Source organism: Paraburkholderia sp. RL18-085-BIA-A (assembly GCF_046027075.1).
In the GTDB taxonomy this organism is placed as follows: Bacteria; Pseudomonadota; Gammaproteobacteria; order Burkholderiales; family Burkholderiaceae; genus Paraburkholderia.
On the sequence record NZ_JARESU010000025.1, the window covers coordinates 1 to 104,329 of the forward strand.

Here is a 104,329-nt window from a genome sequence, read left to right on the forward strand (position 1 = left end):
GCACTTTGCGCTAAAGCGACATCTGTTGCGCGCTTCGCTCTACCGCAAACAGCTCGCTGAGCGCTTTGCCGCAGGGCATCGTTTCACCGAGCTCGCCCAAAATCCGTCATCTGTCTGAGCAAACCCACGCCTTCTGCAGTATTGCGCCGTCGACGAGTCAACGTGACAACGCCCTTTCGACAGCGCCTGCTCGATTCAGATTGTCTTTGATTCTGACCAGCTGTTCGCGTGGCCTCTTGCAGGCCAGCCGACATTTCCGCGTAGTTCGCGTTTCCCGACATGATACCGTCGATCAATCTGCGCAACGCGGCGCCGCATCATTATGGGGATGGCGACTACCACGTGGCGTCTAGCGACGGACTCAAGTTTGTTCCCGATTGACGCCTTGAGTTCGGTTAAACATGGACTGACTGTTGACGCAGCGACAGCGGCTGTTTTCGGTACACACGTTACGTACGGGCAATCACTGTCCTTGCTGCTGGCGTCGCAGCCGATCCAGTTAGAACTTGTGCAGAATTCCGGCCGTCACGACCAACTGGTTCCCGTCGCTCGACGCGGCGGACACGCCGTTGATCGCGGCGCCGAGCGAAAGACCATCAGGATTCAAATGCTGGTAAGCCGCTTGCAGATAGACCTCAGTACGTTTGGTGAACGAATAGGCGGTTTGCATATTGAACTGATTCCACTTCGGATTGGCGCCGTTCATGGCGCCTTGCGTGAATGTGTATGAGCCGGATACGGTCCAACTCGGTGTGACTGCAAAAATGCCGTTGATTTCATAGTTATTGAAATGCGCGCCCCCACCGTTGAGCGCGAAACCGGTGCTGTTACCGACGTTGAGCGCTGCGATGCCGAACGCCTGATTGAGCGCCGTCTGCGAAAACACGAAATCCGTAGTCAGCGGCCCCAGCACGTACTGCAGGCCCGCCCCCCATGTCCGTGTACGCTCGGCCGCGAAAATATTGTCGCCATTCAGCACACCAGCCGTGTTCGTGAGCATCGCCGACGTCACATCTTCGTCTACCTGCAGATAGGCGGCGGCCACCGTGAAGCCGCTGTAGCTATACGACGCGCCGAAGCTGTATGCGCGGTTATTGGCAAACGCGCCAGCATCGTTAGAGAAGCCGTATAACCCGCCAAACTTGAAACCCGCGTAGTCGATGCTTTGATATTTGATCGAGTTACTGATGCGGAAAGAGTCGTTGAAGTTGTCGTTGTCGAATGGATGCGCAAACTCCGTACCACCGTATTGCGTGTTGCCGAGCGACATCGAACTGATGTAAGTGATCACGCTATCGTACTGGCGGCCTAGCGTCACAGCGCCGTACTGGTCGCTCGACAAACCGACGAAGGCCTGCCTTCCGAACTCGCGGCCGTTCTCTCCCAGCGCGCCGCTATTGATCAAGAAGCCGTTTTCTAGAGTAAAGACCGCGTGCAGTCCGTCACCGAGATCCTCCGATCCCCTGAATCCCCAGCGGTTGAAGTTGACCGCGCCACTGGTTTGCTGAACGTTCGCATGACCATTCTGGTTGCTCGTGTAAGTCACCCCAGCGTCGATCAAGCCGTACAGCTCGACGCTACTTTGCGCGCGCGCAGTGGTGACTAAGGCGACCGTCAAAAAAGCGGCCGCGACCATCATTCTCATTGTATTGCTCCTCAGGAAACGAACAGAAAAGAGCCGCATTTGCCTCAGAAAGAAGATTCGATTCTTAGTTGATCCCGCAACCACTCGATGGCGGGGTCCTGGTGACGGTAGCTGTGCCATTGCATCGCCTGACGCACGACAGGCATCGGCACGGGGGGCGCAAAGAAACGCAGCGGCATGCTCCGCGCGAACGTTTGCGCTAGTTTCCGGTGTGTGACGGCCACGCGTTGCGTGCCGACCAGGAAGTACGGAACCTCGCCGAAGCTTGACGCGATCACTTCAATATGCCGGTCATAACCTGCATTCCTGAAGAACTGTTCCTCAATGTAGGAGACCTCGCCGTTGCCGTAGCGGCACACGACATGTCCCATCGACAGGAATTGCTCGACCGTCAGTCCTTCGTCGACGCAATGGTTCTCCGACCAGCAGACACAGACGAATTCATCGTCAAACAAAGTTTCGTAAGGCTGATCGGCTGAAACCAGGTTGTCGGCGATCAGCAGCAGATCGATGTCGCCGCGCTCCAGCACTTGCAGCGGCGACTGCGTAAACGGCACGACCGTGAACGTCAGGCCCGATGCCGCCTGCTTGATGCGGCGCAGCGCCGGCGATACCAGCACGATCGACATGTAGTCGGACGCCATCAGGATGAAGTTGCGTGTGGAGACCGACTGGTCGAAATGCAACCGCATATCCAATGCGGCGTCCATCTGCAGCAGCACGGAACGGATCGGCCCGGCCAGGCCCTCCGCCACGCTGGTCAGGCGAAATTCCTGTCCGCAGCGCACCAGCAGTTGATCATCGTAGTGCGCCCTAAGCCGCGCGAGCGAACCGCTCATCGCCGGCTGACTCAAATGCAGCGCCTGCGCGGCGCGCGTCACACTGCGATGAGTCAACAGCGCATCGAGCGCCACGATCAGGTTGAGGTCGAGACCTTTGAAGTGCATGAGAAACCTATGCATTGTGTGGAAAAACCGGGCTGCTCATCGAATTCGAGCATGCGGGCGATGGTCGGCCTGTCTCTGATAGCGTGCGGATTATCCGGTCCGTATTGGCCATCCGTTCAGACGCGTGACCTCGAATGAGACGACCCTTCGGCCGTCGCCGGACAGACGCTATGCGTGGGTCAGCACGGCGCCGGGGGAAGCACGGGCGGCTGCGGCGTCTGTGCGCAGTGCGATACCCGATCCACTGCGTGAGGCGCAGGCGGTGCGTCGATGGACTCCTCGCGTTGATCGCCCTTGGGCGCACCCGTGCCGTCGTCCGGCAACAGGAACATGAAGGCCAGTCCGAAGAACAGACCGCAACCCGCAAGGAAGAGGAATGCTGGCAGCAACGCGTCGGTAGTCGCACGAGGCGTGACCACATGACTGGTTCCAGCGATCACTGCCAGACACCAGGGCCCGAGTATCTTGCCAAGACCGTTGCCCGCCTGGCCGACACCGATCGCACGGGCGGCGAGCCTGGTTGGGAAAATCTCGACAACGTACGGGCTGATGACGACCCAGACGCCGTCGAAGAACACCGCGCCGAGCGCGACGAAAACAATGAAGAGCGGATATCCTAACAACGTCTTCTGGGCCCACAGCGCGGCGCCGGCCAGCGCCAATGCAATGCAGAACCCCGACAGCGTGCACAGCTTGCGGCGGCTGATCCAGACAGGCAGCAGCGACAGCATTACGCGCCCGAGTAGCGCGGCAATCGAAACGACCACGAAGTACTGCGCGGCCGCCGACGCGGAGATATGCAGCATTAGCGAAACGACCGTGGGTCCCCACAAATAGACGCCGAAGTTGGTCGTGCTAAGCGCCGTCCAAGTGAGGAAAACAATCAGCGTGCGCCCCGGATAGGCGAGCAGTTCTGCCAGCTTGCCGGTAGGCGGCCGCATTTCGCGAGGGGCTAGTGACACCGGTAAGCCGCCGCCGTCGTTGCCGGTCAGCTTGCGGATAGCGGCGCGTGCCTGGTCGTGCCGGCCCTTGCTGACGAGCCAGAGCGGCGACTCGGGGACGAACACGACGACCAGCACCATAAGCACGATCGGCACGAAGCCAAAGGCGGCGACACCTCGCCAGCCAAGCGCATGAATCAGCGTGGCGGCTGACATCGATGCAATCAACGAACCGACCGACGCCGCGGTGAGTGGAAACCCCGTAAGCCTCGTCCGATATCGCAGCGGCGTGAGTTCAACCAGCATCACCGTCGTCGTAGTAGCGGAACCGGACAGTCCGACGCCGACAAAGAAGCGCAACACCGCGAACAGCGCCCATGCGCGGTCCGGCAGGAACGCGACGGCGCCGGCCCCGAGAGCGCATAGCGTCATACTGACGATCAACATTCGCTTGCGCCCGAAAGCGTCCGCAAGCGCGCCGCTGAAAAGCGAGCCGAAAATCGCGCCAGCGCCAGCGCTTAGCAAAATCAGCGACGATTGTCCGTAGGTCAAATGCCACGTCGGCCCCATTACAGCCAGCAGGAACCCGACCAGAAAGAAGTCGAAGAAATCGAGCACATAGCCTGCACAGAACAGGACGTAAGCCCGAATGTAGTTGGGAGTAGGCCGTGAGTCGGCATACATGCTCAACAGATCGCGATATTGCACTCTGCGTCTCCAAAATTTATTCTTGACCGATCCAGACATGCGGCCATGCGCCATCACAGGAGGACCGTTAGAAGCTCTCTAAAGCCGTCCGGAACCGCTCCACGCGGCGGGCCAGATCCATCCGCCAGCCCGCGCGCCGTTCGGACGGCACGCCCTTCCGTCAAGCCGGTTCGAAGCCGCTTCGTCTACGCGTTTCGACCTGCGACGCATCGGTCAGCATCGCCGCGAAGTGCGTTGCCGCCGGTGCTTTGTCGATAATCGCAAGGACGTATTCGCTCGCGAGATGAAACTTGCCGGGCAATGGGCCTACAGAAGTCGCATCGGCGTGCTGGCGGATTTCAGTCAACTGCGCGCAGGCAAGCGCGCGCTTGTCCGTGTCGCGAAGCGCTGCGACAGCGAGCGCACCGCCCGGAAAATCCACTACTTCGGCGCCCAGTCCATCGGCAAGGTCGAGGCGCTCGAGAACCTGCATCAGATGCCGCCCTACCGTCGAGTGACGGGTGTCGCCGGTGTAGATGACATCCAGTGAGCTGAAGGTCTTCCTCAAAGCATCGACCGTGGAGATATCGAATGCCTTTGCGTCGCCGACGCATGCAAGGCACGTCGCAGTAATGCCAAGCGAACCGCCGGGCGTCACGCGATCCGGAAACTCCCCGATAAGACGCTGTGCAAGCGCGGGGGTCAAAACCGCGAGATCGCAGCGCTGATCCGTCAGCAGCGCGTCGCGCACCCGTTCGAAAGTGGTGCCCACTGCCGCGAATTCCGACGACAGCTCGATTTGCCGGCTCGCGGAGAATCCGTTCGACAGCGTACCGATCAAACCGTAAGCGGCGCCCGCGCTCCGGATGTAAAGATGTTCCATCATTGCTCCAGTTCTATTGCAGATTGCTTGCATTTCAGGACGCGCATTACTGCGCGGCAACCGTATTACGCAACGTGCCGATGCCTTCGATTTCCACTTCGCAGCGATCGCCGTTGCGCATGAAGAGCGGCGGCGTGCGCGAAAAGCCGACACCGGCCGGTGTGCCGGAGATGATGATGTCGCCGGGAGATAGCGCGAAAGGTTCGGAGCAGATCGATATCAGTGTCGCCACATCGAAAATCATGTCGGCGGTTGTTGCGTTCTGCACGGTCTGGCCATTCAGGCGCGTTTGCAGCCGCAGGCCTTTCGCGCCTGGCGGCAGTTCGTCGGCGGTGATCACCTCGGGGCCGAAGCTGCCCGAACGATCAAAGTTCTTACCCATCATCCATTGCTGCGACTTGAACTGGTAGTCGCGCAGCGTTCCTTCATTGAAGATCGAGTAGCCGAATACGTGGTCGAGTGCGCGCTCGCGCGGAATGTAACGTCCTGGCTTGCCAATTACGACAACCAGTTCGCCTTCGTAGTCGAAATTGCTGGACACCTTCGGCAGTTGCATGGTCTCTTCATGCGCGACCCACGAAGACGGATAGCGATGAAACAGCACCGGATAGACCGGCGCCTTGGATTTGAACTCGGCAGCGTGATCGACGTAGTTCAAGCCCACCGCAATCGCTTTGGAAGGCTGCTGCAATGGCGCCAGAAATTTAACCCCCGCAAGCGGCTCGACGCGGCTTGCCTGATTGACGATGGTGCCCGCCCGCTCGATCGCAGCGCTGCCCGAAGCCAGTAGCGCTTCGAGCGTGTCAGGCAGACCCATTGCCGTCAGGTCGACATAGCCCTCGTCCACGCGAGCGCCGACGGCGGAGCGTCCTTCTTTTGCAAACGTGAAAAACTTCAAGTTGTTCTCTCCGGTTCAATAGTACGTCCCGGGGACGGGACGTCTCGATACGGTCGATACTCGTCGGCGTCAGTCGTCGAGTTTGAGGGTCGCCAATGCCGCCAGCGCGCACTTTTCGTCGTTGTCGCCTGTATCGCCGCTGATGCCGACCGCGCCGCGCACGTGCTGCTGCTCGTCTTGAATCAGCACGCCGCCGGGAACCGGAATCAGATTGCCTTCCGTCAATGCAGCGAGTGCTGTGAAGAACTGTGGCAGATGGGCCGCGCGCTCAGCCATTACGCGCGACGAAAAGCCGAGGCCCAGTGCGCCGCGCGCTTTACCAATTGCAATCTCGGCGCGCAGGTTGGACGAGTTGTCCTCGCGCATCACCGAAGTCACGTGACCGCCGCGATCGAGAACCGCTACTGTCAGCGGAGCGAGGTTGAGCTTGCGTGCTTCGGACAAAGCGGCGTCAATGATGCGCACGGCCTGCGCCAATGTAATGTCGGTCATATCTATGCTTTCGAAAAAGAGGTTAAGCGTTCTGGTGGCGATGGCCGGACGAATGAATCAGCACGTTGAACACCGCGGAGATGTCCTCGGCTTTCATGCCGTCCTCGAGAGCTTTGTGATACAAGAGCGAACTCGCATCGAAGAGCGGCGTCGCCGCACCGAGTGTTCGCGCAAAGTTGCCGATAATTTCGACATCTTTGGAGAACACATCCACGCGCATCGTCGGCTCCTTAAAGCGGTTTTCGATCATCAACGGGCCGCGGAAACCGAATACCGACGAGCCTGCGGGTCCGCCGTTGATCAGATCGTAGACCATTTGCAGATCGAGGCCGGCGGTCTTCGCGAGCGAAAGCGCTTCGGCCGCCGCTCCGGTGTGCACCGCGACCAGCAGGTTCGTGATGATCTTCAGCTTCATGCCGGTGCCGAATGCGCCGACGAATCTCACGTCGCTCGCAAATGCTTCGATGACCGTACGCACGCGTTCGAAGTCTGCGTCTTCGCCGCTCGCATAGACCACTAGTTCCTTGCGTTCGGCATGCAGACGCGTGCCGGTGACGGGCGCGTCGATTGCTTTCGCGCCGTGCCGCGCCAAGTGATCGCACATCTGCATCTTCAGAGCGATCGGAATGGTGCCGGTTTCGATGAAGATCTGATCCGGGCGGGCATGAGCGGCAGCGCTGTCAGCATCGAGCAGGACGCTGTGAAACGCGCTGATCGAACTCAATGCGACCACCACGATATCCGCGCGTTCCACGACTTCGGTGGGCGAAGCAGCCACCTGACCGCCAGCCTGCCGGAAGCTTTCGATTCGTTCCGCGGACACGTCGTAGCCCGTCACGGTAAACCCAGCTGCTAGCAGGTGTTGCGCATATAGCCCACCCATGATGCCGAGCCCAATCACGCCTATCGCGGGCAAAGACGTGCTAGCCGAAGAAACGGCCGACGGGGACGAAGCGGTGTTCTGCGTCATGTGAGGCTCCGCCTGTTCGAGAAATCCTGCGCGCCGGCGGCGGCATCGAAGGCCAGGGCCTTGCGACTGTTCATGTTCATGCTCATGTTCATGTTCATTTCCTTTCAAACTCCGGACGGGCGATCTCCGGTGTGTCGGCCGGCGTCTGTGTCAGGACATCGGCACGGCAGAGTTTATGTGCCGGATTGCGCCTCGGAAAATCGTTTGCATGAATTCGGACTATTGGTTTGACTGATGCCTTGCGCGATCACTGAAGTGGGACAGCAGATACCAGCGCACGCACAGGACGATGGGACCTCGCGATCGAAACGCAGACCGTCGAACAGCTTGTCGACGCTTTGCCACTTGCCCATGCCTAGCCACGCACTCGTTAAACCGCGATGCAGCAGAACCGTTCACGCAGCGTGCGTGGTGCAGCGCGCCGACTCCAGTGACGTAAGCCGCCAGCAACATGGGGAAACCGCACCCACACGACCGGGCTACTGCGCCTTCACACTCCCCCGGGCGAAAACTTCTCGGTCTTCTCTATTTCTTCCATAGCTCCATTCTCTCTAGAGGCAGAGTCTTCAGAAAACTCGGATCGGGGCATAACAGATACACGTGATGGTCGAACATGATCACGCTACCTATCATCGCCATTTGCTCAACGCGGAATGTTGGGCTACCGACGTGTCGGGATCGACAACAGCCTGGATACGATTGCGATGGACGGAATGAGTCGCGGGAATTCCCCGGAGTCATACCAGCGTAAGCGCCGTCGCCACCGGTTTTCTTCGAACAATGGGGGCTTTACAGCCACGACGCTCACAGTCGGCGCATTGCTTGCGCTGTCGTTTCTCATTTCCGTGCTCGGGCTCTTCATGTTCATCTGGGCACAGACTCGAGGTTTGATGCGGGCCGGCCCAGACGCGGCACAGGTAATATTCGAAACGGGTGAACTCGGCATGGTCGAAGAACCCGGGATTTCGGCGACGCAACGCGGCGCGCTGCAGAGGGCCGAAAGCAATGCCAATGCTTCGGCGACTCACGGCGACGCGCAACGGGCTACGCACACGCGGCCTGATCTGCAGGCCCGCGAAGCGCAGGACAGGTCGAGCCGTGCCGCCGCGTTCGCGTTTCTCACATCGTCGATCCTGTGGCTGGTGCTCGGCTCGCTCGCCGGCCTGGTCGCCTCGCAAAAGCTGACGTCGCCGGACTTTCTGGTGCAATCGGCCTGGCTGACGTTCGGCCGCATCAGAACCGCACACCTGAATATGGTGATCTATGGCTGGGCGTCGATGGCAGGACTCGGCATCTCGTTATGGATGCTGCCGCGGCTGCTGAAGACCCGTCTCGTCGGCGAGCGCTACGCCGTCGCGGGCGCCGGTCTATGGAATGCCGGCGTCGCGGCCGGTGTCGTGGCGATACTCGCGGGCTGGACGGACGGCCTGCAGTGGCTCGAGATTCCATGGCAGATCGGCATTCTTCTGGCGCTGGGGGGCGCACTGTCAGCCGTGCCGCTATTTTTGACGCTATCCCGACGCAATGTGGACCACCTGTACGTTTCGGTCTGGTACATCGCTGCGGCCCTGCTCTGGTTTCCGATCCTGTATGTCGTCGCGAAAGTGCCGTACGTGCATTTCGGCGTGGAGCAGGCCATCGTCAACTGGTGGTTTGCACACAACGTGCTGGGCTTGTGGCTTACGCCGTTCGGTCTTGCTTCGGCCTATTACTTCATCGCGAAGGTGCTCGGCCGTCCTATCTATTCGTACAACCTCTCGCTGGTCGGCTTCTGGGCGCTGGCGATGTTCTATAGCCAGGCCGGCATTCACCATCTGCTCGGCGGCCCCGTGCCAGCGTGGCTGCAAAGCGTCTCGGTCGTGCAGAGCGTGATGATGCTGATCCCCGTCCTCGCGGTCGGCGTCAATCAGCACATGACGGTGGTCGGGCGCTTCGCGACGCTGCGATATTCGCCCACGCTGCGCTTCGTCGTACTGGGCGCCGCGCTGTACACACTCGTTTCGCTGCAAGGCTCGCTCGAAGCCGTGCCGTTCTTCAATCGCCTCGTCCACTTCACACAGTACAAGGTCGCGCATGCGCACCTCGGCCTGTATGGCTTTTACTCGATGATCATGTTCGGGTCGATCTATTTCGTGATGCCACGCGTACTGGAGAGGGAGTGGCCGTATCCGAAGTTGATTGCCCTCCATTTCTGGCTGGCTGTGACCGGCTTCGCGATCTACTTCGTTTTTCTGAGCATCGGCGGTGTGCTGCAGGGCATCGCAATGCTTGATGCCACGCGGCCCTTCATGGATTCCGTCAACGTCCTCACGCCTTACCTGAAAGCGAGAACGTTCGGTGGCGTGCTGATGACCGCCGGGCACCTCGTATTCGCATGGCACTTCTTCGCGATGGTACTCGACCGCGGGACGATCCGCTCCGGTCAGGCGTTTATCGGCGGCGCGCCATCCGCAGGAGTCTGACCATGAACCGGGTTCTCACCATCGTCATCGGCGCGCTGATCATGCTGGCGGTCGCCACGCTCGTGCTGGTCGCATTGCCGTATCGCGAACTGCAGGACGAATCGCCGCCTGAACAGCTCAAGCCGTACACCATCGCACAACTGCGCGGCCGCGCCACCTACGTCAGCATGGGTTGCGTGTATTGCCACTCGCAACAGCCGCGAGCGGCGACCCTGGGTCCGGACGCATTGCGCGGCTGGGGCCGTCCGTCGGTATCGGCCGACTATGCGTACGACTACCCGCACCTGCTGGGCGTGTCGCGCACCGGGCCGGATCTGTTCAACATCGGCGCACGACAGCCCAGCGCCGACTGGCATCTCGCTCACCTGTACCAGCCACGCAGTGTGACGCCTGGAAGCGTGATGCCGTCGTACCCGTTCCTCTTCAAGGTGGTCGCGCATCCTGGACCGAACGACAAGGTCGTGACGCTGCCGCCGCAATTCGCGCCGGCCGGCGGCCAGGCCGTCGCCACGCAGGAGGCGCTCGATCTCGTCGCTTACCTGACCGCACTCAATCACACGTATCCCGTTCCCGCCACTGAGTCCGGAGTGACGAAATGAAACACGACACGCAGCACGACACGATCCACACGCGGGAGCATGCGGAACCCAGCGAACAGGCGAATCCGGTGCCCTGGCTTCTCGGGCTCGTCGGAGCATCGCTGGCAGTCTGGGGCGTCAGCTACTTCCTGCTCAACCCGGACCTTGCGCCGACCAGCGCCAAAGACGCGAGCCGCGACGCCGTGACGAGCGCCGCAGCACCCGCCGCGGCCGACGGCGCGCAGATTTTCGCGAGCCGCTGTGCGTCCTGCCATCAGGCGAACGGCGCTGGCCTGCCCGGCGTGTTTCCGCCACTGTCCGGCTCCGCATGGGTGAACGGCGACGCGAAGACCGTCGCGCGCATCCTGCTGCTGGGCATCAACGGCAAGATCGACGTTGCCGGCGCAACCTTCAACGGCACGATGCCCGCCTTTGGCGCGACTCTTTCCGACGCGGAAATCGCGGCGGTCGCTACGCACGTTCGCGCGAGCTTCGGCAACAAGTCGACTGCACTGACAGGCGACCTCGTGAAGGGCGAGCGAACCGCTCTGGGCACGCGGACGACGCCGTGGGCAGGCGGCGACGAACTCTCGAAGCAGCCGTAGAGCCGGGCGAAACGCAAGATGCAATCCAACCTTCCAGATAGTGCGCTGCTCGATGTGCGCGGCATGTGGTGCACCAGTTGCGCGAACGCATTGGAAAGTATGCTGCGGCGCCAGCCCGGTGTGCTCGCCGCCAGCGTAAGTTTCGCGTCCGAGTCGGCCTCGCTGCAGTGGGACCCGCTCGCGACGTCGCTCGACCACCTGCTGCAGCGCGTTGCAAAACTCGGATACGCGTGCATCCCCGAAGGCGCGGGGCACGACCGGCGCGCGCATTTCGCCAGAATCCGCCACGACCTGTTGGTCCGGCTCGTGGTTGCCGTGTTCTTTTCGATGTGGGTCATGCCGGCGCAATGGGCGCTGTACGTTGCGCCCGAGGGCAGTCTCTCGCCGGCCGCCCGATTTGGCCTGGCGCTGTTTGCAGGGCTCGCCACCGTGCCGGTGGTTGGCTACGGTGCGCTGCCGTTTTTCCGCGCGGCGTGGCGCACGCTGCGCGCTCGGGCGCCGGGCATGGACGTCCTCGTCGCGACCGGGGCCGCCGGGTCCTGCCTGCTTTCGGTATGGCAGTTGATACGGGGCGAGTCGACCGTCTATTTCGATTCCGCCGCGATGATCGTGGTCTTCCTGCTGGCCGGCAGGCTGCTCGAAACGACCGTGCGAAGCCAATCGGCCGACGCCGTACGCAGCCTGCTCGAATTACCGCCTGAAACCGCGCACGTGATCGATGCGTCCGGCGCCGAAACGCAAGTCCTTGCCAAGCGGGTGGAACGCGGCAGCGCGATCCGGGTGTGCCCTGGCGAGCGAGTTCCGCTCGACGGCGTCATCACGCAAGGCGTGTCGTCGCTGGATCGCTCGCTGCTGACCGGCGAAACGGCCTTCATCACCGTCGAACCCAGCGACCAGATCGAAGCCGGTGCGCTCAATGGAGACGGCGAACTGGTGGTGCTGGTCGAGCGCGCCCGGGGCGAGCGTCGCGTGGATCTGATCGCGAACAGCGTGCGGCAGATGCTCGCGCGCAAGACGGCGACCCAGGCAATCGCCGAGCGGTTCACCCGCTACCTCGTGCCAGCCATCTGCGGGCTCGCGACACTCACCTTGCTGGGGAACGCAGCCGAGGGTATGGCCATCGCCGCCGCGCTCGAACGCGCCGTGGCGGTGCTCGTCATTACCTGCCCGTGTGCGCTCGGTATGGCCGTTCCGCTCGCGCTTACCGCTGGGGCGGGGCGCGCGGCGCGCGCAGGCGTGCTGTTCCGGGATGTCGAGGCGATCGAGAAGGCCGGCCGCATCGACCTCTTCTGCTTCGACAAGACGGGAACACTGACCGAAGGCTCGCCGCGGCTCGTCCAGTCCCAATGTGCCGACAGCGTGAGCACAGTCGACCTGTTCGTCGACGCGGCGATCGCCGAGCGCGGCAGCGAGCATCCGCTCGCAAAGGCCATCGAATCATTGGTACCGCCGTCATGCCGTGCAACCGTCGACGGCGCGACGGGAACGTCCCGTGCGACGCCCGGCGCGGGAGTCGAATGGATTGGCGCGGACGGCTCTCGCATTCTCGCCGGCAACGCGTCTTTTCTCGCCGGGCTCGGCGTACCGGTTCCGGACATGGCAGCCATGCATACGACGGTGCATGTCGCGCGCGATGGGCGGTGGCGCGGCACGCTGCATTTCGCGGACGCGCCGCGTGCCGGTGCACGCCGCGCGCTGGCCACGTTGCGCACGACAGGCGCGGCGCTCGCGATGCTCACGGGCGACGAGCCGGCCGTCGGCTTGCACGTCGCCGAGGCTGTCGGCATTGACTCCGGTGCCGTGTACGCGGGCCAGTCGCCGGAAGAGAAGGCCCGTCGCATCGTCGCCGCGCAGGCAGCGGGAACGAAGGTCGCGTTCATCGGCGACGGTCTCAACGACGCGCCCGCGCTCGCGGCGGCCGATCTCGGCATTGCCGTAGGTAACGCGACGGCGTCGTCGGTGGCCGCTGCATCGATCGTACTGGTCGAGGGCGGCATCGAGAAACTCAATGCCGCGCTGACGATCGCCCGGCGCACTGCGCGCGTGATGCGCCAGAACCTCGTTGCCGCAGCCCTCTACAACTTGCTCGCCGTGCCGCTCGCGTTATCTGGAGTCGTGTCGCCGGCAATGGCAGCCGCGTTGATGATCGCCAGCTCACTTTCAGTGACGCTCAATTCCTCCCGCCTCGCTGCCGGCGCGATTGACCGGCACGGCGCTACTGCTGACATGTTCGATACGGACACCGCACATCACCGCGGCACACAGGATCCGGATCTGCAGCGCCCGCCTGCGCCGATGTTCAACACCTGACAGAAGGATGACCATGAAGAACGATGAACGCGACATCTTCCAGCAGCGTCGCAGGTTGCTCGGTGGCCTCGGTGCGCTGGGGCTTGCGGCGTTGACGAATCCCATAACGGGGAGGGCAGCACCAGGCAATAACATCATGCTGCCCTTCGAAAATGGTGAGCGCCCGCTTACGTCCGCGTTTCCGCAAAAGTCCAACGTCATTCTGCAGAGAACGCGGCCGCCGTTAATCGAGACGCCGTTCGAGGTGTTCGACCAGGGAGTCTTTACGCCAAACGACCGCTTCTATGTGCGGTGGCACCTTGCGGACATTCCGACGTCCGTGGATCCGGCCGCGTTCAGGCTGGACATCCGGGGTCACGTGAACAGGACTGTCAACCTGACGCTGAACGATCTTCTGAAAAAATTCCCGCGCTTCGAAATTGCCGCAGTCAATCAATGCTCGGGGAACTCCCGCGGCTTTTTTAGTCCCCGCGTGCCAGGCGGTCAATGGGCGAACGGCGCGATGGGCAACGCTCGATGGACAGGCGTGCGGCTGAAGGATTTGCTGACACACGCCGGTGTCGGCGCAAACGCGGTGCAGGTACGGTTGAACGGCCTCGATACCGGCGTGATTCCGCAGACGCCGAAATTCATGAAGTCGCTCGCGATCGACCACGCGCTCGACGGCGAAGTGATGGTCGCCTATGCGATGAACGGAGAGCCGCTGCCGCTGCTCAACGGCTATCCGTTGCGGCTTGTCGTGCCCGGCTGGTATGCAACCTATTGGGTCAAGATGCTGCACGACATCGAGGTGCTGGACAAGCCCGACGACAACTTCTGGACCGCCAAGGCCTACCTCATTCCCGATAATCACTTTGCCAACGTGCATCCCGGCGACAAGGACTTCAGGCAGGTGCCCATCAATACGATGCTGCCCCGGTCGTTCTTTACCAATCTGCGCGCTGCCGGCACGGTACAACGCGGTCAGCCGATGCTCGTACGCGGCATTGCGTTCGGCGGTCTCAACGCGCTCGCAAAGGTGAAGTTTTCGTCCGATGGCGGCCACAACTGGACCGACGCCATGATGGGCCGCGACTACGGCCGCTACAGCTTCAGGCAGTGGCAGACGACGGTCAATTTCCCGCAACCGGGCAGCCGCAAACTGATGGTCCGCGCGATTGACTCGACCGGACAGGCGCAGCCGGATACACCGAACTGGAACGGCGCGGGTTTCATGCGCAATGTCATTGAATCCGTCGATATCAACGTAGTCTGACACGAGGCGAAAACCATGAACTTGAAGCTGGTTCGTATCGCGGCGTTCTGGGTCGTCCCTGTCGCCCTCGGCGCCATTGCCGCGCTGACCGGCCGTCATTACCTGCCTGAATCGATCGCGGCACAGGCGCAGCGGCAGGCCGCCGTGGTGCCTCCTGTGCATTTCGGCCCGCTCGACGTTTCTTTGCCGGCAGGCAGCACGCTCTTTCCACCCGGCGAAGGCGCAGAGATCGCGAACGCCAACTGCGTGATGTGTCATTCGACCGGCATGGTGCTGCGCCAGCCACCGCTGACCACTCCCGAGTGGAAGACCGAGATCATGAAGATGCGCAACGGCTTCGGCGCACCGATTCCTCTCGATCAGGTCGACCAGCTTGCTCACTATCTTGGTGTCGTCAATGGGAAGAAGAATGATGCGGGCCCCTCCGGTGTCGACAACCAGGCCAGTTGATCCGCGGATGGCGGACCCGGCAACGTGCGGTTGTGAGTGTGTTCCTGCCGCAGGACTCGACGCTTGCACGCCGCCGATCCGCACGTGGCCTGGTATCGAGACAGCCGCAAGACTCGCCGCCGTCGGGTTGCAGATCTTCGCACCGAAATGCGCGCTTTGCTGGACCACCTACGCTGGCATCTTCAACGCAGGCTGGTTCGTCGCAACGAACATTCATCCGGTCTGGGCGTCGCTTGCAGCGCTGTCCTCGACGCTTGCCATGTGCATCAGCCTGCTCGCGGCGAGGCGAACGCGCCGCTATCGAGCCTGGTTGTGGATGGCTGCCTCGTGGCCGTTCCTCATTGCCGGCTGGTTGCTGGACTGCTTGTCCGTCAGGTGGCTGGGATTCGGATTGCTCGCGGCCAGCTTTGCCTACGCTGGGCTTACCCGCAGAGTGCGCGCCCGCAGGCCAACGGGGTCGGTGCCCGGTTCGCTGGAAGCGCCGCCGGCGCGATCCGGTCAGCAGCATGCCGACGGACACCAATCAACCGTTACGACGACGCGGGGCACCACGATGACGCCCCTCGCCCGCTAGACGATTACGTGGTCGAACATCTGATCGGCGAGCGTGCGAAAGGCGCGTGCGCTGGGGCTCAACGCACGCGCCTTGCGCCAGATCATGTTCAGGTCCCGCCCGATCTTCAGGTCGTGCACCCGCAACTGCACCAGAACGCCCGCGGCGAGTTCGTCGGCGACCGTTTGGCGCGACACCCACGCGACCGCATTGCCAAGGCGCAGCATCCGTTTGATCGCCTCCGCACTGCCCACTGACAGCTTCGGCGACAGCTCATAGCCGTGCCTGGCATACGCGTCCTCGATCACCGTGCGGGTGCCGGACCCGGGTTCGCGCATCACGAGTTCGGCATGGCCGACCTCCGCTGCGCTGACGCGGCGCTTGCGCGTCAGTGGGTGGCTGGCGCCGGCGACCGCAATCAGTTCGTCACGACCGATGACGGCCGCGTCGAACGCCGATGCGTCGTACGGTCCTTCGATCAGACCAAGCTGCCGTTGGTGCGCCAGCACCGTCTCCTCGACGTGTTCGGTATTCGACACCGCGAGGTCGACCGTGATGCCTGGATATAACCGCCGGAACTCGTCCAGAACGGGAGGCAGCAGATAAACGCCAATCGTGCGGCTTGCGGCCAGCCCGAGGTGCCCGCGCGTCAAGCCCGCGAACTCGCCGATCGCGGTTTCGGCTGCGTCCGCCAGCGAGAAAATCTGCGCGGCGTACTCTGCGAGCAGACGGCCTGCCTCCGTGGGTTGCATGCCGCGCGGGAGCCGGTCGAACAACGGCACGCCGACCCGTTCCTCCAGTTCGCGGATCTCGCGCGTGAGGGCTGGCTGGCTAACGTGAAGCCGCTCCGACGCGGCGGTGACGCTGCCGGTCTGCGCTACAGAAAAAAACGCTGCGAGATGAGTAAAGTTCATGGTCTGTATACCAAATAGGCATTGATAACATATTAAGTATGTATTTCTAATATGGGAAGCAAATCCACATAATCAGTTGATCCCGATTCCGTGTGGAGACGACCATGTCAAGCCAGTTCGACGCGAGCCACGAAACAACGTTCGCGCAGCATTTCTCCGACAAGATTCGCCAGTTCACGCCGAACTGGTTTGCGATGACGATGGGCAACGGCATCGTGTCGCTCGTGCTCACGGCGTTGCCCCTGAGCTTTCCGGGCCAGCACGCACTCGCCGTTTCGTTGTGGTGCGTGGATATCGTGCTCTATGCGGTGTTCACGGCGATGTTCGCTGCGCGCTGGATCTTCTATCCGGAAACGATCAAACCCCTGCTGCATCATCCGCTTCAATCGATGTTCCTGGGCACCTTGCCCATGGGTCTCGCGCCGATCATCAACGGCATCGTGCTGTTCGCGGGACCGCATTTCGGCACAGGCGCCTACTCGCTCGCGTATGGGTTGTGGTGCTGTGACGCACTGCTGGCAGTCGTCGTTGCCGTGGGCGTGCCGTACCTGATGTTCACCGAACAAAACCATGCCTTCGAGCGTGTTACCGCCGTGCTGCTGCTGCCGATCGTCGCGCCCGAAGTAGCCGCGTCGAGCGCCGCGACGCTTGCCCCGCACCTGGTCGGGCAAACGGCGCAGTTCGTGGTAGGCGCTGGCTATCTGCTGTGGGCGATTTCGGTGCCGCTCGCCTTCTCGGTGCTGACCGTCGTCTTCTTCCGGCTGGTCATTCACAAGTTGCCGCATCGTGATCTCGCCCCGTCCAGCTGGCTGACTCTCGGCCCGATCGGCACCGGCGCGCTGGGGCTGCTCACGCTCGGCCAGGCCGCGCCTGGCGCATTCGCCGGCACGACACTCGCGAGCGTTGCCGCCATCGCACGCGACTTCGGCCTGATCGGCTCGCTGATCCTGTGGGGCGCGGGCGTGTGGTGGCTTGCGATCGCGCTCCTCTTCACCTTGCGCTACCGCCGCGAAGGCTTGCCGTTCAACCTTGGCTGGTGGGGCTTCACCTTCCCGCTAGGCGTCTATACCGCGGCGACGCTGAGCCTCTATCGGGTAACCGGGTTCGAGGCGTTCGCCGTGGCCGGCGTGCTGTTCGCAATCCTGCTGGGCGGACTCTGGAGCGTCGTGCTGTCGCGGACAGTGCGGGAAGTGGCGCGCGGTCACCTGTTCTACGCGCCTTGCCTTGCCACCGCGCGCTAGTTATCAACTTTCGGCTGGGCCCCAGGTCAGTGGACCGCTGCATCGAGTACTGTCGCCACATAGTTTCTCGACTTGGCAGGCGATAAATTCATGTGTGCGATTCACAGACATCGTTTCACTTTCTTGAATGGCCGACCGCTTCGGCGCGCAGCGCGTATTCCGGATCGCGACGCTGCTGTCGTTTCTGCCCGTGCTGTTCATCACGCATCTGCCGGATCTGCCGTTCTACGGGATGGTGAGGTTCTTTCCGTGCTTCATGGTGCTGATGTCCGGGCGGATGGTGCCGATGCAGGCGTTGCTCACCACGGTGCCCGAGCCCGCGCGGCGCGGCGCGTTCCTCAGCGCGAACAGCGCGCTGCAGGCGTTGGGCACCGGCAGCGGTGCGTGGATCGGCGGATTGATGCTCGGCAATGCGCCGGGCGGGCAGATCGTCGGCTACGGTACCGTCGGATGGGTCGCGGTCGCCGTCGCGATGGTGGGCGTTTTCTGGGTGTCGCGCGTGCGCGGTGCGCGGCACGAACCGACGACGGCGCAAATGCTGCGCAGCGACGTGGTCGGCGAAAGTTGAATCGGAGCGACAAGCGGAGCGTTTGAGGAAGCGGCCCGCGCCGCGTGCGTCAGTCGGCTTTCCCGGTCAACGCGTCGCGCAGTTTCGCCTTCCTCATGCGAGCTCGCGTAAAAAACCCTGGCTCTGCCAAGAATGATCTTCAACGTCGCGATCACCGGTACCGCGAGAAAAATCCCCGCGACGCCGCCAAGCTGATCCCCCGCCAGCAGCCCGACGATAACGAGAAACGGACTGACCTCGACCCCTTCGCTCATCAGATACGGATTGAGCACGTAGTCCTGAAACAGCCGGTACAGCCCGATAAAAATCACCAGTCCGAGCAGATGCGCATAGCCGCTGAACACCGCGACCACCAGCGTGATGGCGACGGCGGCGAGCGGCCCGGCGAACGGCACGAACTCCAGCAAACCCGCGCTGACCGCGAGCAGGAACGCGTAAGGCACGCCAAGCACCGAAAACACGACGCCATAACAGATCAGCGTCGCCAGCGACAAAAACAGCAAAGCCCGCACGTATTTCGACAACAGCACGTTCAGGTCGGTGACGATCTCCGCCCACAACATGCGGTGGCGCTTCGTCAGCAGTTCGAGGAGTGCGTCGCGCATCTGCGGCCCTTCCTTGATCAGCAGAAAGCTCAGAATCGGCACCAGCACCAGATAGATCAGATTGCCCGCCGCGGGCACCACGCCGAGGCCGACACTGCGCGCCACCGGCACGGCTTTGTCGGAACCGGTCTCGATCTGGCTGCGCACGAAATCCACGATCCGTTCTCGCAACGGTTCGAGAAAATGCGGCAAGGGGAAACGACCGGGTACATCGGACTTCATCAACTGGGGCAGTTGCGCGAGCAGATGGGTGGCCTGATCCTGCAACTGCACGCCGAATAGCGAGCCGACCACCGCGATGATCGCGACCACCACCACGAACACCAGCGCAATCGATGCGACCCGCGGCACGCGGCGCGGCCTGACGCGCTCGACGAGTTCGACCATCGGGTAGATCAGATAGCTGAAGAACACCGCGAACACCACCACCAGCACCGTGGACGACGCGATATAGATGACGAAGAACAGCAGCGCGATCAGGGACACGGTCCAGACTTTCCTGGCCGTGCAGACATCGAATCCCAGCATGAAGCTTCCTCGAATAGGCGATGAGATCCGACACCTCGAACGCGCGGGGAACATCGGACCGGTTATGAGGCAGCCGCGAGGCTGGAGATGCGTGCCGGATTTTGCTGGCGGGCTCGCCGGAGCACTTTGCTTTTACTGCCGGGGCCGCGGCCGGAGTTGCTGCAACCCGCACCGGCAGCGCGACACGCGAATAATTTACAACAGCTTGCCGAGCAGAAAGCCCACGCCGGCCGCGATCAGCAACGCGCCCAGCGGATTATTGCGCGTCGCTTCGGCAACCTGCTCGACGCTGTCGCCGTATTTGGCCTGTGTCTTGCCGGCTAGCTGCCGGAGCTTGCCTTCGGCCTGCAAGTCGAGATCGCCAGTCAGGCCGCCGACCGCGTCCTGCACCTTGCCGGCCGCATCGTTGAGGGTTCCGTCGAGCTGGTTTGAATTCGCCATGATTGTCCTTGAAGGGGTGAGTACGGTAGTGCCGGTGGTGGCCGGCGCTTCGTGCGCTTTCGCTTTGCGTAATGCGCATTCATGTTGATTGCCGCGACCATGCCGCAACTATTGGCGCGCTGATCGCTACCTTTTCATGTGATCGCGCAGCGCATCGGCCGCCTCGCCGATCTTCGCCTGCATTGTGCCGGCCAGCCTTTCAGCGGCGCCTTCGGCCTGCTTCGTGCGATTGCCCGTGACCTTGCCCATCGCTTCCTTGACGGAGCCCTTGAGCTGCTTCGCTGCACCTTCGACACGATTTTTGTCCATCACGTTTTCCTAAGACGGTTGAGTTGCAAACTGATGACGCCGGCACCGCATGTACGCCGTGCATCATTTCGTCGATCGCTTCGCTTCACGCGATCCGCGTTGGAACAACCCGACTGCTTAAGCACGCTTCGTTCCCGGCCTTGATCGTGCGGGTATGCCTACGTATCGGGCCCATGATCTATTGGCAGGCAAACTGGCACCGGCAAAGAACACAGGCACTCGTTCCGCTCGGCAGCAATTACGCCAAATGCAAAAAAGGCGCGATTTCTCGCGCCTTTCTCTACGATGCCGCTAACGGCATTCTCGACATCATTTGCAGCAGGCAATGGTTGGGCGCGAGACGAGACCGCCAGCGCTGGCCCTCCGGATGTGTGCATGCCGCAGAAGTGCCGCATCCAAACACCCCGTATACCCGCCGCCAATGCGCGCGCCTGCGAACAACCCGCACTACCTCACCCCTGCTCCGCCCCCAACCCCGCCAGCGGATGCGCCTCGCTCTTCCACGGTGAAGCCAGAAAATGCCTGACCCGTTCGGCCCGCACTTCCACAAGGGTCGCGGGCGCCCAGCGAGCCTTGCGATCCTTATCGATCAACTGTGCTCTCACCCCTTCGCAGAAGTCGCCCTCCTCGATCACCCGTTTGACGATGCCCAGTTCCATCCTGAAGCATTCCGCCAACGTCATCTGCCGGCCGCGCAACAGCGCCTCGCGCGTGACGCATAGCATCGTCGGCGAGCAGCCGATGATGGCGTCGTACGTGGATTGCAGCCACTGCTTCACTTCGCGCGGCGGCTCGCGCTCCAGGTCTTGTCGCAAGGTCGCGGCGATCCGCTCGACGCTCGAACGCCGGTCGAAATGCCGCAACATCAATTGCGTGAACGCCACCACCGGCGCGTGCGGGATGATGTTGCACGGCGGCTCGAACACGCCGCGCAATGCGGCCATCAGATCGCCGTCGTGCGACATGCGCTGCAAGCGTTCCTCGAAACTCGCGAGCCATTCGGCCGGCACGCACAGGTCGGCCAGTTGCAGGCGCAACGCATCGGCGCCGGACAGCGTCACGCCGGTCAGCCCGACATACAGCTCGACCTCGGCCGGCATCACGCTCAGAAAACGCGTCGCGCCGACATCCGGCAAGAAGCCGATGCGCGTTTCCGGCATCGCGATCCTGCTGCGATCTGTGACGATGCGCAGCCGCGCCGCCTGACCGAGCCCCATGCCGCCGCCCATCGCGATCCCGTCGAGCAACGCGACCACCGGCTTCGGAAACGTGTGCAGCGCGTAATCGAGCCGGTATTCATCGACGAAGAACGCGAGCCAGCGGTAATCGCCGTTCTTCGCCAGCCGTTGCACTTCGCGCACGTCGCCGCCGGCGCAAAAGCCCTTCGCGCCGGCGCCTTTCAGCACGAGCGCGACGATGCCGCTGTCGTGGCGGCAATGCTCGACCAGCACGGCGAGTTCGCGCACCATCGCGTGCGAGAGCGCGTTGAGCGCGGCCGGACGGTTCAGCGTGATGATCGCGACGCGGTTGACGACGCGAAACAGAATCTCGCGCTCCGCATCGGTGCCTGCTTCGGTGCCCGCGTCCAGCGCGACGCTTTGCAAGGCGCTCATGAGCGGGTCTCCGTTGGTGAGTGGACGGCATGAGCCATCGGATCGGCCGACTCCGTCGCTTGAAGCTGCGCCGCCTGCCAGCGCGGCTTGCGCTTTTCGAGGAACGCGCTGACGCCTTCGCGCTGATCCGCGCCGTCGAACAGATCGACGAAACGCTCGCGTTCCAGCGCCAACGCCGCCGAGCGCGGCACGCCGTTGCGCGCCTGATGAATCAGCGTCTTGCTGAAGCTAACCGCCTGCGGGCTCAGACCCGCGACGCGCGCGGCCATGGTCAGCGCTGCATCACGCGAAGCGCCCCGCTCCACCACTTCTTCGACGAGACCGATGCGCAACGCGGTCGCCGCATCGACCCGCTCGCCGGTGAGAATGATTCGCTTGGCCCAGCCTTCGCCGACCAGCCATGGCAGCGTCTGCGTGCCGCACCCGCAGGGCAGCAGGCCGACCGCGGTCTCGGGCAGCGCCAGCAACGCATGCTGTTCGGCGATGCGGATATCGCACGCGAGCGCACATTCGAGTCCGCCGCCCATCGCATATCCGTTGATCGCCGCGATCACCACCGGCCGCGCGTTCTGCAATGTCTCGAACGCCGCGCCGAAGCGCGCCGCCGCGGTGCGCGCGACTTCGCGATCGCCATCGGCGAACGTGTTCAGATCGGCGCCCGCGCTGAAGAACTTCGGCCCGTCGCCGGTGATCACGACCGCCCGCACGCGCGGGTCTGCGTTCAGCCGTTCGACGGTTCGCTGCAAGTGCAGCAGACCCTCGGGCGTGAACGCGTTCGCGGGCGGCCGCTTGAGCGTGAGTAGCGCGACGGCGCCGTCGTGCGCGTAGTCGAGTTCGATCATTACGCGTCGGCCTCTTTACGATAGAGCTTGATGACGGCAGAAAAGTCCAGACGTCCCGCGCCTTTCGTGCTCATCGTTTGATAAAGCTGCTGCGCGAGCGCGCCGAGATAGACCGGTTGACGCGCACTGCGAGCGGCGTCGGTGGCGAGGCCGAGGTCCTTGAGCATCAGGTCGGTGCCGAAGCCACCGGTGTAGCCGCGCGTCGACGGCGCGCTGTCGATCACGCCGGGCATCGGGTTATACGTGTCCGAACTCCAGCAGCGCCCGGTCGACGTATTGATGATGCCGCCCAGCACTTTCGCGTCGATCCCGAGCGCCTCGCCGAGCGACATCGCCTCGGCCACGCCCGCCATCGTGATGCCGAGCACGAGGTTGTTGCAGATCTTCGCGACCTGGCCGGTGCCGGTGTCACCGCAATGCACGATGTTCTTGCCCATCGCCGACAACACCGGCTTGACCTGCTCATACGCGCTCGCACTGCCGCCGACCATGAAGGTCAGCGTGCCCGCCGCCGCGCCGCCGGTGCCGCCCGATACCGGCGCATCGACGAAGGTGTTGCCATGCTGCGCCGCGAGTTCGGCGAAGGATTTCACGCTGGCGGGATCGATCGTGCTCGAATCGATGATCGTCACACCCTTCGCGATGCCCGCTAACACGCCGTCTTCCGCGCTCAGCACGCTGCGCACATGCGCGGCGGCGGGCAGCATCGTGATCACGCATTCCACGTCGGTCACCGCCGCTTTCGGCGAGCCGGCCGCCTTCGCGCCCGCATCGACGAGCCCCTGCACGGCTTGCGCGTTCAGGTCGAATACGTTGACCGCGTGGCCCGCTTTCAGCAGGTTGTGCGCCATCGGCGCACCCATGTTGCCGAGTCCGATAAAACCTATTTTCATGATGTCGTCTCCTGTGTCGATAGGAGTTAGCGCTTTAGCGCTTACTCCTATCCCATGCAAAGCTCGATAGGAGTTAGCGCTTTAGCGCTTACTCCTATCCCATGCAAAGCTCGATAGGAGTTAGCGCTTTAGCGCTTACTCCTATCCCATGCAAAGCTCGATAGGAGTTGGCGCTTTAGCGCTTACTCCTATCCCATGCAAAGCTCGATAGGAGTTGGCGCTTCAGCGCTTACTCCTATCCCATGCAAAGCTCGATAGGAGTTGGCGCTTCAGCGCTTACTCCTATCCCATGCAAAGCTCGATAGGAGTTGGCGCTTCAGCGCTTACTCCCATCCCATGCAAAGCAATAGACCTTAGCGTTCAGCGCAGGCTGATAGTCGTGTTGACGCCGTCGTTGACCGTGTCGTCGTCGAACCAGCGAGCCGTGACCGTCTTGGTCTGCGTGTAGAACTGCACGACCTGTTTGCCATACGGGCCGAGGTCGCCGAGCTTCGAGCCGCGCGAGCCGGTGAAGCTGAAGAACGGCACCGGCACCGGAATCGGAATGTTGATGCCGACCTGGCCGATGTCGATCTCGCTCTGGAATTTGCGCGCCGCCGCGCCGCTCTGCGTGAAGAGGCCGACGCCGTTGCCGAACGGATTGCGATTGACGAGCGCGATCGCGTCGTCGAGCGTGGCGACGTTGAGCACCTGCAGCACGGGGCCGAAAATTTCGGTGCGGTAGATTTCCATTTCGGTGGTGACGTCGGTGAAGATCGTGGGGCCGATGAAATTGCCCTGCTCGTAGCCGGGCACCTTCACGTCGCGGCCGTCGAGCGCGAGCGTCGCGCCTTCCTTAACGCCCGCTTCGATCAAACCGAGAATGCGCTGCTTCGCCGAGCGCGAAACCACCGGGCCGATGTCCGTCTTCGGTTCGTTGCCCGCATTGACCTTCAGCGTTTTCGCCTTGGCGACCAGATCGGGCAGCCATTGCTGCGCGGCGCCCACCAGCACCACCACCGAAGTCGCCATGCAGCGCTGCCCGGCCGCGCCGAAGCCTGCGCCGGCCAGCGCGTTAAGAGTCTGCTCGCGGTTCGCGTCGGGCAGCACCACCGCGTGATTCTTCGCGCCCATCATCGACTGCACGCGCTTGCCGTGCTCGCTGCCGAGGCGATACACGTGCGTACCGACCGCCGTCGAACCGACGAACGAAATCGCCTTGACCAGCTCGTGCGTGCAGAGCGCGTCGACCACGTCCTTGCCGCCGTGCACCACGTTCAGCACGCCCTTCGGCACGCCCGCTTCGAGCGCGAGTTCGACCAGTTGCATCGTCGACAGCGGGTCCTGCTCCGACGGCTTGAGCACGAAGGTATTGCCACAGACGATCGCCATCGGGAACATCCACAGCGGGATCATCGCGGGGAAGTTGAACGGCGTGATGCCGGCGCAGACACCGAGCGGCTGGCGCAGCGTATAGGTGTCCACGCCGCCCGCGACGTTCTCCGCGAATTCGCCCTGCTGCAACGTGCCGATCGAGCACGCGTGTTCGACCACTTCGAGTCCGCGGAAGATGTCGCCTTCGGCATCGGGAATCGTCTTGCCCTGCTCCGCGCTCAAGGTCTTCGCGATGCGCGGCATGTGCTCGCGAATCAACGCCTGGTACTTCAGCATGATGCGCATGCGCGCGCCGATCGGCGTGTCCTTCCAGGTCTTGAACGCGGCGTGCGCGCTGCGGATCGCTTCGTTGACTTCGTCGGCGGTGGCAAACGGCACGCGCGCCAGCACTTCCTGCGTGGCGGGATTGACGATGTCGCGCCATTCGCCGGTCTTCGATTCGACGAACTCGCCGTTGATCAGCAGCTTGACGGTGGCGATGGCGTCGGCGGCATTGCGTCCGGCATGGTTCGAAGCAGTTGCGCTCATGCTGAAACTCCTGTGCGTGGGCCGCGCGGCGGCCTGGGAATCATGGTGAAAACGGGGATAGGGGCGAACAAAAATAATCAACGCAGCTCCGGGAAATCCTCTTCCCAATACTCGTCCGGCAGACGCGCGGGCTCGGCTGCGCGCTCCAGTTCGCGGCGCCGCAATTCGACGCGGCGAATCTTGCCGGAGATGGTCTTCGGCAACTCGCTGAATTGCAGACGGCGAATCCGCTTGTACGGTGCGAGTTTTTCGCGCGAGAACGCGAACACGGCGCGCGCAAGCTCGGGGCCGGCCTGGTAGCCCTGGCGCACGGTGACGAACGCCTTGGGCACCGACAGACGCAGCGCGTCGGCGCTCGGCACCACGGCGGCTTCGCCGATCGCCTCGTGTTCGATCAGCACGCTTTCGAGTTCGAACGGACTCAACCGGTAATCGGACGATTTGAAGACGTCGTCGGCGCGACCGACATACACGTAGTAGCCGTCATCGCGCCGCATTGCGACATCGGACGTGCGGTAGAAACCGTTGCGCATGGCTTGCGCGGTCGCGTTGGCGTTGTTCGCGTAGCCGGTCATCAAACCGAGCGGACGCTCGGCGAGCGGCAGCGCGATTTCGCCTTCGGTCACCGGCTGATCGTCGGCATCGATCAGTTCGATCCGGTAGCCCGGCAGTGGGCGCCCCATCGAACCGGCAACGACCGGTTGTCCCGGCGAGTTGCCGATCTGGCAGGTGGTCTCGGTCTGACCGAAGCCATCGCGAATCGTGATGCCCCACGCGTGCCTGACGCGTTCGATGATCTCCGGATTCAACGGCTCGCCCGCGCCGACGATCTCGCGCAGCTTGACCGGATAATCCGCGAGCGGCTCCTGCACGAGCATGCGCCACACGGTCGGTGGCGCGCACAGCGTGGTGACGTTGAAACGCACCAGCGCGTTCAGCGTGTCTTTCGGCACGAAGCGCGCGAAGTTGAACACGAACACGCAGGCCTGCGCGTTCCACGGCGCGAAGAAGCAACTCCACGCGTGCTTGGCCCAGCCCGGTGAGCTGATGTTCCAATGGATGTCGTTCGGTTGCAGCCCGATCCAGTACATCGTGGACAGATGGCCGACCGGATAGCTCTGATGCGTGTGTTCGACGAGCTTGGGCTTCGATGTGGTGCCCGACGTGAAGTACAGCAGCAGCGTATCGGTGGCGCGCGTGATGCCGTCAGGCGCGAATTGCGGCGACGCGTCGTAGGCGGCGGCCAGATCGATCCAGCCATCGCGCGGCGCGCCGACCGAGAAGCGCGTGAGCGGCACATCGAGCGCATCGAACTTGGCGAGCTCCGCGCTGTCGACCACGGCGAACGTCGCGCCGCCGATCTGCACACGGTCGCGCACGTCGTCGGGGGAAAGCTGGGTGGTGGCGGGCAGCACGATCGCGCCGAGCTTCATCGCCGCGAGCATCACGTCCCACAGTTCGACACGGTTCGGCAGCATCAGGAGCACGCGGTCGCCGCGGCCCACGCCCGACGCGCGCAGAAAGTTCGCCATGCGCGCCGAGCGTTCGGACATCTGCGCGTACGACAAGCGCAGGCCGTCGCTGGCGGGATCGTCGACGATCCACAGTGCGGGGTTGTGGTTATCCCGCGCGATCACGTCGAAATAGTCGAGCGCCCAGTTGAATTCGCCCAGTTGCGGCCACGTGAATTCGCGGTATGCGCGGTCGTAGTCGGTGCGATGGCGCAATAGCAGATCGCGCGCGTCGAAAAAGCTTTTCGCTGCAGTCATCGTCGTCTCCTGTCTTTAGCGCCTTACTCAGGTCCCATGCAAGGTGGGTTGCTGATGGCGCGGTATGCGCTTTGTTTTTTTCTTCCACTAATGCTTCGCCTTGCCCTGCCGCCGGTGTTCCGCTTGTGTTCGCTGATGTCCCTCACAAGCTCGCCGGGCAAGCTATTTTGCGCTCAAACATGACGCGCAATCACCATCCGTTGCACCTCGCTGGTTCCTTCGTAGATCTGCGTGATGCGGGCGTCGCGGTAGTGACGCTCCACCGCGTAGTCCTCCAGATAACCATACCCGCCGTGAATCTGGATCGCGTTCGAGCAGACTTCCTCGGCCAGTTCCGACGCGAACAGCTTCGCCTGCGAAGCCTCCGACAGGCACGGCCGCCCCTCCGAACGCAGCCGCGCCGCGTGATGCACGAGCAGGCGCGCGGCGTTCAGGCGCGTGGCCATGTCGGCGAGCATGTTGGCGATGGTCTGATGGTCCTTGAGCGCTTTGCCGAACTGCACGCGCTCGTTCGCATAGCGCCGCGCGGCATCGAACGCGGCCCGCGCGATGCCGACCGCCTGCGCGGCGATGCCGATGCGCCCGCCTTCGAGATTCGACAGCGCGATGCGCAAGCCTTCGCCGGGCTCGCCGAGCAGATTGGCTTCGGGCACCGCGCAGTCGTCGAGTGAAATCGGGCAGGTGTCGGACGCGCGAATGCCGAGCTTGTGCTCCGGCTTGCCGACGTTGAAACCCGGCGTGCTGGTCGGCACGATGAACGCGGACAGGCCGCGCTTGCCGCGCTCCGGATCGGTGACGGCGAAGACGATCGCGAGGTCGGCGCGCGCGCCGTTGGTCACGAACTGCTTGTTGCCGTTGAGAATCCAATGGCCGTCACGCAGCACCGCGCGCGAGCGCAGATTGTTCGCCTCGGAGCCGGCGTGCGGCTCGGTCAGGCAGAACGCGCCGATGCTCTTGCCGGATGCGAGGTCGTGCAGGTAGCGGTCTTTTTGCGCGGCGCTGCCGAAGTTGAGGATCGGCCCGCAGCCGACCGAGTTGTGCACGCTCATCAGCGTCGCGCACGCGGCGCAACCGGCGGCGATCTCTTCGAGCGCGAGCGCATAAGCGACGTAGTCGGTGTACGAGCCGCCCCACTCCGGCGGCACGATCATGCCGAGAAAGCCGAGTTCGCCCATCTGCGTGACGACCTCGGCGGGCAGTTGCGCGTCGCGGTCCCACTGCGCCGCGTGCGGCGCGAGCCGTTCGGTGGCGAAGTCGCGAGCGGCGTCGCGGATCATCCGTTGCTCGTCGGTGTAGAAGCTGTCCATGGGCTGGGTCCTGTGCTGTGCGTCGGATCGCGGCGATCGGTTGACGCCAAGTGTAGGCAAGCCACTGGACAGGTTCGATGCTCGGCCCGATCATTCTGCCTGAGCGCATTTGCCATACTCCCAGCCTGGTACGCCAATTAGAACCGCTATTTCAAAGGCTTGGCGAGTCGCCCCAGGGAAAATGCTGAGCGATTTTGCCAGAATCACCGGACCTATATGAAAACCGACAAGGGCACGATTTCCGTCAGCATGGTCGAGGAGACCCTGGCGCTGGCCCGCGCGCGCGGCTTCGATGCGCTGCCGCTCGCCGAAGCCGCGGGCATTGCGGCGCCGATGCTGGGCTCGCCGAAGAGCCGCGTGTCGTCGGCGCAATACGGTGCGCTGTGGGCCGGCATTGCGCGCGCGCTGGACGACGAGTTCTTCGGCCAGGACTCGCATCGCATGAAAAGCGGCAGCTTCATCGCGATGACGCAAACCGCGCTGACCGCGCGCAACGGCGCGCAGGCGCTCGCGCGCGCGGTCGGCTTCATGCGCCTCGTGCTCGACGACCTCGGCGCGCAGATCGACACCAGCGCGGAGCGTGTGCGGCTCAGATTCATCGAACGCGAAGGCGCGCCGGCGCCGGCGCCGGCCATGTTCGCCTATGCGACCTGGTTCATCCTCGTGTACGGGCTGCTGTGCTGGCTGGTCGGGCGGCGCATTCCGTTGCTCGAGGCGCGCTTTCGCTGCGCCGAGCCGCCCGCCGCGCACGAGTACCGGCTGATGTTCTGCGATCACATGAGCTTCGATCAGGCCGAGTCGTATGTGGATCTCGCGCCGGCCTTTCTCGATCTGCCGGTGATCCAGACGACCAAGTCGGTCAAGCCGTTCCTGCGCGATGCGCCGGGCAGCTTCATCGTCAAGTATCGCAATGCGGGGTCGCTCGCGGCGCGCGTGCGCAAGACGCTGCGCGCGCTGCCGATGTCCGGCTGGCCCGCCGCCGATCAGATGGCCGCCCGCCTGCACGTCGCCGAAGCGACGATGCGCCGGCGGCTTAAACAGGAAGGCTATACGTACCAGTCGATCAAGGACGACCTGCGGCGCGACATCGCGATCGGCGAATTGCAGGGCACGGATCGCACGATCGCCGACATCGCGACGGCGGTGGGCTTTGCTGAGCCGAGCGCGTTTCATCGCGCGTTTCGCAAGTGGACCGGCATGCGGCCGACCGACTATCGGCCGGCGCGCGCGGATTTCACGCAGCGCACGGAATCGGACTAAGCTGTAAGCGGCAGGCCAGCCTTCTCTGGGGTATCGGCTCGCGCTGGCCGACACCTGTCGGCTGGGCGCGGCAGCCGTCAGCGATGAGCACGTATCCACGTCTCCCGTTCCGGCAGTCTGGTTCCCGCACGCCGCTTATCCGCGGCGGCGTCGTGAGCCGGTTGATGCGCGGCGTCGCCGCGCTGGGCGTGCTTTTGGCGTTTGGATTCGCGTCATGCGAATGGCCGCCGCCGCTGTTCGCCGCAGTCGTGCGCAATAGCGTCGTGGTGATTCCGGTAAACGGCGCGATCGGTCCGGGCAGCGCGGACTTCATCGTGCGCAGCCTGCAACGCGCGGCCGATGGGCACGCGCAACTCGCGGTGCTGCAACTCGATACGCCCGGCGGCCTGGATACGTCGATGCGGCAGATCATCAAGGCGATCCTCGGCTCGCCGGTGCCGGTCGCCACCTTCATCGCGCCGAGCGGCGCACGCGCGGCGAGCGCCGGTACGTACATCGTCTACGCCAGCCATATCGCGGCGATGGCGCCGGGCACCAATCTCGGCGCGGCGACACCGGTGCAGATGGGGATCGGCGGGGCCGAGCCGCCCGCGGGTGGCGGGGCGCCGGGGTTGCCGGGCGCCCCTGCGGGTACACATGGGCTGCCGGGTGCTGGTGCTGGTGCTGGTGCATCGAACCCGTCAGCCTCCGCATCCGCCGCTTCCGCAAGCGAAGGCGCCAACGCACTGCCGCTCGACACCCAATCGACCGAACTGCGCAAGCAGGTCCAGGACGCGGCCGCCTACATCCACGGCCTCGCGCAGATGCGCGGGCGCAATGCCAGTTGGGCCGATCGCGCGGTCCGCGAAGCCGTGAGCCTGTCGTCGGAAGACGCGCTCGCGCAGCACGTCGTCGACCTGGTCGCGCGCGACGTGCCCGACCTGCTGCGCCAGGTCGACGGCCGCACCTTCGCAACGAGCAGCGGCAACGTCACGCTGCACACCGCGCAGGCGCCGCTCGTCACGCTCGAAGCCGACTGGCGCAGCCGTTTCCTCACGGTCATCACCGATCCCAGCGTCGCGCTGGTGCTGCTGATGCTCGGCATGTACGGCCTGTTCTTCGAATTCGCCAATCCGGGCTTCGTGCTGCCCGGCGTGGTCGGCGCGATCAGCCTGCTGATCGGCCTGTTCGCGATGCAGATGCTGCCCATCAGTTACGTCGGCCTCGGGCTGATCTTTCTCGGCATCGCCTTCCTGATCGGCGAGGCGTTCCTGCCGACCTTCGGCTCGCTCGGCTTCGGCGGGGTGGTCGCGTTCGTGATCGGCGCAATGATGCTGATGGACACCGACGTGCCCGGCTACGGTATCCCGCTGCCGCTGATCGCCGCCGTCGTCGTGTTCAGCGCGGTGTTCGTGCTCGGGGTGTCGAGGCTCGCGTTGCGCGCGCGGCGCCGGCCCGTGGTGACCGGCTCGGAGGGGTTGATCGGCAGCATCGGTGTCGTGCTCGACGGCGGTCTCGCGCCTGAGCACGCAACGCCGGGCGCCGCGCCGGAAGGCTGGGCGCGCGTGCAGGGCGAGCGCTGGCGGGTGTCCAGCGCGGCGCCGGTCGCGGCCGGCCAGCCGGTGCGCGTGACCGCGCGGCTCGGATTGACGCTGACCGTAGTGCCCGTCGCGACCGGCGAGGCCATACAAGGAGAACGCTCATGATCGGTTTCACATTCGGCTTCAGCAGCATTCTGATTCTGCTGGCCGCCGCGCTGATTGCTTCGTCGGTGAGGATTTTTCGGGAGTACGAACGTGGCGTCGTGTTCATGCTCGGGCGCTTCTGGAAGGTCAAGGGCCCCGGCCTCGTCCTGATCATCCCGGTCGTGCAGCAGGCAGTGCGGATGGATTTGCGCACCGTCGTATTCGACGTGCCGCCGCAGGACGTGATCACGCGCGACAACGTGTCGGTGAAGGTCAACGCGGTGGTGTACTTCCGCGTGGTGGATCCGGAGAAAGCGGTGATCCAGGTGGCGCGTTACTTCGAGGCGACCAGCCAGCTTTCGCAGACGACGCTGCGCGCGGTGCTAGGCAAACACGAGCTCGACGAACTGCTGGCCGAGCGCGAGCAGTTGAACGCCGACATCCAGAAAGTGCTCGATGCGCAGACCGACGCGTGGGGCATCAAGGTATCGATCGTCGAGATCAAGCACGTGGACATCAACGAAACGATGATCCGCGCGATTGCCCGCCAGGCCGAAGCCGAGCGCGAGCGGCGTGCCAAGGTGATTCACGCGGAGGGCGAACTGCAAGCCTCGCAGCACCTGCTGGAAGCGGCGCAAACGCTGGCCCAGCAGCCGCAGGCGATGCAGTTGCGCTACCTGCAAACCCTCACGACGATCGCCGCCGACAAGAATTCGACGATCGTGTTTCCGCTGCCGATCGACCTGCTGAACGCAGTGCTGGATCGCTTCGGCAAACCGGCGGCCCCGTGAACCCGCCGGGCTTGAGCTTTGAACCGCTAAATGAAATGGTGCATTGCCTTCTATCCCCTTACTCGAAATGCAACTGAAAACTAGAATTCCGGCGTTGTTCTTAACCGCTCCATAGGAGCTCATCATGAAAATGTTTTCTCAAGTTGGACTTAGCGTGCTGTTGGCCGCCGTGACGATCAGTACCGCCTTCGCGCAGACGCAGGCGCGGCCTTACGACCCGTCGGCGCCGAAAACGCGTGCGCAGGTCAGAGCCGATCTGATCGAGTGGCGCGCCGCCGGCTACGATCCGCTCGACTGGATCGACTACCCGGAAAATGCGCAGCGCGCGGGCCGCATCGTCGCGGCGCGGCGTGCGCAGCAGGCGGGCGGAACGATGACCCAGTAACACGCGCCGCTACTCGCGGCGTGCTGCCGGGCTGCACGCGACTGCAATGGTCGCGGGTGAAAGCGGTCCGGCATGCCGTTTGGGCTGTTCGCGGTCTGCGTTTTGTCGGCAGACCCGGGGTTGGTGTGTGCTTGTTAGCGTTCAACTCTGCCGCTGGCAACTGCTTCTTCATCGCTTGCCCTTGCTGTTCGCCGCTTTTCGGCGCTCGTCAGTGCCCCTTCCCGGCTCTGCCCAGCCCTTCCCCCTCCCAATCCCCTTGCACCATCACCCCACACGCAGGCAAGGTATCATCTCGCCCCTTCGACAACCCTCGCTGCCGGAATCCGAACGATGCCAATCTGGGTTGATGCCGACGCCTGTCCCGTCGTGATCAAGGACATGCTGTATCGCGCCGCGCGCCGCACCGGCATGCCGCTGACGCTGGTCGCCAACACGTTTCTGCGCGTGCCGCCGTCGCCGCTGATCCGCGCGATCCAGGTGCCGGCCGGCTTCGACGCCGCCGACGACCTGATCGCCGAACGCGTCGCCGCCGGCGACCTCGTGATCACCGCCGACATCCCGCTGGCCGCCGCCGTGCTCGCGAAAAGCGCGCAGGCGCTCGACCCGCGCGGCAACTGGTACACGCCGGGCACGATCGAAGAACGGCTGCGCATGCGCTCCATGCTCGACCAGTTGCGCGGCAGCGGCGTCGACACGGGCGGCCCGGCCGCCTTCAGTCAGCGCGACAGCAAGAGCTTCGCGGGCGAGCTGGATCGTTGGCTGGCGCGCCAGCCGCCGCGTTCTGATGCGCCGGCGCCACACTCTCCCGACGAACCCGCCGCCCAATAGGCCTTTCCACGCCGGTTCCGGCACACGACACCGCGTGCGGCCGCCATTCCTGATTACAATCCGCCCGTAGCCCCGCGCCCCCATAGCCCCCGGCGCCGCGTCTGACGGCGCGCCACCGCGCCGGGCCGCTACGCTTCACCCGCCTCAACCACAAGAAACGCTTTCTGAACAACGAGAGACCCGCCTCATGGACTCGATAAATCGCTACTTCGGCTTCGACGCCGCCGGCACCAACCTGCGCACCGAAGTGCTCGCCGGCCTGACCACCTTCCTGACGATGGCTTACATCATCTTCGTCAATCCGGCGATTCTCGGCGACGCCGGCATGCCGAAGGACGCCGTGTTCGTCGCGACCTGCATCGTGGCCGCGCTGGCCTCGCTGATCATGGGTCTGTACGCGAACTACCCGATCGCGCTCGCGCCTGGCATGGGGCTGAACGCGTACTTCGCGTACACCGTCGTCAAGGGGCTCGGCTTCACCTGGCAGGCGGCGCTCGGCGCGGTGTTCATTTCCGGGTGCCTGTTCCTGATCGTCACGCTGTTTCGCGTACGCGAAGTGATCGTCAAAGGCATCCCGCATTCGATACGCATTGCCATCACCGGCGGCATCGGCCTGTTCCTCGCGATCATCTCGCTGAAGGCGGCCGGCGTGGTGGTCGGCAATCCGGCCACGCTCGTCACGCTCGGCGATCTGCACAATCCACACACGATTCTCGCGATCATCGGCTTCTTCGCGATCGTCACGCTCGACTACCTGCGGGTGCGCGGCGCGATCCTGATCGGCATTGTCGGCGTGACGGTGCTGAGCTTTTTCTTCGGCGGCAATCAGTTCCACGGCATCGTCTCCGCGCCGCCGTCCATCTCGCCGACGCTATTCCAGCTCGACATCCGCGCGGCGCTCTCCACCGGCATCCTGAATGTGGTGCTGGTGTTCTTCCTCGTCGAACTGTTCGATGCGACCGGCACGCTGATGGGCGTCGCCAATCGCGCGGGGCTGCTGGTCGAAGGCAAGATGCACCGGCTGAACCGCGCGCTGCTCGCGGACAGCACCGCGATCCTGGCCGGCTCGATGCTCGGTACGTCGTCGACCACCGCATACATCGAAAGCGCGTCGGGCGTACAGGCGGGCGGGCGCACCGGCGTCACCGCGATCACGGTGGCCGTGCTGTTTCTCGCGGCGCTCTTTTTCGCGCCGCTCGCGGCCGTCGTGCCCGGCTACGCGACGGCGCCGGCGCTGCTGTACGTGTCGTGCCTGATGCTGCGCGAAATGCTCGACCTGCCCTGGGACGACGCGACCGAAGTCGTGCCGGCCGCGCTCACCGCGCTGCTGATGCCGTTCACCTATTCGATCGCCAACGGGGTCGCGTTCGGCTTCATTTCGTATGCCGGGCTGAAGCTGCTGACCGGCCAGGCGCGCAAGGTAAAGCTGGTGGTGTGGATCATCGCGGCGATATTCCTGTTCCGCTATTTCTACCTCGGCAGCGAATAAGCGCAGGCCAGCCTGACGGCCGCGACATGCGCGGGCGCGCAGGACGCGCGAAATCGGGCGCGGTTCGACGCATGTCGGGCCGCGCCCGCGCCACATCTGGGCGTGGATCGACGATGGTTGATTGACGGTGCCCATACGCATCGGGCACCGTTTATCATCCAACGATTCCGAAACGATCGACCTGGCCGCTGGAGTCTGCGCATGTCTTACACCCGCTCCACCGACCGTTACACCTCGCCCGCGATTTTCTTCCACTGGGCCATTTTTCTGCTGGTCGCGCTAGCTTAGCTGGCGATCGAAATACGCGGGCCGCGCGGCTCGGACAGCCGGGCGTTCTGGACCAGCGTGCATTTCTGGGCGGGCACGCTCGTCCTGGTTCTGGCCGTGCCGCGCCTGCTCTGGCGACTGTGGGCGGGCGCCCCGGAGGAAATCACCGGCAACCCGCTGCTCACCCTCGTCTCGCGCGCGGCGCATCTTGCGCTTTACTTCTTTATCTTCGCGCAACCGCTGCTCGGCATATTGATGGTCAATGCCGGGGGACGGCCGGGGACCCTCGCGTGGGTCAATCTCAGCTTCACGCTGATCGGCGCGGATTCCATCGCGCGGCCCTTGCTCAGAGACGCGCATGAGTGGCTCGGCAATGTGTTCTATTGGGTGATCGGCCTGCATGCGCTGGCGGCGATCGCACATCACGTGGTGTTCGAGGACCGGTCGTTGCGGCGGATAATTTGAGGCCCGCTGTGAACGTTGGCATGGCAGGCGCGCACAAATTCGCATGGCGCCTGAAGCGCCTGCACTGAACACGTTTCTTTGATGTACCGCGCGCAAGACACCAGCAGGCACGGCGATGAACGACAGCTGCGCAAAGCTGCCGCAGCCTGTTTGAACGGCTCACGCCGCGCTCAGGTTTCGACGACCCGTGGTTTCGCGCGGCTTTGCTTCTCCGTTCGAGCATATGAGCGTTCGAGCGCCGTAAGACGCACGAAACGCCGTCAATCAGTTACGCCAGTTCGCCTCGTAGAACCGCACATAGCCGCTTCTGAGCACGAGACACTGCGCCCGCGTTTCCGACAACAAACGGCGCGTGGCGGCCTCGATGCGGGCCCGGTGCGTGTCGAATGCGACGACCATGTCCTCCAGACGCGGGGACGCAGCGCCGAAGTGATCTTCGAGCGCTTCCGCGGTGATCATGCATTCCACCCTCTGCCCATCGACCATTGCGGGGAACGCCAAGGTGAGTTCGCGACCTGAATATTCAGGAGTTTCATTGGGGAAAAGGATCTGCATGGGTTCACCTGGAAGGTTGGGTGCCGCGCATGTGTGACCTGTTGATGCGCGCGCCGGTTGCATCCGATCGCGCCAGCAGCTCCCTCCTCCTTGTCCAATGCTGACGGCGCGGGCTCGTCACCCCGCTGCAGCGCATTCGTAATTCGCGGCTCGCGGAGGTGAATTGATTCACTGTAGACGAGTTCGGGCGCGGCGCAAGTTTTCCTTGCTGTTTGCCTGATTCTGGTGCGCCACGCGTCTTTCTGCGGCGTGCGGCAAGCGCGGCCTCGGTGTTTTCGCTGCCGTGCAGCGCGCGCTTCGTCCTGTAAGATCGGTGTTCGGCCGCATGCGCGCATGGTGCGCTGCGGCATCGAACGACGGGCAACGCACCCGTCGCGCGTCCGATCACTGGAGACATGCCTTGACCCGTCGTCCTGTCTCGCCGGCCAGCATCGGCCGGCCCGATGTCATTGCGCAAGCTCATGCGCGCTCGCTCGAAATCGGCCTGCGCGCGTCCGAAGCGCCGGACTTTCAGCCACTGCGCCAACCCGCGCTGCGTGAGCTGGTCGAGCGCAATCAATCGCTGTACACCCATGCGCTGCCCGTCATGGAGACGCTGCACGCGCAGATCGTCGACACGCAAAGCATGGTGCTGCTCACCGACCACCGCGGCGTGATCCTGCACAGTCTCGGCGACAGAGACTTCGTCGAAAAAGCCAATCGCGTCGCGTTGTGTCCGGGGGTGTCGTGGGCCGAAGCGGATCGCGGCACCAATGCGATCGGCACCGCGCTCGTCGATAGACAGCCGACCGTCGTCCATGCGGACGAGCACTTCCTGCACGCGAACCGGATTCTCACCTGCTCGTGCGCGCCGATTGCGGACCCGTTCGGGCGCACCATCGGCGCGCTCGACGTGAGCGGCGACACGCGCGGCTTTCACAAGCACACGCTGGCGCTCGTCAGAATGTCGGCGCAGATGATCGAAAATCATCTGTTCTCCAATCAATTCGCCGACGCGATTCGCGTGCACTTTCACGCGCGCGCAGAATTCATCGGGACGCTGTTCGAAGGGCTGGCGGCGTTTGCGCCGGACGGCACGTTTCTATCGGCGAACCGCAGCGCGCTGTTCCAGTTCGGCCAGCCGCTCGCCGAACTACAACGGCAACCGTTCGACGCGCTGTTCGGCTGCGCCTTCGCGAGCCTGTTGCAGCAGATCGCCCGCGCGCCTGGCGAAAGCATTCTGTTGACGCTGCGCAGCGGCGTGCGGGTGGTTGCGCGCGGGGAATATGCGGCGCCGCGCTATGTCGCGCCGCTGGAGGACGTTGGCGGCGTGACGCGTGCGCCGCTCACCGGCGGTTCGCGTCACACGGTGCGCGCGGCCGAGCCGGCGCCGCCGGCCACACTCGAAACGCTCGACACCGGCGACGCGCAAGTCGCGGCGATTTTGCGGCGCGTCGCCAAACTGCGAGGCCGCGATATTCCGATTCTCGTGCTCGGCAAAACCGGCACCGGCAAGGAGTGGCTCGCGCGCGCGATCCATCACGATTCACCGCGGCGGGCCGCGCCGTTCATTGCGCTCAATTGCGCGTCGTTGCCCGAGACGCTGATCGAAGCGGAGCTGTTCGGTTACGAGGACGGCGCGTTCACCGGCGCGAAAAAGCGCGGCAGCGTCGGCAAGATCGTGCAGGCCGACGGCGGCACGCTGTTCCTCGATGAAATCGGCGATATGCCGCTCGCCCAGCAGGTGCGTCTGATGCGCGTGCTGCAGGAACGCACCGTCGTGCCGCTCGGCGGCACACGGGCGATTCCGGTCGATCTGCGGATCGTCTGCGCGACCCACCGCAACCTGCGCGAGATGATCGACGCGGGCACTTTCCGCGAAGACCTGTATTACCGGATCAACGGACTCGTCGTGACCTTGCCGGCGCTGCGCGAGCGCACCGATCTCGCCCCGCTGGTCGCGCGCATGCTGGCCTTGCAGCCGGAGGGCGAGCGCTTGCCGCGGCGCGTTTCCGACGCCGTGCTGGAGCGGTTCACGCAATGCCGCTGGCCAGGCAATCTGCGGCAACTGGCGAACGTGCTGCGCACCGCGAGCATCATGGCCGAAGGCGCGGAACAGATCGAACTGGAAGATTTGCCGGACGACTTTTTGCAGGATTGTGTGGATGTGGTGGCTGCGGGGCGCGTGCAAGCGGCTCCCTTCCGCCAAGGCGACTTAGGTGACTCAGGCGACTTAGACGACTCAGGTGGCGGCGACGGCGGACGCGGCGCGGCGCAAGCGTCTGCGCAGCAGGCGTCGGCACGGATGGAAGATTGGCAGACCGCGCTGATCGCGCAGACGCTCGCGCGGCTCGATGGCAATGTGTCGGCCGCAGCCCGGGAGTTGGGGCTGGCGCGCAATACGGTGTATCGGTATTTGCGGCGCGGGGGGACGACGCATTGAGGATGGCGGTGCGGGGGAAATGGCGTTTTATGTTTGGCGCCGGCGTTCTGCGAGCGGTGCTCCGTGTGCGGCATTTCGCATCTGGCGTTCGACGTTCAGCGTTCGGCGGCCACACCCTGATCCCGCGCTGCAACCGTCGCAACCAACAATCGCTCAACGTAGATCCCCCCAACGCGATCATCCGCAACCTCCAGCCGATGAATCCCGCCCCCGCCCATCGCGTGTAAAGTGTGGCGCACCCAGCCACGCATTCACACGATGTCAGATCCAACCCGCCCGCCTCTCGTTCGCATCGAGCCGCTCGGCCAAAGCTTCGAAGCGCCCGATTCGCTGACCATCCTCGAAGCCGCCGGCTTCGCGAATCTGCGTCTGCCGCGCTCCTGCCGCAACGGCACGTGCCGCACATGCCTCTGCAAAATGACAGCCGGCCATGTGCGCTACACGATCGAGTGGCCGGGTCTTAGCCGGGAAGAAAAAGCGGAAGGCTATATCCTGCCGTGCGTGGCGATAGCGGAAACCGACGTGGTGATCGAAGCGCCGGATGCAATCGAATTGCCGCCGACGCCGTCCCGCCGCAACGAGACGGGATGAAGCGCGGCGCGCCGCGTTGCACCGCGCGCCACTTGTCTCACACGGGGCTTAACGCCCGTTGCCCATCGCGCGGGCGATTTTCTTGTCGGTGTTGTACTGGCTCAGCGCATACACCGACCAGATCGCGGCCGGAATCCAGCCGATCAGCGTGATCTGCAAAATCAGGCAGATGATGCCCGCAAACGGGCGGCCGATCGTGAAGAACTGCAGCCACGGCAGAATGATGGCAAGCAATAAACGCATTCAGATTTCCTGTTTGTGTTGCATGGGGGTGCGCTTGCCCTGGGATAAGCCAGGGCGCGCCTGGTTAGATCGGTGCGAAGCGCGGCACCTTGGTGCCTTCCTGTTCGACGAGCTCGAAAAACACCGAAGCGGGACGCGTCCAGATCGTACCATTGCTGGCTTTGTAGACGACCATCGTGACCGTCGGATGGGACTCCAGCGTTGCCTCGCAAATCCGTTCGTAAATACCGCCTTTGTAGTGCCGGTAGCGCACCCTGTCCGTCCTCGTCGAATGAATGAAAACCGCTACGCTTCGGCGCGGCGACGTTTTGAACGCGGCCCCAAAAGGGACTTCCTTCGGGGGCGTCAGCCGCCCTCTTTCATCTGCTTCAGAATCTTGTAGACAGTGGCGCGCCCCATCGTCAGCACGGCGGCCACGTAGTTCGCGGAACTGCGGCCACGAAACGCGCCCTGCGCATGCAATGCCTCGACGATTTCCCGCTTGTGTTCGCGCGTGAGCGCATTGATGCCGATCTGCCGCTCGCGCAGCCACGTGTGCAGATACGTGTTGATGCGGTCCTGCCAGTCGTCGCGGAACAGGTCTTCCGCGGGCGCATCCGTGAGCGTGCCGCCCTTGATGAACAGATCGAGCGTCGAGCGCACGTCCTCGAACACCGCGATATTGAAGTTGATGCACAACATGCCGGCCGGCTTGCCGCCGTCGTCGAACAGGATGTTGCTCACGCAGCGCATGCGCCGGCCGTCCCAGTTCAGCTTCTCGTAGGGGCCGATGGTCTGGCCGCGCGCCGCATAGTGCACTTCGTCGAGGACCGACGGCCCGCCGACTTCGAGCTTCGACAGATTGTTCACGAGGTACGCGATGGTCTGGGTGCGCAGGTCGTGAATCACCACTTCGGCGCACGGGTAGAGCAGCGCCGCGATACCGTCGGCGATCGGAGCGTAACGCTCCAGCAGCAGGTCTTTCACAGGAGACACGTTTGGGTTGCGCATTGGGAATCGCAGTGTTCGAAGGATGCGGCGCCGGCCTCGCACACGCGAAGCGCGGCACAAGCGCCGATGCCGGCAAGCCATACGCGGCAACTCGCCATTGTAGCCATCCCGCCCGGCCGCCGCGACCATCGCGAGCATCGCGCCGATCGCGCCGCACCGCTCAAAAGCCCGCCACCGCCGCGCAAACGATTTTTGTCCGCCTGGCGACGCGATTTTTTTCGTGCGATAAACGAATCCACCATTCCACGGAGCAGCCGATGGCCACACTCGAAGCGTTTCGCGCCGTGCTCGACGACAAAGGCACGCCGGAGATCATCCGCAATCACATCATTGATTCGCTGCAATACGCGCTGCGCAATCACGGGCAGATCTTCACGTCGAAGGAAGTCGAATGGCTCGCCGGCTGGGATGACGCGCGCATTCCGCTCGCCGCGACGCGCGAGCTGCACAAGCGCGTCGCCGAAACCTCGCGCTGAAGCACGGTCGCACCGGCCGGCCGATCGACGCCGGCACCGTCGCCGTGCGACGCGTGGCACGCGCTGCGCCGCTCATGCGCAGCGCGCCGCAAGCGACCTGTAAAACACCCGCAAAGCCGCGCCGGCTCGGCGATTTGCCCGCGCGTGGAAGTTTTTGCTATCCAATCAGGCCCATTTAGTGCATCATATTGGAATAGCTGCATCCCGCATTCGTAGCACCGGCAACACCGGGCAGTCCCAAACCGGCATCTCCGCACCACCCCCGACTGTTCGACCGCCGCCCGTCGGCGATCCCGTCACTCCGGCAATGCGCCGCATGCATTCGCCGTCGCGAGTTGTACTGCTGAGTGGTTCAGCTTTACGCGCCCGATGTCTGCGCGACTTCAGCGTGTTTCTTCTCCATCGAATCCGCGACTTTACGCGGCCGCGCTCAAGCCCTTGCCAACGGGCCTGTGCCAACTTTTTCCATGGCGGCGCGCCCCTGGGTGCAGCGCCGCCGGCCGTCTTGCCGCGCGTAACACGCGTGACATGTCGGCGACGTAATACAGGACATGTGCCTCATGAAATCAGCTGTCAAGACGTACAAGGGTTATGAGATTCACCCGCTCGTTTATCCGCGCCGCCCGGCGGACGGTCAAACGAGCCGCAATCCGGACGCGGGCTACGACGCGTCGGTGCGCATCTGCCGCGTGGGCGCCGACGCCGCGGCCGACGGCCGGGTGTTCCGTCTGCAGTACCTGTTTCCGTTCGACGGCACGGGCAAGGCGCGCATTGCGTGCATGGCCCACGCCGAGCAACTGATCGACGGCCAGGTGGATGGCCAGTCCGTCGCCGATCTTTGAGCGGTACCATCAGCGCATAGCGCTGATGCCGCGACCACAGCGGGTGCGAAACCGCTGTCAACCGTATTCGATGCTGCGCCAACCGGCCCCGCCGGCGAGCAGCACCCCGTTATCCCATCGACCAGGAGTTATGCATGGCGAAAGAAGAACTGCTTGAACTTGACGGTATCGTCGACGAAGTACTTCCGGACAGCCGTTACCGCGTGACGCTCGACAACGGCGTCGTGGTTGGCGCTTACGCGTCCGGACGCATGCGCAAGAATCACATCCGTATTCTCGCGGGCGACCGCGTGACGCTGGAACTGTCGGTCTACGACCTGACCAAAGGGCGGATCAACTTCCGCCACAAAGACGAGCGCGCCAGCGGTGGCGGTGCTGCTCGCAGCAATTCGCAATTCCGTCGCCGTTAAGGGCCGACGGCACGCTGAGTACACAGCACAGCGCCTCTGCTTGAGGTGATGTGACCCGGCGTGAGCCATTGCGAATCGAGTTGTACGCGAAGCGTTTTGCGCGCCATCTCCGGCTTGACTCGGTGATTGATTGAATCGGGCCTGAACGGCGCGCCGCGGCGCCGCTGGAGCGTCACGCGTGCCCTGCGCGTGTTTTCCGTTTTTCCATGGTTTGCTGTGGCATCGTGGGCAATCGCCTCGTGCTCGCAAGCCAGTTGTTCAAGCCGCAGGACTTAAGCCGCAGCTCGCGCGCGGCCAGTCGCCGGGGCAGCCTTCGCGTTTCGGCTTTGGCGTCTTTCCCGCACGCGGCGATCTCCGCCACTTCAGCACGGCGTCCTATCAGCGGTCGATAAGTACAACTTCTTTCTACAGCCCGAACACCGCTCCGAGATCCTCTCCGGCGGCGCTTTTGCGCACCTGCTCCACCACCCGCTCTTCCAGCTCCGACAGATGCTCGCGCATTGCCGCCAATGCCGCTGGCAGATCGCCGCCATCGAGCGCTTCGATGATGTGCGCGTGCTCGTCGGCGGAACAGGCCGAGCCCTTCGACGGATCGAACAGCGCCTTGTACAGCTCGGTCTTCGCGACCAGTTGCCCGACCAGCCCGAGCAACTCGGTGCCACCCGCCAGTTCCGTCAGCAGCACATGAAACTGGCCCGCGAGCCGCACGGATTCGTCGATGGCTCCCGCGCGCAGCGCCTTCTCTTCGCTGCGCACATGCGCGCGCAAGCGGCGCTTGTGCGCAGCGCTCAAAGCCCCGCACAACGCCGCGACGATACCCGCTTCGACGATCTGCCGCGCCCGGTACACCTGCCGAATGTCCTCTTCCGATGGCGACGGCACGAACGCGCCGCGATTCGCCTCGAGCACCAGCTTGCCCTCGAAGCCGAGCCGCGCCAGCACCTTGCGCAACGCACCTCGCGTGCAGCCGAACGCGGCCGCGAGATCCCGTTCGACCAGTTGCGCGCCCGGCCGCAGACGCCCTTGCAGCAATGCCGAGGTAATCGACGCGTAGATGCGTTCTTCGACGCTGAGCGAATCACTGCCGGCGGCGCTGTGGACGGGCGTGTCTGCGGCGGCCTCGGTTTGGGTGTTGGCGGATGAGGACCGCCGGGAGCGTGGAGCCATGGATTCAGTAACCGGGAACGGAGCGATCTCGACCGGCATTCTAGCCGCGGCACGCAGCCGATGCTGGTGGAAAACAATTAAGTTGCGACTCCAGCCGGACCTCTCCTACTGGCCGGCACCCTCGCCCTATGCCGCGAGCTATACCGGACATCAGAAAAATGGTTAACCATAAAATGGTATTATGGTTGACCAAAACGGGTTTCACAACGTTACTCGGCGCTCTGCGATCCACGCGCGTCGCGCCCTCAGGCCCGTTGATTGCCAAGCCCGCCGCCACTTGCGCGCGCGGTTTTTACCGCCGCGTCCAACGTGCGTCGTCCGGCGCGGCGCCCATCTTCCGTATCCAGGTCCATCGTGAATTCGCACTCCAGCGCCAGCGCCGCCCACACTCCCGCCGACCACGCCGCCACCGCGCTGACGTGGCACGACCTCGTGTGGCTCGGCGCGATCGTCGTGATCGCTATCAACCTGCGCCCGCTGCTGACATCGATCAGCCCGCTGATGACGACGATTCGCGACGCCACCGGCCTCAGCTTCTACGGCGCTTCGTTGCTGACCAGCCTGCCGGTCGTCGCGATGGGCATCGGCGCGTTCGGCGCGGGCGCGCTGACCCGCAGCGTCGGCGAAACGCGCGGCGTCGCGCTCGGTCTGCTGGCGATCGCGCTGGCCTGCGCGGCGAGATGGACGGCCGCGAGCGGCGCCGCGCTGCTCGCGACAGCGATCCTGGCCGGCGCGGGCGTCGCGGCGATCCAGGCGCTGTTGCCCACTGTCATCAAGCAACGCTTTCACACGCGCGTGCCCCTGGCGATGGGCGTGTTCTCCGCCTCCATCATGGGCGGCGGCGGACTCGGCGCGAGCTTGAGCCCGTGGGTGAGCCGCGCGACACAGTCATGGCATGCCGGCCTCGCGGTATGGGCGATGCCGGCCTGCATCGCGCTGCTCGGCTGGTGGTTTTTGAATCGCCAGCTTTCGAAGCGCGAGGCAATGCAGACCGCGCCGGCGCACGCAGCGGCGTTTTCGCCGTGGAGCACACGGCGCGCATGGACGCTCGGGCTCTACTTCGGCATCGTCAACGGGGGTTATACGAGCCTCGTCGCGTGGCTGCCGGCGTTCTATCAGCAGCGCGGCGCGAGCGTCGCGGCGAGCGGCTCGCTGCTGGCGGGAATGACGGTCTTTCAGGCCGGGGCCGCCTTGTTGCTGCCGCTGGCCGCGGCGCCGTTCCGTGACCGCCGGCCCTGGTTGATGCTGGGTCTGTCGGCGCAATTGTTCGGACTACTGGGCTTGATAATCTGGCCCGACGCGCTGCCGCTCGTATCGATTGGCGTGGCGGGCGCGGGGCTCGGCGGCACCTTTTCGCTCACGCTCGTCACCGCGATGGACCACTCGGCCGATCACCGCGTGGCCGGCAAGCTGGTCGCGTTCACGCAGGGCGTCGGCTTTATCGTGGCGGCGATCGCCCCAGTCGTGGCCGGTCTCGTGCGCGGCTGGAGCGGCGGCTTCGGAGCCGCGTGGGTCATGCTGGCCTGCTGCGTCGCCGCGATGATGGCGCTGACCATGCTGTTTTCGCCGCACAGCTACGGCGACTGGCGCTGACGGGCCGAGCGGCGCGGGCATGCGCCGCTTCGGTGCATTTGGTTCGCGTGCCCCGAGCGGGTGCAACGTCGCGCGCGGAAGCCGCCGGTAAGTCCGTGATTGCCTTACGGTGACGGGCGTAGGGGTTGTCTGGCATACCTGTTGCTTTAATACACTCAGCCGCCGACAAAATCCCACCCCATGCTGCGTGTTCTCCTCGTAACCGATACCGACAAGCCCATCGGCGATCTGCGCGATGCCCTCGCGCTGCTTGGCTGCGAGATGCTGGCCGGCACGGCGACGCCGCAGGCGCTGCATCGCGCGGTGCAGAACGAGCGGCCCGACGTGATCATCATCGACACGGAATCGCCATCGCGCGACACGCTCGAACAGCTCGCGGTAATGAACGCGACCGCGCCCCGGCCGGTGCTGATGTTCAGTCACGACGCCAACCAGCAGTTGATCCGCGACGCAGTCAACGCGGGCGTCACCGCCTATCTCGTCGAAGGCCTCGCGACGGAGCGGCTCGCGCCGATCCTCGAAGTCGCGCTCGCGCGTTTTGCGCAGGAATCGCAGTTGCGCGAACGCCTCGCACAAGTCGAGAACGAGCTTGCCGAACGCAAGCTGATCGATCGCGCCAAACGCCTGCTGATGGATCAGCAGAAAATCACCGAACACGCCGCCTACGCCATGCTGCGCAAACGCGCGATGAACCAGGGCGTCAAACTCGCCGAAGTCGCGCGCGCGGTCGTCGCGTCGGCCGACTCGCTCAAATGAAGCGCCGCTCATGAATACTTCCGCATCCATCGCCGCATCTTCCCCAGCCGGGCGGCTCGAAAAGACCCATTTGCGGCTTGGCTTCGTGGCGCTGTCCGACGCCGCGCCGCTCGTCGCCGCGAAACTGCTCGAATTCGGCCACGCGCATGGGCTGACACTCGAACTCCAGCGCCAGCCGTCATGGGCCGCCGTGCGCGACAAGCTGCTCTCGGGCGATCTCGACGCGGCGCACACGCTGTATGGGCTCGTCTACGGCGTGCAGCTCGGGCTCGGCGGTCCGCGAACGGACATGGCCGTGCTGATGGTGCTCAACCGCAACGGCCAGGCCGTCACGCTGTCGAACCGGCTCGCCGATGCGCTCGCCGAACACGGCAGCTTGCCCAAGGCGCTGGCAACGCTCGGCCGCAAGCCCGTGTTCGCGCAGACCTTTCCCACCGGCACGCATGCGATGTGGTTGTACTACTGGCTCGCGTCGCAGGGTGTCGATCCGTTGCGCGATATCGAGAGCGTCGTGATTCCGCCGCCGCAAATGGTCGCCGCGCTCGCCGAGGACAAGCTCGACGGGCTGTGTGCCGGCGAGCCGTGGAATGCGTTGGCTGAAGCGCAACGCGTCGGCAGAACGGTGGCTTATACGAGCGAAGTGTGGCCCGAACATCCCGAGAAGGTGCTCGCTTGCCGGCGCGATTTTGTCGACGCGAATCCGAACGCGACGCGCGCGCTCGTGCAGACGATGCTCGAAGCGTGCCGCTGGCTGGACGGCGCGGGAAATCGCGAGGAGATTGCGCGCTGGCTCGCGCGGCCCGACTACATTGGCATTGATGAAGCGTCGATCGCCGCGCGGCTCGGTGTTGATGCGGCCATGTCAGGCATCCCGCCCGTGCGGTTTTTCGACGACGGCGCGGCCAACTATCCGCATCCATTCGAAGGCGCGTGGTTTCTCACGCAGTTCGAGCGCTGGGGGATGATCGACGCGCGCGCCGACTACGCGCAGATCGCGGCACGGATCAACCAGACGCAGTTGTATCGCGAAGCGGCCGCGCGGGTGAACGTGGCGGTGCCCGGCGAGGACGTGACGCGGGTTCTGATCGACGGCGAGGCGTGGGGGAGCAGCACGGCGCCGGCCGGCTATGCGCGGCGCTTTTCGATTCGCCGCTAGCAGATAAAGAATAAGGCGCTTGGGCGGTCGTTGCCGCCCAAGCGCCTCGTGCACCGAGTCGTTACACGCATGATGTCCGCGCGAATCGCGCGAACACCATGCGAGCCACATTAGAAGTTGAAGTTGTCGATATTGCTCGCGTCGAACGTGGTCGGCGGTCCGAGAATGATTTCGCCTTTCGGCCCGATCGTGCGCTTGCCGAGTTTGCCGGCATCGAACGATTCGCCTTCCTTGCCGCTGATCTTGCCCGAGGACAGCGCCGCCGCCGCATAAGCCGCCAGGTAACCGAGCTGGTTCGGGTCCCACAACTGGAACGCGGTCACGGTGCCGTTCTTCACGAACGCGCGCATCTGGTTCGGCGTGCCCAGCCCCGTCACGGCGACCTTGCCCTTGCTCGACGACGACGAGATATAGCGCGCGGCCGCGGCAATGCCGACCGTGGTCGGCGCGACGATCGCCTTCAGATTCGGATACGCCTGCAACAAGCCCTGCGTCTCGACGAACGATTTCTGGTCGTCATCGTTGCCATAGGCGATCTTCACGAGCTTGATCTTCGAGTATTCCGGCTTCTTCAACTCCTCCTGCATCCACTTGATCCACGTGTTCTGGTTGGTCGCGTTCGGCGTGGCCGACAGCACCGCGAACTCGCCCTCGCCGCCCATCAGTTTCGCCACCAGCTGCACCTGACCACGGCCGATGCCTTCCGCGTTCGCCTGGTTCACGAACAGCTGGCGGCCCTCGGGCGCCGTGTCGGAGTCGAAGGTCACGACCTTGATGCCCTGCCCCATCGCTTTCTTCAGATACGGCACCACCGCATTCGCGTCGTTGGCCGCGATCACGATCGCATCCTGGTGCTGCGTGATCAGCGTGTTGATGTACTGCACCTGCGAAGAGGCGCCCGCATCCGACGGCCCCACCACCTTGCCCACGCCGCCGAATTCCTTGATCGCGGCCATGCCGCCGTCGTCGGCGATCACTTCATACGGGTTGTTGATCTGCTTCGGTACGAACGCGATCTTCAGGCCGCTTTTCAGGTCCGCGGCGGACACCGCGCAACTGACCGCAAGCAATGCGGCGCAAAGCGCGGCTGTGCCGGTGTGACGTAGAAGAGGTTTGAACATGAAGTGTCTCCTGCCTTGTTGTTGGACGTGGTGGTGTCCGGGTTATCGGTTGTTGGACTTTCTCTTCGCTGACAGCTTTAAGACGACGTTATAAAGAAGAAGCGGACTTCGCGATGAAGCGCCGGTCGCGCGCCGCGCGCCAGCGGGCGACCAGATTCGGTATCAGCACCGAGGCCAAAAGCAGCACGCCGGTGACGACGGTCAGCGTTTCGCTGGACACGTCGTCGAGCGTCAACGCGTTTTTCAGCACGCCGATGATCAGCAGCGACAGCAGCACGCCGATCATCGAGCCGCGTCCGCCGAAGATGCTCACGCCGCCGAACAGCACCGCCGCGATCACCGACAGCTCGAAGCCTTCGCCGTTATCGCCCCGCGCGCTGGTGAAGCGCAGCGTGTAGACCACTCCGGCCAGCGCGCTCATCAAGCCGGACAGCACGAACAGGCGCAGCCGAATCTTCGTCACTTCAATGCCGGAGAACGCCGCGGCGGTCGGATTCGCGCCGATCGCGTACAGGCTGCGGCCGAACGCGGTGGACTGCAGCAGCACGGTGAACAGCACCGCGCCCACGATCACGATCACGAACGGCAACGGAATGAAACTCGCGCCGAGCGTGTCCATGCCGAACGCCGTGTACGCCGGCGGGAAATCCGCCACCGCCTGGTCGCCGAGCAGCACATACGCGAGGCCGCGAAACAGCGCCAGCGTACCGATCGTCACCGCGAGCGAAGGCAGGTTGAGTTTGACGATCACGAGTCCGTTCAGCAGCCCGGCCAACGCGCCAGCAATCAGCACGAGGACGATCACGACCGGCATCGGCAAGCCCATGTGCCATAGCACGCCCATCAACGCGCTCGACGCGCCCAGCACCGACGCCACCGACAGATCGATTTCGGCGGCGACGATGATCAAGGTCATCGGCAGCGCCATCAATGCGATCTCGGTCAGATCGGCCAGCACGTTGCTCAGATTCGCGCCGGTGAGAAACACCGGCGACAGCCAGCGTCCCAGCCCGAGCGACAGAATCAGCACGATCACCAGCAGTACTTCCCATTGCAACGGGGTTTCGCGTTTGCGCGTCAGCAGCGCGGAATCGGGTTTAGCCATGATCGCGTTTCCTCATCATGCGTTTGGCGACTGAGCGGGCCAGCAAGGTATCGGCGGTAATCGCGGCGACGATCAGCGCGCCTTCGATCGCCTGCTCCCAGAACGGCGACACATGCAACACCACCAGCGCGATGCTGATCACGCCGAGCACCAGCGCGCCGAGCGTGGCGCCGAGAATCGTGCCAATGCCCCCTGTGATCGCAACGCTGCCGACCACCGCCGCCGCGACCACCTGCAATTCGATGCCCTTCGCGGTGCTGGCGTCGACTGTGCCGAAGCGGGCCAGCCACAACGCGCCCGCGAAACCGGCGATCGCCCCCGACAACAGAAAGCCCGACATCACGCGCCGCTCGACGTTCACACCCGCGAGGCGCGCGGCCTCAGGATTCGAGCCGATTGCGTAGTGTTCACGGCCGCCGCGAAACTGCTTCAGGTACACCGCGAGGCCGACCAGCACGACGAGCGCGATCAGCGCGAGGTTCGGGATGCCGAGCAGCGTGCCGGTCGCGAGCCGTGAATACGCGTCGGGCAGACTGGTCGCGTTGATCTGGCCGCCGTGCACCCACGCGTAATCCGCGCCGCGAAAGATGTACAGCGTGGACAGCGTCGCCACCAGCGACGGCACGCGCCCCACCGCGACCAGCAGCGCGTTGATGCCGCCCGCCACGAGACCGATGACGAGCCCGGCCGCCAGCGCGACGAGCACCGGCATGTGCGGAAAGGCGACGTACAGACTGCCGACCGCATACGCGCTGATGCCGACCGTCGAGCCGACCGACAGATCGATATGCCGCATCAGGATCACCACCGTCATGCCGGCCGTCAGCAAGCTGATGATCGACACGTTCAGCAGCACGTCGCGCAGATTCTGCAGGTTAAGAAACTGCGGTTTCGCGAGCCCCGTGCCGACGATCAACAGAATCAGCACGACGAACAGCGTGGTCTCGCGGCTCTTCGCGATGCTCGCGACGAAACCGCCCGGCGTGCTGCCGGAGCGCTTCGGCAGCGGCGGCTGAACCGGCGCGGGATGAGTCGAGGAATGGCGCATCATGCTGCGTGCCCTAACGGTGGAAGCGGTTGACCGAGCGCGGCGCCCATGATGCGCTCCTCGTCGGCGTCGGCGCGCGCTATATCCGCGCTGATACGTCCCTCGTGCATCACCAGCACGCGGTCGGCCATGCCGAGCACTTCCGGCAATTCGCTCGAAATCATCAGCACCGCCATGCCTTCGCTCACCAGTTCGGCCAGCGCGCGATACACCTCGGCTTTCGCGCCGACGTCGATGCCGCGCGTCGGTTCGTCGATGATGAGCACCTTCGGGCCGGTGGCGAGCCACTTGCCGAGCACGACCTTCTGCTGGTTGCCGCCCGACAACGTGCCGACCGGCGCACTGGGATCGCCCGCTTTCAGGCGCAGGCGTGTACCCCATTCGCTGGCGAGTTGCGTCTCGCTGCGCGTCGAGATCAGGCCATGTTTCACGAGCCGTCCGAGCACTGTCATCGACGCGTTGCGCGCGATGCTCAGCTCAAGCGCGAGCCCCTGCTGGCGCCGGTCTTCCGGCACCAGCGCGAGGCCGGCGCGCACCGCGGCGGCGGGCCGGCCCGTCGTCAGACGCTCGCCACCGAGCCAGATTTCGCCCGCATCGAGCGGATCGATGCCGAAGATCGCGCGCGCGACTTCACTGCGTCCCGCGCCGACGAGACCGGCCAGCGCGACGATCTCGCCGGCGCGCACGTCGAACGAAATGTCCTTGAAGACGCCCACGCGCGTGAGGCCGCGCACCGACAGCCGCACTTCGCCCGGCGGCCGATCGGCCTTCGGATAGAACGTCTCCAGATCGCGGCCGACCATCTTCGCGACAATCGACTCGGTGGTGAGATCGGCGGTCAGTCCGTCGAACACTTTCGCGCCGTCGCGCATGATGGTCACGCGTTGTGTCAGCGCGAATACTTCGTCGAGCCGGTGCGTGATGAACAGAATCGCGACGTCGCGCTCGCGCAGCTTGCGCACGATCGCGAAGAGCCGCTCCACTTCGGGTAGCGACAGTGCGGCGGTCGGCTCGTCCATAATCAGCACGTTGGCGTTCAGCGACAACGCCTTGGCGATTTCGATCACCTGCTGATCGGCAATCGACAAGCCGCGCACCAGTTGATCCGCGCGCAGGTCGACGCCGAGCGATGCCAGCAGGCCATCCACTTCGCGCCGCATCGCGTCGTATTGAATGCGGCCGATGCGGTCGACCGGCTGCCGTCCCATGAAGATGTTTTCCGCAATCGAGAGATCGAAGAACAACGTCGGTTCCTGATAGATGACCGCGAGCCCGGCGTCGCGCGCTTCGGCGGGCGTCGCGAAGCGGCGCGGCGCGCCGTCCACCAGCAGTTCGCCGGTATCCGGCTGATGCACGCCGGCGAGAATCTTCACGAGCGTCGACTTCCCCGCGCCGTTCTCGCCGAGCAGCGCATGCACTTCGCCCGGCCACAGCGCGAGATCGCCGTCGGACAACGCACGGACGCGGCCGAATGATTTACTCGCGTGCCGCAGTTCGAGCCTGGGCGTTGCGGATCTGGATTGCTGCACTGCCTGTCTCCTACTTTCTTTGTTCGCGTTCGGGGGTGCGTCAGCGGCCTCAGATGCGATAGCAGCGTTCCGCGTTACCGCGAAACAGCGCGTCTTTCTCGGCGACGCTCGCGCCGTCGACAATCGACGCATACGCCCGCCACAGGTCCGCATAAGAACCGAACAGCCGGTCGACCGGAAAATTCGACGCGAACATCGCGCGCTCGACGCCGAACGCATCGATCGTTTCGAGCACATAAGGCCGCAGGCTTTCGACGGTCCAGCGATGGTCGAACATCGCGAGTCCGCTGATCTTCACCGCGACGTTCCTGCAACCCGCGAGCAACCGCATCCCGTCGCGCCACGCGCGATACCCGGCGACGCTGCTGCGGTCCACGAACATGCCCGCATGGTTGACGATGAACTGCGTGTCGCCATGCGCGCGCGCCAGCGCGGCGGCTTCTTCCATCTGCGACGGGTACAGTTGCAGATCGAACGACATGTCGTAACGGCGCAGCAGCGCGAAGTGTTCGCGCCATTGCGGCTCGCGCATGAAGTGCCGGCCGACATAGTCGAATAGCCGGTTCTCATGCACGTTCAGGATCTGCCGGATGCCGCGCGTATTGGCGAACGACGCATGCGCTTCGAGCACGGCGGGCGCATTCGGCGCGGACAGATCGACCGCGGCGACGATCGCGTTCGGCATGCCGCGCGATTCCTTGCGGTCCGCAATCGACTGCAGCCAGCGCGTCTCTTCGACCGGATCGGCGGGATCGTGATTCGCTTCGACGTGCACCAGTTTCTGCACGTCGATGTCGCCGGCTTCGCGCAGCAGATCGTCGAGCAGGTAGTCGTGCTTCAGATCGCGCGCGTCGCCCACGAACGACACGCCCGGATTTTCCAGCCACGGATAGCGATGCGTCTTCAGATCCCACAGATGGATATGCGAATCGACAACCTGCATGCAGCACACTCCGTCCAGTGAAGGTCACTACGAGGTCAGCCAGCGTGATCACGCGGCAAACTGTCAGCTCAGCGAATTCAAATGAAAAACCGGTTCGAGCGATTGCTGAAGCGGCGCATGATCCGGCGCCGTCTGCATGATGTCGGCCATGTAATCCCACCATTTGCGCATCACGTCGACTTGCGGCAACTGGTCCATGGTGTGATGCCGGGTCCGCGTCAGCACGGCGAAAAGATAGTTCGAGTCCGGGTCGAAAAAAATCCGGTACTCACGCACCCCCGAGTTGTGCAATGCGTCAACCAGTTCGGGCCAGATCTGCGCGTGACGTCGTTCGTATTCCTCGCGCATGCCGGGGTTGAGCACCATGCGGAAAGCGATTGTCTCCATTGCGGCCTGTCTCCCGTCGTATTCGGGCGCTTTCTTTGCGCAGCGTAGAAGCGTCTGATGCGACTATAATTCCTGCGTCGATAGCATCTCAATCCGTTGTTGGGATTGGGCGATCCACAAACCGAATCGCACCCGAACCATGAGCCAATACTCCGCTGCCGTCGCACTCGTCAACCGGCTCAAGTTCAAGCATCTCGCGCTGCTCGTCGCGCTCGACGACACGCGCAATCTCCATCAAGCCGCCGAAGCCGTCAACGTCGCCCAGCCGAGCGCGAGCCGCATGCTCGGCGATATCGAAGAAGCGTTCGGCTTCCTGCTGTTCAAGCGCAACGCGCGTGGCATGACGCCCACCCCGCTCGGCGTCGTCACGCTGGCTTATGCGCGGCGCGCGCTCGCCGAGCTGACCCGTTTCGCCGAAGACCTCGACGTGAAACGGCGCGGCGGTCACGGGCAACTGACCGTCGGCGCGATCATGGGCGCCGCGCCCGATCTGCTGGCCATGTCGGTGGCCGCGCTGAAAACCGAAAGCCCGTTGCTCAACGTGCGCATTCTCGGCGAAACCAGCGACCAGGTCGTCCAGTTGCTGCATCGCCGCGAAGTGGATCTGGCGCTCGGCCGCCTGACCAGTCCGCTGCAACACAACGACTTCAGTTTCGAACCGCTCGCGCGCGAAACCCTGCTGCTGGTCGTGCGTTCGGTGCATCCGCTCGCGCAGCGCGCGCGCATCACGTTGCCCGAGCTGGTCGACTGGCCGTGGGTCGCGCAGCCCGTCACCAGTCCAGCGCGCGTGCTGTTCGAGGAAGAGCTCGCTCGCGCGGGACTCGCGACGCCAGTGAACCTGACCGAATGCGCGTCGATCTTCGCGACGCTGCAGTTGCTCGAGAATTACGACGCGGTTGCGATGCTGCCCGAGTCGGTGGTGCGCGATCACGTGCGCGGCAAGCTGCTCGTCGCGTTGCCGCTCGAGATCGGCAAGAGCCTTGCCGGCTTCGGCATTCTCACGCGCAAGGAAGAAGCGCTCGCCGAACCGGCGCTGCGTTTCATCGAGCTGCTGCGCGGGTTCTCGCGCAAGCTCGCTCGCGACGACGCCGCGCCCGGCCCTTTGTCCGCAGCCAATTCTCTTATTGCGCCGGTTCCGGTGAATTGACATCGGCATCGCGCGTTATTGCAGATTGACGAACAGGCCGCCGTCCACCAGCAACGCGGCGCCTGTCACATAGCGCGCGCGGTCCGACGCGAGGAACACCACGCAATCGGCGACATCTTCCGGGCGGCCCAGGCGGCCAAGCGGAATGCGCTTCTCGAAGTAGGCTTTCTTCGTTTCGTCGGCGAGGTCTTGCGCGTTCAGGTCGGTCGCGATCGTGCCGGGCATCACCGAATTGCAGCGAATGCCATACGGCCCCAATGCGATCGCGCACGACTGCATCAGCGAATGCACGCCCGCCTTGGTCGGCGTGTAGTGCGTCTGCATGCCGCCGCCCACTAACGCGCTGATCGAACTCGTCGCGACGATCGCGCCGCCCGTGCCCTGCTTCTTCATCTGCTGCGCGGCGGCTTGCGTGACGTAGAACGCACCGTTCAGATTGACCGCCACCGTCGACTCCAGCACGTCCGGCGGCATGTCGAGAAACGCGTGGAACGGGCAAATGCCCGCGTTGCTGGCGAGCACGTCGACTTTGCCGAACGCTTCGACGGTGTGGCGAACGAGCTCCTGCCCCGTGTCGCGCGCGGCGACGTTGCCTTCCACCGCGATCGCACGCCGCCCCAGCGCCTCGATTTCGCCGATCACTTCCGCGACGGCGGAACGGCGTCCATAGGATGCGTCGTTATCGCCCCAGTAGTTGATCGCCACGTCCGCGCCTTCGGCGGCGCATGCTACGGCTATCGCGCGGCCGATGCCGCGCGAGCCGCCGGTGACGATCACGACCTTGTCCTTGAGCAGCACGTCATTCTCCTTTGCTGGGTCATCAATACGGCAAGCGGCAACCGCTGTGGTACGCGTGATCGAAGGCGGATTCGCGAGAGGTTGGCTCTATGCGAGTCCGCGTGAATCAACACACGATCAACGCGGATACGGCCGCACCAACGCGCACTCCGGATTCAGGCGCACACCGAAACCCGGCGTGTCGGGCACCTTCATCCGTCCGTTGACGGGCACCGGCTCGTCGAGCAGAAGCGGCGTAAACATCGGCACGACTTCGTCGGCCTTGGGCGCCATCATCAGAAACTCGGAGAACGGCGAGTTGTGCCGCGTAACGACGAAGTGATAGCTGTACACCGACGACCCATGCGGCACCACCATCACATTGTGCGCATCGGCGAGCGCGGAGATCTTGATCAGCTCGGTGATGCCGCCGCACCAGCCCACGTCCGGCTGGATCAGATCGCAGCATTGCATTTCCAGCAGCATGCGAAAGCCCCAGCGCGTCGCCTCATGCTCGCCGGTGGACACCATCATGCCGCGTGGCACGTTGCGGCGCAGTTCGGCGTAACCCCAGTAGTCATCGGGCGGCAGACACTCTTCGATCCATTTCAGACCGTATTCGTGCGCCCCTTGCGCGAGCCGCGTCGCGTACCGCACGTCGAGGCTCATCCAGCAGTCGTACATCAGCCAGAAGTCGTCGCCGACGCGCCCGCGCATGTCGGCGAGCTTCTCCAGGTTCTGCCGCAGCCCCTCTTCACCTTCCGCGGGACCATGCAGCAACGGCAGCTTACCGCCGATGAACCCCATCTCCTTCGCCAGGTCTGGCCGCGCGCCGGTCGCGTAGAACACCAGTTCGTCGCGCACCGGGCCGCCCAGCAACTGGTACACCGGCTCCTTGCGCACTTTCGCGAGCAGATCCCACAACGCGAGATCGACGCCCGAGATCGTATTCAGCACCACGCCTTTGCGCCCGTAGTACAGCGTCGCGAAGTACATCTGATCCCACATCTTCTCGATGTCGGTGACGAGCTGCCCTTCGAGAAAGCGCGCGAGATGTTTCTCGACAATGAACGCGCCGATTTCGCCGCCCGTCGTCACCGCGAAGCCGACCGTGCCGTCGCTCGCCTCGATCTCCACCACCAGCGTGCCGAGCACGTTGATGCCGAACGACTGGCGGCTCTGGCGATACTCGGGATAGCGCGCCATCGGCGTGGCGATGTGATCGTCGATCCAGTGTCCGCCGGGCTGATCGTGATAATCCGCACCGCCGCCGCGAACGATGAAGGCACGCACGTGCCGGATAGTAGGCATGGCCATGAAAGAAGCTCCGTTAGGGATGTGTCGAAGGTGCAGTCGACAATGCGCCTGGCTGGCGCGATGCAGTAAGTTCCGGGAAGACGCGCGAGGTCGGGCAGCGGCGCGGCCGCTTGTCCTTCATCAGCGCGAGCGCTTCGTTCGACACGGGATGCGCGACGAGCTTGCGCCGCGGTTCGTGGCTGTCGTACCCCTGACGTGAAACGCACGCGTGCGAGTCCATGTCGTCTCCTTCGCAGAGCACGCGCGTGGCGGCTCGGCGTTTTTTCTGTGGCGTCTTCTTGCAGATGGTTGCGCTTGTGGCGTCCGGATGACGCCATGCGTTTAGTAAGTCGCGCGACCACCAGAGAGATCGAACACCGAGCCGGTGCTGAACGCGCAATCCTCGGACGACAGCCACAGGATCAGCGACGCCGCTTCTTCCGGCAGCAGGAAGCGGTTCATCGGAATCTTCGAGAGCATGTAGTCGATGTGCTGTTGCGACATCGAATCGAAGATTTCGGTTTTGGCCGCCGCCGGCGTGACCGCGTTGACCAGAATGTTTTTGGTCGCGAGCTCTTTGCCGAGCGACTTGGTCAGGCCGATCAAACCCGCCTTCGACGCACTGTAGTGCGATGCGTTCGGGTTGCCCTCCTTGCCCGCCACCGATGCGATATTGACGATCCGGCCGTAGCCCTGCTTGAGCATCTGCGGCACGACCGCGCGACAGGTGAGATAAGGGCCGATCAGATTCACGTCGATCACGCGGCGCCAGATGTCGGGCGCCAGCTCCCACGTCGCGCCGTTGCCGCCGGTGATGCCGGCGCAATTGATCAGCACGTCGAGCGCGCCGTGCTCGGCGACCGTTTGCGCCACGGCCTGGGCGACGGCGGCTTCATCGGTCAGCTCGACCGTGATGGCGGTGACCTTGCCCAGTTCGCCGAGTTCGTGCTGGCTGCGCGCGAGGCGTTCGCCGTCGACGTCCCACAACGCGATCGACGCGCCCGAGTTCAGCGCCCGCTGCGCCACCGCGTAGCCGATGCCGCGCGCGCCGCCCGTGATGGCGACAACGCGCCCCTCCAGATCGATTTTGTTCATCGCTGTGCTCCTGTGGGCCGCCTTTGAGGGCGTGCCTGTATGTTGTTGTTTCGCTGCTGTCCGTGCTGCTCGTTCAGCAAATATACGGGCGGCGCGATGCGTCAACAATTCGAGTATTGGAGGAGGCGATAACAAAACCGGATCGGCGGCGGGTCCCTCGCCGCGCGTGCCATCGCTGCAGACACCTGCGGCGCCTCTTACGGCATTTCACCGCTGCGGCAACCGCAGCGTGACATACGCACCTGGCCGCGCCCACACCGCCATGGCGACTCAGGCGGTCGCCCCTCCCTTCAGATTACGACGTATCCGCCGATAACCAATTGACATAGAAAGCTTGAGCGACGGCCCGCGGGACCGTACCGCCTGGCAACGTCGAAACACAAGATAGGTGGAAAATGGGAGAAGAACGGTTTTCGGCTTCGACACGTTCGCCTGAAGCAGAACGGGCAACTATTACGCCCTCGATTGAAGCCGACCGTCGCCTCTATCATCTGGTCGTTGCGACAATCGCATCTTTTTGCCTGGTTGTTGTCAGTGGCCAGCTCAAGACCATGGCGGGCGAAATTGTGGCTGTGTGGATAGCGGACGGCTACCTGCTCGGACACCTGATGGCGGTCCCGCGTCGCAGCAAGCTGTTTATCCTTGCAGGCGGGATAATCGGGAATCTTGCAGCAAACTTGATGGGGGACGAAAACCTCTACGTGTCCCTTTCCTTCACGGCGGCCGGTATGGTCGAAGTGTGTGCGGCGGCCTGGCTTTTGCCGCGAGTCCATTCGTCAAAGGAACTGATAAACCCGAGGACGTTTCTTCGATTTGTGTTTGCGGCAGGCGTTCTCGCACCGTTGATTTCCGGATTCGCTGCGGTGTTGCTGCTCCAAGGCGTCTTTACCACGCACCCGTTTTCTTCATTTTCAAACTGGGTGATATCCGCGTCGCTTGGCCTTGTGATATTTACGCCCGTGACTTTGAATATCGTCTCGGGTGAATGGCGCAGCCTGCTGGAACCGGGGAACCGGATGAAGTCGTTGGCGCTTCTGGTGCTTGTCGGATGCGCCACAGCCTTGATATTCGTTCAGACAACCCAGTCGGTGCTTTACTGGGCTCTTCCCCCGCTCGCTCTCCTTGCGTTCCACGCCGAGCTTTCGACCGTCCTTCTCGGCATCCTCCTTTTCATCAGCATTGCGGTGCCACTGACCGTGCGCGGAATGGGGCCGCTCTGGTTGACCCCTTTCACCGATATGCAGCAACGTATCCTTGCGCTTCAGGTCTTCACGATAGCCGCCCTGTCTGTCGCGCTTCCCATCACGGTGATGCAAGTTCAACGCAATCGACTCGTCGGACTGGTCATCGACGGTCACCGCAGGTTTCGCCAGTTAGCTGAACACTCCGACGAGGTCATCATTCAACTCGCTTCGAGCGGCGAGTTCCAGTACCTCTCCCCCCGGGTAAGACATATCCTTGGATATGAACCCGGCGAACTGGTTGGATGCCAGTTAGAGCGCATGGTCCATGAGGACGACTGGTGGCGCGTCAGACAGGCGATGACCGCGGCGACCACGGAGCACATGGAGGAATCTGTAGAGTACCGGTTACGGCGAAGAGACCAGTCGTTCATATGGGTCCGGAGCTTCATTGCCGCGATGCCCGCCGAACCGACTGACGCATATGCCGCAATGGCGTTCACCGTCAGGGACATCAATGCCCAGGTATTGTCCGAACATCGTCGAAGCGCAGAAGAAGAGCAGTTGAAGCAGTTGGCTTACGTAGATAGTCTGACCGGGCTTGGAAACAGGCGCTATTTCGACGCCGAGTTCAAATCATATTTTCAGCCCGCACCAGGGACTGCGGCCGTTCCGGAGCTGGCCGTACTGTTCATCGACGTTGACTTCTTCAAGAAGTACAACGACATATACGGGCATCCGGCCGGCGACGAGTGTCTGAAGACTGTCGGCAATAACGTCAAGCGTGCCATAAGGGAAGCTGACCTGCTTGCTCGATATGGCGGCGAAGAATTTGTGGTCGCGCTAAGCGGCTGCTCATATACCGAGGCGGTCGAAGCAGCGGAACGAATTCGAGCCAATATCGAAGGGCTGGCGGTGGCGCACGAAGGAAGTCCGCTCGGGGCTCTTACGCTCAGCATAGGCGTCGCCCACACGAGCGACGCCGGGACTGTCAACCCGGGCGAACTGCTGGAGCTTGCTGACTCGGCGCTGTATGACGCAAAGCGTCTTGGACGAAACCAGGTTTTCCATCGGCGCACTTTGGAAGCAACTTGATGCACCAGCACGAGCCGGCCGAAGGGTTCGGCTAGTCTGGACTTGTTGACGCTACAATTTTCTCGCGCCACTAGCGGCGAAGTTGTCCGCTGCGTTGCGAGGCTCTCTCGCGGCTGGCATTGACCGGTCGACTGTTATGCCAACGGTTGTTTTACCCGGTAAAGTGAGCGTAACGTTCTGTACTCAAATGCCGCGCTCAAGCACATCAGGGAGCTTCTTACTGAAGCATTGTCCTACGACGCGGCACCCATTGTCCGGAGTAACGCGTAATGCCGCAACCGACGATACAGCTTGGTGGCACGACTGCCGCGAGGCACACACTAGCCGCGCGACTCAAGGCGCGCATCGCGCTGCTCGCGCTTTTCGTCGGCTCGATGTGGGCGGTGTTCTTCCTGTCGGCCGCATTGCCGTTCCTGAATCTGAACGGGCACGGGGTCGTGCCACGTTCGGTCGGCGGCTTGCAAGGCATCCTGTTTGCCCCGTGGCTGCATGCGAGCCTCGGGCATATTTCCGCTAACACAAGCGGATTGCTCGTTCTGGGCTGGCTGTGCTTATGGCCGCGCATATCGAACTTCTGGGAGGCGACCGTCGGCGCGATGCTGGGCGCGGGCCTCTGCGCGTGGCTATTCGGCGCACCTGACTCGATACACATCGGAGCGAGCGGGCTGGTATTCGGCTATGCGGGCTACCTGGTTGCCCGAGGCTACTACACCCGCAAAATCGTCTCGATACTGGTGGCATTGCTGGTCGTAAGCAGCTTCGGTCTGAGTATGCTGTTCGGCGTGCTGCCCCTCTATCCCGGCTTGTCCTGGCAGAGCCATATCGGCGGCGTATTGGGTGGCGTTCTTGCGGCGCGCCTAGGCTCCTCCAGCCGGTCACGTGTGTCATGACGCGGCCATGACCAGATAATCCACCGCCGGCAGGCGAACACCGCGCTCGAATCGGGAGGCGTCGTGCAAATACTCTGCGGGTCCGCTGGCTGGACTGATAAATCGCTCATCGCGTGCAAGCGATTCTATCCGCCTGACTGTAGAAGCGCCGAGGCACGGCTACGGTTCTACGCGTCTCAGTTCCCACTGGTCGAGGTCGATTCCACCTACTACGGCATGCCCTCTGCGTCGAACTCGGCGTTGTGGGCGGAGCGCACGCCCGGCGACTTCACATTCGATATCAAAGCGTTTCGACTGCTGACAGGCCACCAGACCGTGCGGGAGGCTCTGCCGAAAGACATCGCGATGGCGATTCCGGAGACGGGCAAAAAGAACCTCTACTACCGCGATATTCCGGCTGAGGTTCTTGATGAACTCTGGCGGCGCTATCGCGAGGCGCTTGAGCCACTACGGCTCGCCGGCAAACTCGGCGCAGTTCTCTTTCAGTTTGCTCCGTGGCTGACCTGCGGCCCTGAAGGAAACGCCCACGTCGAAGAGTGCGCAGACCGAATGCAGGGATACACGGTCGCAGTAGAGTTTCGCAACAATTCGTGGCTGAATGACAAGCACGCCTTCGGCACATTGGAACTGCTCAAGCGATACAAGCTCGTACACCTCATTATGGATGCTCCGCAAGGAGTCCCTAACCGTGCGCACACCGTGTGGGAGGTGACCGATCCTGACCTCGCGTTTGTACGGCTGCATGGGCGCAATGCGGCTACGTGGAGTGCGACCGGTGCCGCATCTGCTTCGGCACGCTTCGACTACGATTACAGCGACGACGAACTTGGGCAATTATCCGGGCCAATCCGCGACATCTCCAGTCGGGCAGCAAAGACGCATGTCATTTTCAATAATTGCTTTGAAGACCAGGGGCAGCGAAACGCTCGCGCCCTCATGGATATACTCGGCAAGTGATATCGGCGGCCTCCTGATGATTGAACCTGGACACCGCCTCTACAATCGGTCTATCGGACGAGGAACCCGTATGTCAACGGGTCACGCTCGTCCACTATCCAGTTGGCGAAGCCGCAAACAAAAGCGTTGCCTTCTACCTCGGGGATGACAGCCTTGAAGTCACCTACGGTCGTTTCGCTCAGAACGCGTCCTTTGAACACGGTGCCAATAATGGATTCGTTCACCAGCGTCTCGCCCTTTCCCAACTGTCCGCGCAGATAAAGCTGCGCAACCCGACCACCCGTTCCAGAGCCCGTTGGTGACCGGTCAACTTCACGGTCCGCGAAGACGCAACAGTTGGCTTGTGTGGAACCAGCGTGCCGAGGGGCGTTAGCAATGATGGTGCCGTAGATGTGGTTGATTTCAGGGATATGCGGGTGCTCAACCGGGAACGCCTTGTTGGCAGCCGCCTTCACCTCAGCGCCGAACCGGATGAGTTCTTCGACCGACGACTCACGAACTTCAAGGCCGTGTGGCTGGCCGTCGGCGTAAAAATAGAACGCGCCGCCAAACGCAATATCGCCTGTCACTGAACCGAACGACGGCGTCTCAACCGTAACGTCCCTCTTCCAGATGAACGACGGCACGTTGACGAACCGAACATTGCCAGCGTGCTCACCATCCCACTGCACGAAAGCCTCGATAAATCCGCACGGCGCGTCGATACCGACGCGTGTCTCGGGAATCTGACGTTGCACCCAGCCCAGCTCGACTGCTGCCGTGGACAACGCAATGACGCCGTGCCCACAATGGTCGCTGTACCCTTCGTTGTGCAGGAAGATGATGCCGAAATCCGCGTTCGGGCTTACCGGCTCAGTCAGATAACCACCGTACATATCTGCATGACCGCGCGGTTCGAACATCAGGGCTTTGCGGATGTCGTCGGCATTCTCCTTCAGCCATGCGCGCCGCTTGACGATGGTGTCGCCAGGAAGACGCGGCAGGCCACTGGTGACGATGCGAAATGCTTCTCCGCCGGTGTGGACTTCAACAGTCGAGATGGTGCGTGAGATTTTCATGTTTGCTTCGAAGAAGTCAGTTGGTCTGATACTTTACTCGCCGTACGGAACGGGCAAGCCGTTCTTGATCACGTACACGGTGGTCGGCGCACCCTTGAGGTCACCAAACTCGTCAAACGAGTATGTGCCGGCGACACCTTTGAAGTTTTCCTTCGCGAGCTGAGCCGTCAGCTTCGCCTTGTCGGTCGTCGTCCCCGCCTTCACCATCGCATCGGCAAGCAGTTTCACGCCGTCGTAATAGCTGACGGCATAGACCTGTGTATCGGTGTTATAGGCCGCCTTGTACTTCTGCAGGAACTCGCGGCCGGCAGCCGACTTCTCAAGCGCGATACCACCCTGAGCACAGTAGACGATGGACGCGGCATCGCCGGCAACCTTACCCATGTCCGCCGAGCAGATGCCGTCGCCGCCCAGCAGTTTGGCGCGAAGCCCGCGCTGACGCATCTGTTTGGCCATCGGCGCGCCTTGCGCTGCGTATCCACCGAAGAAAATCACATCCGGGTTCTTGCTCTTGATGTTGGTGAGAATCCCAAGAAAGTCGGTTGCCGATGAACTGGTGAACTCCTGGTCGACGATCTGGATACCGTTTGCCTTGGCAACCTTGATGAATTGCTCCGCGACGCCCTGACCGTATGCCGTGCGGTCGTCAATGACGGCCGCCGTTTTTGCCTTCAGCGTCTTCGCTGCGAACTGACCCATTGTGCCGCCGAGTTGCTCGTCGCTCGCGCCGATACGGAAAATGTTCTCGAAACCCTGCTTTGTCAAAGTCGGATTGGACGCGACCGGCAAAATAGGCACGCCGCCGGCGTTGTAAACGCGCGACGCGGGAATCGCGACGCCTGAGTTGTACGGCCCAACAACCGCGACGACGCCACCGTCGACCAGCTTCTGTGCAACCTGCACGCCAATCTTCGGGTCCGCCTGGTCGTCTTCCGAGTCCAGTTTGAACGTCACCTTTTGTCCTGCCACTGTGACGCCGGTTTTGTTCAATTCGTCGATGGCCAGACGTGCGCCGTTCTCGTTATCCTTGCCGTTCGGTGCCTGGGGCCCGGTAAGCGGGGCTGAATGACCGATGGTCACAACGACCTGGGCACTTGCGGATAAGGCGAAGCTAGCGGCCAGCAGAGCGGCCGTGGTTGTTGCGAGACAGCGCATACCGAACTCCAAGTGGGCTAAGGGAGGACCAGATTATTCGCAACTTGGTCTTGACACAATCTAATTTCAAAAAAACGCAACGACCGTTGGTATTAAATAAAACCAATCGCACATTCCCCTATAGCTTTTCCGCGGCGGTCCGCTCTCGAGTGAGATAGCGGACCCGAACGCGCTAGCGGAGAACACAACCAAAACCGCCGAGGGCCTGTGTGACGGCGTCAGTTCAACTGCGGCTCAACCGAGCGCCGCGCGGGCGAGGCGGCATGCGGCCAGGTCCCACGCGGCGCATCCGACGCTCTTGAACAGAATTGGCGCAGTCGGCTTCAGCTCCCCAGCCAGTGCCCTGGCTAGCGGAAAAACCAGATTCCAGTCGACGTTGGCCTGAATAAGGTCGCCGGCCTCATGCTTTGCGCCCACCGGGTCGTCTACGACCACGAAACTGCCGTCAACCGTTTCCTTTCCAATTTCCGCTGCGTCATGCGTAAAGGCACCCACGCCGACAACTAGACGACCCGCGCGTGCCGACAGCTTGTAAACGGGGGACTTGCTGGTCGTGAGCGTGATGACGACTTCAATGCTGTCGGGAATCAAGTCGCCATGAAGGACTGACAGGTTTGGTGCCAGTGCCCGCGTCCGCGTCACGAACGCCTCCGCGGCTGCCTGCGAAGTGCCCTTTACGAATAGCCGGGCTTCCGGGAAGGTAACCGCTAGCGCTTCAGCGTGATTGGAAGCCTGTTTGCCCGTGCCAATGAGGAGGATTTCGCGCGGTGCCATGCCATGCAGGGTCTGGATGCCCAGCACGGTCACGGCCGCGGTCCGTCGGCCAGTCACCGTCGGGCCGTCGAGCACGAACAGCGTTTCACCAGTATGCGCGTCGCACGCGATGACCTGACCATGAATGGTCGGCAGCTCGCGCTTTCCATTCGACGGGCACACGTTCACCAGCTTATGAATGGCGATGTCTTCAGCGCTGGCCGGCATCGACAGCATCAGACCGCCCGCCTGCAGCGGGATGGCCATGCGCTCCGGACTCGCGATGCGTCCTGCGCCGTATTCGACGATGGTCTCCCGAAGAACCCGCACCAGCGAGGGATAGTCCAGCAGTGCAGCCGTCGCTTGGGCGTCGAAATCTCGGGTGCTGACAGAAGTCATGTTGGGGCTCGCCAATGATGAAGGTGGTACAGGAGCGCATGCCGGAGGGATGCGCTAATTGGGTGCGAATGAATCCAGTCTGCTCTGGTTTCCGCAAGGTCCAGACCGGCGCAACGGAATGATTGTGTGGGCCCAAATCTATACCAGCAAGCAACTTTAAACAAGCCAATTTTGAAATTATTGGCTGATCAAAGCACCAATCAGCGGCCACATTGGGCTCAATGGCCGATTATTAGGCTTAAATTAGACCAATCTAGAGAGATGTCAACTAACTGACGGCTGCACGATGAACGGGCTAAATCCAGCGGTCCGTAAATCTGGAAGAAGCAAAGTGGTATATTGAAGAACCACATCGCGCTTGCCCGGACTTACCCATGGCCCCCGCCCGTCTAGAGTTTGAGAGTAACTTCCGCCCGCTGCAGATTTACGAGCAGGTGTCGGAAAAGATTCGAGCAGAGATTCGCTCCGGCCGCTTTCTGCCCGATGCCCGATTGCCGTCGGAGCGTGAACTGGCATCTCTTTTCGGCGTCGGGCGGCCAGCAGTCCGTGAAGCCATCGGGGCGCTGCAAAACGAAGGGCTGGTCACGACAAGGCGCAACTCAGGGACCTATGTAGCGTCGACGGCCGCACAACTGCTCGCTTGCGCGGCAACGGAGAAGCATGACGAAGGCGAATTGGCGTCGGACTTCAGTCCGTCAGCGACACTCGACGTGCGACTCATTCTTGAGCCGGCCATCGCGCGCCGTGCCGCCGCGCACAAGAAACGCGACAGACTTGCGGAGCACTATCTTTCGCAAATGGAGACGTTGACTGATGTTGCAGATGAGGAAGAGCGCGCGTTGTGGAACAACAGCGACCGGCTCTTCCATCGGCAACTGGCTGTCATGACCGGCGACGCGTTGCTTACGAAGATTGCGGAGGAAATTGCTGCGACGATGGACCAGTCGCTATGGAAACGGCTGAAGGATGACGGCATCTACGACCCGACGCGGATTCGCCTATACGTCGCCGAACATCGTCTGATTTACGAAGCAATCGTGACCGGTAACGCCGACGCTGCGGCATTCTACGTAGAGCAACACATTCACCGTGTCCAACGGGACATCGCTCCACAATAGGCGGTTTTTAGGCCCGTAGCCGGCGCCAGGACAAATCGGCCGACGGCCCAAACTGCGCAACGCGTGCATGCGACTGTTTTCCCGGATGCGGTATCCGGTGAAGTCGTTCGCGCTGGACGGGCGATACGCCATTACAAACGACCCGAGCAGAACATCGGTGCCACCCGCGATGTTGAGGCTGCCACGCCAGCAGAAAACTTGAAGAAGGATTTTGCGAACCTTCAGGCTTTGCCATTGCCTGCATCACGACGTCGTTCAGCTTGCAGAACCACTTCTGAAGCGTCTTCAACCCTTTCGTCGACTTCAACTGCTTTTTGCGAGCACAACGGCTCGAAGAAATCCGGCAGGTATCGTCGCACTTTCATGCTCGCTTTGCGGACTTGGTGATACGCCGCATAGTCAGAACGTTTGCCGCATGCCTAATGCGCCCGTGCGCAGGCCATTCTGTGGACTTCAGGCGCTTGCGCGCAGATCTCTTCAATGGCCTGTTGTTGTGCGTCGCACCCAAAGCCCTGCTCGCGCTGGCAACGGCGTCCCGCACTTCGGAGGCCGGCATGAGACATGCCTTTCGCGGCTACTGATCAAAGCAGAGCATGCGGCTCCACGACGGTCGGTGGGAGTCTCGACCAGCATGGCGGTGTTTGACGCCACAAAATTGTCACATTTCAGAACCACTATCGCTTGAAGCACCCAAAGCAAGGTCGGAAAAACTGGCAAGCCCGCATTTGCCACTGTTCCGCGAATTATAGGTGTCACAGATCCAGCCAGGCGCGCGGCGCATTATCGGACAAGCAAAGCGCATTGGCGATTAACGGTACAAACCGAATGGAAGAGACGCTTTGAAACAACGCGCGACCGTTGTCTGTCAGCTTGGCACTCGAATTCTGCTGGTCAGTCGGGAGGGCTCCCGATGGTCTTTGCCGGGCGGGAAACCCAATTTTGGCGAAAGTCTCCAGGAAACCGCTGTTCGCGAGTTGATGGAAGAAACCCGTCTTCCCGCAGTCAGCATGCGATACATGTTCAACTTCACCGGCACACGCACGTGTCACCACGTGTTCGCAGCGCGGATTACTGAGGGACTGGCGCCTGAGCCCAACAACGAGATCAGGCATTGCAACTGGGTCAAGATAACGGAGGTCGCGAGTCTGGCGACGAGCGTCTCGACCCGAGGCATCGCGGACGTACTGGCTTTGCCGCCACGCCGTCCATCATTACCGAGCCGCCGCCAGCGAGCGGAAGCTTTTATTCTCAATTTGCGAACCGTACTCGACGATGCGGCCTATTCTTGATAGGCACTGTTCCCGGGCGACGCGTCGCACTTGGCTGTCCACTCGCGAACTCTTGCCAGTTTTCCGGCTGAGCAGGTGAAGGTCAGAAAGTCACGGTCGCAGTTGGAGGAAGGGCTGACGGGGGCCTGCGAAGTCAGCTATGGCAAGCGCTGAACGCGAGCGTCGCAAGATGTCCGAAAATTCAGCCAGACCTGCGCGGTCGCCCGAGGCTATCGATCGGGATTTTGCGGACCTGATGGCTGCGCAGTTGCCCGGCGCTCCAGCCCGCGACAAATTTGAACGGCTCTGGGACGAGGCTAACTCCATTGCCGCGCAAACGATTCTCACGCCTCAAGGGCAACAATACTTGTCGCTGCTAAAGCGCATGCATCAAGCCTTCGAGAGTCGCTACTCCAGTAATGGGTCGGTCAATGACTCTGGTCGGCAGCGCAGTTGACGCCTGGGGCAGGCTCATTTCAAAAGACTGCAGGCGGCAGGCGCGCTCGCCAATAAAGTGAGCACCGCCGCCGCGTCTTGAAGATGGCTGCAAGCTTGCATGGGACCGATTAGCGGCCCCATGCAACCCTTGGACAACCGTAGCCCAACGCTTACGATTTTGCAGGGCGTCCCGTCTTTACCTGCTCGACCGCGCTCACCGCAGCCAACAGTCGCTTCGGCGCGGCCGCTTCCAGCACGAGCAGTCCGGCACGCAAGATTTCGCTCTTCGTCACCGACACTCCGCCCGCCAGACACTTCTGCTTCAACGCCGCAATTTTCTCGTAGTCCGATTTCGGCATCGTAAAGCTATCGCGCACGACTTTTTCTTTCTTTGTGCGTTTGACTTTGCTCTCTGCCACAGCCGCTGACGCCGCCGCTTCAGGAACACTAGCGACTTGCCGCTTCGGCGCCTTTTTTGCGGCTTGAGTTCGTTTTTTCAAACCTGCGGTCGCCACAGCCTCCGCGGTCTTTTCGCCCGCCATCTCGCCGTCAGCGCTTTTGGGGAAATGAAACTTCTTCTTCGTCGCCTTCCTGGCAATCGGGTCGCTCATAGAAACTCTCCTGTTCGATATACGGTATAAACAGTATATATCGTTTTTGAGAGATGCCTGGCTGACCGCGCTCCTATCGGCCCACAAACCTTGACCCGCACGCTTTTTGGCCTGCGCCGCACAGCCGGTAAAGTTATCGATGAGTCGCAGCAAGTCCGCCTCGTCAGGGCGTGTACCCCACCGGCCATGTCCCGCAGCAGATGCTATCGCGACCCACGAATGCGGCGGTGTAGTTTTCTGATTTGAAGCGCAGACACGCATGGCGCACGTGGGCGACGATTTGCTGTCTGCGCAAGTGCGCGATAACCGTCCTGGCTGCATCCACGTCTGTCCTGTTCCCGGCAGCCGACGTTGGCTGGGGTTGATAACCGTCTCAAAGCAATGTCTTATCCGTACGCGAAAGAAGTAACCCGTCGATAGTGTTTCTTGCATCACGAGGCAGCGGCATCATGATGCAAGTCGACAGAGCCGCCCACAACAACCCACCATACCCGGCGTTACGCCACCCTTAAAACCACCCTGAACCGCGCCGCGCCACTCATCATTCGGTCATACGCTTCAGCCGCACGATCGAGTGGAAACTCCTCGATCATGGGTTTGACTCCGGAAAGGGCGCTAAACGCGAGGGTATCCTGAGAGTCGGCGGAGGTTCCTGACGGCCACCCCTGAATCGAATTGCGGCCCATGATGAACTGGGCAATCGGAACTTCGACAGGCTCTTCCGAAAGTCCAACCATAATCATCTTGCCGTTCAATCCCAACCCGCCAACTGCCGCGCTCATTGCTTTCCCGCTCGTGACGGTCGCGAGAATGACCTTCGCTCCGTCAAGCTTCCTGAGTTCTTCCGGAATATTCTGTGTTGTGCTGTCGATGTAGTGGTGAGCGCCCAGTTCTTTCGCCAATTGAGCCTTGTCTTGTCCGCGGGCTATAGCGACCGTATTGAAGCCCATCTTCCGGGCGAACTGCACACCGAGATGTCCGAGGCCGCCGATCCCAAGAATCGCGACTACGTCACCCGCACGTGCACCGCTATTGCGCAACGCGTTATAGGTCGTAATCCCAGCGCACAATAGCGGCGCTGCGTCAGCGTCGGACAGGTCGTGCGGAATGCTAGCGAGCGCTTCTACCGGAGCAACGACGAACTCTGCATAACCACCGTTGTAACTAATCCCCGGCACCTGCGCCTTTTCGCAAAGAACAAAATCGCCCTGACGGCAATGGGCACACCGACCGCAGTGGCCGCCATGCCAGCCCACACCGACTCGTTGCCCGACACTCCATCCCTCTACGCCAGTTCCGATGGCATCAATAATGCCGGCTATTTCATGGCCGGGGACCCGGGGAAATTGCAGACCCGGCCAGAGCCCCTCTTTGGTCAACGAATCACTGTGACAAATTCCGCACGCCTGAATCTTGATGCGGACCTGACCGTCGGCCGGCTGAGGAACATCCAGTTCGACGAGTTTCAACGGGCCTCCCGCTGCTTCCACCTGTACGGCTTTCATCTTGGACATGGACTTCACCTCACTGGTAATCGATAGGGTTTCCAATTGCGCGGGCGGGCGTTTCTTCCAACCCGCAGCCACAGCATTAATGAACATTCAGAAGCCTTGCCGGCACTCATCACCGTCGGGAACACGATGTAACATCGCTTCGCCGTCGCCTGATTCAGGGCGCACGGCAGGCGCGACGGTCAAATTTCGGCAAGCTGATTCCTGAGTCGCGATTCAAGAGGTAATTAATTCACTGGACGGAGAAACGTAACAATGCCGCGTGCCTGACGCGACCACGTCGGACGCACGGTGCCGGCTTTGGTTATAGAACGTTTGATTCGTAAGGTTAAGCATGTAACGTCGCAATATTCATCCAGCCCCCCCTGGAAGGGACTCTCGACGGTATTCGAACGTCGTCTATATTGAATCGTCCACCTTCGCCCATATGTGGTGGGTTTGCTTAACCGCAACGGGCAAGCCAACAGACATGACCAAACCCGAATTCAACGAGCGCGACAGTGCGCGCCCCGACTTGCTATGCTTCCTCGTCGCGATTGCGGCGGCGTCCTACGCTTTGACCAACGAATGGCGAGTGGACCATGTTGTTCAGTGCTGCCGTCAGTGGCTAAGCAAAAATCGCGTGAAGATGGACTGGCTGGACAGGGTCCGCATCGGCCAACTGGCTTTGAAAATCGCCAGCAAGGATCTGCTGGAGGCCGGCGTTGCGGTTCGGCTGTCCAGCGTGAATACGCTCTTCACCAGTGAAATGGAACTCAACGAGGCAAGCACGATGGTTCAGAGGATGATGGCGCTCTGTCACGACGCGCTTTGAAACCCCATGACCCCGGCACCCGTCCATCAGGTTGGAGAAAACACGACCGCAGCCACGTCGTCCATGTGCGTAAAACTGCGGAAAAATCGGTACGTTCTACCTTCGATTTCCATCACGTTCACGCCCGCCCGAGTCGCGTCGAGAATTTCGTTGGCAAGCGATGCTGTCACCGTTCCACGCCGCTTCAAATCCTCTCGCGGGCCCGACGCGTCACCCAGATAGAGGGTGGCGGTATCGCTTGCGTGACGCATGACGATCAGGCTCGCGCCCGCGTCGAGCGACAACTCCAGATACTCCGCCAAAGTCAGTAGCGCTTCCAACAGAGGGGCCCGCTGACCGGTATTCGCCCCGGATGCGTGTGTCATGTTTTTCTCCGTCGCGTTGAAGAACTGCCGACAGCAGCAAGCCCGTCGGGCGCGCACAACTCGCCGGCCGGGAAGTCATCGGTACTCAAGCAATTTGCCACGCAACCCGGCATGCGGCTAGCAAATTCGCTTACTGCGACCACCGATAGGCCAAATCCTTGTCAGCCAATGCTTTCACCTAATCGTTACGCGAAAGAAAAAGCATCGAGACATAGAGGATGGTCGACACGATGATGATGCCGACACCGACCAGCACCTTTGTCGTGTTGAAGTAGAGCCCGCCGTTAATCACCACACCGATTCCAGCAACTGCCGCCAATGTGCCGAATGCGGCAAGGCCGATGCGCACCTTACCGCGAACGACTCTTCTGTGCTCCTCTTCGTCGGCGGATCTCACGCGTTTTTGATCCATTCGATACTCCTTTACCGAACGCCATGACCGCGTCGACGACGCGCGTTGCAAGAAACCGCGCCAAGCATCAACTGCATGGTGATTCGGGCCCGAATCACCATGCCGCGAGACGCCGTGCTACATGATGCACTTTACGCCTCCCACATCGCCGTCACTTGACTTCTTCACCGCCGCGCGACACGGACGCCGCGGCAGCGGCGACGAACACAGCCCGAACCGAGTCGCCTACCTTGATGTCGTCCAGTGAGATGTCCGGCGCGACGTCGAGCGTCTCCGTACGGCTCGGGCCGCGCAGCGTGACCGTGCGATGCTTGCGGTCGACGTTCTGCACCGTCGCCACCACCTCGACACGGCGCGCCGCCGCAACGACGCCGCCCGACGCGGGCTGCGCGAGCTGGGTGTCGAGGCGGGAGCGGATTCCGCTCGTCGCGAGCTTGTCGACGCCGATCAGAACGGCCTTCTGGTAGGAAATAGTCACGATGTCGCCGACACGCAGCTTCTTCACGTCCGCCACGGCGGGATTCACGTCGATGACCGCAAGATTGCCGCGCGGACCGCGCAGCGTGACGCTGTTCGAATCGGGATAGATCTCGACCACGCGCGCCTGAACGCGCAGCAGTGCGGCCGCGCCGACCGCCTGCGGCGCCGGCCCCGATGCCGCCTGCTGGGCCGCCGCAGGACAAGCCGCCGCAAGCAGAATCGCGAGCGCTACCGGGACGGACTTCAGATGAGTCAAATCGGACCTCGATGTCTTGCAAGCCATGAAACGCTCCTTTTGATTGCATCGTTGGTAAAGCTCAAATCATCAGCCGTGGCGGCATGCTATGCGTGCATCGCGAGCGTGATCCCGGCCTCGACGTGCCGCGCCGCGTGCTCGTACACGCGCGCGCGCTCCGCCGCCGCAATCAGGCGCTGCTGCTTGAGCGTCGCATTGTGGTATCGCGGATCGCCGACCAGCGCGGCGTATTCGATGCGCCGGTTCACCCGGTATCGCTTGAAGAAATCGGGGCCGGGAAGCCCGTTGTCGCGCGCGAACAGGACGCCATAGTCGACCTCATGCTCGTCGCAGATGCGCCGCAACGCTTCGTCGAGCACCGCGTGTCGGGCTGCAAGCGACATCGTGCTGGGGAACAGCGCGTGAAAGCGCGAATACGGGAGTACGCCGCGGTTCTTCGCCGTGAAAAGCAGCGTGTCGATCAATCGGGCTATGAGATTTGCATCCATCCGTTTTCTCCACTGAATGACTGGCGCATGATCTGTCGTCATGCGCAGTTCATGATCTCGATTCGCCGAGCGTTGTGTTGCGGGTGGCGAAAATCTGCTGCCTGGTGGGCGGCGGAATATGAGGCACGATGAACACGTGGTAGCGCGCAGAGCCGGAGAGCGGGTTCGGGCTCATGACGACGGAAAGTTCAGCCGGAAAAGTTGCGGCACGCCGCTCGGGCCGACCGAATCAAATTGAGCAATGGAATCAGTGGGCCCGCTCGGGACGTTGGACTGAACGTTAAGTGCAAAGGCAAGATCGAGCGGTGTATTGCCGCCGCTCGCGTAATCGACTTCACATCTTGCGAATCCGTTTTCGGCAAAAACCGCCAAACAGCCGCCATCGAAAGTGCGCGATCTGAGATAATTTCTTTTTCCATACTGACCTCCGTCCTTTAAAAGACAAAGGCAGTCCTCGCATAATACTCATTATGCAAAAATCGCGAAAAGCAATGTCCACACAGCCGAATACGGCTGAAGGCGAGCCTTTTAGATAATGAGGCGCAAAGACCACGCTGCTTTGCGCGCCGCGCTCGTTCGAGCGTCAGCGGGCGGGTAAGAGGCTAGCCATAACGCGTTCCTCGCAGAGACGTTGGCTGCCCGCACGTCCGACTTTGTGCGGACCTTAAATTGGCAAAGTTATGACTATTGCAAACTGTTACGGGATGCTAGCAAACGTATATAGGAATAGCAAGGAGCGACACGCTGCAAATTCGAAGGATAAGATTTTATTAAACCTTCGTTGATGTCAAGTTGTCGCCGGACAATTCCGGAACGCATCATAGACTTATTGAATCAAATCCGTGTGGCAATTGTTTTTATCACAAAAACGTCCAGTAGCAGCAAAAACGATTATTAGTAGTTTTGTATGCGGATTTGAATCAGCATCGGGTTTCGCGTCATTCCAGCAGCGCACGACGCTTCAAGCCGTCCCGGTGACGGCCCTCGACATCCGCGATGTTTCGCCGTGCCTTTGCGGCACTCGGCGAACGCGCTTGCGGTAGCCGTGCGACGTCGACGAGGCGTGTGGGACATGCGCATGCATTCCATGGTTTTCGTGCCCGGCCTTGCCAGGAAGGTTCAACATGCCCGCCCGAACAGAAGATCTGCCAAGCGTCGTACGCCGGATGAACGCGGGCCGGATGCTGATGGAAGGCGCATCGGTCTCCGCGGTGGCCGAAGCCCTGCACCTATCCACCGAAACGGTCAGGAAATACCGCTCCATCATCGCCGAAGGCGGCCTCGACGCGCTGCAGAAGGTCAGCGTCGGCGGCCGCACTTCATCGCTCGACGGCGCGGCGCTGGAGTGGATCGCCGCCGCACTGAACGGCTCGGCGTGCGAACACGGCTTCCCGACCCATCCATGGACCAATGCCCGGCTTCGCGAATTGATAAAAATACGCTTCGGCGTGAGCTATTCGCGCGTGTACACGTGGCAGCTTGCGACCAATCTCGGCCTGGGACACCGGCTGTCGAAATCGAGAAAATGAAGGACTCGTCCCAATGCTTCGCTCGAACGCCGTTGCTCATTGATGCGACCTCGATGGCTGTTCGATGCAAGCGTCCACGTCGACACTTTCCGCACAGTCCGCAGCCTTGCTGGCAAGCCGCAAATAGGCGGCGGCGAGGCGTCGAAGGTCCTCTTCGGAGGCGTCCTCGATGCCGATCAGCTGATTGTTCGCGGCACGATGCGAAGCGAGCAACTCGTTCAGCTTGAGATGCACGGCGGCGCTGTCCTTGTTCTGGCTTTGCTGGATCAGAAAGACCATAAGAAACGTGATGATGGTCGTGCCCGTGTTGATGACCAGTTGCCAGCCATCGGAAAAGTGAAACAGGGGCCCGGTGAGAGCCCAGACGAGCACGGTAATCGCCGCGACGCCGAAAGCCACCGGCGAACCCGCGAGCCGCGTCACCGAACTTGCGAATGCGTCGAACGCTCGCGTGATGGGGTGGCTCTTGAGGTGGCTCCTGGCGGAAGCGGCATCGGATGGGTCGAGACCAGCGCCAAGGCTGTCTGCGTATGCGCGGTTTTCGGGTTCTTGCATGCCGGCCTCCAGTAGTGCGGATTTGCATTAACTAACTGGGCCGCAGCACATAGCATGCCGAAACCGCCACATAGACGCAGCGCCCGATGCGGCTGTTCATTTCCCCGTCACGGATCGCCATTAAAAAAGCCGATCGTGATGATCCGCTCGTGATTGCAATCCGGAAAAAATCGAGCGCTGCTTCGGTCGCGAGCGGTTTCGCCATCGATATGACGGGAAGCAAAGCATCAACCGCAGGCACAGCGCTTGCTGAGTCCGCCGTCGGCCTTCAACGAAATTCAACACACATTCATCCGTTCATCAGAGGACATCGCACATGCTTACCACCCGCCCCTGCACTGCTACTTGCGTTATCGACGGCATGCCGGTCATCCTGACCTTCTACCCGGACAACGGAGTGCTGCGTATTGCCAATCCTTCGGGTGTGTGCATCAGGGAAACGCGCTGGTACGCGTCGTGGCGCGCGTTGCTGGACGAATTCCGCAGCTATACGGAGCGTGCCGAAATGGAGGGACAGCATGTCCACGAAATGGTGGACCGTCTCGGCGAGCGCAACAGTCACTCGATGCCGACCGTCGCCATTGCATGAACACTGGGCGGGTCGCGGCGCTTTTTTGTCGAGCGCCGCTCCCACTCGCGGATCCGTCATTGACCGAAATAGATCCTGCACTGAGGTCCGGAAGAGCACGGCTTGCCCTGCTGTACGCCCCCCGATTCCGATTGCCCCGCGGCCGCGCCGCCGTATGACACGTTCTGCACCGCCTGTGTGCGAGTGTCCATCCCCTGAGCGGCTTCGCCGTACGACATATCCGTCGTGGCCTGCGCCGACTCGTTTGCGTTCTGTTGCATCAGCGCGTGGCCCGACATGTCGGCGCCCGGCTGGCCCTCGAGTCCCATCGCGCTCGCAGTTCTCGGCACGAGAAACAGCAACGCGCTCGCGATTACCATCAATAAACGTAATTTCATGTCCAGACTCCTCGAATCCGGCGCAGCAGTTCTCGTCCTCCTAAAGAATTGATCCGCGAAAAGCCAGCTGGCCCAATCGGGCCGAGGAACAAGTCGATGCCGATGCACAACTGCCGCGACGGATCATCGAACTAAACGAGTAAATAATTGCCACACTTGCAGCCGATGTCGGACGCGTTCTCCACGGTAGGTGAAATCAGTCTCCGCAAGCTGGCAGCGCGAATGTGTGTTTTCCGCAATTTCTTTATAGCTCGCCCGCCCGGGAATTCAATCCCGGGGTCCACGGGTGGCGACGGGAGCTATTCCGTTCGATAAACCGCATTCGCGAAGAAAATCAGTTGAAGCGGCGCGTGCGTTGTCCGCGCAGTGCGTTATGATGTTGCCATAACGTAAAAAAGCGGCGCGCGCGTAGCACCGGCGAGAGACGGAGCGTGGACGTGAAACCAGCCATTCGCAATCAGTGCATTGTCACCTCAGTTCTTTCCGTTGCGGCCGCGAGGCTTATCCAGTCTTGTCCGCCGTGCGGCGAATCGCTGGCGTATTCACTGGCCGCCAGGGCCAGCCGATAGGCTGCCGGATTGGGCATAAGCTGTAGCGCGATTTATGGAGCAACGTTTTCTAACGCGGCTCATGGATTTTCCTTCGATCGACAACCCCACCGCGGGCCGGACCCTTTCAAACGGGATCGACGCACCGCAACTTTAGCTTGCAATCTGTAATTGACAGAACGCTGGACGTTTTAGAAGGACGAATATCTTATGGACGAAAGGAAGCGAGATAGCATGATTGCGTATCTCCGCCATCGCATGGAAGAGTTTGGCATCAAACCAGAAGACCTCGCTGCCGCGCTGGCGTCCGAGCCGATCGCGCAAAAGGTGGAACGCTACCGGAGCGCGACGGGAGACAGTTGGGACGGCCAGGGTGAAATGCCCCAATGGCTGAAACAGGCAATCAGCGCAGGTCAATCAATCGACCACTTTGAATTGACAGCCAAACCGGCCCCTGCTCCGCAGCCGAAAAAACACGTGGACTGGAAAAACGACCCGTTCGCGGGAAGTCCGCTTGCGCGTTCCCACAACCGTTAAGCCATCAGGCTGTTGAGCCGTTGGCTCATCAGGTCAGCCCCCGCATTTTCCTGTCGGATATCGCATGTTTCGCATGCCCGCCGACGCGCGCACGCGAGGCGTCACTGCGTGCGCCCTGCCGGCACATATCTTTCTTCTCAGTCAGCGCTCGTGCGCGCCGCCGCGCCGTATAGCCGGCCGGAGTAGCCCAATGACGCGTCGGCTAGCTGGGCCGGTCATGCGGGTTACGAATGGACATGACGCCGGAATCCACAGCGAAAAAGCATCAGTTCGACAGACCGCGGGATCCGGCCGATGTCGCCAGACGCAGCGATGAACGCCGCGAAAAGCAAACATCGAACGAGCCGGATCTATGATTCAGGCGCCTGTCAGCCTACGCAACGGCTTGCGACAGTCACGCGTCGCACGTGGTGGCCCGGTCTTCCGGTGAGGCGCTAGTCGCGCTGACCGTTACGGTACCCAATGAATCTTCGACCGAATGGTTCGCGAGGGCGCCGTCGCCGCGGGGCGCATCGCCAGCGGGCAAGGCCGTGGAAACCTTGTTACGGGCACAACGGCCGTGCCCCGGCGGCGTGTCGAATTGCGGCAACGCGATAAGCGCGCTGACCTGTCGCACGATCTGCCAGAACATTTTTTCGAACAGCCGCACGCGCTCGTCGTCCGGCACGCCGTCCACGAGCGGATCGGCGACGCTCCAGGCGAGCAACGACGGCGCGCCCGGAAACGCGGGCGCATGATGTTCGTCGACGGATTCGTCCAGTGCGATGACGAGGTCCATTCGCGGCGCCCATTCGCCGGTGAATTCCAGCCAGCTTTTCGGGCTCAATATGTCGCGCGTCGATATGCCCGAGCGCAATTGCGCGACCGCGAGCGGATGAACCCGCGCGGCCGGCTCAGGCCCCGCGCTGAACGCTTCGAACCGGTGTCCCGCCAGTTCGCGCAGCAAAGCTTCGGCAATGACGCCGCACGCTGAATTGTCGCGGCAAAGAAACAGCACTTTGTATTTTGTGGTCACGCTTACCCCGTACCCGTGTTTTCTTTTTTTTGCTTCTGGGTGCCATTCTGCCAACCCAGTCTTGCGCCCCCGTGACACTACGATGTCTTAATTACTTGCGCCACGGGAATTTGCACCAGGTGGATTTCAATTCACGGGCACGTAACGCTGCAAACCGCATTTGCCGCGAACTGTGTCAGCGCGACGAATGTGCTTACATTATGCTGTCGGTCACAGGCGAGGCGGCAAGCACGCGTGCGTGCAACCAGGGCCGCAAGCACGCTAAACGCACCGGTGCCCGGGGCTAAGGAGCGTGCGTGTCGTGACTGAGCGGCCTGAAACGCGGTAATCGCCGTGTCATGACCCCCTTCGCCGCAAACGAATCGCAGCCGGGCACGCACCGATTGGCGCAGATCAGGCGACGCATTGTTTCGCGCAGACCGATTTATTCCACCCCCTCTCGCGTTCATACTTCAACCAGTTTTTTACGTCGGCGTGCGACGCCCTCCATCACGGACCCCTAGATGCTGAACAGAAACGCCATCAGTTCCGGCGCGTACCTCGAAAGTTTTGATTCGCTGCCGAGAGAGATGCTGTGGACTCAGGCGCAGATCGATGCGTCGCTCGCGCAGACCATGCAGCAGCATCCACAAGAAGGAGGCGACGTCTGGGTCTTCGCCTACGGCTCGTTGATGTGGAATCCGATTTCGGACTTCGACAGCCGCCGCATCGCGACGCTGCACGGCTGGCATCGCAGCTTCTGCATCCGGATGATCGCCGGGCGCGGCACGCCGCAGCAGCCGGGACGCATGCTCTCGCTCGAACCGGGCGGCAGCACGCAAGGTGTTGCGCTACGCCTGTGCGGCGCGACGCTCGAAGAAGAACTGCGGATTCTCTGGATTCGCGAAATGGTGACGGGCGCTTATCGTCCGACCTGGGCGCCGGTCACGCTCGACGACGGCACCGAAGTCCGCGCAATCGCCTTCGTCGCCGAGCCCGGCGACTCGCAATATGAAGGCGACGCACGCGCCGCCGCGATCGCGCCGTCGATGGCCGTCGCCACCGGCCTCTTCGGCACGAACGCGGAGTACGTGTTCAAGCTGCAAAGCGCGTTGGCGGACTGCGGCATGAACGACCCCTATATCGACGAGCTTGCGTGCGAACTGACGCGGATCAGCGGCCAGCCCGCGTGATCCGTCAAAAACGCAGGCTGTTCAGAAACTGAAACCACAAGCCGCCGAGCGCGCCGGCGGGATGCGCGTCGGCGGTGGGTTCGTCCTGCTCTGCGCGATTCGCGTGATTGGCATGCTTCGCGCGATTGGCGGGCGCGTCGCGAGTGGCGGCATTCTTCACTGTGGCCGCATCGGCCTGGGGCTGTATATCGGTATCTTTGGCGGCATCGGCGGCTTCGGCATCGGCCGAAGAACGGCTTGCATCGCCAGCCACCCCAGACTTCGCCGCTTCGCGCCGCGACGCCTGCAGCGCCGCCACGCTGTCCGCGATCTGCGCGGCGCGCCGCGGCTCGCATTGCCGCCCGAGCAGCACGCCGAACAGCACATCGCGATTGTGGCCTTCGTCGGCGAAACGGATCGCGACCGACACCATCTCCGCATACGCCGCTTCGTCGGCCGCGCGTGCCGCCGCCGCGCGCTGCGCCTGCGCGTGCTGCTGGCGCTCGCGCTGCGCTTCCCAATGGCGCATCTGCTCCGCGTAGACCGCGTCGTACACCTTGCGCTGCCCGGCGTCGGAGAGGATCGCGTACGCGTCCTTGATCTCCTGGAACGCGGCGCGCGCGGCGTCCTCAGCGCCGTGATTGCGGTCCGGATGCCACTTCATCGCGGCCTTGCGGTAGGCTCGCTTGATTTCTTCGTCGGTGGCGTGCGCGTGCACGCCGAGCGTGTCATATAGGGTCGTCATTGCCTGCCAGATCTCGCTGGGAATCATCGCGGACCATCGTAGCATGCGAAAAGCGGCTTTCTCCTAAAGCGGCCCGCACCGGGCCGCTGCAACAAGGGTACAGCGATCATTCAACCCATGGTGTCGGCAAGCAAGTCATCGGTGCCTCTACGTGGCCATTTGCGCAGCAGCGTTATTGCCCTTCCGGGAACGCCCGCTTCAGAAAAAAATGTCCAACGCTCACTTGCAACCCACAGGGTCCCCTGAACCTTGCTATGGCGCACGGATGTTGTTCCGCCGGGGTCGGCCTTTTGCATCGAAGCCGAGTCACTGATTGCGACGCTCGGCTTCTGAGTCGCGCGAATGGAAGCCGCCGGTGCGTACGAGATAGCATTAGTGCGATCGACGCTTCATCTCGATGGACAGCCTCCGATACGTTTGCGCGACCTAGCAGTGACTCATCTTGATTACGCGTGAAACCTGACCAACCGTGAACCCGCTCTTGTGAGCATATGGCGCACAATCGAGAGGCGCGGTCAGTGACTCGCTGACAGCGAACTGACCAACGTAGCGAAACAAGTCCGTCTCGAGCTTGATGAAAACGGGGATAGCCCCGTCCTGCCTTGCGAGCGTCTTCCCGGCGGCACGCGCTGCAGCACTGCCGTCGCAGATAATGACGTCAGGCGCTTGCGGGTTGAGATCGGGCCGCAGGCAGGCAGCGACGACCTTGCCATTTTTGGTCGGCAGAAAAGCTTGTTTACTTCCGCCGCAGACAGTGTGGATGTATTCGCGAGTATAGTTTTTGTTAATTTCAAACATGACAGACCTCTCCGTAAAATGCATAACGCAAAGTTGAAGCCAACTCAAATTGACACTATGGATACCTAACTTGTAAATGAACTAAAAAGCGGTGGTATTGGTTTCTTCCAGCAGCGCGGGCACAGGAACACCAATGCAACAGCGGCGGGGCTTTATTCCGCTCGATCATTCAGCGCGCCTAAGGCCCTCAGTACGGCGTCTCCTTCCCTCGTAATCGCAAATCTGAATTCGCCGATTTCCGATTCAACTAGCTCGGCAAGTCCAGCCCTTTGAAGCGCCACCACGTCCGGAGTCTCCATCCTCACCTCGATTGGCGCGTGACTTAACAGGACAAGCGCTGCCATCTCATGCGCACTCAGGCAGGGCGCGGCTTTGGATGCGCGACTACGTTCAAACGTTTTCATCGGCAATTTCTTTACCAAAGTTTGAAGCGCGCGCACTAGTTAAGGCGCAGGGCCGCATCGATCGCGTAGCAGGCGCACGCGCGCATCGCAAGCTGATGCTCGCGAGCCGATGCCATCAGGACACAGGTGAACCCTGCATCCCGATGGCGCTAAAAAAGAGGTGCACGGAGAAGGTTACTGCGACGCACACCGTCTGCCTGCTGGCAAGACGGCGGCTGAGAGAAATGGCACGCGGACGTCCTGCCGGTCAGGCAGTGAGATTATTTGTTGGTCGACGACATCGGCCATTCATGGCATTCGTTCCCTGATGGAGGTTCCGATTATTCTAGAGATCCTAAGCTCGGCGGCAAGTAAAAAGGTAGTAAAGAGGGAATCACGCGTAGTCCCTGGCATTGTCGACGGAGGTTCCTTGTGGCCCAGCGCGCGCGAATTGCGACTCTTTCCAAATTGATTCGACTTCGCCACATCCGGAATTTCTGGGGGCGGACATTCGTCGCACTGCCGCCGGCACGGAATCGCCGCCGACATTCGGCACCGACCCTGTCGAAGAGTTCCTCAAGCTGGCCGAAGTCACGATGAAGGAATTCCCGAACAGCGTCTGCTTCGCCAGCAAACTGATTTTCAAACAGGTGAATATCCTGACCAGGTGGCTGCACAATCACACGCCGCTGGAAATCCAGGCGCGCCTGCATCAGCAGGGCAAACAGATGGTACTGCTGCCGATGAACGTTGGATGATTCAGTGAACCATCGTCACCGGGGTCAACGTGCGCCGCGACAGCAGCGCGAGCATGGCTAGCCTGCGGAAGAATCCCATATGACTGGCGTCGATCACGATCACGTCGGCCTGCCTGGTCGCCGCATAGTCGGCAATCGCTTTCGTGCGATAGCCGAAGACCCGTTTCCAGTGGTACGGCACGCCGGCTTCGTCGAGAATGGTGCGGACGTCGATCAAGGCCTTTAGCATGGCCCGCTTCTCCCGGCGCAGCAGTGCGCTCCGGTTGTGGAATGCTGCCGCTCGCCCCTGATCGACAGGCCTGAGTACTTCCAGCAATTCGACTTCGGTAATGCCGCGCTCCAGAAACATGAACGCCGCGTAGCGCGCCGCTTCTATCGCGCCGCCGTGGTCGAGAACAGGGATTAGCATTCGTATCATCGAAAACTCCAGCCGGGAATTCTATATTCTGAGCGTAGCCAATGCGGCGTTAACGTTGCGTAAAGATCTCCACGGTGGTTTGCGACGTGCAGCCAGATTCCACGGCAGCGCAAGGCTGCGCTCACGATGCCTGGATCGCAGCGGGATTCAGCTCGATATGCAAAATCACCAGCCATCGCTTCGGGCAATTCTCGGCGATCTGCAGAACCTGCTTCCTGTCGCCGCCAATCTTCACGAAACCCTTTCCACGTGCGGAACCGAACGCGCGCCGCGCATCGGACAGCAGCCACAGTGTCAGCAGGCCGGATGTCACGCAACTAAAAAGCCAGCTCACTTCTGGAGGCAGCGCGGCATCGAGTTGCTGCGCGACATACGTAAAAATAGTCGTGAGAACATTATTGGTGACGAAGGCGATGGCGACAACCTTGCACATCCCTCTGAACATCATGGCGGGTCTTGAGGGGAGCATGGGATGTCAAAGCCCTGGAATGCGGCGAGCTTCAACCCTGGCCAGATTCAATGCCTGCGCGGAGCTACGCATCGACCGGCCGCAGCTGGACCCTGTCACCCGCTGAATCTGATTGTCGTGGTGCGTCGTCACGCGCAGCGCGCCTTTGAACAATTTGCCCCGAGCGGGAAATACGCATGCCGCCATAGTTGCGTTTCCCTTCGCTTGTTTGAATCCCACACCACCTCCCGAAAATGACAGTCTCTTTTGGCGGGAACGCCTGCCTTGAACTCTACGGACAACGCCGTAAAGGCAGGGAAACGATTGCCGTCGGGGATATAAAAATCCTGTGAAAATCACCGTACGCCGACCAGCAGATAGCCCACTCCGGATTCGGTGACGACATGTTCAGGATGCGCCGGATCACGTTCGAGCTTCGGCGCAGATGCCCCATGTAGATTCGCAGGCGGTGGTGTAGCAATCCCTTCGTGTTCTCATTAGTGCCGCGTTATCAAGGGCTCAGTGGCTCGCAAAAATAGATTCGAAGCGCCATGTCGACTTGCAGCTTTGAGTGTTTGGCCATCTCTGCCCCCTGGTCCCAGGTCAGAGATTTGCGTAACTGCGGCAGCCAGTTTTTCGTCGAAGTGGCAATCTCATTTCCAATTTCAGCGGCACCGTGTCCGGCCAATGCAGGTCCATTCTTCATTCTCGCAATTCCGTATTCCTTCATGCGGGAAGATGCAGCAACACGGTAAAGCGGGTTGTGCGCTCCACAAGGGTCCCAATCGCAGCGTTTCCCAGTCCAGGAATCAGATTGCCTTCCGCATACCGCCAGGATCTGATTGAATGCGAACGCATCGGCAACCACCTTGCTTTTTCCTCTCAGCAGCATCGCTGGTTTGAAGCGCCATCTGCTTTTCATGCTCTTCCGAATGACAGTCTATCGGGCTATCCGGCAAGGGGTGCGTCAAAAGTTGCATTGCAGTCGCCGCGCGTGCCTTCAGGCCAGCCGCCCTTCACGAAAAAAAGGCGAATGGAAGCGTCGCCGCCACATAAACCGCAATGCCTGTTGCTGGCAGTCCCACGGCAATGACCAGTGCGGCGACAAAGCTACCCGCGACCGCCCATGCTGCCAGAGATCGTCGCTGACTTTGCCGTCTGGCAATATCAGCACGATGTCTCTGGTTGTGCCCGTTATCTTGTTCTGCGACAGTGTATTGACGAACATCTGGACCAGACATAGTGGTGACTTGTTGATTGACTGCCGGATTCTGGCACTCGACAGATATCGGTCGCGTAAATAAGGGGGATCGAGGCAAAAAATATTTGTATATGAGCCTCATGTCCGAAGTCTTTATAGACGGTTTACGCCGTGCCCGCATATCTTTGCGGAAAGCACTATACCGGACCCGCTAGAGTTCCATGCACCCGGACAGGAAGCAAACGATATGCATGGGAATGCCACAGCGAATGGAATGCAGAAAGCAAAAATGCTCCCGGCATCTGGCCTGAAGCCAGTCCTGGTTGCGATCGTGTTTTTGCTTGCCCATCCGACGCAGACCGCCCATGCACAATCGACGATCGCCGAATCATTCGTCGAAGGCGACGCGATCGACGGAGCCGCTATACCGGCGTTGAGCGATATCGTCACAGTGTTACGCGAGCAGTTTCGTGTTGCTCGGGCAGATTCAATCAGGATCGCCCAGGCCGTGCTGACTGAGGCAAATCACTATGCAGTGTCGCCCGTTCTGTTGCTCGCGGTCATGTCGGTCGAATCGAGTTTCGATCGACATGCAATCAGCGGCGTTGGTGCAAGAGGACTGATGCAGATCTTGCCGGCGGCGCATCCGCAGTTGACTGCGAATGTCGGCGACTTGTCCGATCCGGAGATCAACGTGCGAATCGGATCCGCTATTTTGCGTAGCTACCTCGATGCGACAGGCGGCGACCTCGACGCCGCATTGTTCCGCTACAGCGGCGGAGGCCGTGGATACGCGCGCCGGGTTGCATTGCAGATGCGCAGCTTCGACGCGCGTTTCCATTCCGCGAATGACAGGCTAGCCGGAACCGCGTTCGACAACGCTCACTGACAAAATCGTGACGCACACAATCCTATAAGCCGGCATTGATCCGACATTCATCGGCAAGAGCACCATCTGTCTGCCTTGGCAGGTGCAAACGCATCTGCATCTCGACCGGCGTCTGATTGTGCAGCCACGCGGTCAGGAAATTCACCCGCCTGAGAATCAGTCTGCTGACAAAACACCTGCTGTTTGTCGACTCGTCCACCCTGGTTTCGGCGAACTTCACGAACTCGCCGATCGGACGCGGGCCAAGGGCAATGATGCCACGTAGTATTCGAGCGGCGACGATATCGTTTGCCGGAACCACTCAAGATGCTCCGCCCCTTCGTAGCTCTGCGCATCGACTTCGCCTACGGCAAGGAAAATCACGTTCTTGCGTCATCTTTCCGGGGGCGGTGGAATGACGCATATCGCATTACGCGGTCTCCACGTGATCGGCATTTACGTGCTTTTTACGAATGCACGCTCGAACTTTCCGCGGCGTTTACGCCATGTTTCCTAGGCTTCATCTTGGGAAGGTCCGTTACGGGAGGCACGCCATGGATCTGCTTTATCTCATTGCTATCGCCGCATTCGGTGGCCTGATTGCGGCGCTTGCGATTGGCTGCGACAAGCTCCGCCGTGCTCCCGGAGGCCGCCCATGACTGCCTGGATGGTCTGGCTTGCCGCAGCTTCGACGCTCGTGCTGTTTGCCTACCTCGTGTATGCCTTGCTGCGCGCGGAGGATCTCGAATGAGCTTCAACAACCTGTTCCAGCTCGCTCTCTATATCGTCGTACTGATCGCGCTGGCGATCCCGCTCGGCCGTTACATGACTGCGGTGCTCGATGGTTCGTCCGTCGTCGTGCGGCGCGTTGGGCGACCGATCGAGGCTGTGTTTTACAAGCTGGCTGGTGTCGATCCGCAAGCCGAAATGTCGTGGACGCATTACGCGCTTGCCGTGATTGTCTTCAACGCGCTGGGCGTGCTCGCAGTGTACGGGTTCATGCGTTTGCAACAGTGGCTGCCCGTCAACCCGCAAAGTTTCGGTCCAATGACACCCGACGCCGCATTCAACACGGCGGTCAGCTTTGTGACCAACACGAACTGGCAAGACTACTCTCCCGAGGCCACCGCGAGCTATCTCTCCCAGATGGCAGCCCTCACCGTGCAGAACTTCCTGTCGGCGGCGACAGGCATTGCCGTCGTCGTGGCGCTCATCCGCGGCTTCGCGCGCCATACCACGAAAACCATCGGTAACTTCTGGGTTGACCTGACACGGATCACGCTGTACATCCTCGCTCCTCTCGCGACGGTCATCGCGTTGCTGTTAGTCGGCCAGGGCGCAATCCAGAATTTCAACGCGTACAAGGACGTCGCCACGCTGCAGGTCACGACCTACCAGACACCGAAGATGGATGCCCAGGGCAATCCGTTGAAGGATGCGAAAGGCAATCCCGTGATGGTCGACAACAAGGCCGACAAGCAGACCATAGCAATGGGGCCCACTGCATCGCAGGAAGCCATCAAGATGCTCGGCACAAACGGCGGTGGCTTCTTCAACGCCAATTCCGCGCATCCGTACGAAAACCCGACGCCGTTCGCGAACTTCGTGCAGATGATCGCGATGCTCGTCATTCCGGCGGCGTTGTGCCTCGTATTCGGCCGCATGGTGGGCGACCAGCGCCAGGGGTACGCCGTGCTCGCCGCGATGACGATTGCATTTGCGGCAGCCTGCTGGGTGGAGATTTCCGCGGAACAGGCAGGCAATCCGCTATTTGCTTCGCTGCATGTGGATCAAACAGCGTCCACGTTGCAGGCGGGCGGCAACATGGAAGGCAAGGAAACGCGGTTCGGCATCGCGCAGTCGGGAATCTTCACGGTCGCGACGACCGCGGCCTCGTGCGGCGCGGTGAACAACATGCACGATTCGCTGACGCCGATAGGCGGCATGGTTCCGCTGCTGCTGATCGAGCTTGGTGAAGTGATCTTCGGCGGCGTCGGCTCGGGCCTGTACGGGATGCTCGTGTTTGCGCTGCTCGCCGTGTTCGTCGCGGGCCTGATGATCGGCCGTACGCCTGAGTATGTCGGCAAGAAGATCGAATCGTATGAGATGAAGATGGTGTCGATTGCTGTGCTGCTCACGCCATTGCTTGTGCTGGTGGGGGCGTCGGTCGGCGTGCTGAGTTCCGCGGGCACGGCGGGCATCGCGAATCCGGGGCCGCACGGATTCTCGGAGATTCTCTATGCGTACAGCTCGGCCGCGAACAACAACGGCAGTGCATTTGCGGGCCTGTCCGTCAATACGCCGTTCTACAACGTGACGCTGGCGATCGCCATGTGGTTCGGCCGCTTCGGCTCGATCATTCCCGTTCTCGCCATTGCCGGTTCACTGGCCGCCAAGAAACGTCTCGCGGTTACCGCGGGCACTTTACCGACGCACGGTCCGCTATTCGTCGTGCTGCTCCTTGGTACGGTTGTACTGGTCGGCGCGCTGACCTATGTGCCGGCGCTGGCGCTCGGTCCCGTCGTCGAGCATCTGACGATGATCTCGGGTCACTGATTTCGAGGAAAGCATGACTACCCGTACCCAACCGCCTGTTCACCAACCGGACAATATTGGTCAGGCGCGCACGGCCGCGCGCTCGATGTTCGATCCGGTCATTATCAAGCCGGCGCTCGTCGATTCATTCAGGAAACTCGCCCCTCGCACACAATTGCGCAACCCGGTGATGTTCTGCGTGTACGTCGGCAGCATCCTGACGACCATTCTGTGGATCGCCGCGCTCGGCGGCCAGGCCGAGGCGCCCGCGGGCTTCATCCTCGCGATTGCGCTGTGGCTGTGGTTCACGGTACTGTTCGCGAACTTCGCCGAAGCGCTGGCCGAAGGGCGCTCGAAGGCGCAGGCCGCATCGCTGCGCAGCGCGAAGCACAACGTGATGGCCAAGAAGCTCAACGAGCCGCATCCGAAGGCGCCGATCCACATCGTCACGTCGACCGATCTGCGCAAGGGAGACGTCGTGCTGGTCGAGACGGGCGACGTGATTCCGGCCGACGGCGAGGTCATCGAGGGCGTCGCGTCGGTCGACGAGTCGGCGATCACGGGTGAATCCGCGCCGGTGATCCGCGAATCGGGCGGCGACTTTTCGTCCGTCACAGGTGGCACGCGCGTGCTGTCGGACTGGATCGTGGTGCGCGTCAGCGTCAATCCCGGCGAGGCGTTTCTCGACAGGATGATCGCGATGGTGGAAGGGGCGAAGCGGCAGAAAACGCCGAACGAAATCGCACTGACGATCCTGCTGGTCGCGTTGACACTGGTGCTGCTGTTCGCGACCGCCACGTTGCTGCCGTTCTCGATGTTCGCCGTCGAGGCGGTCAAGACTGGCCACGTCGTGACGATCACCGCCCTTGTGGCGCTGCTCGTGTGCCTGATTCCGACGACGATCGGCGGCCTGCTGTCCGCGATCGGCGTGGCTGGGATGAGCCGCATGATGCAGGCGAACGTGATCGCGACATCCGGCCGCGCAGTCGAAGCGGCTGGCGACGTCGACGTGCTACTGCTCGACAAGACCGGCACGATCACGCTCGGCAATCGTCAGGCATCCAGCTTCCTGCCCGGGCCGTGGACTTCTGAGCAGGACCTTGCGGACGCCGCGCAGCTTTCATCGCTTGCCGACGAAACGCCGGAAGGCCGCAGCATCGTTGTGCTAGCGAAACAGCGCTTCAACCTCCGTGAACGCGAAATGGGCGCCTTGCACGCGACGTTTCTCGCATTCAGCGCACAGTCGCGCATGAGCGGCGTCGACCTGTCCCCCACGGGGACTTCCTCCGGGGCGCCAGGCCGCGAGATCCGCAAGGGCGCCGCCGACTCGGTCAAGCAGTACGTCGAAGCACATGGTGGGCGTTTTCCGGCCGAACTGGACAACATCGTGACGGATGTCGCGCGGCGCGGCAGCACGCCGCTCGTGGTGGCGGACAAGCAAGGCGATGTGGCGCGCGCGCTCGGCGTGATCGAACTGAAGGACATCGTCAAGGGCGGCATCAAGGAACGTTTCGCCGAACTGCGCAAGATGGGCATCAAGACCATCATGATCACGGGCGACAACCGGCTGACTGCTGCGGCGATCGCAGCGGAGGCCGGCGTCGACGACTTCCTCGCCGAAGCGACGCCGGAAGCGAAGCTCACGATGATCCGGACGCATCAGGGCGAAGGGCGCCTTGTGGCGATGACGGGCGACGGCACCAACGATGCCCCCGCCCTCGCCCAGGCCGATGTCGCGGTCGCGATGAACTCCGGCACTCAGGCGGCCAAGGAAGCTGGCAACATGGTCGACCTGGATTCGAATCCGACCAAGCTCATCGAGATCGTCGAGATCGGCAAGCAGATGCTGATGACACGCGGGTCGCTGACGACGTTCTCGATCGCCAACGACGTTGCGAAGTACTTCGCGATCATCCCCGCAGCGTTCGCGACGACCTATCCGCAACTGCGTGTGCTAGACGTCATGCACCTGAGCTCGCCGTCATCGGCGATCCTCTCGGCGGTCATCTTCAACGCGCTCATCATCGTGGCGCTGATCCCCCTTGCGCTCAAGGGTGTGAAGTATCGCCCGCTTGGGGCCGCCTCGCTGCTGCGCCGTAACCTGCTGATCTACGGGCTGGGCGGCATTCTGCTGCCGTTCCCGTTCATCAAGCTGATCGACATGGTTCTCACCGGTTTCGGCTGGATTTGATCAACAGAGCAACCATCATGAAAAACCTGATTCGTCCCGTGCTCGTGCTGTTCGTTTTGATGACCGTGTTGACAGGAGTGGTCTATCCGCTCGTGGTGACGGCAGTTGGCCATGCGGCATTTGCTCGCCCGGCGGGCGGCAGCCTGATCGAGCACAACGGCAAGATGGTCGGTTCGGAGTTAATCGGCCAGCAGTTTGATGCGCCCTATTATTTCTGGGGGCGGCTATCGGCTACTACGCCGATGCCGTACAACGCCCAAGGCTCGAGTGGCTCGAACCTCGGTCCGACCAACCCCGCACTCGCCGACGAAGTGAAAGGCCGCATCGATGCACTCAAGGCTGCAGGCACCGACATGTCGCAGCCCGTGCCCGTCGACCTGGTCACCTCGTCGGGCAGCGGTCTCGATCCTGAGATCAGCCCGGCAGCAGCGGCCTATCAGGCGGCACGCGTTGCGAAAGCCCGCGGTTTGACGGTGGACCAGATCAACGGACTGATTGCCCGCTATACCTCCGGCCGGCAGTTCGGCATTTTTGGCGAAGCGCGTGTGAACGTACTGAAGCTGAATCTCGCACTCGACGACCTCAAGCCGATGCAATGACAATTGCGCTGCCGGCGCACGACACGGCTGCAAACAGGCGGTGCTGGATGCGGGCCGTCAACGCGAAAAAAACATGAGCGAGCCGACGACTACAATTGTTCTGATCGAAGACGACAGACACATCCGCCGTTTCGTACACGCCTCCCTGGAAGCGGATGGAATGACGGTCTGCGAGGCTGAAACGGGCGCGCAAGGGCTGGCCCAGGCCACGACACGGCGGCCTGATCTCGTCATCGTCGATCTCGGCTTGCCGGATATGGACGGTATTGAGGTGATCCGGGAACTGCGTAAATGGTCCGCTGTGCCGGTGATCGTCCTGTCGGCACGCAGTCGGGAGGAGCATAAAGTCGCGGCGCTCGACGCCGGCGCGGATGACTACCTGACCAAGCCATTCGGTATGCCAGAACTCACTGCACGCATTCGTGCACATCTGCGGCGCCAAACTCGCAGCGGCAGGCTGGAGTCAACGAGAGTGTATTTCGGCTCTGTCACGATCGATCTCGCCGAGCGGACGGTGATGCGCGACGGCCAGACCGTCCATCTCAGCCCGATCGAATACCGGCTACTGTCGGCGCTCGTATCCCGTGCAGGATGGGTTATGACTCATCGCCAACTACTTCAGGAGGTGTGGGGTCCAACACGCACCACCAACGACCATTATTTGCGAGTCTACATGGGACATCTGCGGCAGAAACTTGAGGACGATCCGGCGCAGCCCGAGCACATTATCACGGAGACGGGTATCGGCTACCGTCTTGTCGGTGTGAGTGATCATCAGGGTCAGCAGTAACCGGCATGTCGCTAACCTGCTTTGCATAGGTGCCAGCCACCCATTCCCGCGGTCCTCGCCGGGCGCGGTGCAAACAAGTCGCTAGTGGCACAACTCACCATGCGTACCCTGCAACCGCTCCGCTCGCATATAAACCCGACTGCCTAAAACGCCAAAAAGAGTTCTTCCCTGTCTAAGAGAGCTTCCTCTCTCAAATCAAGAAAGAAGAAACTCCTTATCAGGGGACATGCCCCAGCTTGGTGAAAGAAGAATGTCTAAGGGCAAGCGCATCCTGGAACCTGGATAAAAGGCTGGCGGTCTTGCGGTCTTCTGCAGTCGCAAGCGAAATGCCACCGAAAGCACCGGTGTAGGGTATCTTTCGGCTCGCGTCAATCATGAGCCTATGCGGGCGCTTACTCGTGCCCGCGGGTCGTTGGCAACGGGCGAATCCGCTCGCAGACCAGGTCGACATCCGGGGGCGCCACACCGATATTGGGATCCGAGCCCGCATCCGTGCCGTCGAAGGCGAGCCGCGAGCAAGCTCCGCGTCGTCGTCCGGTTTCGTTGCTTGCGGTAACACTGGTAGTAGCAGTTGCACGGGCTGTGCGCGTGGCACGCTCCAGTCAGGGTTCCAGGAGGCGCAAGAGCCTCAGCTCTTCGAAGTCAAGTTCGGCTTCTATCCGATGCAGGACCGCATCATCGATGCGCCCTGCCTCCTTGAGCTTCAACAGTTCCCGGCGCGACACGCTCACCATTTCGAGTTCCAGGCGTAGTTGTCGCGCTCTGACATTGACCTGCTCGGCTCCTTCGCGATGGGCCCGGTCATTATTGCTTACCCGAACCTTGTATTCGTCCATGAGCCGCTCGAGCGCAACATCCTCGGCCTCCTCGCTGGCGGCCTCTCGCGCTTCCAGCTCCTGCAGCGCCGCATTGAATGTTTTTGACCTCGCCTCCAGCTCAGACATCGTCTGCCGCCTCACCGGACGAATTCGAACGAGGCGAATCAAAAGCGATAACGTCCCGCCCTGGATGACCAGGGTGGAAATGATGAGCGCGAAGGAGCTGAAGACAATCAGGTCGCGCGCGGGAAAATCGTTGGGTAACGCAAGTGCGGCCACCAGGCTGACCACTCCGCGCATACCCGCCCACGCGAGAATCACAGACTCGCGGAGCGACCAGGCCCGAACCACCTTCGTCTTCTTGAACAGTTGCCCCGGAATGTACATCGCGACGCCGACCCATACCAGTCTCGCAACGAAGGTAGCGATGATGGTCGGTATGGCCATATTCAGGCCAGCGACCAGCAACAAATCTTGCTGCTGCATGCGGACCACGATGCCGCGCAGTGCGAGGCCGATAAGGATGAACACCAGAGAGTCAAGAATGAACTCGACTGCTTCCCATGTGGCCTTCGCCTTCAGACGCATGCTGGCGCCGAAAATCCGATGCTGGCAAATCCCCAATATTAGTCCGCACGTCACAACCGAGAGGACACCAGAGCCGCCCATTTCCTCAGCTATGGCGTAGCTTGCCCACGCCATGATGAATGTCACCGTGATGCCGATAGCGACATCCTCAATCCTGGCTATCAACCAGGTCATCACCGTGCCACTCAGAGCTCCTACGGCGACTCCAATGGCTGTGAGCGCGAGAAAGAGATTGCCGCCTTTTGCCAGCGTAATGTTGGCCGTCGATGCGGACAGAATGGCTATCTGATAAAGCAGGAGGCCCGACGCGTCGTTAACCAGGCTTTCACCCTCGAGCGTGGTCACCAACCTGCCGGGCAGCGGATTACGTTGAAGTATCGCCTTCGCAGCGACTGCGTCAGGCGGCGAGACAATAGCGCCCAATGCGAAGCAAGCGCTCCACGGCAACGAAGGGTTAACAGCGTGCACGACGGCCGCGACGACGACCGTGGTGAACATCACGGCCCCCAATGCCAGGGAAATGATGGGGCCGACCTCTCTTTGAAAGTCGTCCCACGCCGTATAAAACGCACTCGACATCAGGAGCGGCGGAAGGACCGCTGCAAGCACAAGACCGGGGTCGATTTCGGGCGAATGCCCGCCAAACAGGGCTGCGCAACACCCGCCGACAAGGAGCGCGAGCGCGGGCGGAAATGCCGCTCGGTTCGCGAGCCAGGTCAGCACGCACGCACCCGCCATCAGCATTAGCAGGTAGTGGAAAAACTGGACGTTATCCATGAGCTATTCCGAGAGCACGAGCGCCGCTTGGACAGGCATCTTGATGCTTCTCTTTCTTCCGTATGATACGGCGCCCGAGGCTCGCCCGTGCGACGCTACCAGCCAAACTTCAGCTCCAGCCCAACATAGTCGGCGTTGCTCCCGCCCAGTTCGCGAACAGAATCTCCGACCTGGAAATGAACGGCCTCAACGGCTGCAATCAGGTTGGTCGCCACGGTCCAGTCAGCACGTATCTGTGCATAGGCGCCGGTCCATCGCGTGCCGTGGCCAGCGGTACCCGGGACGACAGCACTTCCCTGCTGATAAATGGCGTCGTTCGTGCTCATCCGCCATTGGAATCCAACGGCGAATAACAAGGCCAGCTTGCTGGACGGCTTGAGTGTAATCGAGGGCTTCACATGGATGAGGTTGGCATACCCGGTGTAGCCCGCCAACGTGAAGTAATAACCGTTCGGGAAAAGCGGATTGAAGGTCTCGACGCGGCTGTCGTTCAACTGACGGTCACCGGATGCCGCATCAACCTGCACACCGAACCGCGGCTTCCAGGGAGAATCGAGCGTGTAGCCGAACAGCGAGCCAACCGCCCATGCAGCAATCGGCTTGTCGCCGACGTGGCCCGTTTGATACATCGACTCCACGTCCCAATCCGTTGCAGCGATTTTCCCCGTATATCGCAGGTCGAACACGTTGCGATGCTCTTCGCCTTGCGCATCAAGGAACTTCGCACCGGCACGGGTGTAAAACGAATAGTATCCAGACAGGTCTCCAGGCCCAACGCCCTGCCGTTCGAAACGCACGCCGCTGAAGGTCAAATTGCGATTCGACGTGTCGTCGAATACCGTGACGTCGCGGTACTGAACGGGCTGGGTCAGATAACCGATGAAGCGCCATTTCTGGTACTCGTAATCGGCCCAGATAGCGTCGTACGCCTGCCGTACGTTCGGACCGTCCCGAACCGAAATGAACCGCTGAAGGTCGAATGCCATTTCCTGACGGCCGACGCGGACTTTCAACGTTCCGGGCCCAAGCGGACTGACCCACGCAACAAATGCCTGTTCCAGATCGAGCGGATTCTTGTCAACAGGGGTCACCATATCCTTGCCGAACGGCCTGGCATCTTCGAGTTGCGCAAAGAACTGAAGGTACGGGCCAATACGCGCATCGGCACTGACCTGCGCGCGCTGGATCACGTAGGTATCCGGCTGTCCCGAGCCGATGCCGAATAGAGGCGCATTGTTGATCTCGAGGCGCTCGCGCAGATTGGCCCCGAGCGACAGATACGAATATGGGTCACCTCCGAGCGGGATATATTTCAGGCTGTCCAGTGGCTTGCGCGGTACACAGGGATTCTTGAGAACGGACCAATCTTCTTGCCAGCGATTGAACATCACGACCGGCCGCTTGGCGTCACACGTTTCAGTCGGCGTGCCGGACTGCTGAGAGGATTGCCCCTCGTTATCCGCCCGTGCCTCTTCACAGAAACCGAGCGCAAGCCCAGCAACGGCAATCCCTATATATGCCGCGAGTTGCATCCCACCTGGCCTCCCGCCCCGTCACACATTGTTCTTCCGGCCTCCATGGAGTGGAGCCCTCCGCCACCGCATACCCCACGCACTCTTCAGATGCCATCAAGGCACCGTCGATGCCCCCTCTCTGTAGCACGACCAGCGAGTGCGCGCGCAGGAGAAGGTATCAAGAGGCAAGCTTACCTACCGCGTTCCGGTGCATCCACGCGTGCATTGCCAGCCAGGCGAGCCCGATTACCGGCAACAGTAGAGCCCAGAAGCCAAAGTGTCTGTAAGCCAGAGCACCGGCGACGGCGCCGAGCCCGAACGCTGCGATTGCTGGAAGCATTTTGGCGACTCGCGTTCGTGCAGCAGTCTTTGTGTCCGCTGCAACGCGCGACGAACACAGGTCAAGCGCGTCGAGAATGACCTGCGTCACGTTCCCGGTCATGACTGTGTTCGGCACACCGGGCCGGGCAACAAGACGGCTGTGGGCGTTCTGGACACCCATCGCGGTCGCGCCAATCATCCCACACACGACCACTGCCCAATTTTCCGGGTTGAACCCGGGTCCGAGCCTGACACCTGCAAAGCAGAACGCCAGAAGCAGAAGCGCCTGCACGGCGTAGAGCATGCACGCGCCGCGCATCGGCGTCTCGGGGTTTGCGCCGCGAATGATGAAGCTGCTCAGCGCGACGCCGAGGATAAAAGCAGGAAACGCCATCAATTTAAGGAAGACGCCCTGCCCATACCCTGCGACACCACCACCAATGAGCACGAAGTTCCCCGTCACGTGCGCGGTGAACAGGCCGAACAGCGCGAAAAAGCTGAGAGTGTCGACATAACCAGCAGTCGCAGAGAGCAAACTATCGTCATTCATTGCTCACCTTATGGAGAAGCGTTAGCGAGGTTTGGCCTCTCGCATATCGACGCTCTTTTTGTCGTGACGCTGTCCTATTTCGCAGCCGCGTGAATTTCCGCAATGTATCCACCCGGGAACTGGACGATTGCCGATTCTCTCCGGTCCGACGTGAAAGGCTGCACGAGAACCGAAACACCAGCGGCCTGAGCCTTCTTCAAGGTGTCATCGAAGTCCTTCACTTCATACCCGGTCATCTCGCGCCCGTATGGGTACGGCAGATGTCCATCGGTCACAAAGACGGTCATGTTCCCGAATCCCGACGTCAGTCGAACGCGCCGGAAGGTATCGTTCGCCCGACCGATTTCAACGCCGGGCGCGCTGTGATTGTCGGAAACCACCTTCCCGTGCGAGAACGCGACCCAGTTCTTGACGAGTGCGTTCGCACGTCCCGGCGAGACATACACCCGGTTCTCCGGAACGGTCTCGAGCGCCTCGTAGTTCGGAGCCTGCGTGTGCCAGTAGAGCTGCATGTGCACGCCGCCCGGCCACGAGATGACTGCATCGCGCCCAATCGGGTCCGGGAACGTATCGACCACGACATCGGCACCGTGAGCCTTCGCCGACTTCATCGCGCCGTCCATGTCCGTGACCAGGTAGCCGGTACGCTCGTCACCAAAAGGATACGGAATCGGCGTCTTGAAGCCGAACACCGAAATAGTTCCTACTGGCGTGAAGACCAGTTGAGACATCGTCTGGCTCGGTGTCGGCGTCACCTGGAAGACGCCTTGCTGCGATTTGTGGCCGCCAAACGTGGCGACGACGCTGTCCGTGAACTTGTCGAAGTCCTCAGGTGCCACATACACGTGAGTGGTGTCGTATTGTGGCCCGACCGAGAAAACCGCCGACTGCGGCGTCCCAATGTTTGCCTTTCCGAAAGAAGTCGACGGGGCAGCCGCAACGAGGCCAAAAGCAAGGGCAACGGCGACACCGAGGGATTGAAGGTTGCGCATGATAGTGAGTTTCCTGTCTTTCTTTTAGACGCGAGAGCGTCGCTCACCGCTGGCCACATAGGTGACCATCACGAAGGCGGCAACAAGCCCGAGGTGTTCGAAGAAACTGTTCAACGCAACGAAGCGCGCCACTCCTTCCAGACGCCAGAAGTCGTTCGCCACGAGCATCGCCACTCCCGTCAACCCAGCCAGCGTTCCCGCTCCGAGCCACGTGAACCTGTTGAAGATGACGCACAGGGAGCCGGCGATCTCCACGAAAATCGCCAGGGTGGCCCAAAGCCACCCTGGATGGAGACCGAAGTGCACCTGCTCGGCGACCGCGGCGTCGAAATGCATCAGCTTGGCGACACCGCCAATGAGGTACGCTGAGACAAGACAGATGCGGACCAATGGCATCACCCAGGGTTGACGCAGCAGCATCGCTACCCAGGATGGACTGTCCGCCACTGGCCCTCTCCCTAGACCGCCCAACACGCGCACCCCAGCGCTCCCCAAAAGCTTTTGTAGTCCGACGCCGGCGCATTGCCGAGCCACGCGCGCCGATGGTCGTGACCGTGAACGCGGCAAGCGCGCGCGCAGTCACATGCTGCCGACGCCATCTGCTGAAGCGGCGCGCCGTACGCGTCGCCCTGCTTCCACGCGGCAAACCCGCCATACCTTCGCACCGGCGACCAGTCCGGCATCGCCGGAGGAGGCGGGCCATCGTCCAGCGAGGCGAATTCGCCAGTCGCATACACAACCTTGCCTCCAACAACTGTCAGCAAGGACGACGTACCAGCGATGTCGTCCCCGGCGCAGGCAAAGAAGTCGCGGTCAGGGACGATAAGGTCCGCGAGCTGACCAACCGCAATCTGCCCTTTCTTGCCGACTTCATTCGAGAACCAGGTGACCTTCTCGGTCCACATGCGCAGGGCCGTCTCGCGGTCGAGACAGTTGCGCTGGGGATAAATGCGCAGGCCGCCGACCGTCTTGCCGGTCACCAGCCAGGCGAGGGAGACCCACGGGTTGTAGGACGCCACTCGAGTTGCGTCAGTCCCCGCTGACATATGAATCCCCTTCTCGAGCATTCGCGAAACAGGAGGCGTGCCCTCAGCAGCTTTCTCACCATATCGCTCGACGAAATACTCGCCCTGGTACGCCATTCGATGCTGGACAGCAACGCCCCCGCCGAGAGCCGCGATGCGGTCCATCGACTTCTCGGTAATAGTCTCAGCATGGTCGAAAAACCAGTTCAGGCCGGCGAGAGGTGTATCGCGGTTCACCTTCTCGAACACGTCGAGCGCACGACTGATGGTCTCGTCGTACGTCGCATGCATGCGCCACGGCCAGCGATTCTCCACGAGCACGCGGACGACGCCTTCGAGCTCGTCCTCCATTTCCGGAGGCATGTCCGGGCGCGCCACCCTGAAGTCCTCGAAGTCCGCCGCGGAGAAAGTGAGCATCTCGCCTGCGCCGTTGTGCCGGAAGTAGTCGTTCCCGTCCTTATACTTCGACGTCTTCGTCCAGTTGAGGAAGTCTTCCTTCTCGCCCTTGGGCTTTTGAGTGAACAGGTTGTAGGCCAGCCTGATGGTCAGCAGTCCCTCAGCGTCAAGCTTCTGGACGACCTCGTAGTCCTCCGGGAAGTTCTGGAACCCGCCACCGGCATCAATGGCTCCGGTGACGCCCAATCGATTCAGCTCGCGCATGAAATGCCGCGTCGAGTTCAACTGATATTCGGGAGGAAGTTTGGGCCCCTTTGCCAACGTCGCATAAAGGATGGCCGCGTTGGGCTTCGCCAGGAGCAACCCTGTCGGATTGCCCGCGCTATCGCGCACAATCTCGCCTCCAGGGGGCTCAGGCGTGTCCTTGGTGTAGCCCACCACTCGCAGCGCCGCGGCGTTCAGCAGCGCGCGGTCGTAGAGGTGCAGCATAAAAACCGGTGTGTCTGGCGCTGCGGCGTTCAGCTCCTCGATGCTCGGCAAGCGACGCTCGTCGAACTGGTGCTCCGTGAATCCACCGACGACACGTACCCATTGAGGCGGCGGCGTGATAGCAACCTGCGCCTTGAGCATCTCCATTGCAGTCGCCAGTGAGCGCACACCATCCCACCGAAGCTCCATGTTGAAATTCAGCCCGCCACGGATGATGTGAAGATGGTTGTCGATCAACCCCGGAAGAGCTGAGCGTCCCTTCAGGTCGACCGTGCGCGTGCTATCGGACTTGAGCCGACTTACCTCGCTGTCGCCGCCGACGGCAATGAATTTACCGTCCTTGATAGCAACCGCAGCGGCAGTTGGCTTCGATTTATCTAATGTCGTGAACCGGCCATTAATAAGAATCAGGTCCGGCGCATCTTGATGAGACGTCATGAACGGTTCTCCTCAGACGATACTCCCGCCATGGGCCGAGGTCCTCCGGAGTTCCGGCCAGGCAAAGACCCAAACAGGTGTTGATTGCAGTGCTCCTCCCTCCAGGCCACACGAAAGTTGGCTCCGGAAAGCATCTTCTTTGCAACCGGGAAAATCTGTTCGCCCGCGAGTATGCCTAAAAGGCCCACCAGGGCGACGATAGGAGGCGCCGGTGACGGCACGCCAATCAAGCTATAGACCACGCCTACCAGGATTCCAGCCAGCAGCGAAAGCACATACGCTTTCATCGACCAACCCTCCTCAAGTACGCAGCAAGCAACCAGTCGCGACGACAATGACCAAGCCGAGAACCGAAGCATTCCAACACGTCTTCGCAAAACTGGCTTCGAAAAGTGTCGTCCCACCTTGCGACGACTTGATTGACGTGGCATCAAAGGATGCGCACCAGCACGACCTATGCAATCCTCCGGGCAATATACATACTTACCGAAAACATAACGAGAAATCGGCTATCGAAGGATAACGAATCTTTCACTTTCCTCGCAGCTTATGACTTTTCATCTCCAAAGAAAAGTATCTTGGTGGCATCGAACGCATACATAAACCCTGGTATCTCCATCGACATCTTCACATCCAGGCAATGTCGACTATGCTTCTTTGGACCACGGGACGGTATAGCTCATGTCTTATTTCTCCAGCGAGAGACACGTCGTTATTGGGTTCACTAGAGCAACGCGAGGGGCTCTTCTGGCGCTCAAATCTGGCGCGACGTTTTGTTAACACCTCATACGAACGGATGGCATCATGAGCCAAGAGAAACTGGAAGTACTTACTCCGACCAACAGCCAAATCATCTTTATCGACCAACAGCCTCAGATGGCCTTTGGCGTCCAGTCAATCGACCGGCAAGTATTGAAGAACAACGTCGTCGGACTGGCAAAGGCGGCGAAGACATTCAATATCCCGACGACTATCACGACAGTCGAGAGCGAAAGCTTCTCTGGCTTCTCGTACCCGGAGCTGCTCGACGTGTTCCCGGACCAGCCCACTCTGGAACGAACCTCGATGAACTCGTGGGACGACCAGAAGGTCCGCGACGCGCTCAAGAAAAACGGCCGGAACAAGGTCGTCGTCGCCGGCCTGTGGACGGAGGTCTGCAACACGACGTTCGCGCTCTGCGCGATGCTCGAAGGCGGCTACGAAATTTACATGGTCGCCGATGCATCCGGCGCCACCTCGAAGGACGCGCACGACTACGCAATGCAACGGATGGTCCAGGCCGGCGCCGTCCCGGTCACATGGCAACAGGTCATGCTCGAGTGGCAGCGCGACTGGGCGCGCAAAGAAACGTATGACGCCGTGATGAAAATCGTGAAAGAACATTCTGGGGCATACGGGATGGGCGTCGACTACGCCTACACGATGGTTCATAAGGCACCCCAGCGCACCGAAACGAAGCACGAGTCTCTCGCCGCGGTCCCGGCGAAGACGTGACGGGGCGATGCATCCTGAGCTGAAATGCGAGGCTCGCATCCGGAATCATCATCCCGGTGCGGGCCTTTCAGCGCAATGTCCATGGCAATTACCAGAATGCAAATAGTTCGCGACAACCATCGAGCACGCTGATACGCGAGTCCGAGGAATTTTCTGCCAATGAAACCTTATATTCTCTCGCTCCTTGGTGGCATTCTCGCCGGTGCGATATACAGCCTGATTCGTGTACGCTCGCCTGCGCCGCCAATGGTGGCCCTCGTGGGATTGCTGGGGATGGTTATCGGGGCTCAAATCATTCCAACTGGACGCCAGCTTCTGGCGAGCACTACGCTTCAGTTTGCGAAAACAGAGGTGGTGCAGACTCACACTACGCATTCGCCCCTTTCGAACAACGCCAAACTGATTTCGCGCGCGCCCGCCAACGTCTCACCGAATTGAATCCGGCAGCCTGCGTCGACGACGCGGGCAATACAGCGTCTGCCCCCGGCATGCGCTCTTGTCACGGCTATCAAGTCAGGACGACCCGGGCACTCTCGTCAACCGCAACCGGAACTGCTACCAGAGCTGAGCCGGCGCATGCCCGCCGATGCACTGCTCGTCACCGAACCTGAACAACGCGCTATGGTGCGCGCACATCAGAACCTGCGCGCAATAGCACGAGACGTTTCCAGGCTCGAAATCAAGCGGTAGCGAAAAATGCGGGCAGTGAGTTAAATACGCCCACACTTTCTGGCCACCGCCCACCCACAGCAGGACGGCCCGCGCGTTCTTCGTCGATGACGCGTGCACCACCGTCCGGGACTTCGGCAACCTGACACAGCTGACTTGCATTCATCACCCACACCCGCCGCTCAGAATTGCACAAGCTCCAGTCCCACGGACCCGCCTCCATGCGCGCGACAAACCCTTCTTTCATGTACGGGCCGTTTCCGGCAAATTGCATGACGGCGGCGATGTCGTCCACCTTGCAAAGCGGCGCCAGCGTGGGTCCGCCAAGACGCACAAACACGCCGTGCTGCGCCGCGCTTCGCAGATAGGTTCGATGGCCCGAGCGAACACGCTCACGGACTTCCCGCATGTCCGGCTTATCGGTGCCGAAGACTGCGTAATAGCTGGCCATTTTGATTAGCTGCGGTCGAGAACGAAGTCATCCCAGCGCTGAAGCGCTCGACTTCAAGGTATAGGCCAAAACGTATCTCAGTACCTGAAGTACGTCATGCCTCCACGCACAGCGGTGTCGTGGAGGTCTTCTTTTACGGCTAGTCCCCAAACGGGTTCCCGGTGTCTTTGGCTTCGGTATTAAGGTTGTATTCCGCACGCACGGCCTTGAGCACGCCCTCGATGTCGCGCTCGAAGCCGACCGCGTTGCCGAAGTGCGTCATGTTCCAGTTGCAGCCTGTTTTGTCCGGCTCCTGTAACCGCGGACGCGGCACACGAATCTTCACGCCGTCCTCGACGATTTCCTGCAGTCGATGGATTCGCCGGTTGACCTCCTGCTGTAGCTGCGAGGCATTGAGCGTCTTGCGTATCATCCAAGTCTCCTTCCGGTTGCTCAAATCAGTCTAGCTCAAGTGAGGCGTTCCGAGACCCGGCGCTGAAATACAAAGTGCCTGCGCGAGAGCAGGCGCCCTGGTTCGTTCAGGGTGCGTCAGCACGTCAGTACGCGACAGTCACGACGCCGCTACCGCCAACGCCCGCGTCACCACCGGTGTTCGCGTGGCCCACGCCGCCCGGAATACTCATCGTCCCGCCCACGCCACCACCGCAAGCGCCACCGGCAGCCTGGGTGGGTGCCATTCCGTTACCGACCCTCGCCGCCACCGCCCCCTGCAGTCAGTTCTGACTACCCCCGACTGCATTGCCCGAGCCGGAGGCACACCTTCATAACTGGAGTGGCCACCGGCTGCCGCCAGCAGACCGAACACAGAGGGCTGGCGATTTTGGCTTGCGTCGGTACCCATGCTGCCGCCGGTACCGACCAGCTCAGCCTATCAAAAACTTCGACCGGTTCTTGGCTTCAGCAATCCAACCTGGCGCGCGTCCCCTTCCACTCCACGTCGCACCGCTCTTTGGGTCACGATAAAGCGCTGGTTGACGACCTTTCGGCTGTCCCTTACCAACGCTCGCACCAAACGTCTTTGAAGTCTTCTTGACCGCAGCCTTCGCGTTGCCAGCGGAAGCCGGCTTCGCCGTCGCCGTCCCTCCGTCAACAAGAAACTTCCCACGATTCTTCGCGCCTGCAATCCAGCCTGGCGCTCGGCCATGTCCCGTCCAGGTCGCGCCGGTTTCCGGGTCGCGGTACTTGGCCGCGGCAACGCTCTTCTTGCCGACAGTCTTCGCTCCGACCTTCTTCGCGCCCCGCTTGCCGCCAGCGTGACCATCAATGTCCGCAGCCGTCAGGCCGTGCTTTTCCATCAACTCATGAATGGTCTTTAGGACCTTCACGGTCTCTTTTGTCGTCAATGCATCCGCCTGTGCCTGCAGTTTTTTCATTTTCACTTCGATTGTTTGCAAAGTCGTTGCCATCAAGTGGCCTCCTCATCAATGTGGTCGCAATATGCCACGATCGAAAGGGAAAAAGCTAGGGCATCGATCGCAGCGGCACTCTACCGAGGACGGAAGTTGCTGGCGCCTTGCACATTGCCGCTCGGTTGGGGCACGGGGCTCGCCTTTCCCGCGAATTTTGTTTAACGGTTCTCCCGGCCGCCACCGTTCTTCTTGCGGCGTCGGAAAAGCGCTCCGAATCCAACCGCGACAAGCAAGGCCGCCAACAAACCGGCGTTCATCCCGATCAAGCTGCGAGAGTCACCCGGACTGGAAGCAGCAGAAGCGACAGCGGGCGAAGACGCTTGCGTTGCGACCGGCTGCGGAAGGGCCACGCCGGCGGCACTCCCTTGACGCACAAGGGATGCTTCCGATGTCGGCAAGGCTTGGGATGCGGGAGGGACAATTGTTTCCGACGTAGGTCCGACAGGGGCCATGGCAGTAGCCGAAGCCATAATCGGCGCCGGTACAGCCGCAGTAGCGGCTTCGAGCGACCTGGCCATCACCTTCCACTTCGCGAATACCGTATCAATGCAGTGGACGTCGGTGCAGGCGTTCCGTGACTGCCTCCACTGGGCGAGTTGCGCAGACGATAGCTTCCGGCTACTCAGCAAGGCCTGCTGCTGAGCGACAATATCGTCATACTCGTTGTCCAAAATGGCGTGGTCACATATCACGCGTTCAGCCGGTTGACGGGTCGTAGCACATTGAATGTCGCTCGCCCGCGCGCCGGGAGAAGCGAGCGCTGCAATGTACAGCAGCCATGCGAAGTAATTCTTCAAACGCACGAGTCCTCCTTTAAGTAAATTGGCGTGCAGTGATGGTAGTCCTTGCCCGAGGGGGCGGGCAATGGGTCATGGCTCGTGTGACCGTATCCTACCGACCAAGTTTCCATCACGGCAACTCAACGTGCCTGCACCACATCGCGTCATCTGCAACTGACCGACGCCGAAGGCTCGGCTTGCTAGTAACGACCGGCGGCTCATCTGCGGAAAAGACCACCGCTACCACGTCGCCGACTTGCGTGAAGCTTCGGACAAAGCGATAGACTTGGTCGCCGATAACGGCCTCCAGACATCAGATACCCGTCTGCTCTGCGCGAATTCACAGCCGCTAGTCAGACTTCATAGCGCCCGTACCGACAGACGGGTACGAAATGGTCCGCGGCATTCCTGCTTTGAAGACCAATCCGGAGCGACCGGAGAGCCGGATGATTGGCAGGTGGAATCGCCACCCGGCTGAGGTCAAAGAAGCTGTTGGCCGGCTCCACCCCCTACAGCGAAGTGTCGCCCTGACCAGGGTTCGTGTGTACGCCCACCGTTGCTAATCCAAAGCAACGCATCGGGAAGCTCTTCTGCATTCCAGTCGAGAGACACATCCGCGTGCTGCTCCGGGTACCGCAACACAAACGGCGGCTTGCATTCTGAGATTTGCAACAACTCTTCGGTCGCTCCGGACAACGGCAGGCGGGTCACATCCATAAGCCCTTGCGTGGTCGGAATTTCCTTCAGGGTCGAGATGATGCGGTTCGGGAGAATTCGCGAGGCGCCGGGCTCTTGTGGAACCGGGTAGCTGTAGATGGCCTGCTGTGGATACAATGCCGCTGCTGCCAAACGCGCACTCACAATTCGCCATGAAAAACTTGGGCGACTTCCAGCCGGCTTGCTGATGAATTCGATTACCGCATTTGAAG

104 protein-coding genes and 10 pseudogenes are annotated in these 104,329 nt (G+C 62.0%); 47 read left to right on the forward strand and 67 right to left on the reverse strand.

The features are described from left to right. A pseudogene (locus tag P0D89_RS18655) lies at positions 1-118 on the forward strand (IS6 family transposase); the annotation flags it as partial. A gap of 381 nt (positions 119-499) precedes the next feature. On the opposite strand, the gene P0D89_RS18660 reads toward P0D89_RS18655, so the two are convergent. The 7 genes from P0D89_RS18660 to P0D89_RS18690 all read right to left on the reverse strand — a co-directional run bounded on the left by P0D89_RS18660 (position 500) and on the right by P0D89_RS18690 (position 7,463). After that, the gene (locus P0D89_RS18660; protein ID WP_408365204.1) at positions 500-1,645 is read right to left on the reverse strand and encodes a porin; all 1,146 of its coding nucleotides are present in this window, start codon (positions 1,643-1,645) and stop codon (positions 500-502) included. Between the two features lie 44 nt (positions 1,646-1,689). Then, positions 1,690-2,592, reverse strand: coding sequence for a LysR family transcriptional regulator (locus P0D89_RS18665; protein WP_408376972.1), 903 nt, complete (start codon positions 2,590-2,592; stop codon positions 1,690-1,692). Positions 2,593-2,771: 179 nt separating this feature from the next. Then, a complete protein-coding gene (locus P0D89_RS18670; RefSeq protein ID WP_408365208.1) occupies positions 2,772-4,241 on the reverse strand; it encodes an MFS transporter in 1,470 nt (489 codons plus the stop codon). Positions 4,242-4,401: 160 nt separating this feature from the next. Then, complete coding sequence (locus P0D89_RS18675; RefSeq protein WP_408376974.1) at positions 4,402-5,106, reverse strand: substrate-binding domain-containing protein; 705 nt, start codon at positions 5,104-5,106, stop codon at positions 4,402-4,404. A 43-nt stretch (positions 5,107-5,149) separates the two neighbouring features. Then, a complete protein-coding gene (locus P0D89_RS18680) occupies positions 5,150-6,001 on the reverse strand; it encodes a fumarylacetoacetate hydrolase family protein (protein WP_408365212.1) in 852 nt (283 codons plus the stop codon). A 69-nt stretch (positions 6,002-6,070) separates the two neighbouring features. Beyond that, the gene (locus tag P0D89_RS18685; protein WP_408365214.1) at positions 6,071-6,493 is read right to left on the reverse strand and encodes a GlcG/HbpS family heme-binding protein; all 423 of its coding nucleotides are present in this window, start codon (positions 6,491-6,493) and stop codon (positions 6,071-6,073) included. A 22-nt stretch (positions 6,494-6,515) separates the two neighbouring features. Beyond that, positions 6,516-7,463: an NAD(P)-dependent oxidoreductase gene (locus tag P0D89_RS18690; protein WP_408365216.1), complete on the reverse strand. Its 948-nt coding sequence runs from the start codon at positions 7,461-7,463 to the stop codon at positions 6,516-6,518. A gap of 860 nt (positions 7,464-8,323) precedes the next feature. Between P0D89_RS18690 and P0D89_RS18695 the strand changes: the two genes are divergently transcribed. From P0D89_RS18695 to P0D89_RS18725, 7 genes are all read left to right on the forward strand, one after another. Beyond that, positions 8,324-9,925 carry a cbb3-type cytochrome c oxidase subunit I gene (locus tag P0D89_RS18695; protein ID WP_408365265.1) on the forward strand — a complete coding sequence of 534 codons (1,602 nt, stop codon included), beginning with the start codon at positions 8,324-8,326 and terminating at the stop codon, positions 9,923-9,925. Positions 9,926-9,927: 2 nt separating this feature from the next. After that, a complete protein-coding gene (locus tag P0D89_RS18700) occupies positions 9,928-10,524 on the forward strand; it encodes a cbb3-type cytochrome c oxidase subunit II (protein ID WP_408365218.1) in 597 nt (198 codons plus the stop codon). Then, a complete protein-coding gene (locus P0D89_RS18705; RefSeq protein WP_408365220.1) occupies positions 10,521-11,108 on the forward strand; it encodes a c-type cytochrome in 588 nt (195 codons plus the stop codon). Before P0D89_RS18700 ends, P0D89_RS18705 begins: the two co-directional genes overlap by 4 nt. An 18-nt stretch (positions 11,109-11,126) precedes the next feature. Further along, positions 11,127-13,418 carry a heavy metal translocating P-type ATPase gene (locus P0D89_RS18710; protein WP_408365222.1) on the forward strand — a complete coding sequence of 764 codons (2,292 nt, stop codon included), beginning with the start codon at positions 11,127-11,129 and terminating at the stop codon, positions 13,416-13,418. Between the two features lie 13 nt (positions 13,419-13,431). After that, positions 13,432-14,673: a molybdopterin-dependent oxidoreductase gene (locus P0D89_RS18715; RefSeq protein WP_408365224.1), complete on the forward strand. Its 1,242-nt coding sequence runs from the start codon at positions 13,432-13,434 to the stop codon at positions 14,671-14,673. 15 nt (positions 14,674-14,688) lie between these two features. Beyond that, positions 14,689-15,123, forward strand: coding sequence for a c-type cytochrome (locus tag P0D89_RS18720; protein ID WP_408365226.1), 435 nt, complete (start codon positions 14,689-14,691; stop codon positions 15,121-15,123). Positions 15,124-15,250: 127 nt separating this feature from the next. After that, positions 15,251-15,697 carry a hypothetical protein gene (locus tag P0D89_RS18725; protein ID WP_408376976.1) on the forward strand — a complete coding sequence of 149 codons (447 nt, stop codon included), beginning with the start codon at positions 15,251-15,253 and terminating at the stop codon, positions 15,695-15,697. Here the strand turns inward: P0D89_RS18725 and P0D89_RS18730 are convergent. Continuing rightward, on the reverse strand, positions 15,694-16,590 hold the full coding sequence (locus tag P0D89_RS18730) for a LysR family transcriptional regulator (RefSeq protein WP_408365228.1): 897 nt from the start codon (positions 16,588-16,590) through the stop codon (positions 15,694-15,696). The genes P0D89_RS18725 and P0D89_RS18730 overlap by 4 nt on opposite strands. A 104-nt stretch (positions 16,591-16,694) precedes the next feature. Here P0D89_RS18730 and P0D89_RS18735 point away from each other — a divergent pair, with 104 nt between their 5' ends. Together P0D89_RS18735 and P0D89_RS18740 are read left to right on the forward strand one after the other, a co-directional pair. Beyond that, the gene (locus P0D89_RS18735; RefSeq protein ID WP_408365230.1) at positions 16,695-17,831 is read left to right on the forward strand and encodes a TDT family transporter; all 1,137 of its coding nucleotides are present in this window, start codon (positions 16,695-16,697) and stop codon (positions 17,829-17,831) included. Positions 17,832-17,958: 127 nt separating this feature from the next. Beyond that, positions 17,959-18,399: pseudogene (locus tag P0D89_RS18740) on the forward strand (MFS transporter); the annotation flags it as partial. Between the two features lie 71 nt (positions 18,400-18,470). Here P0D89_RS18740 and P0D89_RS18745 read toward each other — a convergent pair. From P0D89_RS18745 to P0D89_RS18785, 9 genes and pseudogenes are all read right to left on the reverse strand, one after another. Continuing rightward, positions 18,471-19,532 (reverse strand): annotated as a pseudogene (locus P0D89_RS18745) (AI-2E family transporter); the annotation flags it as partial. 195 nt (positions 19,533-19,727) lie between these two features. Next, entirely contained in the window at positions 19,728-19,973 is a 246-nt protein-coding gene (locus tag P0D89_RS18750; protein ID WP_408365232.1) for a CsbD family protein, read from the reverse strand. A 126-nt stretch (positions 19,974-20,099) separates the two neighbouring features. Continuing rightward, positions 20,100-20,282, reverse strand: a complete 183-nt coding sequence (locus tag P0D89_RS18755) for a CsbD family protein (protein ID WP_408365234.1) — start codon at positions 20,280-20,282, stop codon at positions 20,100-20,102. Between the two features lie 452 nt (positions 20,283-20,734). Further along, complete coding sequence (locus tag P0D89_RS18760) at positions 20,735-21,895, reverse strand: enoyl-CoA hydratase/isomerase family protein (protein ID WP_408365236.1); 1,161 nt, start codon at positions 21,893-21,895, stop codon at positions 20,735-20,737. Beyond that, on the reverse strand, positions 21,892-22,737 hold the full coding sequence (locus P0D89_RS18765) for an enoyl-CoA hydratase (RefSeq protein ID WP_408365238.1): 846 nt from the start codon (positions 22,735-22,737) through the stop codon (positions 21,892-21,894). The genes P0D89_RS18760 and P0D89_RS18765 overlap by 4 nt, the downstream gene beginning before the upstream one ends. Next, on the reverse strand, positions 22,737-23,630 hold the full coding sequence (gene mmsB, locus P0D89_RS18770) for a 3-hydroxyisobutyrate dehydrogenase (protein ID WP_408365240.1): 894 nt from the start codon (positions 23,628-23,630) through the stop codon (positions 22,737-22,739). Before mmsB ends, P0D89_RS18765 begins: the two co-directional genes overlap by 1 nt. Positions 23,631-23,990: 360 nt before the next feature. After that, on the reverse strand, positions 23,991-25,532 hold the full coding sequence (locus P0D89_RS18775) for a CoA-acylating methylmalonate-semialdehyde dehydrogenase (RefSeq protein ID WP_408365242.1): 1,542 nt from the start codon (positions 25,530-25,532) through the stop codon (positions 23,991-23,993). Between the two features lie 77 nt (positions 25,533-25,609). Then, a complete protein-coding gene (locus tag P0D89_RS18780; RefSeq protein WP_408365244.1) occupies positions 25,610-27,301 on the reverse strand; it encodes an AMP-binding protein in 1,692 nt (563 codons plus the stop codon). A 173-nt stretch (positions 27,302-27,474) separates the two neighbouring features. Next, the gene (locus P0D89_RS18785) at positions 27,475-28,608 is read right to left on the reverse strand and encodes an acyl-CoA dehydrogenase family protein (protein WP_408365246.1); all 1,134 of its coding nucleotides are present in this window, start codon (positions 28,606-28,608) and stop codon (positions 27,475-27,477) included. 216 nt (positions 28,609-28,824) lie between these two features. On the opposite strand from P0D89_RS18785, the gene P0D89_RS18790 reads away from it, so the two are divergent. The 7 genes and pseudogenes from P0D89_RS18790 to P0D89_RS18820 all read left to right on the forward strand — a co-directional run bounded on the left by P0D89_RS18790 (position 28,825) and on the right by P0D89_RS18820 (position 35,757). Then, positions 28,825-29,868 carry an AraC family transcriptional regulator gene (locus P0D89_RS18790; RefSeq protein WP_408365248.1) on the forward strand — a complete coding sequence of 348 codons (1,044 nt, stop codon included), beginning with the start codon at positions 28,825-28,827 and terminating at the stop codon, positions 29,866-29,868. Between the two features lie 83 nt (positions 29,869-29,951). Further along, positions 29,952-31,553 (forward strand): NfeD family protein, encoded by a 1,602-nt coding sequence (locus P0D89_RS18795; protein WP_408365250.1) that lies wholly within the window; start codon positions 29,952-29,954, stop codon positions 31,551-31,553. Then, on the forward strand, positions 31,550-32,323 hold the full coding sequence (locus P0D89_RS18800; protein WP_408365252.1) for a slipin family protein: 774 nt from the start codon (positions 31,550-31,552) through the stop codon (positions 32,321-32,323). The genes P0D89_RS18795 and P0D89_RS18800 overlap by 4 nt, the downstream gene beginning before the upstream one ends. 124 nt (positions 32,324-32,447) lie before the next feature. Further along, on the forward strand, positions 32,448-32,708 hold the full coding sequence (locus P0D89_RS18805) for a DUF4148 domain-containing protein (protein ID WP_408365254.1): 261 nt from the start codon (positions 32,448-32,450) through the stop codon (positions 32,706-32,708). A gap of 330 nt (positions 32,709-33,038) precedes the next feature. Then, positions 33,039-33,536 (forward strand): YaiI/YqxD family protein, encoded by a 498-nt coding sequence (locus tag P0D89_RS18810; RefSeq protein ID WP_408365256.1) that lies wholly within the window; start codon positions 33,039-33,041, stop codon positions 33,534-33,536. Positions 33,537-33,723: 187 nt separating this feature from the next. Continuing rightward, positions 33,724-35,025, forward strand: coding sequence for an NCS2 family permease (locus tag P0D89_RS18815; protein WP_408365258.1), 1,302 nt, complete (start codon positions 33,724-33,726; stop codon positions 35,023-35,025). Positions 35,026-35,226: 201 nt separating this feature from the next. Beyond that, positions 35,227-35,757 (forward strand): annotated as a pseudogene (locus tag P0D89_RS18820) (cytochrome b). 264 nt (positions 35,758-36,021) lie between these two features. Here the strand turns inward: P0D89_RS18820 and P0D89_RS18825 are convergent. Continuing rightward, positions 36,022-36,312, reverse strand: a complete 291-nt coding sequence (locus P0D89_RS18825; protein WP_149669197.1) for a DUF1488 family protein — start codon at positions 36,310-36,312, stop codon at positions 36,022-36,024. Positions 36,313-36,712: 400 nt separating this feature from the next. On the opposite strand from P0D89_RS18825, the gene P0D89_RS18830 reads away from it, so the two are divergent. Then, on the forward strand, positions 36,713-38,734 hold the full coding sequence (locus tag P0D89_RS18830; RefSeq protein ID WP_408365260.1) for a sigma-54-dependent Fis family transcriptional regulator: 2,022 nt from the start codon (positions 36,713-36,715) through the stop codon (positions 38,732-38,734). Between the two features lie 258 nt (positions 38,735-38,992). Next, on the forward strand, positions 38,993-39,325 hold the full coding sequence (locus P0D89_RS18835) for a 2Fe-2S iron-sulfur cluster-binding protein (protein WP_408365262.1): 333 nt from the start codon (positions 38,993-38,995) through the stop codon (positions 39,323-39,325). Between the two features lie 48 nt (positions 39,326-39,373). Here P0D89_RS18835 and P0D89_RS18840 read toward each other — a convergent pair whose 3' ends face one another. The 3 genes from P0D89_RS18840 to P0D89_RS18850 all read right to left on the reverse strand — a co-directional run bounded on the left by P0D89_RS18840 (position 39,374) and on the right by P0D89_RS18850 (position 40,558). Further along, positions 39,374-39,568: a YqaE/Pmp3 family membrane protein gene (locus P0D89_RS18840; protein ID WP_149669194.1), complete on the reverse strand. Its 195-nt coding sequence runs from the start codon at positions 39,566-39,568 to the stop codon at positions 39,374-39,376. A gap of 64 nt (positions 39,569-39,632) precedes the next feature. Then, positions 39,633-39,821, reverse strand: coding sequence for a DUF1653 domain-containing protein (locus P0D89_RS18845; RefSeq protein WP_408365267.1), 189 nt, complete (start codon positions 39,819-39,821; stop codon positions 39,633-39,635). A 92-nt stretch (positions 39,822-39,913) separates the two neighbouring features. After that, positions 39,914-40,558, reverse strand: a complete 645-nt coding sequence (locus P0D89_RS18850) for a helix-turn-helix transcriptional regulator (RefSeq protein ID WP_408362519.1) — start codon at positions 40,556-40,558, stop codon at positions 39,914-39,916. 257 nt (positions 40,559-40,815) lie between these two features. On the opposite strand from P0D89_RS18850, the gene P0D89_RS18855 reads away from it, so the two are divergent. The 3 genes from P0D89_RS18855 to infA all read left to right on the forward strand — a co-directional run bounded on the left by P0D89_RS18855 (position 40,816) and on the right by infA (position 42,286). Next, entirely contained in the window at positions 40,816-41,034 is a 219-nt protein-coding gene (locus P0D89_RS18855) for a hypothetical protein (RefSeq protein ID WP_408362520.1), read from the forward strand. A gap of 560 nt (positions 41,035-41,594) precedes the next feature. Then, positions 41,595-41,876, forward strand: coding sequence for a hypothetical protein (locus P0D89_RS18860; RefSeq protein ID WP_408362521.1), 282 nt, complete (start codon positions 41,595-41,597; stop codon positions 41,874-41,876). 134 nt (positions 41,877-42,010) lie between these two features. Then, the gene (gene infA, locus P0D89_RS18865) at positions 42,011-42,286 is read left to right on the forward strand and encodes a translation initiation factor IF-1 (protein WP_149669189.1); all 276 of its coding nucleotides are present in this window, start codon (positions 42,011-42,013) and stop codon (positions 42,284-42,286) included. Positions 42,287-42,691: 405 nt separating this feature from the next. Here infA and P0D89_RS18870 read toward each other — a convergent pair whose 3' ends face one another. Continuing rightward, complete coding sequence (locus P0D89_RS18870; RefSeq protein WP_408362522.1) at positions 42,692-43,453, reverse strand: GntR family transcriptional regulator; 762 nt, start codon at positions 43,451-43,453, stop codon at positions 42,692-42,694. A gap of 354 nt (positions 43,454-43,807) precedes the next feature. Here P0D89_RS18870 and P0D89_RS18875 point away from each other — a divergent pair, with 354 nt between their 5' ends. From P0D89_RS18875 to P0D89_RS18885, 3 genes are all read left to right on the forward strand, one after another. After that, positions 43,808-45,046 (forward strand): cyanate transporter, encoded by a 1,239-nt coding sequence (locus P0D89_RS18875; protein WP_408362523.1) that lies wholly within the window; start codon positions 43,808-43,810, stop codon positions 45,044-45,046. Between the two features lie 180 nt (positions 45,047-45,226). After that, positions 45,227-45,802, forward strand: a complete 576-nt coding sequence (locus P0D89_RS18880) for an ANTAR domain-containing response regulator (protein WP_408362524.1) — start codon at positions 45,227-45,229, stop codon at positions 45,800-45,802. Between the two features lie 10 nt (positions 45,803-45,812). Then, complete coding sequence (locus P0D89_RS18885; protein WP_408362525.1) at positions 45,813-46,958, forward strand: CmpA/NrtA family ABC transporter substrate-binding protein; 1,146 nt, start codon at positions 45,813-45,815, stop codon at positions 46,956-46,958. 110 nt (positions 46,959-47,068) lie between these two features. Here P0D89_RS18885 and rhaS read toward each other — a convergent pair whose 3' ends face one another. The 6 genes from rhaS to rhaM form a co-directional block, all read right to left on the reverse strand. After that, positions 47,069-48,079 (reverse strand): rhamnose ABC transporter substrate-binding protein, encoded by a 1,011-nt coding sequence (gene rhaS / locus P0D89_RS18890; protein ID WP_408362526.1) that lies wholly within the window; start codon positions 48,077-48,079, stop codon positions 47,069-47,071. A gap of 88 nt (positions 48,080-48,167) precedes the next feature. Continuing rightward, the gene (locus P0D89_RS18895) at positions 48,168-49,184 is read right to left on the reverse strand and encodes an ABC transporter permease (RefSeq protein ID WP_408362527.1); all 1,017 of its coding nucleotides are present in this window, start codon (positions 49,182-49,184) and stop codon (positions 48,168-48,170) included. Further along, positions 49,177-50,235, reverse strand: coding sequence for an ABC transporter permease (locus tag P0D89_RS18900; RefSeq protein ID WP_408362528.1), 1,059 nt, complete (start codon positions 50,233-50,235; stop codon positions 49,177-49,179). The genes P0D89_RS18895 and P0D89_RS18900 overlap by 8 nt, the downstream gene beginning before the upstream one ends. Continuing rightward, the gene (locus P0D89_RS18905; RefSeq protein WP_408376977.1) at positions 50,232-51,761 is read right to left on the reverse strand and encodes a sugar ABC transporter ATP-binding protein; all 1,530 of its coding nucleotides are present in this window, start codon (positions 51,759-51,761) and stop codon (positions 50,232-50,234) included. The genes P0D89_RS18900 and P0D89_RS18905 overlap by 4 nt, the downstream gene beginning before the upstream one ends. A 49-nt stretch (positions 51,762-51,810) precedes the next feature. After that, the gene (locus P0D89_RS18910) at positions 51,811-52,704 is read right to left on the reverse strand and encodes an amidohydrolase family protein (protein ID WP_408362529.1); all 894 of its coding nucleotides are present in this window, start codon (positions 52,702-52,704) and stop codon (positions 51,811-51,813) included. 63 nt (positions 52,705-52,767) lie between these two features. Then, complete coding sequence (gene rhaM, locus P0D89_RS18915; protein WP_408362530.1) at positions 52,768-53,091, reverse strand: L-rhamnose mutarotase; 324 nt, start codon at positions 53,089-53,091, stop codon at positions 52,768-52,770. A 139-nt stretch (positions 53,092-53,230) separates the two neighbouring features. Here rhaM and P0D89_RS18920 point away from each other — a divergent pair, with 139 nt between their 5' ends. Beyond that, on the forward strand, positions 53,231-54,238 hold the full coding sequence (locus P0D89_RS18920) for a LysR family transcriptional regulator (protein ID WP_408362531.1): 1,008 nt from the start codon (positions 53,231-53,233) through the stop codon (positions 54,236-54,238). Between the two features lie 15 nt (positions 54,239-54,253). Here the strand turns inward: P0D89_RS18920 and lra1 are convergent, their stop codons facing one another. The 4 genes from lra1 to P0D89_RS18940 form a co-directional block, all read right to left on the reverse strand. Next, on the reverse strand, positions 54,254-55,036 hold the full coding sequence (lra1, locus tag P0D89_RS18925) for an L-rhamnose 1-dehydrogenase Lra1 (RefSeq protein WP_408362532.1): 783 nt from the start codon (positions 55,034-55,036) through the stop codon (positions 54,254-54,256). Positions 55,037-55,153: 117 nt separating this feature from the next. After that, the gene (gene rhmD, locus P0D89_RS18930; protein ID WP_408362533.1) at positions 55,154-56,332 is read right to left on the reverse strand and encodes an L-rhamnonate dehydratase; all 1,179 of its coding nucleotides are present in this window, start codon (positions 56,330-56,332) and stop codon (positions 55,154-55,156) included. Between the two features lie 13 nt (positions 56,333-56,345). Next, a complete protein-coding gene (locus P0D89_RS18935) occupies positions 56,346-56,552 on the reverse strand; it encodes a hypothetical protein (protein WP_408362534.1) in 207 nt (68 codons plus the stop codon). A gap of 101 nt (positions 56,553-56,653) precedes the next feature. Next, a complete protein-coding gene (locus tag P0D89_RS18940) occupies positions 56,654-57,406 on the reverse strand; it encodes an SDR family NAD(P)-dependent oxidoreductase (protein WP_408362535.1) in 753 nt (250 codons plus the stop codon). Positions 57,407-57,801: 395 nt separating this feature from the next. Here P0D89_RS18940 and P0D89_RS18945 point away from each other — a divergent pair, with 395 nt between their 5' ends. From P0D89_RS18945 to P0D89_RS18955, 3 genes are all read left to right on the forward strand, one after another. Next, positions 57,802-59,682, forward strand: a complete 1,881-nt coding sequence (locus P0D89_RS18945) for a sensor domain-containing diguanylate cyclase (protein ID WP_408362536.1) — start codon at positions 57,802-57,804, stop codon at positions 59,680-59,682. A 269-nt stretch (positions 59,683-59,951) separates the two neighbouring features. Then, positions 59,952-60,572: a rhomboid family intramembrane serine protease gene (locus tag P0D89_RS18950; protein WP_408362537.1), complete on the forward strand. Its 621-nt coding sequence runs from the start codon at positions 59,952-59,954 to the stop codon at positions 60,570-60,572. Positions 60,573-60,635: 63 nt separating this feature from the next. Continuing rightward, a complete protein-coding gene (locus P0D89_RS18955; protein WP_408362538.1) occupies positions 60,636-61,529 on the forward strand; it encodes a DUF72 domain-containing protein in 894 nt (297 codons plus the stop codon). Between the two features lie 50 nt (positions 61,530-61,579). Here P0D89_RS18955 and lhpH read toward each other — a convergent pair whose 3' ends face one another. The 3 genes from lhpH to lhpI all read right to left on the reverse strand — a co-directional run bounded on the left by lhpH (position 61,580) and on the right by lhpI (position 64,894). Then, positions 61,580-62,587, reverse strand: coding sequence for a trans-3-hydroxy-L-proline dehydratase (gene lhpH, locus P0D89_RS18960; protein WP_408362539.1), 1,008 nt, complete (start codon positions 62,585-62,587; stop codon positions 61,580-61,582). 33 nt (positions 62,588-62,620) lie between these two features. Continuing rightward, positions 62,621-63,742, reverse strand: a complete 1,122-nt coding sequence (locus P0D89_RS18965; RefSeq protein WP_408376978.1) for a branched-chain amino acid ABC transporter substrate-binding protein — start codon at positions 63,740-63,742, stop codon at positions 62,621-62,623. 234 nt (positions 63,743-63,976) lie between these two features. After that, positions 63,977-64,894 carry a bifunctional Delta(1)-pyrroline-2-carboxylate/Delta(1)-piperideine-2-carboxylate reductase gene (lhpI, locus tag P0D89_RS18970; RefSeq protein WP_408376979.1) on the reverse strand — a complete coding sequence of 306 codons (918 nt, stop codon included), beginning with the start codon at positions 64,892-64,894 and terminating at the stop codon, positions 63,977-63,979. A gap of 374 nt (positions 64,895-65,268) precedes the next feature. On the opposite strand from lhpI, the gene P0D89_RS18975 reads away from it, so the two are divergent. Further along, positions 65,269-66,012: a FadR/GntR family transcriptional regulator gene (locus P0D89_RS18975; protein ID WP_408362542.1), complete on the forward strand. Its 744-nt coding sequence runs from the start codon at positions 65,269-65,271 to the stop codon at positions 66,010-66,012. Positions 66,013-66,233: 221 nt separating this feature from the next. Here the strand turns inward: P0D89_RS18975 and P0D89_RS18980 are convergent, their stop codons facing one another. Continuing rightward, the gene (locus tag P0D89_RS18980; protein ID WP_408362543.1) at positions 66,234-66,377 is read right to left on the reverse strand and encodes a hypothetical protein; all 144 of its coding nucleotides are present in this window, start codon (positions 66,375-66,377) and stop codon (positions 66,234-66,236) included. A 474-nt stretch (positions 66,378-66,851) separates the two neighbouring features. Here P0D89_RS18980 and P0D89_RS18985 point away from each other — a divergent pair, with 474 nt between their 5' ends. Both P0D89_RS18985 and P0D89_RS18990 read left to right on the forward strand, forming a co-directional pair. After that, positions 66,852-67,301: an NUDIX hydrolase gene (locus tag P0D89_RS18985; protein WP_408376980.1), complete on the forward strand. Its 450-nt coding sequence runs from the start codon at positions 66,852-66,854 to the stop codon at positions 67,299-67,301. A 139-nt stretch (positions 67,302-67,440) separates the two neighbouring features. Then, complete coding sequence (locus P0D89_RS18990; RefSeq protein WP_408362545.1) at positions 67,441-67,737, forward strand: hypothetical protein; 297 nt, start codon at positions 67,441-67,443, stop codon at positions 67,735-67,737. A 151-nt stretch (positions 67,738-67,888) separates the two neighbouring features. On the opposite strand, the gene P0D89_RS18995 is transcribed toward P0D89_RS18990, so the two are convergent. Continuing rightward, positions 67,889-68,329, reverse strand: coding sequence for a hypothetical protein (locus P0D89_RS18995; RefSeq protein WP_408362546.1), 441 nt, complete (start codon positions 68,327-68,329; stop codon positions 67,889-67,891). Positions 68,330-68,826: 497 nt separating this feature from the next. Beyond that, entirely contained in the window at positions 68,827-69,843 is a 1,017-nt protein-coding gene (locus P0D89_RS19000; protein ID WP_408362547.1) for an alcohol dehydrogenase, read from the reverse strand. A gap of 466 nt (positions 69,844-70,309) precedes the next feature. Between P0D89_RS19000 and P0D89_RS19005 the strand changes: the two genes are divergently transcribed. Further along, complete coding sequence (locus P0D89_RS19005; protein ID WP_408362548.1) at positions 70,310-70,654, forward strand: hypothetical protein; 345 nt, start codon at positions 70,310-70,312, stop codon at positions 70,652-70,654. A 26-nt stretch (positions 70,655-70,680) separates the two neighbouring features. Here the strand turns inward: P0D89_RS19005 and P0D89_RS19010 are convergent, their stop codons facing one another. From P0D89_RS19010 to P0D89_RS19030, 5 genes are all read right to left on the reverse strand, one after another. Continuing rightward, entirely contained in the window at positions 70,681-71,019 is a 339-nt protein-coding gene (locus P0D89_RS19010) for a hypothetical protein (RefSeq protein WP_408362549.1), read from the reverse strand. Positions 71,020-71,197: 178 nt separating this feature from the next. Beyond that, the gene (locus P0D89_RS19015) at positions 71,198-71,431 is read right to left on the reverse strand and encodes a DUF2964 family protein (RefSeq protein ID WP_408362550.1); all 234 of its coding nucleotides are present in this window, start codon (positions 71,429-71,431) and stop codon (positions 71,198-71,200) included. 151 nt (positions 71,432-71,582) lie between these two features. Continuing rightward, positions 71,583-72,194: a hypothetical protein gene (locus P0D89_RS19020; RefSeq protein ID WP_408362551.1), complete on the reverse strand. Its 612-nt coding sequence runs from the start codon at positions 72,192-72,194 to the stop codon at positions 71,583-71,585. A 59-nt stretch (positions 72,195-72,253) separates the two neighbouring features. Beyond that, complete coding sequence (locus tag P0D89_RS19025) at positions 72,254-72,655, reverse strand: hypothetical protein (protein WP_408362552.1); 402 nt, start codon at positions 72,653-72,655, stop codon at positions 72,254-72,256. A gap of 171 nt (positions 72,656-72,826) precedes the next feature. Then, positions 72,827-73,027: a hypothetical protein gene (locus P0D89_RS19030; protein ID WP_408362553.1), complete on the reverse strand. Its 201-nt coding sequence runs from the start codon at positions 73,025-73,027 to the stop codon at positions 72,827-72,829. A 752-nt stretch (positions 73,028-73,779) separates the two neighbouring features. On the opposite strand from P0D89_RS19030, the gene P0D89_RS19035 reads away from it, so the two are divergent. Next, the gene (locus P0D89_RS19035) at positions 73,780-74,184 is read left to right on the forward strand and encodes a helix-turn-helix domain-containing protein (protein ID WP_408362554.1); all 405 of its coding nucleotides are present in this window, start codon (positions 73,780-73,782) and stop codon (positions 74,182-74,184) included. Between the two features lie 36 nt (positions 74,185-74,220). On the opposite strand, the gene P0D89_RS19040 is transcribed toward P0D89_RS19035, so the two are convergent. Beyond that, positions 74,221-74,739, reverse strand: coding sequence for a low affinity iron permease family protein (locus P0D89_RS19040; RefSeq protein WP_408362555.1), 519 nt, complete (start codon positions 74,737-74,739; stop codon positions 74,221-74,223). 316 nt (positions 74,740-75,055) lie between these two features. Between P0D89_RS19040 and P0D89_RS19045 the strand changes: the two genes are divergently transcribed. After that, positions 75,056-75,328 (forward strand): hypothetical protein, encoded by a 273-nt coding sequence (locus P0D89_RS19045; RefSeq protein ID WP_408362556.1) that lies wholly within the window; start codon positions 75,056-75,058, stop codon positions 75,326-75,328. A gap of 56 nt (positions 75,329-75,384) precedes the next feature. Here the strand turns inward: P0D89_RS19045 and P0D89_RS19050 are convergent, their stop codons facing one another. After that, the gene (locus P0D89_RS19050; RefSeq protein ID WP_408362557.1) at positions 75,385-75,705 is read right to left on the reverse strand and encodes a hypothetical protein; all 321 of its coding nucleotides are present in this window, start codon (positions 75,703-75,705) and stop codon (positions 75,385-75,387) included. Positions 75,706-76,463: 758 nt separating this feature from the next. Here P0D89_RS19050 and P0D89_RS19055 point away from each other — a divergent pair. After that, a complete protein-coding gene (locus P0D89_RS19055; RefSeq protein WP_408362558.1) occupies positions 76,464-76,790 on the forward strand; it encodes an H-NS family nucleoid-associated regulatory protein in 327 nt (108 codons plus the stop codon). A 394-nt stretch (positions 76,791-77,184) separates the two neighbouring features. On the opposite strand, the gene P0D89_RS19060 is transcribed toward P0D89_RS19055, so the two are convergent. After that, positions 77,185-77,805, reverse strand: a complete 621-nt coding sequence (locus P0D89_RS19060) for an arsenate-mycothiol transferase ArsC (protein WP_408376981.1) — start codon at positions 77,803-77,805, stop codon at positions 77,185-77,187. A gap of 503 nt (positions 77,806-78,308) precedes the next feature. Here P0D89_RS19060 and P0D89_RS19065 point away from each other — a divergent pair. Continuing rightward, positions 78,309-78,977, forward strand: coding sequence for a gamma-glutamylcyclotransferase (locus tag P0D89_RS19065; RefSeq protein ID WP_408376982.1), 669 nt, complete (start codon positions 78,309-78,311; stop codon positions 78,975-78,977). 4 nt (positions 78,978-78,981) lie between these two features. On the opposite strand, the gene P0D89_RS19070 is transcribed toward P0D89_RS19065, so the two are convergent. Together P0D89_RS19070 and P0D89_RS19075 are read right to left on the reverse strand one after the other, a co-directional pair. After that, positions 78,982-79,701 (reverse strand): J domain-containing protein, encoded by a 720-nt coding sequence (locus tag P0D89_RS19070; protein WP_408362582.1) that lies wholly within the window; start codon positions 79,699-79,701, stop codon positions 78,982-78,984. 426 nt (positions 79,702-80,127) lie between these two features. Continuing rightward, positions 80,128-80,499: a DUF6697 family protein gene (locus P0D89_RS19075; RefSeq protein WP_408362561.1), complete on the reverse strand. Its 372-nt coding sequence runs from the start codon at positions 80,497-80,499 to the stop codon at positions 80,128-80,130. An 897-nt stretch (positions 80,500-81,396) separates the two neighbouring features. On the opposite strand from P0D89_RS19075, the pseudogene P0D89_RS19080 reads away from it, so the two are divergent. Then, positions 81,397-81,640 (forward strand): annotated as a pseudogene (locus P0D89_RS19080) (amino acid transporter); the annotation flags it as partial. 1 nt (position 81,641) lies between these two features. Here the strand turns inward: P0D89_RS19080 and P0D89_RS19085 are convergent. The 4 genes and pseudogenes from P0D89_RS19085 to P0D89_RS19100 form a co-directional block, all read right to left on the reverse strand. Beyond that, complete coding sequence (locus P0D89_RS19085; RefSeq protein ID WP_408362562.1) at positions 81,642-82,058, reverse strand: universal stress protein; 417 nt, start codon at positions 82,056-82,058, stop codon at positions 81,642-81,644. A 121-nt stretch (positions 82,059-82,179) separates the two neighbouring features. Continuing rightward, positions 82,180-82,506 (reverse strand): hypothetical protein, encoded by a 327-nt coding sequence (locus P0D89_RS19090; RefSeq protein WP_408362563.1) that lies wholly within the window; start codon positions 82,504-82,506, stop codon positions 82,180-82,182. Between the two features lie 356 nt (positions 82,507-82,862). Further along, positions 82,863-82,981 (reverse strand): annotated as a pseudogene (locus tag P0D89_RS19095) (winged helix-turn-helix domain-containing protein); the annotation flags it as partial. A 36-nt stretch (positions 82,982-83,017) separates the two neighbouring features. Then, positions 83,018-83,428 (reverse strand): hypothetical protein, encoded by a 411-nt coding sequence (locus P0D89_RS19100; protein WP_408362584.1) that lies wholly within the window; start codon positions 83,426-83,428, stop codon positions 83,018-83,020. A 568-nt stretch (positions 83,429-83,996) separates the two neighbouring features. On the opposite strand from P0D89_RS19100, the gene P0D89_RS19105 reads away from it, so the two are divergent. Beyond that, positions 83,997-84,596, forward strand: coding sequence for a lytic transglycosylase domain-containing protein (locus P0D89_RS19105; protein ID WP_408362564.1), 600 nt, complete (start codon positions 83,997-83,999; stop codon positions 84,594-84,596). Between the two features lie 39 nt (positions 84,597-84,635). Here the strand turns inward: P0D89_RS19105 and P0D89_RS19110 are convergent. Further along, positions 84,636-84,965, reverse strand: a pseudogene (locus tag P0D89_RS19110) (amino acid transporter); the annotation flags it as partial. Between the two features lie 164 nt (positions 84,966-85,129). On the opposite strand from P0D89_RS19110, the gene P0D89_RS19115 reads away from it, so the two are divergent. The 6 genes from P0D89_RS19115 (at position 85,130) to kdpE (ending at position 90,690) form a co-directional block, all read left to right on the forward strand. Beyond that, a complete protein-coding gene (locus tag P0D89_RS19115; protein ID WP_408362565.1) occupies positions 85,130-85,234 on the forward strand; it encodes a potassium ABC transporter ATPase in 105 nt (34 codons plus the stop codon). Continuing rightward, complete coding sequence (gene kdpF, locus P0D89_RS19120) at positions 85,231-85,326, forward strand: K(+)-transporting ATPase subunit F (RefSeq protein WP_007733375.1); 96 nt, start codon at positions 85,231-85,233, stop codon at positions 85,324-85,326. The genes P0D89_RS19115 and kdpF overlap by 4 nt, the downstream gene beginning before the upstream one ends. Further along, entirely contained in the window at positions 85,323-87,131 is a 1,809-nt protein-coding gene (gene kdpA, locus P0D89_RS19125) for a potassium-transporting ATPase subunit KdpA (RefSeq protein ID WP_408362566.1), read from the forward strand. Before kdpF ends, kdpA begins: the two co-directional genes overlap by 4 nt. A gap of 13 nt (positions 87,132-87,144) precedes the next feature. Next, positions 87,145-89,301, forward strand: coding sequence for a potassium-transporting ATPase subunit KdpB (gene kdpB, locus P0D89_RS19130; protein WP_408376983.1), 2,157 nt, complete (start codon positions 87,145-87,147; stop codon positions 89,299-89,301). A 17-nt stretch (positions 89,302-89,318) separates the two neighbouring features. Next, positions 89,319-89,900, forward strand: coding sequence for a potassium-transporting ATPase subunit KdpC (kdpC, locus tag P0D89_RS19135; protein WP_408362568.1), 582 nt, complete (start codon positions 89,319-89,321; stop codon positions 89,898-89,900). Positions 89,901-89,973: 73 nt separating this feature from the next. After that, positions 89,974-90,690 carry a two-component system response regulator KdpE gene (kdpE, locus tag P0D89_RS19140; RefSeq protein ID WP_408362569.1) on the forward strand — a complete coding sequence of 239 codons (717 nt, stop codon included), beginning with the start codon at positions 89,974-89,976 and terminating at the stop codon, positions 90,688-90,690. Between the two features lie 602 nt (positions 90,691-91,292). Here the strand turns inward: kdpE and P0D89_RS19145 are convergent. The 7 genes from P0D89_RS19145 to P0D89_RS19175 form a co-directional block, all read right to left on the reverse strand. Beyond that, positions 91,293-92,873 carry a cation:proton antiporter gene (locus P0D89_RS19145; protein WP_408362570.1) on the reverse strand — a complete coding sequence of 527 codons (1,581 nt, stop codon included), beginning with the start codon at positions 92,871-92,873 and terminating at the stop codon, positions 91,293-91,295. Between the two features lie 95 nt (positions 92,874-92,968). Next, positions 92,969-94,405 (reverse strand): alginate export family protein, encoded by a 1,437-nt coding sequence (locus P0D89_RS19150; RefSeq protein WP_408362571.1) that lies wholly within the window; start codon positions 94,403-94,405, stop codon positions 92,969-92,971. Between the two features lie 160 nt (positions 94,406-94,565). Beyond that, complete coding sequence (locus P0D89_RS19155; protein ID WP_408362572.1) at positions 94,566-95,258, reverse strand: YoaK family protein; 693 nt, start codon at positions 95,256-95,258, stop codon at positions 94,566-94,568. Between the two features lie 74 nt (positions 95,259-95,332). Next, a complete protein-coding gene (locus P0D89_RS19160; protein ID WP_408362573.1) occupies positions 95,333-96,250 on the reverse strand; it encodes a glyoxalase in 918 nt (305 codons plus the stop codon). A 24-nt stretch (positions 96,251-96,274) separates the two neighbouring features. After that, positions 96,275-96,670 carry a DoxX family protein gene (locus tag P0D89_RS19165; protein ID WP_408362583.1) on the reverse strand — a complete coding sequence of 132 codons (396 nt, stop codon included), beginning with the start codon at positions 96,668-96,670 and terminating at the stop codon, positions 96,275-96,277. A gap of 38 nt (positions 96,671-96,708) precedes the next feature. After that, positions 96,709-98,598 carry an amidohydrolase gene (locus P0D89_RS19170; RefSeq protein ID WP_408376984.1) on the reverse strand — a complete coding sequence of 630 codons (1,890 nt, stop codon included), beginning with the start codon at positions 98,596-98,598 and terminating at the stop codon, positions 96,709-96,711. Next, positions 98,595-98,885, reverse strand: a complete 291-nt coding sequence (locus P0D89_RS19175) for a XapX domain-containing protein (RefSeq protein WP_408362575.1) — start codon at positions 98,883-98,885, stop codon at positions 98,595-98,597. The genes P0D89_RS19170 and P0D89_RS19175 overlap by 4 nt, the downstream gene beginning before the upstream one ends. A gap of 517 nt (positions 98,886-99,402) precedes the next feature. On the opposite strand from P0D89_RS19175, the gene P0D89_RS19180 reads away from it, so the two are divergent. Both P0D89_RS19180 and P0D89_RS19185 read left to right on the forward strand, forming a co-directional pair. Next, on the forward strand, positions 99,403-100,092 hold the full coding sequence (locus tag P0D89_RS19180) for a hydrolase (protein ID WP_408376985.1): 690 nt from the start codon (positions 99,403-99,405) through the stop codon (positions 100,090-100,092). 159 nt (positions 100,093-100,251) lie between these two features. Beyond that, positions 100,252-100,530 carry a DUF1427 family protein gene (locus P0D89_RS19185; RefSeq protein WP_408362577.1) on the forward strand — a complete coding sequence of 93 codons (279 nt, stop codon included), beginning with the start codon at positions 100,252-100,254 and terminating at the stop codon, positions 100,528-100,530. 70 nt (positions 100,531-100,600) lie between these two features. On the opposite strand, the pseudogene P0D89_RS19190 reads toward P0D89_RS19185, so the two are convergent. The 7 genes and pseudogenes from P0D89_RS19190 to P0D89_RS19220 form a co-directional block, all read right to left on the reverse strand. Beyond that, positions 100,601-100,927 (reverse strand): annotated as a pseudogene (locus P0D89_RS19190) (Rieske (2Fe-2S) protein). A gap of 6 nt (positions 100,928-100,933) precedes the next feature. Continuing rightward, positions 100,934-101,212, reverse strand: a pseudogene (locus P0D89_RS19195) (YciI family protein); the annotation flags it as partial. A 139-nt stretch (positions 101,213-101,351) separates the two neighbouring features. Beyond that, on the reverse strand, positions 101,352-101,624 hold the full coding sequence (locus P0D89_RS19200) for a hypothetical protein (protein ID WP_408362578.1): 273 nt from the start codon (positions 101,622-101,624) through the stop codon (positions 101,352-101,354). A 124-nt stretch (positions 101,625-101,748) separates the two neighbouring features. After that, positions 101,749-101,889 (reverse strand): hypothetical protein, encoded by a 141-nt coding sequence (locus P0D89_RS19205; protein WP_408362579.1) that lies wholly within the window; start codon positions 101,887-101,889, stop codon positions 101,749-101,751. Positions 101,890-102,075: 186 nt separating this feature from the next. Next, the gene (locus P0D89_RS19210; protein ID WP_408362580.1) at positions 102,076-102,618 is read right to left on the reverse strand and encodes an H-NS family nucleoid-associated regulatory protein; all 543 of its coding nucleotides are present in this window, start codon (positions 102,616-102,618) and stop codon (positions 102,076-102,078) included. 161 nt (positions 102,619-102,779) lie between these two features. Further along, entirely contained in the window at positions 102,780-103,424 is a 645-nt protein-coding gene (locus P0D89_RS19215; protein ID WP_408376986.1) for a lysozyme inhibitor LprI family protein, read from the reverse strand. Between the two features lie 456 nt (positions 103,425-103,880). Further along, positions 103,881-104,329, reverse strand: a pseudogene (locus P0D89_RS19220) (hypothetical protein); the annotation flags it as partial.

What these genes read in the sequence shown, in the direction of transcription:
- P0D89_RS18675 (WP_408376974.1), bottom strand. Translation starts at nt 5,106, where the DNA reads ATGATGGAACATCTTTACATCCGGAGCGCGGGCGCCGCTTACGGTTTG.
- P0D89_RS18900 (WP_408362528.1), bottom strand. Translation starts at nt 50,235, where the DNA reads ATGATGCGCCATTCCTCGACTCATCCCGCGCCGGTTCAGCCGCCGCTG.
- P0D89_RS18805 (WP_408365254.1), top strand. Translation starts at nt 32,448, where the DNA reads ATGAAAATGTTTTCTCAAGTTGGACTTAGCGTGCTGTTGGCCGCCGTG.
- P0D89_RS18810 (WP_408365256.1), top strand. Translation starts at nt 33,039, where the DNA reads ATGCCAATCTGGGTTGATGCCGACGCCTGTCCCGTCGTGATCAAGGAC.
- P0D89_RS18700 (WP_408365218.1), top strand. Translation starts at nt 9,928, where the DNA reads ATGAACCGGGTTCTCACCATCGTCATCGGCGCGCTGATCATGCTGGCG.
- P0D89_RS18775 (WP_408365242.1), bottom strand. Translation starts at nt 25,532, where the DNA reads ATGAGCGCAACTGCTTCGAACCATGCCGGACGCAATGCCGCCGACGCC.
- P0D89_RS18920 (WP_408362531.1), top strand. Translation starts at nt 53,231, where the DNA reads ATGAGCCAATACTCCGCTGCCGTCGCACTCGTCAACCGGCTCAAGTTC.
- P0D89_RS19040 (WP_408362555.1), bottom strand. Translation starts at nt 74,739, where the DNA reads ATGCAAGAACCCGAAAACCGCGCATACGCAGACAGCCTTGGCGCTGGT.
- P0D89_RS18750 (WP_408365232.1), bottom strand. Translation starts at nt 19,973, where the DNA reads ATGGCGAATTCAAACCAGCTCGACGGAACCCTCAACGATGCGGCCGGC.
- P0D89_RS18870 (WP_408362522.1), bottom strand. Translation starts at nt 43,453, where the DNA reads ATGGCTCCACGCTCCCGGCGGTCCTCATCCGCCAACACCCAAACCGAG.
- rhaM (WP_408362530.1), bottom strand. Translation starts at nt 53,091, where the DNA reads ATGGAGACAATCGCTTTCCGCATGGTGCTCAACCCCGGCATGCGCGAG.
- P0D89_RS19025 (WP_408362552.1), bottom strand. Translation starts at nt 72,655, where the DNA reads ATGGATGCAAATCTCATAGCCCGATTGATCGACACGCTGCTTTTCACG.
- P0D89_RS18880 (WP_408362524.1), top strand. Translation starts at nt 45,227, where the DNA reads ATGCTGCGTGTTCTCCTCGTAACCGATACCGACAAGCCCATCGGCGAT.
- P0D89_RS19020 (WP_408362551.1), bottom strand. Translation starts at nt 72,194, where the DNA reads ATGGCTTGCAAGACATCGAGGTCCGATTTGACTCATCTGAAGTCCGTC.
- P0D89_RS18980 (WP_408362543.1), bottom strand. Translation starts at nt 66,377, where the DNA reads ATGAAAGTGCGACGATACCTGCCGGATTTCTTCGAGCCGTTGTGCTCG.
- kdpB (WP_408376983.1), top strand. Translation starts at nt 87,145, where the DNA reads ATGACTACCCGTACCCAACCGCCTGTTCACCAACCGGACAATATTGGT.
- P0D89_RS19155 (WP_408362572.1), bottom strand. Translation starts at nt 95,258, where the DNA reads ATGAATGACGATAGTTTGCTCTCTGCGACTGCTGGTTATGTCGACACT.
- kdpF (WP_007733375.1), top strand. Translation starts at nt 85,231, where the DNA reads ATGACTGCCTGGATGGTCTGGCTTGCCGCAGCTTCGACGCTCGTGCTG.
- P0D89_RS18660 (WP_408365204.1), bottom strand. Translation starts at nt 1,645, where the DNA reads ATGAGAATGATGGTCGCGGCCGCTTTTTTGACGGTCGCCTTAGTCACC.
- P0D89_RS19045 (WP_408362556.1), top strand. Translation starts at nt 75,056, where the DNA reads ATGCTTACCACCCGCCCCTGCACTGCTACTTGCGTTATCGACGGCATG.
- P0D89_RS18965 (WP_408376978.1), bottom strand. Translation starts at nt 63,742, where the DNA reads ATGCGCTGTCTCGCAACAACCACGGCCGCTCTGCTGGCCGCTAGCTTC.
- P0D89_RS19000 (WP_408362547.1), bottom strand. Translation starts at nt 69,843, where the DNA reads ATGTCCAAGATGAAAGCCGTACAGGTGGAAGCAGCGGGAGGCCCGTTG.
- P0D89_RS19170 (WP_408376984.1), bottom strand. Translation starts at nt 98,598, where the DNA reads ATGACGTCTCATCAAGATGCGCCGGACCTGATTCTTATTAATGGCCGG.
- P0D89_RS19085 (WP_408362562.1), bottom strand. Translation starts at nt 82,058, where the DNA reads ATGATACGAATGCTAATCCCTGTTCTCGACCACGGCGGCGCGATAGAA.
- P0D89_RS19055 (WP_408362558.1), top strand. Translation starts at nt 76,464, where the DNA reads ATGGACGAAAGGAAGCGAGATAGCATGATTGCGTATCTCCGCCATCGC.
- P0D89_RS18800 (WP_408365252.1), top strand. Translation starts at nt 31,550, where the DNA reads ATGATCGGTTTCACATTCGGCTTCAGCAGCATTCTGATTCTGCTGGCC.
- P0D89_RS19185 (WP_408362577.1), top strand. Translation starts at nt 100,252, where the DNA reads ATGAAACCTTATATTCTCTCGCTCCTTGGTGGCATTCTCGCCGGTGCG.
- lhpH (WP_408362539.1), bottom strand. Translation starts at nt 62,587, where the DNA reads ATGAAAATCTCACGCACCATCTCGACTGTTGAAGTCCACACCGGCGGA.
- P0D89_RS19035 (WP_408362554.1), top strand. Translation starts at nt 73,780, where the DNA reads ATGCCCGCCCGAACAGAAGATCTGCCAAGCGTCGTACGCCGGATGAAC.
- P0D89_RS18695 (WP_408365265.1), top strand. Translation starts at nt 8,324, where the DNA reads ATGTTCATCTGGGCACAGACTCGAGGTTTGATGCGGGCCGGCCCAGAC.
- mmsB (WP_408365240.1), bottom strand. Translation starts at nt 23,630, where the DNA reads ATGAAAATAGGTTTTATCGGACTCGGCAACATGGGTGCGCCGATGGCG.
- P0D89_RS18895 (WP_408362527.1), bottom strand. Translation starts at nt 49,184, where the DNA reads ATGGCTAAACCCGATTCCGCGCTGCTGACGCGCAAACGCGAAACCCCG.
- P0D89_RS18945 (WP_408362536.1), top strand. Translation starts at nt 57,802, where the DNA reads ATGGGAGAAGAACGGTTTTCGGCTTCGACACGTTCGCCTGAAGCAGAA.
- P0D89_RS19200 (WP_408362578.1), bottom strand. Translation starts at nt 101,624, where the DNA reads ATGATACGCAAGACGCTCAATGCCTCGCAGCTACAGCAGGAGGTCAAC.
- lhpI (WP_408376979.1), bottom strand. Translation starts at nt 64,894, where the DNA reads ATGACTTCTGTCAGCACCCGAGATTTCGACGCCCAAGCGACGGCTGCA.
- kdpA (WP_408362566.1), top strand. Translation starts at nt 85,323, where the DNA reads ATGAGCTTCAACAACCTGTTCCAGCTCGCTCTCTATATCGTCGTACTG.
- P0D89_RS19115 (WP_408362565.1), top strand. Translation starts at nt 85,130, where the DNA reads ATGGATCTGCTTTATCTCATTGCTATCGCCGCATTCGGTGGCCTGATT.
- P0D89_RS18710 (WP_408365222.1), top strand. Translation starts at nt 11,127, where the DNA reads ATGCAATCCAACCTTCCAGATAGTGCGCTGCTCGATGTGCGCGGCATG.
- P0D89_RS18720 (WP_408365226.1), top strand. Translation starts at nt 14,689, where the DNA reads ATGAACTTGAAGCTGGTTCGTATCGCGGCGTTCTGGGTCGTCCCTGTC.
- P0D89_RS18815 (WP_408365258.1), top strand. Translation starts at nt 33,724, where the DNA reads ATGGACTCGATAAATCGCTACTTCGGCTTCGACGCCGCCGGCACCAAC.
- P0D89_RS18835 (WP_408365262.1), top strand. Translation starts at nt 38,993, where the DNA reads ATGTCAGATCCAACCCGCCCGCCTCTCGTTCGCATCGAGCCGCTCGGC.
- P0D89_RS19075 (WP_408362561.1), bottom strand. Translation starts at nt 80,499, where the DNA reads ATGTTTGAAATTAACAAAAACTATACTCGCGAATACATCCACACTGTC.
- P0D89_RS18910 (WP_408362529.1), bottom strand. Translation starts at nt 52,704, where the DNA reads ATGCAGGTTGTCGATTCGCATATCCATCTGTGGGATCTGAAGACGCAT.
- P0D89_RS18855 (WP_408362520.1), top strand. Translation starts at nt 40,816, where the DNA reads ATGGCCACACTCGAAGCGTTTCGCGCCGTGCTCGACGACAAAGGCACG.
- P0D89_RS18685 (WP_408365214.1), bottom strand. Translation starts at nt 6,493, where the DNA reads ATGACCGACATTACATTGGCGCAGGCCGTGCGCATCATTGACGCCGCT.
- P0D89_RS19050 (WP_408362557.1), bottom strand. Translation starts at nt 75,705, where the DNA reads ATGAAATTACGTTTATTGATGGTAATCGCGAGCGCGTTGCTGTTTCTC.
- P0D89_RS18990 (WP_408362545.1), top strand. Translation starts at nt 67,441, where the DNA reads ATGGCAAGCGCTGAACGCGAGCGTCGCAAGATGTCCGAAAATTCAGCC.
- P0D89_RS19160 (WP_408362573.1), bottom strand. Translation starts at nt 96,250, where the DNA reads ATGCGCAACCTTCAATCCCTCGGTGTCGCCGTTGCCCTTGCTTTTGGC.
- P0D89_RS18850 (WP_408362519.1), bottom strand. Translation starts at nt 40,558, where the DNA reads ATGCGCAACCCAAACGTGTCTCCTGTGAAAGACCTGCTGCTGGAGCGT.
- P0D89_RS19105 (WP_408362564.1), top strand. Translation starts at nt 83,997, where the DNA reads ATGCTCCCGGCATCTGGCCTGAAGCCAGTCCTGGTTGCGATCGTGTTT.
- P0D89_RS18795 (WP_408365250.1), top strand. Translation starts at nt 29,952, where the DNA reads ATGAGCACGTATCCACGTCTCCCGTTCCGGCAGTCTGGTTCCCGCACG.
- P0D89_RS19065 (WP_408376982.1), top strand. Translation starts at nt 78,309, where the DNA reads ATGCTGAACAGAAACGCCATCAGTTCCGGCGCGTACCTCGAAAGTTTT.
- P0D89_RS18975 (WP_408362542.1), top strand. Translation starts at nt 65,269, where the DNA reads ATGGCCCCCGCCCGTCTAGAGTTTGAGAGTAACTTCCGCCCGCTGCAG.
- P0D89_RS19145 (WP_408362570.1), bottom strand. Translation starts at nt 92,873, where the DNA reads ATGGATAACGTCCAGTTTTTCCACTACCTGCTAATGCTGATGGCGGGT.
- rhmD (WP_408362533.1), bottom strand. Translation starts at nt 56,332, where the DNA reads ATGGCCATGCCTACTATCCGGCACGTGCGTGCCTTCATCGTTCGCGGC.
- P0D89_RS19100 (WP_408362584.1), bottom strand. Translation starts at nt 83,428, where the DNA reads ATGAAAAGCAGATGGCGCTTCAAACCAGCGATGCTGCTGAGAGGAAAA.
- kdpC (WP_408362568.1), top strand. Translation starts at nt 89,319, where the DNA reads ATGAAAAACCTGATTCGTCCCGTGCTCGTGCTGTTCGTTTTGATGACC.
- P0D89_RS19150 (WP_408362571.1), bottom strand. Translation starts at nt 94,405, where the DNA reads ATGCAACTCGCGGCATATATAGGGATTGCCGTTGCTGGGCTTGCGCTC.
- P0D89_RS18715 (WP_408365224.1), top strand. Translation starts at nt 13,432, where the DNA reads ATGAAGAACGATGAACGCGACATCTTCCAGCAGCGTCGCAGGTTGCTC.
- rhaS (WP_408362526.1), bottom strand. Translation starts at nt 48,079, where the DNA reads ATGTTCAAACCTCTTCTACGTCACACCGGCACAGCCGCGCTTTGCGCC.
- P0D89_RS19015 (WP_408362550.1), bottom strand. Translation starts at nt 71,431, where the DNA reads ATGGATCAAAAACGCGTGAGATCCGCCGACGAAGAGGAGCACAGAAGA.
- P0D89_RS19205 (WP_408362579.1), bottom strand. Translation starts at nt 101,889, where the DNA reads ATGGCACCCACCCAGGCTGCCGGTGGCGCTTGCGGTGGTGGCGTGGGC.
- P0D89_RS18940 (WP_408362535.1), bottom strand. Translation starts at nt 57,406, where the DNA reads ATGAACAAAATCGATCTGGAGGGGCGCGTTGTCGCCATCACGGGCGGC.
- kdpE (WP_408362569.1), top strand. Translation starts at nt 89,974, where the DNA reads ATGAGCGAGCCGACGACTACAATTGTTCTGATCGAAGACGACAGACAC.
- P0D89_RS19010 (WP_408362549.1), bottom strand. Translation starts at nt 71,019, where the DNA reads ATGACACACGCATCCGGGGCGAATACCGGTCAGCGGGCCCCTCTGTTG.
- P0D89_RS18760 (WP_408365236.1), bottom strand. Translation starts at nt 21,895, where the DNA reads ATGAGCGCCTTGCAAAGCGTCGCGCTGGACGCGGGCACCGAAGCAGGC.
- P0D89_RS19070 (WP_408362582.1), bottom strand. Translation starts at nt 79,701, where the DNA reads ATGACGACCCTATATGACACGCTCGGCGTGCACGCGCACGCCACCGAC.
- P0D89_RS18705 (WP_408365220.1), top strand. Translation starts at nt 10,521, where the DNA reads ATGAAACACGACACGCAGCACGACACGATCCACACGCGGGAGCATGCG.
- P0D89_RS18690 (WP_408365216.1), bottom strand. Translation starts at nt 7,463, where the DNA reads ATGACGCAGAACACCGCTTCGTCCCCGTCGGCCGTTTCTTCGGCTAGC.
- P0D89_RS18885 (WP_408362525.1), top strand. Translation starts at nt 45,813, where the DNA reads ATGAATACTTCCGCATCCATCGCCGCATCTTCCCCAGCCGGGCGGCTC.
- P0D89_RS18840 (WP_149669194.1), bottom strand. Translation starts at nt 39,568, where the DNA reads ATGCGTTTATTGCTTGCCATCATTCTGCCGTGGCTGCAGTTCTTCACG.
- P0D89_RS18785 (WP_408365246.1), bottom strand. Translation starts at nt 28,608, where the DNA reads ATGGACAGCTTCTACACCGACGAGCAACGGATGATCCGCGACGCCGCT.
- P0D89_RS19090 (WP_408362563.1), bottom strand. Translation starts at nt 82,506, where the DNA reads ATGATGTTCAGAGGGATGTGCAAGGTTGTCGCCATCGCCTTCGTCACC.
- P0D89_RS19210 (WP_408362580.1), bottom strand. Translation starts at nt 102,618, where the DNA reads ATGGCAACGACTTTGCAAACAATCGAAGTGAAAATGAAAAAACTGCAG.
- P0D89_RS19165 (WP_408362583.1), bottom strand. Translation starts at nt 96,670, where the DNA reads ATGCTGCTGCGTCAACCCTGGGTGATGCCATTGGTCCGCATCTGTCTT.
- P0D89_RS18995 (WP_408362546.1), bottom strand. Translation starts at nt 68,329, where the DNA reads ATGAGCGACCCGATTGCCAGGAAGGCGACGAAGAAGAAGTTTCATTTC.
- P0D89_RS18825 (WP_149669197.1), bottom strand. Translation starts at nt 36,312, where the DNA reads ATGCAGATCCTTTTCCCCAATGAAACTCCTGAATATTCAGGTCGCGAA.
- P0D89_RS19180 (WP_408376985.1), top strand. Translation starts at nt 99,403, where the DNA reads ATGAGCCAAGAGAAACTGGAAGTACTTACTCCGACCAACAGCCAAATC.
- P0D89_RS18665 (WP_408376972.1), bottom strand. Translation starts at nt 2,592, where the DNA reads ATGCACTTCAAAGGTCTCGACCTCAACCTGATCGTGGCGCTCGATGCG.
- P0D89_RS18950 (WP_408362537.1), top strand. Translation starts at nt 59,952, where the DNA reads ATGCCGCAACCGACGATACAGCTTGGTGGCACGACTGCCGCGAGGCAC.
- P0D89_RS18755 (WP_408365234.1), bottom strand. Translation starts at nt 20,282, where the DNA reads ATGGACAAAAATCGTGTCGAAGGTGCAGCGAAGCAGCTCAAGGGCTCC.
- P0D89_RS18735 (WP_408365230.1), top strand. Translation starts at nt 16,695, where the DNA reads ATGTCAAGCCAGTTCGACGCGAGCCACGAAACAACGTTCGCGCAGCAT.
- infA (WP_149669189.1), top strand. Translation starts at nt 42,011, where the DNA reads ATGGCGAAAGAAGAACTGCTTGAACTTGACGGTATCGTCGACGAAGTA.
- P0D89_RS18730 (WP_408365228.1), bottom strand. Translation starts at nt 16,590, where the DNA reads ATGAACTTTACTCATCTCGCAGCGTTTTTTTCTGTAGCGCAGACCGGC.
- P0D89_RS18935 (WP_408362534.1), bottom strand. Translation starts at nt 56,552, where the DNA reads ATGGACTCGCACGCGTGCGTTTCACGTCAGGGGTACGACAGCCACGAA.
- P0D89_RS18860 (WP_408362521.1), top strand. Translation starts at nt 41,595, where the DNA reads ATGAAATCAGCTGTCAAGACGTACAAGGGTTATGAGATTCACCCGCTC.
- P0D89_RS19175 (WP_408362575.1), bottom strand. Translation starts at nt 98,885, where the DNA reads ATGAAAGCGTATGTGCTTTCGCTGCTGGCTGGAATCCTGGTAGGCGTG.
- P0D89_RS18780 (WP_408365244.1), bottom strand. Translation starts at nt 27,301, where the DNA reads ATGACTGCAGCGAAAAGCTTTTTCGACGCGCGCGATCTGCTATTGCGC.
- P0D89_RS18765 (WP_408365238.1), bottom strand. Translation starts at nt 22,737, where the DNA reads ATGATCGAACTCGACTACGCGCACGACGGCGCCGTCGCGCTACTCACG.
- P0D89_RS19005 (WP_408362548.1), top strand. Translation starts at nt 70,310, where the DNA reads ATGACCAAACCCGAATTCAACGAGCGCGACAGTGCGCGCCCCGACTTG.
- P0D89_RS18790 (WP_408365248.1), top strand. Translation starts at nt 28,825, where the DNA reads ATGAAAACCGACAAGGGCACGATTTCCGTCAGCATGGTCGAGGAGACC.